General features: G+C 69.5%; 104 protein-coding genes and 1 pseudogene (2 of these 105 only partly in view). 54 read left to right on the plus strand and 51 right to left on the minus strand.

Going from position 1 to position 112,582, the window contains the following annotated elements:
- On the minus strand, positions 1 to 498 hold the beginning of the coding sequence (locus tag MKK65_RS29825) for a prolyl oligopeptidase family serine peptidase (protein ID WP_243961812.1). The gene continues 1,581 nt to the left of window position 1, outside the view; only the first 498 of its 2,079 coding nucleotides appear in the window; the start codon lies at positions 496 to 498; its stop codon lies beyond the left edge, outside the window.
- Between the two features lie 265 nt (positions 499 to 763).
- Here MKK65_RS29825 and MKK65_RS29830 point away from each other — a divergent pair, with 265 nt between their 5' ends.
- From MKK65_RS29830 to MKK65_RS29850, 5 genes are all read left to right on the plus strand, one after another.
- Positions 764 to 1,669, plus strand: coding sequence for a class I SAM-dependent methyltransferase (locus MKK65_RS29830; RefSeq protein WP_243961813.1), 906 nt, complete (start codon positions 764 to 766; stop codon positions 1,667 to 1,669).
- Positions 1,666 to 2,406, plus strand: coding sequence for a pseudouridine synthase (locus MKK65_RS29835; protein ID WP_243961814.1), 741 nt, complete (start codon positions 1,666 to 1,668; stop codon positions 2,404 to 2,406). The genes MKK65_RS29830 and MKK65_RS29835 overlap by 4 nt, the downstream gene beginning before the upstream one ends.
- A gap of 342 nt (positions 2,407 to 2,748) precedes the next feature.
- Complete coding sequence (locus MKK65_RS29840; protein WP_243961815.1) at positions 2,749 to 3,816, plus strand: 30S ribosomal protein S2; 1,068 nt, start codon at positions 2,749 to 2,751, stop codon at positions 3,814 to 3,816.
- A gap of 116 nt (positions 3,817 to 3,932) precedes the next feature.
- Positions 3,933 to 4,859: a translation elongation factor Ts gene (gene tsf / locus MKK65_RS29845; protein WP_243961816.1), complete on the plus strand. Its 927-nt coding sequence runs from the start codon at positions 3,933 to 3,935 to the stop codon at positions 4,857 to 4,859.
- Between the two features lie 491 nt (positions 4,860 to 5,350).
- Positions 5,351 to 5,692, plus strand: coding sequence for a hypothetical protein (locus MKK65_RS29850; RefSeq protein ID WP_243961818.1), 342 nt, complete (start codon positions 5,351 to 5,353; stop codon positions 5,690 to 5,692).
- On the opposite strand, the gene MKK65_RS29855 is transcribed toward MKK65_RS29850, so the two are convergent.
- Positions 5,689 to 6,537: a metallophosphoesterase family protein gene (locus MKK65_RS29855; protein ID WP_243961820.1), complete on the minus strand. Its 849-nt coding sequence runs from the start codon at positions 6,535 to 6,537 to the stop codon at positions 5,689 to 5,691. The two genes, MKK65_RS29850 and MKK65_RS29855, sit on opposite strands and share 4 nt — an antisense overlap.
- Positions 6,534 to 7,436, minus strand: coding sequence for a diacylglycerol/lipid kinase family protein (locus MKK65_RS29860; protein WP_243961821.1), 903 nt, complete (start codon positions 7,434 to 7,436; stop codon positions 6,534 to 6,536). Before MKK65_RS29860 ends, MKK65_RS29855 begins: the two co-directional genes overlap by 4 nt.
- 189 nt (positions 7,437 to 7,625) lie before the next feature.
- Here MKK65_RS29860 and pyrH point away from each other — a divergent pair, with 189 nt between their 5' ends.
- The 4 genes from pyrH to dxr all read left to right on the plus strand — a co-directional run bounded on the left by pyrH (position 7,626) and on the right by dxr (position 11,092).
- Entirely contained in the window at positions 7,626 to 8,348 is a 723-nt protein-coding gene (gene pyrH, locus MKK65_RS29865) for a UMP kinase (protein WP_058194814.1), read from the plus strand.
- Between the two features lie 105 nt (positions 8,349 to 8,453).
- The gene (frr, locus tag MKK65_RS29870; RefSeq protein WP_058194709.1) at positions 8,454 to 9,017 is read left to right on the plus strand and encodes a ribosome recycling factor; all 564 of its coding nucleotides are present in this window, start codon (positions 8,454 to 8,456) and stop codon (positions 9,015 to 9,017) included.
- A 19-nt stretch (positions 9,018 to 9,036) separates the two neighbouring features.
- Entirely contained in the window at positions 9,037 to 9,894 is an 858-nt protein-coding gene (locus tag MKK65_RS29875) for a phosphatidate cytidylyltransferase (protein WP_243961822.1), read from the plus strand.
- 19 nt (positions 9,895 to 9,913) lie between these two features.
- A complete protein-coding gene (dxr, locus tag MKK65_RS29880; protein WP_243961823.1) occupies positions 9,914 to 11,092 on the plus strand; it encodes a 1-deoxy-D-xylulose-5-phosphate reductoisomerase in 1,179 nt (392 codons plus the stop codon).
- A 4-nt stretch (positions 11,093 to 11,096) separates the two neighbouring features.
- On the opposite strand, the gene MKK65_RS29885 is transcribed toward dxr, so the two are convergent.
- Positions 11,097 to 11,735 (minus strand): TetR/AcrR family transcriptional regulator, encoded by a 639-nt coding sequence (locus MKK65_RS29885; protein ID WP_243961824.1) that lies wholly within the window; start codon positions 11,733 to 11,735, stop codon positions 11,097 to 11,099.
- Positions 11,736 to 11,874: 139 nt separating this feature from the next.
- Between MKK65_RS29885 and MKK65_RS29890 the strand changes: the two genes are divergently transcribed.
- From MKK65_RS29890 to lpxB, 9 genes are all read left to right on the plus strand, one after another.
- Positions 11,875 to 13,119, plus strand: a complete 1,245-nt coding sequence (locus MKK65_RS29890; protein WP_243961825.1) for an HlyD family secretion protein — start codon at positions 11,875 to 11,877, stop codon at positions 13,117 to 13,119.
- 59 nt (positions 13,120 to 13,178) lie between these two features.
- Entirely contained in the window at positions 13,179 to 14,708 is a 1,530-nt protein-coding gene (locus MKK65_RS29895) for a DHA2 family efflux MFS transporter permease subunit (protein WP_279597044.1), read from the plus strand.
- A gap of 192 nt (positions 14,709 to 14,900) precedes the next feature.
- Positions 14,901 to 16,055, plus strand: coding sequence for an RIP metalloprotease RseP (gene rseP, locus MKK65_RS29900; RefSeq protein WP_058194703.1), 1,155 nt, complete (start codon positions 14,901 to 14,903; stop codon positions 16,053 to 16,055).
- Between the two features lie 418 nt (positions 16,056 to 16,473).
- Positions 16,474 to 19,044: an outer membrane protein assembly factor BamA gene (gene bamA / locus MKK65_RS29905; RefSeq protein WP_058194702.1), complete on the plus strand. Its 2,571-nt coding sequence runs from the start codon at positions 16,474 to 16,476 to the stop codon at positions 19,042 to 19,044.
- Between the two features lie 49 nt (positions 19,045 to 19,093).
- Complete coding sequence (gene lpxD / locus MKK65_RS29910) at positions 19,094 to 20,164, plus strand: UDP-3-O-(3-hydroxymyristoyl)glucosamine N-acyltransferase (RefSeq protein WP_243961828.1); 1,071 nt, start codon at positions 19,094 to 19,096, stop codon at positions 20,162 to 20,164.
- Positions 20,165 to 20,286: 122 nt separating this feature from the next.
- Positions 20,287 to 20,763 (plus strand): 3-hydroxyacyl-ACP dehydratase FabZ, encoded by a 477-nt coding sequence (gene fabZ / locus MKK65_RS29915; protein WP_058194700.1) that lies wholly within the window; start codon positions 20,287 to 20,289, stop codon positions 20,761 to 20,763.
- The gene (gene lpxA, locus MKK65_RS29920; protein ID WP_058194699.1) at positions 20,760 to 21,578 is read left to right on the plus strand and encodes an acyl-ACP--UDP-N-acetylglucosamine O-acyltransferase; all 819 of its coding nucleotides are present in this window, start codon (positions 20,760 to 20,762) and stop codon (positions 21,576 to 21,578) included. The genes fabZ and lpxA overlap by 4 nt, the downstream gene beginning before the upstream one ends.
- A 10-nt stretch (positions 21,579 to 21,588) precedes the next feature.
- Positions 21,589 to 22,452 (plus strand): LpxI family protein, encoded by an 864-nt coding sequence (locus MKK65_RS29925; RefSeq protein ID WP_243961829.1) that lies wholly within the window; start codon positions 21,589 to 21,591, stop codon positions 22,450 to 22,452.
- Positions 22,449 to 23,639, plus strand: a complete 1,191-nt coding sequence (gene lpxB / locus MKK65_RS29930) for a lipid-A-disaccharide synthase (protein ID WP_313902073.1) — start codon at positions 22,449 to 22,451, stop codon at positions 23,637 to 23,639. Before MKK65_RS29925 ends, lpxB begins: the two co-directional genes overlap by 4 nt.
- 211 nt (positions 23,640 to 23,850) lie before the next feature.
- Here lpxB and MKK65_RS29935 read toward each other — a convergent pair whose 3' ends face one another.
- Together MKK65_RS29935 and MKK65_RS29940 are read right to left on the minus strand one after the other, a co-directional pair.
- On the minus strand, positions 23,851 to 24,507 hold the full coding sequence (locus tag MKK65_RS29935) for a peptidase inhibitor family I36 protein (RefSeq protein WP_243961830.1): 657 nt from the start codon (positions 24,505 to 24,507) through the stop codon (positions 23,851 to 23,853).
- A gap of 98 nt (positions 24,508 to 24,605) precedes the next feature.
- The gene (locus tag MKK65_RS29940; RefSeq protein ID WP_007561106.1) at positions 24,606 to 25,238 is read right to left on the minus strand and encodes a 2OG-Fe(II) oxygenase; all 633 of its coding nucleotides are present in this window, start codon (positions 25,236 to 25,238) and stop codon (positions 24,606 to 24,608) included.
- 295 nt (positions 25,239 to 25,533) lie between these two features.
- Here MKK65_RS29940 and MKK65_RS29945 point away from each other — a divergent pair, with 295 nt between their 5' ends.
- The 3 genes from MKK65_RS29945 (at position 25,534) to MKK65_RS29955 (ending at position 28,532) form a co-directional block, all read left to right on the plus strand.
- Positions 25,534 to 25,854 carry a hypothetical protein gene (locus tag MKK65_RS29945; RefSeq protein WP_243961831.1) on the plus strand — a complete coding sequence of 107 codons (321 nt, stop codon included), beginning with the start codon at positions 25,534 to 25,536 and terminating at the stop codon, positions 25,852 to 25,854.
- Between the two features lie 151 nt (positions 25,855 to 26,005).
- Positions 26,006 to 28,117 (plus strand): ABC transporter ATP-binding protein/permease, encoded by a 2,112-nt coding sequence (locus MKK65_RS29950; RefSeq protein ID WP_058194695.1) that lies wholly within the window; start codon positions 26,006 to 26,008, stop codon positions 28,115 to 28,117.
- Positions 28,118 to 28,235: 118 nt separating this feature from the next.
- A complete protein-coding gene (locus MKK65_RS29955) occupies positions 28,236 to 28,532 on the plus strand; it encodes a hypothetical protein (RefSeq protein ID WP_058194694.1) in 297 nt (98 codons plus the stop codon).
- 78 nt (positions 28,533 to 28,610) lie between these two features.
- On the opposite strand, the gene eda is transcribed toward MKK65_RS29955, so the two are convergent.
- The 3 genes from eda to MKK65_RS29970 form a co-directional block, all read right to left on the minus strand.
- Positions 28,611 to 29,240, minus strand: a complete 630-nt coding sequence (gene eda / locus MKK65_RS29960; RefSeq protein ID WP_243961832.1) for a bifunctional 4-hydroxy-2-oxoglutarate aldolase/2-dehydro-3-deoxy-phosphogluconate aldolase — start codon at positions 29,238 to 29,240, stop codon at positions 28,611 to 28,613.
- A gap of 23 nt (positions 29,241 to 29,263) precedes the next feature.
- A complete protein-coding gene (gene edd, locus MKK65_RS29965) occupies positions 29,264 to 31,090 on the minus strand; it encodes a phosphogluconate dehydratase (protein WP_243961833.1) in 1,827 nt (608 codons plus the stop codon).
- A gap of 447 nt (positions 31,091 to 31,537) precedes the next feature.
- Positions 31,538 to 32,659: a type II asparaginase gene (locus MKK65_RS29970; RefSeq protein WP_243961834.1), complete on the minus strand. Its 1,122-nt coding sequence runs from the start codon at positions 32,657 to 32,659 to the stop codon at positions 31,538 to 31,540.
- A 168-nt stretch (positions 32,660 to 32,827) separates the two neighbouring features.
- Between MKK65_RS29970 and MKK65_RS29975 the strand changes: the two genes are divergently transcribed.
- Positions 32,828 to 33,046, plus strand: a complete 219-nt coding sequence (locus tag MKK65_RS29975) for a hypothetical protein (RefSeq protein ID WP_058194691.1) — start codon at positions 32,828 to 32,830, stop codon at positions 33,044 to 33,046.
- Positions 33,047 to 33,208: 162 nt separating this feature from the next.
- Here MKK65_RS29975 and MKK65_RS29980 read toward each other — a convergent pair whose 3' ends face one another.
- From MKK65_RS29980 to MKK65_RS30010, 7 genes are all read right to left on the minus strand, one after another.
- Positions 33,209 to 34,228, minus strand: a complete 1,020-nt coding sequence (locus MKK65_RS29980) for an acyltransferase family protein (RefSeq protein WP_243961835.1) — start codon at positions 34,226 to 34,228, stop codon at positions 33,209 to 33,211.
- Positions 34,229 to 34,418: 190 nt separating this feature from the next.
- Positions 34,419 to 35,357 (minus strand): DMT family transporter, encoded by a 939-nt coding sequence (locus MKK65_RS29985; RefSeq protein WP_243962054.1) that lies wholly within the window; start codon positions 35,355 to 35,357, stop codon positions 34,419 to 34,421.
- Positions 35,358 to 35,430: 73 nt separating this feature from the next.
- Entirely contained in the window at positions 35,431 to 36,696 is a 1,266-nt protein-coding gene (locus MKK65_RS29990) for an arsenic transporter (protein WP_058194810.1), read from the minus strand.
- Positions 36,697 to 36,733: 37 nt separating this feature from the next.
- The gene (locus MKK65_RS29995; protein ID WP_243961836.1) at positions 36,734 to 38,026 is read right to left on the minus strand and encodes a metallophosphoesterase family protein; all 1,293 of its coding nucleotides are present in this window, start codon (positions 38,024 to 38,026) and stop codon (positions 36,734 to 36,736) included.
- A gap of 20 nt (positions 38,027 to 38,046) precedes the next feature.
- Positions 38,047 to 39,372 (minus strand): MFS transporter, encoded by a 1,326-nt coding sequence (locus tag MKK65_RS30000; protein ID WP_243961838.1) that lies wholly within the window; start codon positions 39,370 to 39,372, stop codon positions 38,047 to 38,049.
- A gap of 146 nt (positions 39,373 to 39,518) precedes the next feature.
- Positions 39,519 to 40,916 (minus strand): sigma-54-dependent transcriptional regulator, encoded by a 1,398-nt coding sequence (locus MKK65_RS30005; protein ID WP_243961840.1) that lies wholly within the window; start codon positions 40,914 to 40,916, stop codon positions 39,519 to 39,521.
- Positions 40,901 to 42,364: a sensor histidine kinase gene (locus MKK65_RS30010; RefSeq protein ID WP_243961842.1), complete on the minus strand. Its 1,464-nt coding sequence runs from the start codon at positions 42,362 to 42,364 to the stop codon at positions 40,901 to 40,903. Before MKK65_RS30010 ends, MKK65_RS30005 begins: the two co-directional genes overlap by 16 nt.
- A gap of 172 nt (positions 42,365 to 42,536) precedes the next feature.
- On the opposite strand from MKK65_RS30010, the gene MKK65_RS30015 reads away from it, so the two are divergent.
- A complete protein-coding gene (locus MKK65_RS30015) occupies positions 42,537 to 42,884 on the plus strand; it encodes an Hpt domain-containing protein (protein WP_201025759.1) in 348 nt (115 codons plus the stop codon).
- A gap of 3 nt (positions 42,885 to 42,887) precedes the next feature.
- Here the strand turns inward: MKK65_RS30015 and MKK65_RS30020 are convergent, their stop codons facing one another.
- From MKK65_RS30020 to MKK65_RS30065, 10 genes are all read right to left on the minus strand, one after another.
- Positions 42,888 to 44,135 carry a sensor histidine kinase gene (locus MKK65_RS30020; RefSeq protein ID WP_243961843.1) on the minus strand — a complete coding sequence of 416 codons (1,248 nt, stop codon included), beginning with the start codon at positions 44,133 to 44,135 and terminating at the stop codon, positions 42,888 to 42,890.
- A 258-nt stretch (positions 44,136 to 44,393) separates the two neighbouring features.
- A complete protein-coding gene (locus tag MKK65_RS30025; protein ID WP_058192740.1) occupies positions 44,394 to 46,025 on the minus strand; it encodes an ABC1 kinase family protein in 1,632 nt (543 codons plus the stop codon).
- A 199-nt stretch (positions 46,026 to 46,224) separates the two neighbouring features.
- Positions 46,225 to 46,515 (minus strand): type II toxin-antitoxin system RelE/ParE family toxin, encoded by a 291-nt coding sequence (locus MKK65_RS30030; protein WP_243961844.1) that lies wholly within the window; start codon positions 46,513 to 46,515, stop codon positions 46,225 to 46,227.
- Positions 46,512 to 46,763: a type II toxin-antitoxin system ParD family antitoxin gene (locus MKK65_RS30035; RefSeq protein WP_058192547.1), complete on the minus strand. Its 252-nt coding sequence runs from the start codon at positions 46,761 to 46,763 to the stop codon at positions 46,512 to 46,514. The genes MKK65_RS30030 and MKK65_RS30035 overlap by 4 nt, the downstream gene beginning before the upstream one ends.
- A gap of 161 nt (positions 46,764 to 46,924) precedes the next feature.
- Entirely contained in the window at positions 46,925 to 48,247 is a 1,323-nt protein-coding gene (locus MKK65_RS30040; protein ID WP_243961845.1) for an MFS transporter, read from the minus strand.
- A 142-nt stretch (positions 48,248 to 48,389) separates the two neighbouring features.
- Positions 48,390 to 49,124, minus strand: a complete 735-nt coding sequence (locus MKK65_RS30045; RefSeq protein WP_243961846.1) for a molybdate ABC transporter substrate-binding protein — start codon at positions 49,122 to 49,124, stop codon at positions 48,390 to 48,392.
- The gene (locus tag MKK65_RS30050) at positions 49,121 to 49,960 is read right to left on the minus strand and encodes an NAD-dependent epimerase/dehydratase family protein (RefSeq protein WP_243961847.1); all 840 of its coding nucleotides are present in this window, start codon (positions 49,958 to 49,960) and stop codon (positions 49,121 to 49,123) included. Before MKK65_RS30050 ends, MKK65_RS30045 begins: the two co-directional genes overlap by 4 nt.
- Positions 49,961 to 49,976: 16 nt before the next feature.
- Positions 49,977 to 51,272 carry an MFS transporter gene (locus MKK65_RS30055; protein WP_243961848.1) on the minus strand — a complete coding sequence of 432 codons (1,296 nt, stop codon included), beginning with the start codon at positions 51,270 to 51,272 and terminating at the stop codon, positions 49,977 to 49,979.
- 40 nt (positions 51,273 to 51,312) lie between these two features.
- Positions 51,313 to 52,374 carry a lactonase family protein gene (locus MKK65_RS30060; protein WP_243961850.1) on the minus strand — a complete coding sequence of 354 codons (1,062 nt, stop codon included), beginning with the start codon at positions 52,372 to 52,374 and terminating at the stop codon, positions 51,313 to 51,315.
- Between the two features lie 13 nt (positions 52,375 to 52,387).
- Positions 52,388 to 53,695, minus strand: coding sequence for an alpha-hydroxy acid oxidase (locus MKK65_RS30065; protein ID WP_243961852.1), 1,308 nt, complete (start codon positions 53,693 to 53,695; stop codon positions 52,388 to 52,390).
- Positions 53,696 to 53,878: 183 nt separating this feature from the next.
- Between MKK65_RS30065 and MKK65_RS30070 the strand changes: the two genes are divergently transcribed.
- The 3 genes from MKK65_RS30070 to MKK65_RS30080 all read left to right on the plus strand — a co-directional run bounded on the left by MKK65_RS30070 (position 53,879) and on the right by MKK65_RS30080 (position 56,475).
- Positions 53,879 to 54,907 (plus strand): LacI family DNA-binding transcriptional regulator, encoded by a 1,029-nt coding sequence (locus tag MKK65_RS30070; RefSeq protein ID WP_243961853.1) that lies wholly within the window; start codon positions 53,879 to 53,881, stop codon positions 54,905 to 54,907.
- Between the two features lie 95 nt (positions 54,908 to 55,002).
- Complete coding sequence (locus MKK65_RS30075; protein WP_243961854.1) at positions 55,003 to 55,674, plus strand: aspartate/glutamate racemase family protein; 672 nt, start codon at positions 55,003 to 55,005, stop codon at positions 55,672 to 55,674.
- A 3-nt stretch (positions 55,675 to 55,677) separates the two neighbouring features.
- On the plus strand, positions 55,678 to 56,475 hold the full coding sequence (locus tag MKK65_RS30080; RefSeq protein WP_243961855.1) for a hydroxypyruvate isomerase family protein: 798 nt from the start codon (positions 55,678 to 55,680) through the stop codon (positions 56,473 to 56,475).
- A gap of 12 nt (positions 56,476 to 56,487) precedes the next feature.
- Here the strand turns inward: MKK65_RS30080 and MKK65_RS30085 are convergent, their stop codons facing one another.
- The 3 genes from MKK65_RS30085 to MKK65_RS30095 form a co-directional block, all read right to left on the minus strand.
- Positions 56,488 to 58,590: a TonB-dependent siderophore receptor gene (locus MKK65_RS30085; protein WP_243962055.1), complete on the minus strand. Its 2,103-nt coding sequence runs from the start codon at positions 58,588 to 58,590 to the stop codon at positions 56,488 to 56,490.
- Between the two features lie 296 nt (positions 58,591 to 58,886).
- Positions 58,887 to 59,921, minus strand: a complete 1,035-nt coding sequence (locus tag MKK65_RS30090) for a hydroxyacid dehydrogenase (RefSeq protein ID WP_243961856.1) — start codon at positions 59,919 to 59,921, stop codon at positions 58,887 to 58,889.
- 4 nt (positions 59,922 to 59,925) lie between these two features.
- Positions 59,926 to 61,131, minus strand: coding sequence for an amino acid aminotransferase (locus MKK65_RS30095; protein ID WP_243961857.1), 1,206 nt, complete (start codon positions 61,129 to 61,131; stop codon positions 59,926 to 59,928).
- A gap of 231 nt (positions 61,132 to 61,362) precedes the next feature.
- Here MKK65_RS30095 and MKK65_RS30100 point away from each other — a divergent pair, with 231 nt between their 5' ends.
- The 3 genes from MKK65_RS30100 to MKK65_RS30110 all read left to right on the plus strand — a co-directional run bounded on the left by MKK65_RS30100 (position 61,363) and on the right by MKK65_RS30110 (position 63,956).
- Entirely contained in the window at positions 61,363 to 62,502 is a 1,140-nt protein-coding gene (locus MKK65_RS30100) for a branched-chain amino acid ABC transporter substrate-binding protein (protein WP_243961859.1), read from the plus strand.
- A gap of 213 nt (positions 62,503 to 62,715) precedes the next feature.
- On the plus strand, positions 62,716 to 62,991 hold the full coding sequence (gene infA / locus MKK65_RS30105) for a translation initiation factor IF-1 (RefSeq protein ID WP_007561169.1): 276 nt from the start codon (positions 62,716 to 62,718) through the stop codon (positions 62,989 to 62,991).
- The gene (locus MKK65_RS30110; RefSeq protein ID WP_243961860.1) at positions 62,988 to 63,956 is read left to right on the plus strand and encodes a DMT family transporter; all 969 of its coding nucleotides are present in this window, start codon (positions 62,988 to 62,990) and stop codon (positions 63,954 to 63,956) included. The genes infA and MKK65_RS30110 overlap by 4 nt, the downstream gene beginning before the upstream one ends.
- Here MKK65_RS30110 and MKK65_RS30115 read toward each other — a convergent pair.
- Complete coding sequence (locus tag MKK65_RS30115; protein WP_058192571.1) at positions 63,926 to 64,231, minus strand: hypothetical protein; 306 nt, start codon at positions 64,229 to 64,231, stop codon at positions 63,926 to 63,928. The genes MKK65_RS30110 and MKK65_RS30115 overlap by 31 nt on opposite strands.
- Before the next feature lie 162 nt (positions 64,232 to 64,393).
- Here MKK65_RS30115 and MKK65_RS30120 point away from each other — a divergent pair, with 162 nt between their 5' ends.
- Entirely contained in the window at positions 64,394 to 64,999 is a 606-nt protein-coding gene (locus tag MKK65_RS30120; RefSeq protein ID WP_243961862.1) for a sulfite oxidase-like oxidoreductase, read from the plus strand.
- On the plus strand, positions 64,974 to 65,711 hold the full coding sequence (locus MKK65_RS30125) for an FAD-binding oxidoreductase (protein WP_243961864.1): 738 nt from the start codon (positions 64,974 to 64,976) through the stop codon (positions 65,709 to 65,711). The genes MKK65_RS30120 and MKK65_RS30125 overlap by 26 nt, the downstream gene beginning before the upstream one ends.
- Here the strand turns inward: MKK65_RS30125 and MKK65_RS30130 are convergent, their stop codons facing one another.
- Positions 65,712 to 66,803, minus strand: a complete 1,092-nt coding sequence (locus MKK65_RS30130) for a calcium:proton antiporter (protein WP_243961867.1) — start codon at positions 66,801 to 66,803, stop codon at positions 65,712 to 65,714.
- A gap of 113 nt (positions 66,804 to 66,916) precedes the next feature.
- Between MKK65_RS30130 and MKK65_RS30135 the strand changes: the two genes are divergently transcribed.
- The 3 genes from MKK65_RS30135 to MKK65_RS30145 all read left to right on the plus strand — a co-directional run bounded on the left by MKK65_RS30135 (position 66,917) and on the right by MKK65_RS30145 (position 69,491).
- A complete protein-coding gene (locus MKK65_RS30135; RefSeq protein ID WP_243961869.1) occupies positions 66,917 to 67,174 on the plus strand; it encodes a type II toxin-antitoxin system Phd/YefM family antitoxin in 258 nt (85 codons plus the stop codon).
- Complete coding sequence (locus MKK65_RS30140; protein WP_243961871.1) at positions 67,171 to 67,554, plus strand: type II toxin-antitoxin system VapC family toxin; 384 nt, start codon at positions 67,171 to 67,173, stop codon at positions 67,552 to 67,554. Before MKK65_RS30135 ends, MKK65_RS30140 begins: the two co-directional genes overlap by 4 nt.
- A gap of 152 nt (positions 67,555 to 67,706) precedes the next feature.
- Complete coding sequence (locus MKK65_RS30145; protein WP_243961873.1) at positions 67,707 to 69,491, plus strand: DEAD/DEAH box helicase; 1,785 nt, start codon at positions 67,707 to 67,709, stop codon at positions 69,489 to 69,491.
- A 51-nt stretch (positions 69,492 to 69,542) separates the two neighbouring features.
- Here the strand turns inward: MKK65_RS30145 and MKK65_RS30150 are convergent, their stop codons facing one another.
- On the minus strand, positions 69,543 to 70,403 hold the full coding sequence (locus tag MKK65_RS30150; protein WP_243961875.1) for a hypothetical protein: 861 nt from the start codon (positions 70,401 to 70,403) through the stop codon (positions 69,543 to 69,545).
- Positions 70,404 to 70,662: 259 nt separating this feature from the next.
- Here MKK65_RS30150 and MKK65_RS30155 point away from each other — a divergent pair, with 259 nt between their 5' ends.
- From MKK65_RS30155 to MKK65_RS30185, 7 genes are all read left to right on the plus strand, one after another.
- Positions 70,663 to 72,138 carry an ATP-binding protein gene (locus MKK65_RS30155; RefSeq protein WP_243962056.1) on the plus strand — a complete coding sequence of 492 codons (1,476 nt, stop codon included), beginning with the start codon at positions 70,663 to 70,665 and terminating at the stop codon, positions 72,136 to 72,138.
- Positions 72,135 to 72,809 (plus strand): response regulator, encoded by a 675-nt coding sequence (locus MKK65_RS30160; RefSeq protein WP_007561188.1) that lies wholly within the window; start codon positions 72,135 to 72,137, stop codon positions 72,807 to 72,809. The genes MKK65_RS30155 and MKK65_RS30160 overlap by 4 nt, the downstream gene beginning before the upstream one ends.
- 25 nt (positions 72,810 to 72,834) lie before the next feature.
- Positions 72,835 to 73,521 carry a thiaminase II gene (tenA, locus tag MKK65_RS30165; protein WP_243961876.1) on the plus strand — a complete coding sequence of 229 codons (687 nt, stop codon included), beginning with the start codon at positions 72,835 to 72,837 and terminating at the stop codon, positions 73,519 to 73,521.
- 16 nt (positions 73,522 to 73,537) lie between these two features.
- The gene (locus MKK65_RS30170) at positions 73,538 to 74,320 is read left to right on the plus strand and encodes a DJ-1/PfpI family protein (RefSeq protein ID WP_243961878.1); all 783 of its coding nucleotides are present in this window, start codon (positions 73,538 to 73,540) and stop codon (positions 74,318 to 74,320) included.
- 108 nt (positions 74,321 to 74,428) lie between these two features.
- Complete coding sequence (locus tag MKK65_RS30175) at positions 74,429 to 74,890, plus strand: TerB family tellurite resistance protein (RefSeq protein ID WP_243961880.1); 462 nt, start codon at positions 74,429 to 74,431, stop codon at positions 74,888 to 74,890.
- A 16-nt stretch (positions 74,891 to 74,906) separates the two neighbouring features.
- Positions 74,907 to 75,308 carry a CidA/LrgA family protein gene (locus MKK65_RS30180; protein ID WP_058192586.1) on the plus strand — a complete coding sequence of 134 codons (402 nt, stop codon included), beginning with the start codon at positions 74,907 to 74,909 and terminating at the stop codon, positions 75,306 to 75,308.
- A 3-nt stretch (positions 75,309 to 75,311) separates the two neighbouring features.
- Positions 75,312 to 76,028: an LrgB family protein gene (locus MKK65_RS30185; protein WP_058192588.1), complete on the plus strand. Its 717-nt coding sequence runs from the start codon at positions 75,312 to 75,314 to the stop codon at positions 76,026 to 76,028.
- A 4-nt stretch (positions 76,029 to 76,032) separates the two neighbouring features.
- Here MKK65_RS30185 and MKK65_RS30190 read toward each other — a convergent pair whose 3' ends face one another.
- On the minus strand, positions 76,033 to 77,130 hold the full coding sequence (locus MKK65_RS30190) for an NAD(P)/FAD-dependent oxidoreductase (protein WP_243961881.1): 1,098 nt from the start codon (positions 77,128 to 77,130) through the stop codon (positions 76,033 to 76,035).
- Positions 77,131 to 77,433: 303 nt separating this feature from the next.
- Between MKK65_RS30190 and MKK65_RS30195 the strand changes: the two genes are divergently transcribed.
- Entirely contained in the window at positions 77,434 to 77,841 is a 408-nt protein-coding gene (locus MKK65_RS30195) for a MucR family transcriptional regulator (RefSeq protein WP_243961882.1), read from the plus strand.
- A gap of 40 nt (positions 77,842 to 77,881) precedes the next feature.
- Here MKK65_RS30195 and MKK65_RS30200 read toward each other — a convergent pair whose 3' ends face one another.
- Positions 77,882 to 80,533 carry an MGH1-like glycoside hydrolase domain-containing protein gene (locus tag MKK65_RS30200; RefSeq protein ID WP_243961883.1) on the minus strand — a complete coding sequence of 884 codons (2,652 nt, stop codon included), beginning with the start codon at positions 80,531 to 80,533 and terminating at the stop codon, positions 77,882 to 77,884.
- 87 nt (positions 80,534 to 80,620) lie between these two features.
- Positions 80,621 to 81,286 (minus strand): HAD family hydrolase, encoded by a 666-nt coding sequence (locus MKK65_RS30205; RefSeq protein ID WP_243961884.1) that lies wholly within the window; start codon positions 81,284 to 81,286, stop codon positions 80,621 to 80,623.
- Positions 81,287 to 81,451: 165 nt separating this feature from the next.
- On the opposite strand from MKK65_RS30205, the gene trpA reads away from it, so the two are divergent.
- From trpA to MKK65_RS30225, 4 genes are all read left to right on the plus strand, one after another.
- Positions 81,452 to 82,291 carry a tryptophan synthase subunit alpha gene (trpA, locus tag MKK65_RS30210; protein WP_058192595.1) on the plus strand — a complete coding sequence of 280 codons (840 nt, stop codon included), beginning with the start codon at positions 81,452 to 81,454 and terminating at the stop codon, positions 82,289 to 82,291.
- A gap of 82 nt (positions 82,292 to 82,373) precedes the next feature.
- On the plus strand, positions 82,374 to 83,270 hold the full coding sequence (gene accD, locus MKK65_RS30215) for an acetyl-CoA carboxylase, carboxyltransferase subunit beta (RefSeq protein WP_243961885.1): 897 nt from the start codon (positions 82,374 to 82,376) through the stop codon (positions 83,268 to 83,270).
- Positions 83,271 to 83,279: 9 nt separating this feature from the next.
- Positions 83,280 to 84,605 carry a bifunctional folylpolyglutamate synthase/dihydrofolate synthase gene (locus MKK65_RS30220; RefSeq protein WP_243961886.1) on the plus strand — a complete coding sequence of 442 codons (1,326 nt, stop codon included), beginning with the start codon at positions 83,280 to 83,282 and terminating at the stop codon, positions 84,603 to 84,605.
- Positions 84,606 to 84,811: 206 nt separating this feature from the next.
- Positions 84,812 to 85,711, plus strand: coding sequence for an outer membrane protein (locus MKK65_RS30225; protein ID WP_058192598.1), 900 nt, complete (start codon positions 84,812 to 84,814; stop codon positions 85,709 to 85,711).
- 120 nt (positions 85,712 to 85,831) lie between these two features.
- Here MKK65_RS30225 and trxA read toward each other — a convergent pair whose 3' ends face one another.
- Complete coding sequence (gene trxA / locus MKK65_RS30230; protein WP_007561219.1) at positions 85,832 to 86,155, minus strand: thioredoxin; 324 nt, start codon at positions 86,153 to 86,155, stop codon at positions 85,832 to 85,834.
- 356 nt (positions 86,156 to 86,511) lie between these two features.
- Positions 86,512 to 89,997 carry a double-strand break repair helicase AddA gene (gene addA, locus MKK65_RS30235; protein WP_243961888.1) on the minus strand — a complete coding sequence of 1,162 codons (3,486 nt, stop codon included), beginning with the start codon at positions 89,995 to 89,997 and terminating at the stop codon, positions 86,512 to 86,514.
- 111 nt (positions 89,998 to 90,108) lie between these two features.
- On the opposite strand from addA, the gene minC (MKK65_RS30240) reads away from it, so the two are divergent.
- The 4 genes from minC (MKK65_RS30240) (at position 90,109) to minE (ending at position 93,201) form a co-directional block, all read left to right on the plus strand.
- Entirely contained in the window at positions 90,109 to 90,864 is a 756-nt protein-coding gene (minC, locus tag MKK65_RS30240) for a septum site-determining protein MinC (protein ID WP_243961890.1), read from the plus strand.
- A 424-nt stretch (positions 90,865 to 91,288) separates the two neighbouring features.
- On the plus strand, positions 91,289 to 92,017 hold the full coding sequence (minC, locus tag MKK65_RS30245; RefSeq protein ID WP_058192601.1) for a septum site-determining protein MinC: 729 nt from the start codon (positions 91,289 to 91,291) through the stop codon (positions 92,015 to 92,017).
- Positions 92,018 to 92,047: 30 nt separating this feature from the next.
- Complete coding sequence (minD, locus tag MKK65_RS30250; protein ID WP_058192603.1) at positions 92,048 to 92,863, plus strand: septum site-determining protein MinD; 816 nt, start codon at positions 92,048 to 92,050, stop codon at positions 92,861 to 92,863.
- A complete protein-coding gene (gene minE / locus MKK65_RS30255) occupies positions 92,860 to 93,201 on the plus strand; it encodes a cell division topological specificity factor MinE (RefSeq protein ID WP_243961892.1) in 342 nt (113 codons plus the stop codon). Before minD ends, minE begins: the two co-directional genes overlap by 4 nt.
- A gap of 128 nt (positions 93,202 to 93,329) precedes the next feature.
- On the opposite strand, the gene MKK65_RS30260 is transcribed toward minE, so the two are convergent.
- The 3 genes and pseudogenes from MKK65_RS30260 to MKK65_RS30270 all read right to left on the minus strand — a co-directional run bounded on the left by MKK65_RS30260 (position 93,330) and on the right by MKK65_RS30270 (position 98,483).
- Positions 93,330 to 94,766 (minus strand): cytochrome P450, encoded by a 1,437-nt coding sequence (locus MKK65_RS30260; RefSeq protein WP_243961894.1) that lies wholly within the window; start codon positions 94,764 to 94,766, stop codon positions 93,330 to 93,332.
- 84 nt (positions 94,767 to 94,850) lie between these two features.
- Positions 94,851 to 97,499: an ABC transporter ATP-binding protein gene (locus MKK65_RS30265; RefSeq protein ID WP_243961896.1), complete on the minus strand. Its 2,649-nt coding sequence runs from the start codon at positions 97,497 to 97,499 to the stop codon at positions 94,851 to 94,853.
- A 283-nt stretch (positions 97,500 to 97,782) separates the two neighbouring features.
- Positions 97,783 to 98,483, minus strand: a pseudogene (locus MKK65_RS30270) (SDR family oxidoreductase).
- Between the two features lie 377 nt (positions 98,484 to 98,860).
- On the opposite strand from MKK65_RS30270, the gene typA reads away from it, so the two are divergent.
- On the plus strand, positions 98,861 to 100,687 hold the full coding sequence (typA, locus tag MKK65_RS30275) for a translational GTPase TypA (RefSeq protein WP_058192610.1): 1,827 nt from the start codon (positions 98,861 to 98,863) through the stop codon (positions 100,685 to 100,687).
- Positions 100,688 to 101,138: 451 nt separating this feature from the next.
- On the opposite strand, the gene MKK65_RS30285 is transcribed toward typA, so the two are convergent.
- The 5 genes from MKK65_RS30285 to cysK all read right to left on the minus strand — a co-directional run bounded on the left by MKK65_RS30285 (position 101,139) and on the right by cysK (position 103,934).
- Positions 101,139 to 101,291, minus strand: coding sequence for a hypothetical protein (locus MKK65_RS30285; RefSeq protein WP_201025760.1), 153 nt, complete (start codon positions 101,289 to 101,291; stop codon positions 101,139 to 101,141).
- Positions 101,288 to 101,602 (minus strand): hypothetical protein, encoded by a 315-nt coding sequence (locus MKK65_RS30290; RefSeq protein WP_243961900.1) that lies wholly within the window; start codon positions 101,600 to 101,602, stop codon positions 101,288 to 101,290. Before MKK65_RS30290 ends, MKK65_RS30285 begins: the two co-directional genes overlap by 4 nt.
- Entirely contained in the window at positions 101,602 to 101,940 is a 339-nt protein-coding gene (locus tag MKK65_RS30295) for a hypothetical protein (RefSeq protein ID WP_243961902.1), read from the minus strand. The genes MKK65_RS30290 and MKK65_RS30295 overlap by 1 nt, the downstream gene beginning before the upstream one ends.
- Positions 101,941 to 102,059: 119 nt before the next feature.
- Positions 102,060 to 102,563, minus strand: a complete 504-nt coding sequence (locus MKK65_RS30300; protein WP_243961904.1) for a hypothetical protein — start codon at positions 102,561 to 102,563, stop codon at positions 102,060 to 102,062.
- Positions 102,564 to 102,959: 396 nt separating this feature from the next.
- On the minus strand, positions 102,960 to 103,934 hold the full coding sequence (cysK, locus tag MKK65_RS30305) for a cysteine synthase A (protein ID WP_058192618.1): 975 nt from the start codon (positions 103,932 to 103,934) through the stop codon (positions 102,960 to 102,962).
- A gap of 281 nt (positions 103,935 to 104,215) precedes the next feature.
- On the opposite strand from cysK, the gene MKK65_RS30310 reads away from it, so the two are divergent.
- Positions 104,216 to 105,178, plus strand: a complete 963-nt coding sequence (locus MKK65_RS30310; protein WP_243961906.1) for a TAXI family TRAP transporter solute-binding subunit — start codon at positions 104,216 to 104,218, stop codon at positions 105,176 to 105,178.
- Between the two features lie 10 nt (positions 105,179 to 105,188).
- On the opposite strand, the gene MKK65_RS30315 is transcribed toward MKK65_RS30310, so the two are convergent.
- Positions 105,189 to 105,719, minus strand: coding sequence for a GcrA family cell cycle regulator (locus MKK65_RS30315; RefSeq protein WP_243961908.1), 531 nt, complete (start codon positions 105,717 to 105,719; stop codon positions 105,189 to 105,191).
- A gap of 430 nt (positions 105,720 to 106,149) precedes the next feature.
- Between MKK65_RS30315 and MKK65_RS30320 the strand changes: the two genes are divergently transcribed.
- Positions 106,150 to 107,337, plus strand: coding sequence for a patatin-like phospholipase family protein (locus MKK65_RS30320; RefSeq protein WP_243961909.1), 1,188 nt, complete (start codon positions 106,150 to 106,152; stop codon positions 107,335 to 107,337).
- A gap of 51 nt (positions 107,338 to 107,388) precedes the next feature.
- On the opposite strand, the gene MKK65_RS30325 is transcribed toward MKK65_RS30320, so the two are convergent.
- The 3 genes from MKK65_RS30325 to MKK65_RS30335 form a co-directional block, all read right to left on the minus strand.
- Positions 107,389 to 107,517, minus strand: coding sequence for a hypothetical protein (locus MKK65_RS30325; RefSeq protein WP_007561257.1), 129 nt, complete (start codon positions 107,515 to 107,517; stop codon positions 107,389 to 107,391).
- A gap of 84 nt (positions 107,518 to 107,601) precedes the next feature.
- Positions 107,602 to 109,014, minus strand: coding sequence for a pyruvate kinase (gene pyk / locus MKK65_RS30330; protein ID WP_243962057.1), 1,413 nt, complete (start codon positions 109,012 to 109,014; stop codon positions 107,602 to 107,604).
- A 139-nt stretch (positions 109,015 to 109,153) separates the two neighbouring features.
- On the minus strand, positions 109,154 to 109,651 hold the full coding sequence (locus MKK65_RS30335) for an SRPBCC family protein (protein ID WP_243961910.1): 498 nt from the start codon (positions 109,649 to 109,651) through the stop codon (positions 109,154 to 109,156).
- A 199-nt stretch (positions 109,652 to 109,850) separates the two neighbouring features.
- Between MKK65_RS30335 and MKK65_RS30340 the strand changes: the two genes are divergently transcribed.
- The gene (locus tag MKK65_RS30340) at positions 109,851 to 111,134 is read left to right on the plus strand and encodes a lytic murein transglycosylase (protein ID WP_243961911.1); all 1,284 of its coding nucleotides are present in this window, start codon (positions 109,851 to 109,853) and stop codon (positions 111,132 to 111,134) included.
- On the opposite strand, the gene MKK65_RS30345 is transcribed toward MKK65_RS30340, so the two are convergent.
- Together MKK65_RS30345 and MKK65_RS30350 are read right to left on the minus strand one after the other, a co-directional pair.
- A complete protein-coding gene (locus MKK65_RS30345; RefSeq protein WP_243961912.1) occupies positions 111,135 to 111,923 on the minus strand; it encodes an aldolase in 789 nt (262 codons plus the stop codon). It abuts the gene before it with no gap.
- Between the two features lie 103 nt (positions 111,924 to 112,026).
- On the minus strand, positions 112,027 to 112,582 hold the 3' portion of the coding sequence (locus MKK65_RS30350) for a biotin-dependent carboxyltransferase family protein (RefSeq protein ID WP_243961913.1). Its footprint extends 461 nt past the window's final position; only the last 556 of its 1,017 coding nucleotides appear in the window; the start codon falls outside the window, past its right edge — the gene reads right to left on this strand; it ends in the stop codon at positions 112,027 to 112,029.

Consider the following 112,582-nt stretch of genomic DNA (forward strand, 5'->3'; position numbering starts at 1 on the left):
GCCGTCCGCCACGAAGCTGCGGCTGCTCAAATCGAACTCGCGCACGACCTTGGCGTCGCCGCCGCCCCGGCTGAGGGACAGCAGGGCGCGGTCGTGACCGTCCTTCAGGACCGAAGACCCGGCCCAGACCCAATCCTCCCCCTCGGCGGTGGCCAGGGCGTCGAGGTCGAGCAGGATGTCCCACGCGGGCGAATCCGTGAGGAAGCTCGTCGCGTCGGTCCGTCGCCACAGGCCGCGCGGATGCTCGGCATCCGTCCAGAAGTTGTAGAGCAACCCACCCCGGCGCGAGACGAACGGGATGCGCTCCGGCCGGTCGAGGATGGTGCGCGCGGTGTCGCGGTCCCGGGCGAAGGCGGCATCGCCGTAGCGCGCCAGGGTCTCGGCGTTGCTCGCCTCGACCCACGCCAGGGCCTCCGGCCCGTCGATCTCTTCCAACCAGAGGTAGGGATCGTCGTCCGGGTGCTGAAGGGTCGGGCGCGGATCGATGGGAGCAGTCATGACCGACAGGATAGACCCGTGTTCGGGGATTCGGGAACCGCGCCGATGGCGCAGGGGGAGCAAGGAGGTAGAGGCTCGCCCGCGGTGGACGGACAGCCGTGTGGCCGGGGCCGCCCCGTCACCCGGGACGACCAGGAGGCTGGGCTTTCGGAGCTATTGCAGCTAACAGGCGACGTTCCCCCCGGATGATCCGAGTCGGGCGCGGGTTTCCCGCTCCTCGGTGGATTCGCGTTCCGGTGCCGGCACTCAAGATCCCGAATATCTCATGCGCCATGCCGTCTACGGCCTGCCGCCGGTGGACCTCGCCGAGGTTCCCGGTGACGCCGTCCAGGTTTCTCCGCTCATTCCCGGCTCTGCCCGGCTCGAGGACCTGCCCGACGGCAGCCTTGACGCCGCGACCGTGCTGGCGCCGCCCGGCACGGTCGAGCGGCGCTACGTCCTCGCCCATACGTTGCGGGCCCTCGTGCCCGGCGGCCGGATGATCGCGCTCGCCCCCAAGGACCGGGGGGGCGCCCGGCTGGCCAAGGAGCTGGCGGCCTTCGACTGTCCCGCCGCGGACGAGCCGCGCCGCCACCACCGGATCTGCCGGCTCGCGCGGCCGCCGGAACCGGCCGGGATCGGCGCTGCGATCGACGAGGGCGGGCCGCGCCACGTCGATAATCTCGCCCTGTGCACGCAGCCCGGCATCTTCTCCTGGGACCGGCTCGATCCCGGCACGGCGCTGCTCCTGGCCAATCTCCCACCGCTGAAGGGGCGGGGGGCCGATCTCGGCTGCGGCCTCGGGATTCTGTCCCGGGCGATTCTGGGCGCGCCCGCCGTGACCGCGCTGACGCTGGTCGAGGTCGATCGGCGCGCGGTCGAGATGGCGCAGCGCAACGTCGCCGATCCCCGGGCCACGATTGTCTGGGCCGATATCCGGGTGGCGGGCACGGTGCCGGGGAGCCTCGACTTCGTCGTCATGAACCCGCCGTTCCACGATGGCGGGACCGAGGACCAAGCCCTCGGCCGCACCTTCATCGCCCGGGCCGCGGAGGCACTGCGGAAGGGCGGCACCTTGTGGCTCGTGGCCAACGCGCATCTGCCCTACGAGACGGCCCTCGGGGCGGCGTTCCGCGACGTCTCGGTGACGATCCAGTCCGGTGGCTACCGGGTCTACGAGGCGCGCAAATGACGGCTGTGAAGTCCGTCCGCCTCGACAAGCTGCTCGCCAATCTCGGCTACGGGTCGCGCCGCGAGATCCAGGGTTTGGCGCGCGCCGGCGCGATCCTGTTGGACGGCGCGGAGGTGCCCGATGCCGGCGACCGGATCGCCCTCGGCGCCGATCTCCCGAGCCGGCTGACCATCGACGGCGTGCCGGTCGATCCGCTGCCGGGCCTGTGCCTGATGCTGCACAAGCCGCTGGGCGTGACCTGCTCGCACAAGGAGGCCGGCCCGCTGGTCTACGGGCTGCTGCCCGAGCGCTGGCGCCGGCGCGACCCGCCGCTCTCCACGGTGGGGCGCCTCGACAAGGAGACATCCGGCCTGCTGCTGCTCACCGATGACGGCGCGCTGCTGCACCGGATCATCGCCCCCAAGGCGAACGTGGCGAAGCGCTACCGGGTCACCCTGGACCGGCCGCTCGACGGCACCGAGGCGGCGACCTTCGCGTCCGGGGCGCTGATGCTGGAGGGCGAGGAAAGGCCGTTGCTGCCGGTGCAACTTACGGTTGAGGATCCCACCCATTGCGCGGTGACGCTGACCGAGGGGCGCTACCATCAGGTGCGCCGGATGTTCGCGGCGATCGGCAACCATGTCGTGGCGCTGCATCGGGACCGGGTCGGAGGGCTCGACCTGCCCGCGGACCTGCCGGCCGGGGGATATCGGGTGATGGCGCCGGCGGATGTCGCAGCCGTGTTCGGCGCCCCTTAATTCGAAATTCGGCCCGGCTTGCCGTGCGCCATCTCTGCGCGGTCTCTTCGACGTGATGGCGTAGCCTTCGAAGAATTGCCGGTCGCCGCCGCCAAGGTTTCCGTAACCGGCGAAGAACTGCAACGCGGCCCTGGCATGCGGTCGTCAGGTCCGGTGTCGACAGGATGCCTGTGACCGTCGCGTCGCCCGAATCCTTGCATCCGGCCCCGGGCTCTGCTAAGCGCCCGCCCATCCCACACGCGGAGCCGGCCTCATGCCTGAATGAGGCGTCTTCCGGTGGCCGTCCGAATCTTCGGGCGGCTGCATCCCTCCGCGGCGGATCCAACCGGAGAGTACAAAGATATGGCCGTCGATTTCTCTATGCGTCAGCTCCTCGAGGCGGGCGCCCATTTCGGTCACCAGTCGCACCGCTGGAACCCGAAGATGCAGCCGTACATCTTCGGCACCCGCAACAACATCCACATCATCGACCTGGCCCAGACCGTGCCGGCGCTGCACACGGCCCTCCAGGCGGTGAGCGACACCGTCGCCAAGGGCGGTCGCGTGCTGTTCGTCGGCACCAAGCGCCAGGCGGCCGACACGATCGCCGACGCCGCCAAGCGCTCGGCTCAATACTACGTCAACTCCCGCTGGCTGGGCGGCATGCTCACCAACTGGAAGACCATCTCGGGCTCGATCTCGCGCCTGCGCAAGGTCACCGAGACGCTGGAGACCGGCGGTCCGGGCCTGACCAAGAAGGAGCGCCTGATGCTGTCCCGTGAGAAGGACAAGCTCGAGAAGGCGCTCGGCGGCATCAAGGACATGGGCGGCGTGCCGGATCTGCTGTTCGTGATCGACACCAACAAGGAGCAGCTGGCGATCAAGGAGGCGAACCGCCTCGGGATCCCGGTGGCTGCCATCGTCGACACCAACTGCAACCCCGACGGCATCACCCACATCGTCCCGGCCAACGACGATGCCGGCCGCGCCATCGCGCTCTACTGCGACCTGATCGCCAAGGCCGCCATCGACGGCATCTCGCGGGCGCAGGGCTCGTCGGGCCTCGATCTCGGCGCCTCCGAGGAGCCGCAGGCCGAGGAGCTGCCGGCCGACGACGCCGCTGCCGTCTCGGTCGAGTCCGACGCGCTCGATCCGGCCGACGTGGCGATGCTCGCCGAGACCACCGAGCATTTCGAGCTGCTCGCCGCCCCGCGCGGCGCGCCGGACGACCTGACCAAGCTGCACGGCGCGGGCCCGCAGATCGTGCAGAAGCTCAACGACGCCGGCATCTACCATTACTGGCAGATCGCCGCGCTGACCCCGGACGAGGTCGCCAAGGTCGATTCCGACCTGAAGCTCAACGGCCGCATCGACCGCGATTCGTGGGTCTCGCAGGCCCGTGGCTTCGTCGAGGCCGCCGCCGCGGTCTGAGTCTCGGTCCGTCGCGGCGCCCCGTCATCGGGGCGTCGTGAAACCAAGCATACCGGGCCCGGCCGCTCACCCGCGTGCCGGGCCTCTCTCATCCAGACCATACGAAAGGGACCGCCATGGCCAACATCACCGCCGCGATGGTGAAGGAGCTCCGGGAGAAGACCGGCGCGGGCATGATGGACTGCAAGGGCGCGCTCAACGAGACGCAGGGCGACATCGAGGCGGCCATCGACTGGCTGCGCAAGAAGGGCCTCGCCAAGGCCGCCAAGAAGGCCGGCCGCGTCGCCGCCGAGGGCCTGGTCGCCGTCGAGTCCGCCGGCCATCACGCCGCGATCGTCGAGGTGAATTCCGAGACCGACTTCGTCGCCCGCAACGACGCCTTCCAGGCCTTCGCCCGCGAGGCCGCCAAGATCGCCCTGAACACCGACGGCACCCTGGAGGGTCTCCAGGCCGCGAAGTTCCCGGGCGCCACCGAGACCGTCTCGGAGAAGCTGCAGAGCCTGATCGCCACCATCGGCGAGAACATGAACCTGCGCCGGGTCGCCAAGCTCGAGGTGAAGAAGGGCGTCATCGCCTCCTACGTCCACAGCCAGATCGCCGACGGCCTGGGCAAGATCGGCGTGCTCGTGGCGCTCGAATCCGAGGGCGATGTCGAAGCCCTGTCGGCGCTCGGCCGCCAGATCGCCATGCACGTCGCCGCCACGAACCCGGTCGCGCTGGACGCCTCCGGTGTCGACGCCGCGACCCTGGAGCGCGAGTCGAACATCCTGCGCGAGAAGAACGCCGGCAAGCCGGATCACGTGCTCGCCAAGATCGTCGAGAGCGGGCTGAAGAGCTACTACAAGGAGGTCACCCTTCTGGAGCAGCCTTTCGTGCATGACGGCTCGAAGACGGTCAGCCAGGTGCTCAAGGAAGCTGCCGGCAAGGTCGGCGGCCCCGTCGCCCTGACGGGCTTCGTCCGCTACGCCCTGGGCGAGGGCATCGAGAAGGAAGAGGGCCCGGACTTCGCCACCGAAGTCGCCCAGCAGGCCGGACGCGCCTGATCTTTTCGGACCCTTGGGCCGAGAACCACGAGACCCCGTCCGGCGCGAGCCGGGCGGGGTTTTCTTTCGTATCGTGACGACGGCATCGGTGAGAGGGCAGGAGACTGGTTGGGAGCGGCGGGTTGGATGGCGTTTGGCCAGACAGAAATCCGCCTCATCGCGACGATCTGTGTCGATCACACCACCCAGGATGGAGCGCGGGCCCCTTCTTTCGTGTGTGCCACGACGTCCACGCATCGCTGCCGGATGAGGGCCAAGGCCAGCCCCAAGCGCGTCTCCCTCCCCCCTCTGCGGGGGAGGGTGGGCCGGCCGTCAGGCCGGGTCGGGAGAGGGGAACCCGGCTTTAGAACGACATGCAGCCTTCATGAGGGCCACAGCCTCATTCTGCACCGTCGCTAAGGGGGAGGGAGAGCCGCAGTGTCTCTCGTGTCTTCTGCCGACCTCGATGGGTGAATCCGCAAGCCCGCACGGGAGAGGGGGCGCCTGGTGGCTTGCACAAACTGGAGAGCGAACATCGTAGCCCGTGCGGGCGGGGGCTTCGCTTCGCGAACTCAACAGCACCGCCGGACCCATCGCTTGCGCCGCAATCGGGTTTGTTGAGAAGACGCAAGCCATTGCCGGGACATATCATTCCGGCCTGGTTCACGCTGCGCCCCGCATCGAGAAAACCTAATCCCACCCGCCTGGTGTTGCAGCGCACACCCGGTTCGGCACAGCCGCACTACATCTCGTTCATGGCAATGAAATCCTTCTCCTACCTGATGATCGGCGTGTTCGCGTCCGGCCTCGTCATGACGCTCCTCGGCTCCGTCGGGCTCTTCAGCGGAAGCTAAAACATCGGCGCCGGCATTACCGCTTCTGGGCCTGCCGGCGCCGCATCGACCCAGGCATCACCGTCCCACAGCCGGACCCGCACGGCGGCGCGGCCTTCCGTAACGGTGATGCGGTTGTAGGCGTTGGGCTCATTGCCCCGCAGCCGCGTCGAGGTCGCTGAGCCGGCCTGGACGGCTAGCAACCGCCCCGGGCGCGATCCGGCCGAGCCCCGGCAGAGCGTTTCGGGTTCCGAGCCCTCGATCTCGGCGTCGCGGGCGTAGTGCCGGTGCAGGTGCCCCGCCAGCGTCAGGCCGACGCCGCAGCGGCGGAACACCGTCAGGGCCCGATCGGCGCCCCCGACCATCCGGGCTTTCGCGTCCCAGGGGGGCGGCAGAAACGGGTGGTGGCCGACGACGATCTTGAACAGATGACCGGGCATCGCCGCGAGCCGCGCCTCGGCCCGGGCGATCTGGCTGCGGCGGATCGCGCCGTGCGACCAATCCGGCTCTGGCGCCCAGCGCCGCACCGTGTTCAGGCAGACGATCCCGATCTCGGCATCTTGGAAACAGGGCTCGGTCTCGGCCGCGATGGCGCGCCGGTAGCGGGTGAAGGGATACACGAAGCGCTGGACCAGGCGGAACGGCGAGATGTCGTGGTTGCCCGGCACGCCGATCCAGGGCGGCGCCAGCCGATCGAGGAAGGCCCGGGCCTGCGCAAATTCCGAAGGCCGCGCGGCCATGGTGAAATCCCCCGAGACGACGATCATGTCGGGGGCGTCGGCGTTCAGCTCGCGGACCAGGGCCTCCACCACCGCTGGGTCGGTGCGGCCGAAATGCAGGTCGGAGATGTGGCTGATCCGTCTCACGGATGGTCGCCCGCTCTCGGCACGATCACCGTCAGCGCCTGCCGGTGGATCCGGTAGCGCAGGGGCGCAGGGATCAGCGCCATCTCGCCGTCATTCATGACCCGGAGCGCCCGGGTCTCCGACGCGATGGTCAGGTTGGCCGCCGGCAGCCGCTCGATGTCCGGCAGGCGCCGCCAGTCGCCCAGGGCGAAGCCGAGTGCGAGGCGCAGGGTTCTCCACGGAGAGAGGTGCGCCAGGACGTAGAGCGTCAGCTGCGCGGCATCGACCGGCGCCCGCACCAGCACGCGGCCCGGCCGCTCGACGTAATCGCCGATGACCACCGCCAGCAGCCGGAACCGCCAGGTCCGGGGCGTGCCGTCGATCGTGCCGGTCACGGTGAGTCGCGGATATCGGCCGAGATGGCGCAGCACCCCCAGGACCCAGCGCAGCAGGCTGCGCAGGCCGACATGCCGGCGATGCGCCTCCCGGTGCCGCGTCACCCGGGCGGGCAGGCCGAGCACGGAGTTGATCAGGAACGTGCGGCCATTGACCTCACCGACATCGATCCGTCGCCGGGCCCCGGAAGCGAGAGCCGCGATCGCGCCGTCGATATCCAGCGGGACGCCGAGGTCCCGGGCCAGAAAATTCATGGTGCCCAGCGGCAGGATGCCGAGCGGCGTCGTCTTGCCGATCAGGGCCGCGGCCGCGCACGCGATGGTGCCGTCGCCGCCCGCCACCACCAGGGCGTCGATATCCGGTTCCGACGCGGCGGCGGCGATCCGCACCGGTAGGGGTGCACCCCGGTCGGCCTCGCCCAGGGGCTCGATCCCGGCCGCGACCAGCTTCTCCCGGATCGCCTCCGGCGTCGTGCCGGACGCCACCGCGCCGGAGGCGCCGTTGATGACGAGTGCGATGCGCATGGAATCCCGGGCGTCCATCCCGATGGCGGGTCCCGCTCCTCTGCCAAAGCTGCACGTCGATCGCATGTCGGTGGCGAATCGTCCCCGTGATCCCCGCCCGGATCGCGCCCCGGCCCCTCGACGCCGCCTCTGCGGCTGACGTAGAAGCCTCGCGGGTTCGGGGGACGCGGTATGGAGCCGGAGATCGAGATGCCGGAAGCGACGCCGTTTCGCCGGATCCTCCTCAAGCTGTCGGGCGAGGCCCTGGCCGCCCCGGACGGCTACTGGCTCCATCCGCCGACCTTGGCGGCCCTGGCCGACGACATCGCCCGCACCATCGAGGCCGGGGCCGAGATCGCCATCGTGGTCGGCGGCGGCAACATGATCCGCGGCGCCCGCATCTCGGCAGCCGGCTGGATCGACCGCGCCACGGGTGATTCCCTGGGCATGATGGCCACGGTGATGAACTCGCTGGCGATCGAGACCGCGCTCAACGCCGCGGGCGTGCCGGCGCGAACCATGTCGGCGGTGTCGATGCCGACGATCTGCGAGACCTATGCCCGCCAGCCGGCCCTGCACCACTTGGACAAGGGCCAGGTGGTGGTGCTCGCCGGCGGCACCGGCAACCCGTTCTTCACCACCGACACCGCCGCGGTGCTGCGCGCCGCCGAGCTGCGTTGCGACGCCGTGCTCAAGGCCACGCAGGTCGATGGCGTGTACTCGGCCGACCCCAAGAAGGACCCGACCGCCACGCGCTACGACCGCCTGACCCACGACGAGGCGATCGCCCGCGACCTCAAGGTGATGGACACCGCGGCCTTCGCGCTCGCTCGCGAGAGCCGGCTGTCGATCGTGGTCGGCTCCCTGCACCCGCCGAGCTCGATCGCCGGGATCCTGTCCGGCGAGGCGCCCTCGACCCTCGTGGCGCCCTGACCCGGCAGCCCTAGAGGTTTGCGGCACCGGGAAAATTCCGCCATTGAGGCCGCGACTGCCCGTACCGGGCGAGAAGACAACGTCAGACGTGTCGGGACGACCATCATGGCCACACCGGAATTCGACCTCAACGACATCAAGCGCCGCATGCAGGGCGCGGTCGCGGCGCTCTCCAAGGATCTCGGGTCCCTGCGGACCGGCCGGGCCACGCCGTCGCTGCTCGACCCGATCCAGGTCGACGCCTACGGCTCGTCGATGCCGATGGCACAGGTCGCCACCGTGAGCGTGCCGGAGCCGCGGCTCCTGTCGATCTCGGTCTGGGACCGCAGCATGGTCACGGCCGTCGAGAAGGCGATCCGCGAATCCGATCTCGGCCTCAACCCGCAGACCGAGGGCCAGACCATCCGGCTGCGCATCCCCGAGATGAACGAGCAGCGCCGCAAGGAGATGGTCAAAGTCGCCCACAAGTATACCGAGGAGGCCCGCGTCGCCGTGCGCCACGTCCGCCGGGACGGGCTCGACCACCTCAAGAAGCTCCTGAAGGACAGCGCCATCTCGGAGGACGACGAGAAGCGTCAGGCCACCGACGTGCAGAAGGCCACCGACCAGTTCATCGCCGATATCGACGGCGTGCTGGCCGCCAAGGAGAAGGAGATCATGCACGTCTGAGGCGAAGGCCGAGACGCGCGTGACCCCCACCGCCACTCCGGCCGCGCGCCCCTCCGGGCGCCGCGAGCTCTGGCTGCGCGTCGCCTCGGGCGTGGTGCTGGCCCCCGCGATCCTCGCGGCCCTCGTCTATGGCGGCTGGCCCTTCGCCGGGATCTGGCTCGCCGCCGGCATCATCGGCTTCGCCGAATGGATGGTGATGAGCCGGACCGAGCCCCGCGAGGTCCTGATCGCGCTGGGCGCGGCGACGCTCGGCGCCCTTTTGCTGTGCCAGCGCGGCGGCGCCCCAGCGCTCGCCTGCATCGCGGTGCTGCTCCTCGGGGCCGCGGCCTGCGCCACGGTGGCGCGCACCGGCTTCGGCCGGGTGCGGGCGCTCGCCGGCGTGCTCGGGGCGGCTTCCATCGCCTCGGTGCCGGTGGCCCTGCGCGACGATCCCGGGATCGGCCTGATCGGGCCGGCCTGGATGTTCGCCGTGGTCTGGTCCACCGACATCGCCGCCTACTTCGCCGGCCGCAAGATCGGCGGCCCGAAGCTCATGCCCCGGGTCTCGCCCAACAAGACCTGGTCGGGGGCCATCGGCGGCCTGATCGGTGCGGTCGCGGCCGGCTCGCTGGTGGCGGTGGCCGCCGACCTCGCCGGGCTGGACCTGCCGAGCGCCGCCTCCCTGCCGGTGGTGGCCGGCGTCAGCGCCCTGGCCTCCGTGCTGAGCCAGGCCGGCGACCTCTTGGAATCCGGCCTGAAGCGCCGCTACGGGGTGAAGGATTCGGGCAAGATCATCCCGGGCCATGGCGGCGTCATGGACCGGCTGGACGGATTTTTCGCGGTGGCCGTGTTGGCCGGGCTCTATCTCGCCCTGCGCGGAAGCGGTTTCATCCCGTGACGATGAGGGAGTTTCACCCGTGACCCAGATCGTCACCGTCTTCGGCGCCACCGGCTCGATCGGCCGCTCCACCGCCGACCTGCTCGCCCAGCACCCGGATCGGTTCCGCACCGGCGCCGTGGTCGGCGGACGCGACGCGGTCGCGCTCGCCAAGGTCGCCCGCGAACTCGGCGCCACCTTTGCGGCTCTGGCCGACGAGACCGCCGGCCCGGCTTTGGCCGAGGCGCTCTCGGGCAGCGGCATCCCCAACGGGGCGGGGGAGGGCGCCGTCATGGAGGCGGTGGCCCGCGACGCCGACATCGTGGTCGCCGCGGTGAGCGGCGCGGCCGGGCTGAAATCCACCCACGCCGCCCTCCGGCTCGGCCGCACGGTCGCGCTCGCCAACAAGGAGAGCCTGGTCTGCGCTGGCGACGCCTTCATGCGCGACGCCGCGCGCTACGGCGCCACGATCCTGCCGATGGATTCCGAGCACGACGCGCTCAGCCAGGCGCTGGCCGGCCGGCCGCTGGCGGATGTCCGCACCATGATGATCACGGCGTCGGGGGGGCCGTTCCGGACCTGGACCCGCGAACGGATCGCCGCCGCCTCCGCCACCGAGGCCGCGGCCCATCCGACCTGGTCGATGGGCATGAAGATCAACATCGATTCGGCCAGCCTGATGAACAAGGGCCTGGAGCTGATCGAGGCGCACCACCTGTTCGGCATCGAGCCGGAGCGCCTGGACGTGGTCGTGCATCCGCAATCGGTGATCCACGGCCTGGTCTACTGGCTGGACGGCGCCGTCACCGCGGAGCTGGCGCTCCCCGACATGCGCGTGCCGATCTCGCATTGCCTCGGCCTCGGCGACCGCCTGACCATCGACCGGGGCCGCCCCCTGGACCTGGTCAAGCTCGGATCGCTGACCTTCGAGGCGGCCGACGAGGCGCGCTTCCCGTGCCTGCGCATCGCCCGGGCGGCGCTCGCGGCCGGCGGGGCGGCACCCACCGTCATGAACGCCGCCAACGAGATCGCGGTGGCGGCCTTCATCGCCGGCCGGATCGGTTTCTACGGGATCAGCGACCTGGTCGAGCGGGCCTGCGGGCACTTCGCCGGACAGTACCGGACCGCGCCCGCCGACGTCGACGAGGCGCTGGCCATCGACGCCCATGTCCGGGTCTGGAGCGCCGAGGCCCTGCCGGAGCTACGCGCGGCCGGCTGAGGCTTCAGCGGTCCGCCCCGTACCCAGCCAAGAACACCCGCACCGCCTCCGCCACCTGAAACTTTTTCCGGGCGTCGTCGGCCATGCCGCCGGCGGCGAAGAGGAGGCGGGTCAGGAGGCCCGCCAGGCAGAGATGCAGGAAGTGCTGGGCCGCGAGGGTCGTGTCCGGGATGCGCAGCAGGCCGCCCTGGACCTGCGCGTCGAGGTAAGCCGCCAGCCGCGCGACGCCGCGGGCCGGGCCGGCGTCGTAATAGACCTGCCCGAAATGCGGGAACTTCTCGCAGACCCCGATCACCATGCGATGCACCGAGATATGTTCCGGCTTGGACATCTCGGCGAGGAAGCTCATCCCCAGCCGCGTCAGCACCGCCGGGACATCCGTGTCGGCCGGGTCGAATATGAACAGCGTCTCGGCCAGGCTGGTCTTTTCGACGATGATGAGGGCCTCGAACAGCGCCTCCTTGCTGTCGAAGTAGACGTAGAGCGTGCCCTTGGAGACCCCCGCGGCCCGGGCGATCTCGCCCATGCTGGCCCCGTCGAACCCCGATGCCAGGAACACCCGGCGGGCGCCGTCGAGGATCTGCCGCCGCTTGTCGCCCTCGATCTGCGACGGTCCCCGCTCCAGCACCACGCCCTGATCCATCACCCTGCTCCGCGTCCGAGACGCCGCCTCGCTTGACCGAACCGTTCGGTCAATCTAGCCTGAAGGCAGATTCGATGTGCGTCAAGGCGCGTCCGAATCATTGACCGAACGGTTCGGTCAGAGGTCCAGAGGCGCTGAGATGTCCCTTCGCGAAGATGGCGACCGGCCCGCTGCCGGCATCGAACGTATGGACGACGCGCAGGCCGAGGGGGCGACCCCGGCCCCGGCGCAGCCCCGGGTCACTGAGCCCCCTGTCGCGACGGCCCCGGCTGCGCCGGAACCCGCCCGGACCAGGAAACGCCCGGTCAAGCGGATGCTGCTGCTCGGCCTCCTGACGGCGGCGTTGTGTGGCGGCGCCTACGAGGGCTGGCAGTGGTGGAGCGTCGGGCGGTTCTTCATCGCGACCGATGATGCCTACGTGCAGGCCGATATCTCGATCCTGGCCGCCAAGGTCTCGGGCTATCTCGAATCCGTGCCCGTGGTGAATGGCATCTCGGTCAAGAAGGGCGACGTGATCGCCAAGCTCGACGACGGTGATTACCGGCTCGCGCTCCAGGCCGCGCAGGACAAGCTCGCCACGCAGGAGAGCACGATCACGCGGATCGCCCGGCAGGTCGAGGCCGCGCAGGCGCAGGTCGCCCAGGCCGCCGCGCAGATCGATGCGACCCGCGCCGATGCCGTGCGCGCGCAGGCGGATTTCGCCCGGGCGACCCAGATGCAGGCGGATTACGTCGCCAAGTCGCGGATCGACCAGGCCCGCGCCGACCGGGATCGGACGGAAGCTTCGGTGAAGGGCATGGAGGCCGGCCTCCTGGCCGCCCGGGCCAATGTCGACGTGCTCGCGGCCCAGAAGCGCGAGGCGGAGCGGCTCTCGGCCGAGCTGCGCACCGCGGTCGACCGCGCCCGGCGCGACCTCGACTTCACGGTGATCCGCGCGCCCTTCGACGGCGTGATCGGCAACAAGGCGGTCGAGGCCGGGGCCTACGTGGCGCCGGGCACCCGGGTCGCCGCCCTGGTACCGCTCCAGAGTGTGCGCATCGACGCGAACTTCAAGGAGACGCAGGTCCAGCGCATGCGCCCCGGCCAGCCGGTGATCGTGACCGTGGACGCCTATCCGGATCGCGAGATCGAGGGCGTGGTCGAGTCGTTCTCCCCGGCCTCCGGCTCGGTGTTCAGCCTGTTGCCGCCGGACAACGCCACCGGCAACTTCACCAAGATCGTCCAGCGCCTGCCCGTGCGGGTGCGGGTGCCCGAGGCGGTCGCGCGTGAGGGCCTGCTGCGGCCGGGCCTGTCGGTGGAGGTGCGGGTCGATACCCGGGCCGGCACCGACCGGTCGGTCCTCGACCACGCCGAGAACCGGCGCTTCGACGCCGCGAGCCGCTGAACGCCTCCGTGGCCGCAACCGCCGTCATCTCGGCCGGAGCCCCGGCCGCCGACCCGCCGATGGACCGCCGTCGCATGGTGGCGTTCTTCTGCATGGTGTTCGGGATGTTCATGGCGATCCTGGACATCCAGATCGTCTCGGCCTCGCTGAACGAGATCCAGGCCGGCCTCTCGGCCTCCGGGGACGAGATCCCCTGGGTCCAGACCAGCTACCTCATCGCCGAGGTCATCTCGATCCCGCTGTCGGGCACCCTGTCGCGGGTGCTCTCGACCCGCTGGATGTTCGCCCTCTCGGCCGGCGGCTTCACGCTGATGAGCGTGATGTGTGCGACCTCCTCGTCGATCTCCGAGATGATCGTCTGGCGGGCCGCGCAGGGCTTCATCGGCGGCGGCATGATCCCGACCGTGTTCGCGGCCGCGTTCACGATCTTCCCGCCCTCGAAGCGCACCATCGTGTCGCCGATGATCGGCCTCGTGGCGACGCTCGCCCCGACCATCGGGCCGACGATCGGCGGCTACCTCACCGACCTCATGTCCTGGCACTGGCTGTTCCTGATCAATGTGGTGCCGGGCATCGCGGTGACGATCTCGACCTGGATCCTCATCGATTTCGACAAGCCGAACTACGACCTGCTGAAGGCGTTCGACTGGGCGGGGCTGGCCTTCATGGCGGGCTTCCTCGGCTGTCTCGAATACGTCCTCGAGGAGGGGCCGAACCACGACTGGCTGCAGGATGAGGCGGTCTTCACCTGCGCGATCATCGGTGGCGTCTCGGGGCTGCTGTTCTTCTGGCGCGTGTTCACGGCGAAGCAGCCGATCGTCGATCTGCGTGCCTTCTCCGACCGCAACTTCGCGAGCGGCTGCGTGGCGAGCTTCGTGCTCGGCATCGGTCTCTACGGGCTGACCTACATCTACCCGGTCTATCTCGCCCGGGTGCGCGGCTACTCGGCGCTGATGATCGGCGAGACCATGTTCGTCTCAGGATTGTGCATGTTCGCCACCGCCCCGATCGCCGGCCGGCTCTCCGGCAAGGTCGATCCCCGGATCATGATGGGGATCGGCTTCGTCGGCTTCGCCTGCGGCACCTGGATCGTCACCGGGCTCACCAAGGACTGGGACTTCTCGGAGCTGCTGTGGCCGCAGATCCTGCGCGGCTGCTCGCTGATGCTCTGCATGATCCCGATCAACAACATCGCGCTCGGCACCCTGCCGCCGGCCCGGATGAAGAACGCCTCCGGGCTCTACAACCTCACCCGCAACCTCGGCGGCGCCGTCGGCCTGGCGCTGATCAACACCGTGCTCAACGCCCGTTGGGACCTGCACCTCGCCCGGCTCCACGAGCGCTTCACCTGGGCCAACGACGCCGCGCTGGAGCGCCTCGATTCCATGCAGCGCGGCTTCGACGCCTTCGGCAGCGCCGCCCCCGGCATGGCGCTCAAGGCCATGTCCAACACGGTGCGGATCCAGGGGCTGGTGATGGCGTTCGAGGACGTGTTCCTCGCGCTCACCGTGCTGTTCCTGGCGATGGCCTGCGCCGTGCCGCTGATCCGCCGACCCCGCGCGGCCGCGGGCGGAGGTGGGGGGCACTGACGGTTTCCGGGGCGCGGGGCCGAGGAACGCGGGGGATTGCTTTCCTCGACGTGCCCCGCCGCGCCGCGCGAGACCCGCGACCTCCCGCGGCAGGTCCCGGCGGATTGCGTTGGCGGTAAGCCGCACCGATCTGCTAAACCGGCGCGATGGCCGGCCTGAGAAGCCGGCGCAGAGACGGCCAGGGATCGGCTCATGGACTTCCTCAACGCGATGGGCGGGACCGCCGGCGGCTTCTTCGGGGCCGTGATCCCGTTCCTGTTCGTGCTCACGGTCGTGGTGTTCGTCCACGAGATGGGCCACTTCCTGGTCGGGCGCTGGTGCGGGGTCGGCGTGCACGCCTTCTCCCTCGGCTTCGGTCCGGAGCTGTTCGGCTTCAACGACCGCCGCGGCACGCGCTGGAAGCTCTGCGCGATCCCGCTCGGCGGCTACGTCAAGTTCCATGGCGATGTGAACGGCGCGAGCATACCGGATCCCGAGGCGATCGCCCGGATGTCCCCGCAGGAGCGGGCGATCAGCTTCCCGACGCAGCCCGTGGCCAAGCGCGCCGCGATCGTCGCCGCCGGCCCGGTGGCGAACTTCATCCTCGCGATCCTGCTGTTCGCCGGGGCGATCTGGCTTGCCGGCCGCTACGAGTTGCCCGCCCGGGTGTCCTCGGTGGAGCCGGGCAGCGTCGCTGCCCAGGCCGGCTTCCAGCCCGGCGACGTGATCACCGCCATCGACGGCGAGAAGATCGGCGACTTCAACGCCATGTACCGCACCGTGACCGGCAGCGCCGGCACGCCGCTGACCTTCACGGTGGAGCGGAACGCGCAGCCCATCACCATCCAGGCGACCCCGGCCACCTACGAGGAGAAGACGCCCTTCGGCCGCCACCGGATCGGCCGGCTCGGGATCCGCTCGCCATCGGGCTCGGAGGCGCGGCTCGTCCGGTACGGGGCGCTGGATTCCCTCGATCTCGGGGTGCGCGAAACCTACTTCGTGGTGGAGCGCACCTTCTCGTACCTGAGCAAGCTCGCCACCGGCCGGGAATCCGCCGACCAGCTCTCAGGCCCGATCGGCATCGCCCGGGTCTCCGGCGAGGTCGCCAAGACCGGCGGCGTCGGCGGCCTCGTCGGCCTGATCGCACTGCTCTCGGTCTCGATCGGCCTGCTGAACCTCTTCCCCGTGCCGCTGCTCGATGGCGGGCACCTGCTGTTCTATGCCTTCGAGGTCGTCCGCGGCCGCCCGCTGAGCGAGCGCGCCCAGGAGATCGGCTTCCGGATCGGCCTCGCCCTGGTGCTGATGCTGATGCTGTTCGCCGCCTGGAACGACATCCTCAATCTCGGCGCCTCCTGGCGGAACACCTGATCTCAGGACCCGCATGCGCACCGGTTCCGATCTCCACCGGAATCGGTGCCGCAATCCCGCCGCGATGCCGCCCGGAGAGCGCCCAGAAGGCGCCGCGCCGGCGGCCCGGCGGAGGCTTAAAACACGGTTAACGCCACTCACGGCCGGCCCGAAAACAGTCGATCTGACAAAGATTTACGGGCCATTTACCATGTTCGGCGCTTTGCCTCCGTTGCTCCCGCTCCGTTAAGTGGCGCGAAGGCCACGACCCCCCAAAATCCCCTGACAATGGCCTCCCGCGCGTTTGCTTGGCAGGGGAATCCCGCTAAGAGCTACGCTTGGACCTGAAGCCACGCTTGGACCAGGGTGACAGGACGACCGGTCAACGGCCGCCTGTGACGGGCTAACCCCCGCGACCAGAACAGAAACGGGCGATTGCATGATGTCGTTGACGGGGAAGCCCCGACGTAAGTCGGTGCGGAAGACCATCGTCCTAGTCGCTGCCGGTGCGGGCCTCGTCCTGAGCGGTGCCGCCCAGGCGCAGCAGATCGTCGTCCAGGGCAACCAGCGCGTCGATGCCGACACCATCCGCTCCTACGTGACGGGGACCGCCTCGGGCTCCTCCGAGGAGGCGCGGCGCAACCTGCTCGCCAGCGGCATGTTCTCGGACGTGAAGGTCGCCCAGTCCGGCGGGCGCACGGTGGTCACCGTCCGCGAGAACAACCTGATCAACCGGGTCGTGTTCGAGGGCAACAAGAAGGTCGAGAAGGCCACGCTCGAGGGCATCGTCGAGGCGAAGGCCCGCGGCCCCTACAGCGAGGCCATCGTCAACGCCGACCTCGCCCGCATCCGCGACGTCTACAAGCGCTTCGGCCGCGGCACCGCCAAGGTCACCTACCGGACCGTCGACCTGCCCAACGGCCGCGTCGACGTGATCTACCAGGTCGACGAGGGCGACAAGACCGGCATCATCTCGATCAACTTCGTCGGCAACAACGCCTATTCGGAGCGGACCCTGAAGGGTCTGATGAGCTCCTCCGAGATGAACTTCCTGTCGTTCATCAAGACCTCCGACGTCTACGATCCCGACCGCATCACCAACGACCTCGATCAGGTGCGCCGCTACTACCTGAAGAACGGCTATGCCGACTTCCAGGTGGTCAGCGCCGACGCCCGCTACGTCGAGGGCGACAGCTCGGGCTACGTCATCACGATCACGGTGAATGAGGGCGAGCAGTACAAGGTCGGCGCGGTGGCGGTGGATTCCCGCCTGCCCGGCGTCGACACCGCCAAGCTGGACGGCAACATCACCGCCGCCGTGGGCGACGTCTACAACGCCGATGACGTGGAGCGGACGCTCAACAACGTCACCCGCGAGGTCAACCGCGCCGGCTACCCGTTCGCCCAGGTCCGCCCGACCGGCCAGCGCGATCCCGCGACCCACCAGGTGTCCCTGGGCTTCGTGGTCGAGGACGGCCCGCACGTCTACGTCGAGCGCATCAACATCCGCGGCAACACCCGCACCCGCGATTACGTCATCCGTCGCGAGCTCGATATCGCGGAAGGCGACGCCTACAACCGCGTGCTGACCGACCGGGCCGAGCGGCGCCTGAACGGCCTCGGCTTCTTCAAGAAGGTTCGGTTCTCCAACGAGCCCGGCTCCGCGGCCGACCGCGTGGTCATCAACATCGATGTCGAGGATCAGCCCACGGGTTCGTTCTCGGTGGCGGGCGGCTACTCCACCCAGGACGGCATCATCGGCGAGGTCTCGGTCTCCGAGTCCAACTTCCTCGGCCGCGGCCAGTATGTCCGCCTCGCCGGCACCGGCGGCCAGTACTCGCGCGGCGTCGACTTCTCGTTCACCGAGCCGTACTTCCTCGGCTACCGGCTCGCCGCCGGCTTCGACGCCTTCTACAAGTACTCCGACCTGACCCGGTACTCGCGCTACGAGACCACGGTGTATGGCGGCCAGCTGCGCCTGGGCCTGCCGATCACCGAGGAGTTCGGCATCACCCTGCGCTACTCGCTGTACAACACCGAGCTGAAGGTCCCGAACACCCTCAAGCGGCCGTACAACGACTGCTCGACGCCGATCCCGGGCTACACCGCGACCTACGCGGGCGGCACGATCGACCCGAATAGCGGCCGCAACATCGGCGGCCAGTCGATCTACCCGAACTGCGCGTATGACGGCGAAGCTTCGATCGCCATCAAGGGTTCGCAGGGCAACACGCTGACCTCGCTGGCCGGCCTGACGCTCGCCTACTCGACCCTCGACGTGGTGGGTGCACCCCGCAACGGCCTCTACGCCGAGCTGAAGCCCGACGTCGCGGGCCTGGGCGGCGACTCGAAGTTCTTCCGCGTCACCGCGGATGCGCGCTACTACAAGGAGCTGTTCGAGGACGTGATCGGCTTCGTCCGGTTCCAGGGCGGCCACATCAACGCCATCGACGGCAAGCCGCTGCGCGTCACCGACGAGTTCTTCCTCGGCCCGTCGCTGGTCCGCGGCTTCGCACCGAACGGTATCGGCCCGCGCGACGTCGGCATCGCCGATGCCCGCTCCAACGCCATCGGCGGCTCCACCTATATCGGCGGTACCCTCGAGGTGCAGTTCCCGCTGCCGCTCATCCCGCGGGATCTCGGCCTGAAGGGCGCGGTCTTCGCCGATGCCGGTACGCTGTTCGGCTATCACGGTCGGCGCGAGTTCAACGTGAACGGCGACGGCTTCATCAACGGCATCTCGCCGCAGACCGGGAAGTGCAACTTCTCCGCGTTCAACATCGGCGTCGAGCCGGAATGCGTGAACGTCCGCGACACCGCCGCGATCCGCTCCTCGATCGGCGCGTCCATCCTGTGGAACTCGCCGCTCGGCCCGATCCGCTTCGACTACGCCTACGCGCTGACCAAGGACGAGGGCCAGTCGGTCTACGTGCCGCTGCTCGGCAAGGTCGGCCATATCGGCAAGGATCAGACCCAGGCGTTCCGCTTCTCCGGCGGCTCGCGGTTCTGATAAAATACAGGCGCGCCGGCCGGGTTTTCCGGCCGGCGCGTTGTCAGGCATGTCAGATCTCGATTTTTTCGCCGCGACCGGCTCCCTCACCCTGGCCGACGTCGCCGCCGCCGCTGGCGTAGCCCTGCCTGAGGGCGCGGACCCGGAATACCGGCTCACCGGCGCCGCGCCCCTCGAGAGCGCCGGCCCCCACCACCTCGCCTACATGGACAATGCCCGCTACGGCGAGGCACTCACCGCGACCCGGGCCGGGGCCTGCCTGGTGAGCCCGCGCTTCGCGGCACGCTGTCCGGTGGGCACCGTCGCGCTGGTGACCCGTGACCCGTACCGGGCTTACGCGGCCCTGCTCGGGCGCCTGCACCCGGATGCCATGCGGCCGGGCTCGCAGTTCGGCGGCCGCAGCATCGCCCCGGGGGCCCATGTCCATCCGGATGCGCGGCTGGAGGAGGGGGTCACGGTCGATCCCGGCGCGGTGATCGGGCCCGGCGTCGAGATCGGCTCCGGCAGCGTCATAGGGCCGAACGCGGTGATTGGGCCGGGCGTGCGTATCGGGCGCGACTGCTCCATCGGGGCCGGCACCACCCTGAGCCACGCGCTGCTGGGCAATCGCGTGATCCTGCATCCCGGCGCCCGGCTCGGTCAGGACGGGTTCGGCTTCGCCATGGGCGCCACCCATCTCAAGGTGCCGCAGATCGGCCGGGTGATCGTCCAGGACGATGTCGAGATCGGCGCCAACACGACGATCGACCGGGGCGCCTCGCGCGATACGGTGATCGGCGAGGGCACCAAGATCGATAACCTGGTCCAGATCGCCCACAACGTGGTCATCGGCCGCCATTGCGTGATCGTGTCCGGCGTCGGCATCTCGGGTTCGACCACCCTCGAAGACTACGTCGTGCTCGGCGGCCAGGTCGGCGTCGTCGGCCATCTGCGCATCGGCCGCGGCGCCCAGATCGCCGGCTCCTCCAACGTCAACCGCGATGTCCCCCCGGGAAGCCGCTGGGGCGGAACGCCGGCAAAACCCGTGCGGGCCTGGTTCCGCGAGCTCACGACGCTGGCACGCCTGGCCGAGCGCTCGGGCAAGGACCCGGAGAAGGATCCGGCCCCCGACGCCGCGTGATATCGGCCGCACGTCCCGGAAACCCTTGCGCTTCCGGCGATTTCTTCCGAAGAGGGCGTCCGCCCGTCATGGGGGGCGGATATCGGTCCGCCCGATGGCGGTGAGGCAAGGTACGGGATTCGATGAGCGAGGCGGCGCGCGACACCAACGAGGAGCTGGGCACAGCCGATATCCAGACGCTGCTGGAGCTGCTGCCGCACCGCTACCCGTTCCTGATGATCGACCGCATCGTCGAGATCGACCGCGACGAATCCTGCGTCGGGATCAAGAACGTCACCGCCAACGAGCCGCAATTCATGGGGCATTTCCCCGGGTTGCCGGTCTTCCCCGGGGTGCTGCTGATCGAGGGCATGGCCCAGACCGCCGGCGCGATCTGCTGCCGCCATATCCGGACGGACGAGCTGCGCACCAAGCAGGTGTTCTTCATGACCATCGACAAGTGCAAGTTCCGTAAGCCGGTCACGCCCGGCGACCAAGTGCGCTTCCACATGAAGAAGATGAACCAGCGCCGGACCATGTGGTGGTTCCGCGGCGAGGCCCGCGTCGACGGCGTGCTGGTCGCGGAGGCCGAGATCGGCGCCATGCTGGTGACGGAGTGAGCGACGCCCTCATCCACCCGAGCGCCGTGATCGAATCCGGCGCCGTGATCGGCGACGGGACGCGGATCGGCCCGTTCTGCCATGTCGGGCCCGAGGTCGTGCTCGGTGACAGCTGCGAGCTCCTCAGCCACGTGGTGCTGGCCGGCCGCACCACGATCGGCCCCCGCACCCGGATCTTTCCCTTCGCCTCCATCGGCCATCAGCCGCAGGATCTGAAATACAAGGGCGAGGCCTCGACGCTGACGATCGGGGCCGATTGCCTGATCCGCGAGGGCGTGACCATGAACCCCGGCACCAGCGGGGGCGGCCTCGAGACCGCGATCGGCGATCACTGCACCTTCCTGGCGAACTCCCATGTCGGCCACGATTGCCGGGTCGGCGACCACGTCATCTTCTCGAACAACGTGATGCTGGCCGGCCATTGCAGCGTCGGCGATTATGCGATCCTGGGCGGCGGCGCCGCCGTGATCCAGTTCGCGCGCGTCGGCGCGCATGCCTTCGTGGGCGGCCTCTCGGGCTTGGAGAACGACTGCATCCCGTACGGCATGGTGCTCGGCAACCGCGCCTACCTATCGGGGCTCAACATCATCGGCCTGCAGCGCCGGGGCTTCGCCCGCGAGGACATCCACGCCCTCCGGCGGGCCTACCGGCTGCTGTTCGCCCCCGAGGGCACGCTGATGGAGCGGGTCGAGGACGTGGCCGCGACCTTCGAGTCCCACACCGCCGTGTCCGAGATCCTTGCCTTCATCCGCGCCGGCGGCAAGCGCTCGATCTGCACGCCGCGCGAGCTTCCGGTTCCGATCGGGGCGGCCTGAGCCTCCCCGCATGGCCGAGGCCGCTCCGCTGCCCGAGGGCACGCTCGTCCTGATCGCCGGCGCCGGCCGGTTGCCGGAGCTCGTCGCCGAGTCGCTGACCCGGACGCAAAGGCCGTTCCGGCTGATTGCGCTCCGCGGCTTCACCGACCGGTCCCTGCGCGCCCGGGCCGACGCCACCGTCGATCTCCTCGACCTCGCGGCGATCCTCAAGCTGCTGCGACGCTGGGGGCCGGCCGTGATGGTGCCGGCGGGCGGGGTCTCCCGGCCGAGCCCGGCCGCCTTGCTCAATGCCGGCGCGGCTTTGCGCAACCGCGAGACCCTGCGGGCGATCGCCGGTGGCGGTGACGACCGGCTGCTGCGCGCCGCCCTGGCGCTGGTCGAGGAGGAGGGCCATCGGGTACTGGGCGTCCACGAGGCCGCCCCCGATCTCCTCTGCCCGAAGGGCCGCCTCGGGCGCACGGGGCCCGATGGCGATGCCGAGATATCGATCCGCACCGGGCGCGGGGTGCTCGACGCGCTCGCGCCCTACGATCTCGGTCAGGCCGCGGCGGTCTCGGGCGAGCGGGTGATCGCGGTCGAGGGGCCGGAGGGGACCGACCGCATGCTCGCCCGCGCCCGGGCGCTCGGGCGCAAGCCGTTCGGGCGGGGGCGGGCGCTGCCCGCGACCGTGCTGGTGAAGGCGCCGAAGGTCGGCCAGGACCTGCGCATCGACCTGCCGGCCATCGGCCCCCGGACGGTGCGCAACGCCGCCGCCGCCGGCTGTGTCGGCCTGGCGCTGGAGGCCGGCGGCACCCTGGTGATCGACCGCGTGGCCACTGCCGCAGAGGCCGACCGCCTGGGGCTGTTCCTGGTCGGCTACGGAGCCGAGCCGTGAGCGCCGGCTCCGTGCCCCCATCCAAAAACATCTGGCTGGTGGCCGGCGAGGATTCGGGCGACCAGCTCGGGGCCAAGCTGATGCGGGCCCTGCGCGCGACCGCGCCCGGGACCGTGTTCGGCGGGGTCGGCGGCGAGGCCATGGCCGAGGAGGGGTTCGTCTCCCTGTTCCCCCTCGATGACGTCGCCGTCATGGGCTACCTGCCGGTGCTGGCCCGCGCCCGGACCCTGCTGCGCCGGATCCGCGAGACGGCGAGCGCCGTGGTGCGCGCCCGGCCCGACGTGCTGGTGATCATCGACAGCCCGGGCTTCACCCACGCCGTGGCCCAGCGGGTCCGGAAGGCAGCCCCCGGCATCCCGATCGTCGACTACGTGTCGCCGAGCGTCTGGGCCTGGCGACCGTGGCGGGCCAAGGGCATGCGCGGCTTCATCGACCATGTGATGGCGCTGCTGCCGTTCGAGCCGGAGGCGCATCGGCGGCTCGGCGGCCCGCCCTGCACCTATGTCGGCCATCCGCTGATCGAGCGCTTTTCGGAATTGCGCCCCTCCGGCGCCGAGATCCGGCGGCGGGAGGCGGTGCCCTATAGCCTGGTGATCCTGCCGGGCTCGCGCCGGGCCGAGATCGACCGGCTGATGCCGGTGTTCGGGCGGGTGCTGGAGCAGGTCTCCCGCATCCTGGAGGTCGAGGCGGTGCTGCCCGCGGTGACCCGCCACCGGGCGTTGATCGAACGACTGGCCCTGGATTGGCCCGTGCCGGTGCGGGTTCTCACCGGCGGGGAGTCGAAATACGCCGCCTTCCGGGGCGCCCGGGCGGCGCTCGCGGCCTCCGGCACGGTCACGCTGGAGCTGGCTCTGGCCGGCGTCCCGATGGTTGTGGCCTACAAGGTCTCGCGGGCGGAAGAGTTCATCGCCCGGCGCCTGATCCAGGTCCCAAGCATCGTGCTTCCGAACCTGATCCTGGCCGACAACGCCATGCCGGAATTCGTCCAGGCCGCGTGCACCCCCGAGCGTCTCACCCGGGCGCTGCTGCCCCTGCTGGTCGGCGGGGCGGAGCGGGACGCGCAGAGCGATGCGCTCTCCCGCATCGACGGGACGATGCGGCTCTCCGGCGACGACACGCCGAGCCAGGCCGCCGCACGGATTGTTTTGAACGCCGCCGCCGGGGGGCGGGTGAGCGGGATCGCCTGACGTATCGAGGATGACCGGACCCGAAACGGACGCTCCGGTGAACGGGCATGGCGAAGTTCTCACCGTCCTTGCGAGCGGAGCGAAGCAACCTCGTGAAACGGCACGGTTTCAGATCGCGCGCTGCCCTGGGTTGCTTCGCTGCGCTCGCAATGACGGAGTGGGCATTATCGGCCGAGAAGCCCAACCGGAAACTGTTGCCGTAGAGTGCTCCTCACCCCCCGCGCCGGCCACAGCGGACATAGGCCGCGGTGCCGCGCGCGCTCGACCAGGTGAGGCGGTCGCCGGCGACCATGAGGCGGACCTGGGAGGACCAGTGCCGGCCGCGGTCGCTGCATTCGGCGCCCATCACCCAGGCGTTGCCGACCCGCCGGCTGTCGTGGAACGTGCAGATCGTCCTTCCGGCCCGGGCGCGCTCCTGCGTGATCGTGGCCGGGATGAAGCCCCGGCGGCGGGAGCGGGCGCCGCAGGCCTCGGCGGTCGGGCCCCAGATCCCGACGAACTCGGCGCTGCCCAAGGTCTGCGGCTTGGCGGATGCGGCCACCATCGGGGCGGAGGCGGCCGCCCGCGTGCTCGGCGGTGCCTGGCTCGGGGCCGCCTGCGTCGCGGCCTGCAACGCAGCGTCGGGGCGCTGCACGTCCGGGATGGCCTCCTCCGGCATGTCGAGCATCACGACCCGGCGGCCGGGGGGCTTCGGCGCCGGCCGGGTCGCGGCGGGCGGGGAGCGGAACGGCAGGTCCTCGGTCAGGTAGACCGCGCTGTAGGCGAACAGCCCCACCCAGCCGAGCACGAGGAGGGCCGGCACGATGAGGCGGCGCTTGGAACCGGTTCGGGTCTCCTCACCCGGATCGGCCAGCACGACCGCGCCCATTCGATCCCCCTGGTCCAGGCATCCGGTGCCGATTCGGTCACCGGCCTGTGGGTGAAAAGCATGCCCCAACAAGAGACTCTGGGGAACTGCCGCCGTGCTCAGCGCCCGAAGATCCCCTTCAGGAACTGCGCCGTGCGGTTGCGCTTGCGCTTTCGCTCCAGTTCCGTCGCGTCCTTGAGCCAGGCGACCTGGACGACCCGGCGCTCGCCCTCGAACGGCTCGTGGCCGTGCCAGGAATTGTCGGCCCGCAGGAAGGCGAACATCGTCCCCATGGTCGGGGGCACCTCGACCGCGAACGGCGCGTAGTTGCGGCCATCATAAAGGACCCGCAGGCGGCCGGCCGCCGGGGCATCCCAGGCGTCGTTCATGTAGACGAGCAGCGTCAGCACCTTCGACGGGCCGTCGGTGTGGATCGAGCCGTATTTCAGCTGGCTCTTCCGCATGATCGTGGTGAGCCGCGGGCAGGAGACGAGGTCGATGCCGAACTTTTCGCCGAGGATCTCCGAGAAGGCGTCGCTCTCCAGCTCGTCGATCAGCGCCTTGAACCGGCCCTTGAGTGCGACCTCGTCCACCGTCAGGTAGCCGGGCTTGGCGATGTCCGGAAAGTCGCGCCGGATCGCGTCGATCGCGTCCGGGTTCAGGACGTTGGTGCCGAGGGTGTACGGGTAGGGCTCGCGGGCCACCGGGGCGGCGCGCACGGCCGAAACATCGAGGATCGAGAGGGCGGACATCTGCGGGTCCCTGGGCTCCAGCGCACGTCGGCCGGCACGCTGGGCGCCGGAGGCGCGTGCCGGAGGGCCGACCGGGAGGCTCGTGCCGGGGCTGCCCCTGGGGCATCCGCGGTCCCGAAGTGACGAGCGCTCTCCGTGGTCCGGGAATCCCATAATCCGGTGATTGCGGCGGTCCAACGGCGAAAGCCGCATGGTGGCGCATTCCGGTGACAGTCGCGGGCCCCTCAGCCGTGCAGGATGGCGCGAGACCCGAGGACTTTCTTCTCGGGTGCGTGCGTTCTGGAACCCACTCTTGATGAGGCCGCTGGTCCTCGCCTGGCTGTGCATTCACTTGGTCGCTGGCGCGATCGGGGCGGGCGCGCTCGCCCAGCAATCGCGGCCGCCGCGTCCCGCCGGGACAACGCGAATGACCTGCGCGGAGGCGATGGCGCTCATCAAGAACGAGGGCGACGTTGTGATCGCCGGTGGGACGAATTCGGAGCGCTTCGTCAGCGGCCCCGACCAGTGCAACGGCTCCGAGATCGCGGAACTGCGCTTCGTCCCCACCCGCGACAATCCGCAATGCCCGATCGGCTATCGCTGTCGCGAGCCTGGCTTCGAGGAGTGGAACTGGTAGCGCGGGAAGCGGCGTGACGTCGCGACCGCCAGATCCTGACGAAACTTTCACGTGACAGCGCACGCGAAGTGCCACGTTGTCGCCACGACCCAGGGCCAAGGCCGCCGGGTTGCGTTCCCAAAGGGGCGCTCACGTTAGGCGGGAGACACGCGTGGCTTCACTCAGGACCGGGCTCGGGATCCAGGCCGTGCTCACGGCCTTGGCCGCGCTGATCCTGCTGGCGCTCCCGGGGATCCCCAGCCCGCCGCTCTACGTCTCGCTGGCCGGCTTCGTGATGGCCGGCATCCTGCTCGCCGCGAACGGCATCTCCGCCTACCTGAAGGTGTTCGTCTCGGTCTACGGGTTCGGCTACTTACTGCTCGCCGGCATGAAGACCGTGGCCGCCATGGGCCTGCTGCCCCCGGTGGTGGCGGCGCTGCTGCCGCCCGACTTCGCGGCCACCGGCGCGGTGGTGTTCGGCGCCATCGTGCTCGGCGTCTCGCATCTCGAGCCGATCCGCGCGATCACCGACATCGCCGACCCGTATTTCGCCAACCGCGACAAGCCGACCAAGGAGATCGGCCTGTTCCGCTGGTTCGGCAGCACCGAGGGCCGGATCGGGCGCAACCTCGTCGCCCTGTCGATCTTCGTGAACTTCGCCGACGTGGCGCTGACCCTGCGGTTCAACTTCTTCTACCGCGACATCTACAATTCGCTGCAGGAATACGACGCGGCGGCGTTCTGGTACCAGCTGCTCTGGATCTTCGTCCCGCTGGCGACGCTCAACATCGCCATCGGCATGTTCGACCTGTTCGTCGATTCCTCGCTGCACATCCGCTGGCGCACCTGGCTGACCCACAGCCTGTACGAGCGCTGGCTCGGCAAGGGCACCCATTACCGGATCCCGTTCACCGACGAGGAGGCGGACAACCCGGACCAGCGTATCCAGGCCGACGTCAACCTGTTCATCCAGCAGACCGCGAGCCTGTCGATCCGGCTCCTCAGCCAGGCGGCGCAGCTCGTCTCGTTCATCGTGATCCTGTGGACGCTGTCGCGCGACTTCGTCGTGCCGTTCACCGACACGGTGATCCCGGGCTTCCTGGTCTGGCTGGTGATCGCCTACGCGGTGGTCGGCACCTGGCTCACCCACCTGATCGGCCGGCCCCTGATCGGGCTGAACTTCCGGCAGGAGCAGGTCGAGGCCGATTTCCGCTTCTCGCTGGCCCGCAACCGGATCTACTCGGAGCAGATCGCGCTGCTGCGCGGCGAGCGCGCCGAGGCCACGCGTCTCGGCTCGCTGTTCCACATGATCATCGACAATTACGTCGGCATCATCTTCCGCCGCATCAAGCTGATCGCCTTCACGTTCAGCTACCGGCAGGCGAGCGTGATCTTCCCGATGGTCCTCGCCGCCCCGTCCTTCTTCGCCAAGAAGATCACCCTGGGGGCGCTCCAGCAGACCTCGCAGGCGTTCGGACAGGTGCAGAGTTCCCTGTCGTTCTTCGTGGATTCCTACACCACGCTCGCCTCCTACAAGGCGAACACCATCCGTCTCGGGTCCTTCCGCCGGGCGATGAGCAAGGCCGAGGCGCTGGAATCGGCGGGCTACGGGCTGGTCCAGGGCAACGAGACCGCCAACGGCGTCACCGCGCGCGGGCTGGTTCTCGCCCTGCCGGATGGCCGCGAGATCGTGTCGGCGCCGGAGCTGACCCTGGCCCGCGGCGGCGCGACTCTGGTCACCGGCCCCTCGGGGTCCGGCAAGTCGACGCTGTTCCGGGCGATCGCCGGGATCTGGCCGTTCGGCAAGGGCCGGGTCGACGTGCCGGCCGGCCAATCGACGCTGCTCCTGCCGCAGCGGCCCTACATTCCGCAGGGGACCCTGCGGGGCGCCGTGGTCTACCCGAACACCACTGACCAGTTCTCGGATGCCGCGATCCGCGATGCGTTGACGGCGGCGCAGCTGCCGCATCTCATCGACCGCTTGGACGAGACCGACACCTGGGAGCGGCGCCTCTCGGGGGGCGAGCAGCAGCGCCTCGCCATCGCCCGGGCGATCCTAGCCAAGCCCGCCTGGCTGTTCCTCGACGAATCCACCGCCTCCCTGGACGAGCCCTCCGAAGCGAAAATCTACGCGATGCTGCGCGAGCGGCTGCCCGACACCACCATCGTCTCCATCGGCCACCGCTCGACGCTGGACGCGTTCCACGACCGGCGGATCGTCCTTGAGCCCCAGGGCAGCGTCTTCACCCCGCGGGAACGCCGCGCGCCGCAACCGGCGGAATAAGTGGACTTCGTCACGACGGCCCGGGGAAAATGCCCCGCAGAAGTTGCGAGTTGGAAATATTAAGGAACCTGAGACTGCGGGGTCCGTTTGTCATGCGCTGAATAAATCGGAGGAACGCATGACCAAGATCAAGACCCTTGCGGGCGCCGGCGCTCTCATCCTGATGTCGACCGCCGCCTTCGCGGCGCCGTGCGCGACCGGGACGACCGTGACGCGCGACAAGGAAGCCAGCAAGGCCTCGACCGTCGATCCGAGCGTGAAGACCCCGACCACCCCGGGCGCCAAGGCCGAATCCCCCGGGACCGTCGGTGCCATGACCAATGCTGGCACCGCGACGTCGCCGTCGGACGTGCAGGCCCAGTCGCAGGGCAAGCCGACCGCCGCGCAGGCTGGCAAGGGCGGCGACGACTGCTGATCGTCACCACGCAAGTTTTTGGATGATGGAACGCCCGCCCGGCTCAGCCGCGGCGGGCGTTCTTGTTGGGCGCCCTGTTCAGGCGGCCTTGCGCAGGTTGGCGGCATTCCGGGCCGCGCGCTTGATGGCGTCCCGGTCGAGCGGGCCGGGCTTCACCACCCAGCTGCCGCCGACGCAGAGCACCGACGGGATGGCGAGCCAATCCGGAGCGGTCGCCTCGGTAATCCCACCTGTCGGGCAGAACCTCATCTGGCCGAACACCGCGGTCATCGCCTTCAGGGCCTTGATCCCGCCCGCGGCCTCGGCCGGGAAGAACTTGAACCGGTCGAGCCCGTAATCGAGACCGCGCATGATGTCGGCCGCCGTGGCGACACCCGGCAGGTAGGGGACGCCGTTGGCCTTGGCGGCGTCGGTCAGCGGCTCCGTGAGCCCCGGCGAGACGATGAACTCGGCGCCCGCCGCCAGGGCGTTCTCGAGATCGACGGGGTTCAGGACCGTGCCGGCCCCGACCACCGCACCCTCGACCTGGGTCATCTCGCGGATCACATCCAGCGCTGCCGGGGTGCGCAGGGTGACCTCCAGGGCGGTGAGCCCGCCCGCCACGAGAGCCTCGGCGATCGGCCGAGCCTGGGCGACATCCTCGATCACTAAGACCGGGATGACGGGCACGGAGCGCATCAGCGCGTCGATGCTGGTCAGATCGTTCATGATCGGCTTCTCCCGTTCGACGTTCACAGGCCGGCCGCGGCGAGCATGGCTGAGGCGCCCCGCTCCGCGGTGTCGGCCCCTTGGCGCATGAGAGCGAACAGCTCACGCCCGGTTCCCGTTTCCGGAACCGGCTGGACCGCTGCCTCGCGGGCGTCCAGTTCGGCGGCGTCGACGAGGACCTCCAGCAACCCCTCGGCGGCGCTGAGGCGGACGATGTCACCGTCGCGAATCCGCCCGATGGCACCACCGCCGAGCGCTTCCGGGCTCAGGTGGATGGCGGCCGGCACCTTGCCGGAGGCGCCGGACATGCGCCCATCCGTGACCAGGGCGACCTTGTGGCCGCGGTCCTGCAGCACCCCGAGCGGGGGCGTCAGCTTGTGCAGTTCTGGCATGCCGTTGGCCCGCGGCCCCTGGAACCGCACCACCACGACCACGTCACGCTCTAGCTCGCCGGCCTTGAAGGCCTTGAGCACGTCGTCCTGGTCGGAGAACACCCGGGCCGGAGCCTCGATGGTCCGGCGGCTCTCCTCCACGGCGCTGGTCTTGAACGTCGCCCGGCCGAGATTGCCCGACACCAGCCGCATGCCGCCATCGGGCTGGAACGGGTTGTCGGGCCGGCGGATCATGGTGTCGTCCAGGCTTTCCGGCACCGCGTCCGCGAAGGCGAGCGTGTCGCCGTCGAGCTTCGGGTCGCGCGCGTGATCGCGCAGCGACTGGCCGGCCACCGTGAGGATGTCGTCGTGGAGCAGCCCGGCATCGAGCAGCGCCGCCATGACGAAGCTCATCCCACCGGCGGCGTGGAAGTGGTTCACGTCGCCCGCGCCGTTCGGGTAGACCCGGGCGATCAGCGGCACGGTATTGGACAGCCGGTCGATATCCTCCCAGTCGATCACGATGCCGGCGGCGCGGGCGATGGCCGGCAGGTGGATCGCGTGGTTGGTCGAGCCACCGGTGGCCAGCAGCCCGACCGCCGCGTTCACGATCGCCTTCTCGTCCACGCACAGGCCGAGCGGCCGGTAATCGTTGCCGGCGGCGCCGATCTCGGTGAGCCGGTGGATCGCCGCCCGGGTCACGGCCTGGCGCAGCTTGGTGCCGGGGTTGATGAACGAGGCGCCCGGCATGTGCAGGCCCATCATGTCCATCATCATCTGGTTCGAGTTGGCGGTGCCGTAGAACGTGCAGGTGCCGGCCCCGTGATAGGAGGCGGACTCGGATTCGAGCAGTTCCGCGCGGCCGACCTTGCCCTCGGCGTAGAGCTGGCGGATCCGCTGCTTCTCCTTGTTGGCGAGCCCCGAGGGCATCGGCCCGGCCGGGATCAGGATCGTCGGCAGGTGGCCGAAGCGCAGCGCCCCGATCAGCAGGCCCGGCACGATCTTGTCGCAGATGCCGAGTAGCGCGGCGCCGTCGAACATGCCGTGGCTCAGGCCGACCGCGGTGGAGAGCGCGATCGTGTCCCGGGAGAACAGCGACAGCTCCATGCCGCGCTGCCCTTGCGTGACGCCGTCGCACATCGCCGGGGTGCCGCCCGCCACCTGGGCGGTGGCGCCGCGCTCGCGGGCGAAGACCTTGATCTGGTCGGGATAGCGCCCGTAGGGCTGATGAGCCGACAGCATGTCGTTGTAGGCGGTGACGATGCCGATGTTCATCACCGTCCGGCCGTCGCAGAGCGCCGGCTTGTCCTCGCCGGAGGCGGCGAAGCCGTGGGCGAGGTTGCCGCAGGCGAGCGTCGGCCGGTGCACGCCCGAATCGCGCTCCCGGGCGATCAGGTCGAGATAGGTCCGCCGGGACTCGCGGGAGCGCGTGACGACGCGCTCGGTGACCGCCGCGACCTCGGGATGAAGCTCGGTCATGCTCGTTCCTCCATCCAGGATGGCGACGGATCGCCGGGCCGGTACCGATCCCGGCCGCGACCGCGTCGCACCGGGCTATCTAGGCGGTGGCCGAGATGTTGTAACCCGGCCCCCGCGCAGGGCGGCCGAGCGCGGCCGCCGACGTGGGATGGGCGCGACGGCGTATGACCGTCGCGATCGATGGAGGGCCGAAGCTTGCGCTCCAGAAGGGCGGGTTTTTCGATCCCGACCCGGATCGCCCGCTGCCGGATGAAACGCCACGAGAATGGACACGCGCCCTTCCTCCCCCCCTTTGCAGGCTCGCGGATTCGTACATCGGGTCGGCAGAATACACGGAAAGCACCGCGGCTTTCCCTCCCCCGCAGAGGGGGGAGGGGGAGGTGCCCGTCTCAGGCCTCATGCATCTTCAAAGAGGCTGGGTGAGAGTCATCCTAATAGAAGAGCCGCTCAATACTCCCAAAAAATCCGCTGCAGCTCCTTGGTGTCCTGGGTCTTGGTCAGCGCCACGGCGGCCAGGATCTTGGCCTTGGCCGGGTTGAGGTCGTGGGCGACGACCCAGTCGTATTTGTCGTCCGGCTGCTCGGCGTTGCGCAGGACCAGGCCGTCCGGAACCCGCGAGGAGCGGATCACGATCGTGCCCTTGGAGCGGATGTCCTTGAGCTTGTCCACGAGGTAGCCGGCCACCGAGCCGTTGCCCGTGCCGGCATTGACGATCGCCTTGGCGCCGGCCTGGACCTCGGCATCGTAGACCCCGGGGATCATGTTGCCCGAGCCGTAGACGATGCCGACCAGCGGCAGGCTGTCGATCGTATCGATATCGAACTCGGAACTGCTGTTGTGACGCTTCGCCAGGGAGCGGACGAAGTAGGTCTTGCCCTCGATCACCATGCCGAGCGGCCCCCACTGGCTGTAGAAGGCGCTGGGCACCACGTTGGTCCGCTTGTTCACATCGCGGCCCGACTGGATCGTGTCGTTCATCGTCACGGTGACGCCCTTGCCGATCGCCTCCTTGCTCGCCGCCACCGTCACGGCGTCGAGCAGGTTGAGGGCGCCGTCGGCGGAGATCGCCGTGCCCGGCCGCATCGAGCCTACGACAACGATCGGCTTGTCGCTCTTCACCACGAGGTCGAGGAAGAACGAGGTCTCTTCGAGGGTGTCAGTGCCGTGGGTGATGACCACGCCGTCGACGTCGTCCTGCTTCAAGAGGGCGGAGACCCGCTTGCCGAGCTGGACCAGTTGCGCGTCGGTGAAGCTCTCCGAGGCGATCTGGAAGACTTGCTCGCCGCGCACGTTGGCGATGGTGCTGACCTGCGGGACGGCCGCGATCAGCTTGTCCACCGGCACCTTGGCGGCCGTGTAGGTGGCGCTGTTGGCCGCATCGGCGCCCGCCCCCGCGATCGTGCCGCCGGTGGCCAGGATCACGACGTTCGGCTTCTTCACGGCCGCCGCATTGCTGGCATCCGTCATCTCGCGGGCGCGGAGCGGGGGCGCCCCGAGCGTGCCGGCGAGCGCCAGCGCCAGGGTCGCTCCGCGCAGGGCATGGGCCGCGCCGCTTCGGCAGGAGATCATCGGGGATCCTTCGGTTTGAAAGGCGATCGCGAGTCGGGCTCGCCGGCCGGGATCGTAGACCCCGCTCGGTCCGAGGCAAGTTTCGTGCAGGCGATCCGCTGGCGAAGGGATCCTTTTCGTAAGCTTGGGCGTTTCTGCATGTCGTCGTTCGTTCGGAGGTAGACCCCCATGCTGCATCTCGCCGGACTGCTCGACGAGCTTGAGCGGAGCGAGCCCGCACGGGCCGCCATGGCCATCCTCGAATCGGCGCTCGCTCGCCGGTCGGTGGAAGAACAGACCGCGTTCTGGCGCGCGGTCGATCTGTACTACGTCTCCCGCAAGGCTCCGCCGGAGCCCACGCCTGCCATGCTCGCCGCCGCCGTGCCGCAGATGGCGGCAGCTGTCTAAGCGGGTCGGTCACAGAGAGAGCACGCGCCCTTCACGGTTCCGGGCCTGCATGGACGGCCCGCTCAGCGCCCGTCGCGCCCGGCCCGCCGTCGGCACCGCGTCCCGGTGCGACGGGTTTGTCCGCCGCGCGACTGTCCATCCATCAGGATCCGTCGTCGGTTCTCATGAGGTCGCATAGGACTTCACCGCCTCGCCGCCCCGGCCCGCCGCGCGGTCGAACAGGCGGTTGAGGTAGCCGCGCATCGGTCGCTCGATCAGGAACAGGCTGGCGATGCCCATGGCGATGGCCGGCACGACGAGGGCCTTGCTGATCCGTCCGCCCATCCTCTCGTGCAGCACATAAAAGGGCTGTTGCCAGAGATAGATCGAGTAGGACCAGGCTCCGAACAGCAGGAGCGGCGTCGCGGCCAGGTTCTCCCGCACGGCGGCCGGCGCCCGCGGGATCGCCGCGACCGCCACGGCGAGCAGCGCGGTGCCGAGGCTGTACTTGATCGGGTCCGGGACGGCCTCGACGTTCAGCATCAGGCCGAGGAGCAGCAGGAGGACGGGCCTCCAGGAAGGCGTCTCATCCGTCGGGTCGTCGCGGCCGAACTTCAGATAGGCGGCGGCCCCGAGCAGGATCGACGCGCCCCGGACATCGCTGCGCCAGTACACTTCCGTGTAGGTGCCGCCGATCAGCGTCGAGACCAGCCCGTTCACGCAGGCCAGGGCCGCCAGCGCCGCGAGGACCGGGAGCAGCGGGAAGCCGAATCTGTGCCAGAGGAGCGCGATGACGCCCAGCAGGATGTAGCTGTGCTCCTCGACGCAGAGCGACCAGATGTGGTCGACATTGGGGACCTCACCGAACCACAGGTGATAGTAGTTGTAGGTCAGGGTCACGGCCGCGAGGCAGCCGTAGAGCTGCCGATGATGGCCGGTGGCGAGGACGAGAAGGCTCATCGCCAGCACGAAACAGATCAGCGCCGGATAGATCCGGGACGCCCGACGGACGAAAAACCGCGTCAGCGGCGTGGCTCGCACGAACAGGATCTCCGCCATCAGCCGGCCGCTGAGCACGAAGAACAGCTCCACCCCGAAACGGCCGAGATTGATCCCGCGGCTCGTCGCGAAATGGCCGACGAGCACCAGCAGGATCGCGCAGCCGCGCCAGCCGTCGAGCACGGGAAGGTGACGCGGCGGCATGGGGGGCCTGTCGGGCTGATCTTTAGCAAGGTTCTAAAGAGGCCGGCTTCCGACGCGGCACCCAGATGGTCTTAAGCGGTAGACGGTGTGCACAGGGCAAGCCGGCGCGTCGAAAGACGTATCGGGTCCCGCAAACCCCCGGCGCCGGCATCGTCAGAGGGCGACGATGCCGGCGCGATCTTGCGGTCGGTCAGAACACCGAGATCAGCACGATACCGGCCGCCATCAGCACGCCGCCGATCAGACGGCCGATCCCGGCGCGGACGCGCTTCATCCCGAGCCAGCCGAAATGGTCGATGGCGATGGAGGTGAACAGGTTCGCGGTGATCAGGAGCCCGTTGAAGGCACCGGCGCCGACCTTGTCGACGAACAGCAGGCCGGCGAACACCGCCACCGCCCCGGCGATGCCGCCCAGCGCGCCCCACCACGGCACCCGGGCCACGTCCGCCCGGGTCGGCAGCGGAGTCGGGCGGAGCAGAAACACGAACAGGAAGACGAGCGCCACCGGGATGAACGACACGGTGGCGGCGAGCCAGGGGTTCACAAGGGCGCCGCGCAGCTGCGCGTTAAGCACCACGCCGACCGCCTGAAGCGAGCCCGCGACCAGGATGAACGGGTAGAGCAGCCGGGCCATCAGGCCGCCTTCGCTGCCTTCAGCCTTCTCGTCCTCCGATTTCGGGCCGGTGGCGCGGGCGATGAATACGATCCCGACCACCATCAGCAGGCCGCCGAGCCAGGGCATCGCCTTAAAGCCCCCGGCCTTGAGGCCGAACAGGCCGAGGCTGTCCAGTGCCAGCGACGTGAGGATGTTGGCCGTGATGGTCAGGCCGTTGAACGGGCCGGCCCCGACCTTGTCGACGAAGGCGAGGCCGCCGAACACCGCCACCGCCCCGGCGACGCCGCCAAGCGGCGCGTACCAGGGCATCGCGCCCAGGGTCTGCAGCGTCGGCAGCGGCGTCGGCATGGTGAAGAACAGGATCGTGAACACGATCACGATCGGCATGAACGAGTAGGTCGCGGCCAGCCACGGATTGACCAGCGCGTCGCGCAGGCGCGCGTTCATGGAGTTGCCGAGCGCTTGGAGCGCACCCGCGACCAGGATGAAGGGATAGAGCAGGGCGGCGTTCAACGGCATGGTCTCCGGTCGTGGAAGGGCGAGGCGGTTTGCAAAGGCGTCGTCCTGGGAACCGGAGACCGGGCTCTCAGACGAGCAGCAGGGCGCCGAGGGCGAGCACGAGGGCCGGCGGCATCACCAGCAGGCCGAGCTTGAGGAACTGCCAGGCCGACACATCCTCACCCTCGCGGCGGATCGCGGTCAGCCACAGGATCGTGGCCAACGAGCCGGTCACCGAAAGGTTCGGCCCGAGATCGACGCCGATCAGGATCGCCCCCGCGACCTTGTGCGAGACGTCCGCGGCCTGAACCGCGGCGCCAGCCAGCAGGCCCGCGGGCAGATTGTTCACGAAATTGGTGCCGAACGCGACCAGAGCGCCGCCGGCCCAGGCGGTGGCGGTGGGATCCCCCTGTGCGTAACCTTTCAGGGTATCGGCCAGCAGGGTGAGGATTCCGGTCTTCTCCAGCGCCTCGACCAGCACGAACAGCCCGGCCACCAGCGGAAGCACCGCCCAGGATACGTCCTTGACCACCTCCACCAGGCCGCCGCGGTTCAACGCCACCACCAGCAGGGTCGTGGCGAGGCCGGCCACGAAGGTCGGCAGGCCGAGCTCGATGCCGGCGGCCGAGGCCCCGATCAGCGCGCCCGCGGTGGCGATGATGCCGAGCCCGGCGACCTTGCCGCCGAGGCCGAGGCTCACGGTCTCGACGTCGGTCTTGATGGTCTGTCCCTTGAGCCGGGCGTTCTGCGTCAGTCGCAGCACCGCGTAGGTCGCGACGATCGCCAGGACCGACGGCAGCGCGAAGGTGGCGAGCCACTGGCCGAGGGGCGGCATGTCGGTGGCGAACACGACCAGGTTGGCGGGGTTCGAGATCGGCAGCACGAAGCTCGCCGCGTTGGCGATGAAGGCGCAGATGAACAGGTAGGGCAGGGGCTCGGCGTCTGCGGCCTTGGCGGCGGCGTAGACCGCGGGCGTCAGCACCACCGCGCAGGCGTCGTTGGACAGGAACACCGTGACGACGGTGCCGACGATGTAGATCAGCAGGAACAGCCGGGTCGGCGAGCCCTTGGCGGCACGCACCGCGAGGCCGGCGAGCCAGTCGAACAGCCCTTCCTTGCGAGCGATCTCGGCGAGCAGCATCATGCCGACGAGGAACAGATAGACGTCGGTACCCTTCGCGACGCCGTCGAGGGCGACCTGCCAGGGCAGCAGGCCGAGCACGACCAGAAGGGCTGCGCCGAGCACCGCCCAGATCGCCTCCGGCCACGAGAACGGGCGCACGATGACGCCCAGGGTGGCGAGCGCAGCGATGCCCCAGGTCGCCAAATTCGGTGTGAGGGTCAGTCCAGCGATCACGTCTTACAATCTCCCCCCGGAGTCGTGGTGAGGATCACCACTTGCGGCCGTAGCGGTTGGGCCCGAGCTGGTCGCCGCGCACGCCTTTGCCGACCCAGGACGGGATCCGGCCCGCGTCGCTACCCGGTTTCTGCGGCATTGGTGGTGGCGCCGCGCTGTCCGAGGCGGCCATCACGGGCTCGATCACGTCGGTATCGACGTAGTCCGGGCCGTGGCCGGGCCAGCGCCCGTCCACCGCCTCGACCTGGATGCTGCGTCCGCTGCCGTCCCAGGCGAGGGCCGCCTCGTAGCAGCGCGAATCCGGGCGCCGCTCCATCCGCAGCCAGGGTCCGGTATCGACCCGGCAATGAACGTAGTCCGGCGGCGCGTCGGACAGGACGACGGCCCGGACACTGATCCGCCCCTCTGCGTCGAGTTCCATGCCGCTGCTGGCGGGCGTGATCGGCTGCGTCGCGACGCGCCGGTCCGCCGGGCTGGTGATCAGCACAAAGGGCGTGGTCCGGTCGAGGGCTCGGAAGCGCCAGCTTGTCACCGGGCCATCGATCGCCGCGACCGCGTAGCCGACCGAGCCGTCCTCGTTCTGCCCGACCGAGCGCGCGGCGGCGTAGAGGGTCCGGCCGTCCGGGGCGAGCTCGTTGTAATGGGTGTGGCCCATCTCAACGAGGCGGACCCGGGTCCCCCAGAACAGGCCGCCGATATCGAGGCGCTCGTCCGGCTCGCGCAGGTCGTCCGGATAGGCGTGCATGAACACGGCGCAGGGGATTTTCTGCGCGGCGGCGTCGGTGAGCTGCGCGCTCAGCCACTGTGTCTGCGGGCGCCCCAGCCGGAAATCGAGCCCGATCGCCTTTCGGCCGAAGCCGGGACTGATCATGTCGACGAACAGGCAGCGCACGCCCTGGATATCGGCGCTGGCGCAGTAATGCGGGATCGGCAGGATCGGCCAAGTCTCCGGGCAGCCGGAGGGCGGCTGCTCCAAGTCCCAGACCATCGGCGCCGGCAGCCGGGCGCCCAGGCTCGCCGCGAAGGCATGGAAATCATCCATCCGGCCGTGCTGGCGGTCGTGATCGCCGGGGATCAAGCGCACCGGCAGGTCCGGGTGACGGTCCAGCGCGGCCTTCAGGATCTGGTATTCCGCGGCGTAGCCGTTCTCGGCGAGATCGCCCGGCAGGTACACGAAGTCGAAGAGGCCGTGCGGGGCCAGGGTGGCGATCTGGTCGAGGATCGCATTCAGGTCGCGGGCATTCTGAGCTTCGGCATCCTGCAGGTGCAGATCGCCGACATGCAGAAAGACGAGCGGGTCGCGCCGGTGGGCGGCGGTGTCGGACATTGGGCGCTCCCCTCCGCTTCTCAGGCGCTGGCCGGTACGGCCGGGGGCAGGCTGCTGCCGCTACCGGGGGTGCCGGTCGCAGTTTCCCCGCCCCGGGTCTCGGGCATCAGCGTCAGGTAGAGGATGAAGCCGAGCCCGGCGATCGCCGCCAGCGCCAGGAACGCCGTCGAATACCCGGCCGACACGATGATCAGGCCGGCCAAGGTGGCGCTGACCGAGGCGCCGACCCCCTGGGCCGTGGCGACGGCCCCCTGGGCGACGTTGAAGCGGCCGCCGCCCCGAGTCAGGTCGGCCACGACGATCGGGAACAGGGCGCCGTAGATGCCGGCTCCCACCCCGTCGAGGAGCTGGACGCCCACCAGCCAGAACGGGTTGTCCGAGAGGGTATAGAGCACGCCGCGCAGGGCCAGCACGGCGAAGGCCGCCAGGAAAATCGGCTTGCGCCCGATGATGTCGGCCCGGGCGCCGACGAAGACCGCCACCGGCACCATCACGCATTGCGCCGCGACGATGCACAGGGCGATCAGCGAGGTCGCGTGGTCCTTGCCGGAGAGATGGGTGAGGAGCTGCCCGACCGAGGTCAGCATCGCGGCGTTGGACAGGTGGAAGATCGCGCAGAGCACGGCGAACAGCATCAACGGCTTGTTCTGCAGCAACGTCGCGAGGCCCGAGGGCTTCTCGTCCGCCTTGGCCTCCGCCTCGGTCATGCCCCGGGCGAGGTCGTCGTCGATGGCATCCGCCGGGACCAGCAGCATGGCGCCGATCGAGAGCGCGGCCAGCACGCCCATAAGCCAGAACACCACGATCGGCCCGAAGAAATAGGCCAGGCCGCCGGCGATGGCCGCGGACACCGCGTTGCCGGCGTGGTTGAAGCCCTCGTTGCGACCGATCCGCTTGGCAAACAGTTTCGGGCCGACCACGCCGAGGGTGATCGCGGCCAGCGCCGGTGGGAAGATCGTCCCGGCCACGCCCGCGATCGATTGCGTCGCGGTGACGAGATAGAAGTTCGCGATGAACGGCAGGATCAGGCAGCTCGCCGTCACCGCGATGGCGCCGCCGATCACCACGGCGCGCTTGTGGTTGGTGGCGTCGATCAACGCGCCGGCGGGCGTCTGCGCCACGAGGCCGAGGATGCCCGCGATGGTCATGACCAGGCCGGTGGTGGCCTCGTTCCAGCCCTGGTCCGGCCCCCGGACGGCGATCAGGTAGATGGCCAGATAGGGCCCGAGCCCGTCGCGCACGTCGGCGAGGAAGAAGTTGAGGGCGTCGAGGCCGCGCAGGGCTTTGGTGGAGGGAGTCCGGACGATCGCGCCGCGCGCCGCCGCTCCGGTATCGGTCCTGTCCATCCTGCCCTTGCCTCCACGCGACTGCCGTCGCAGCCGAACCCGATCCGGGCCGGCACGTGACGAGCTTGACGCCCGCTTAATCCATCGGTTCTCTGGAATTGTTCGAGGAGACCCGCCCCGGCACGATTATCAAGGGTGTGAGTGGTTTAACCCACGTCCGATTCGTCGGATGCGTCGGGATTTGCGACATCCACCGTCGGTTCTGCGGACAGGTCCGTGCCAGTCGCTCCGAGGCCGTAGCGCTCGATCTTGGCGTAGAGAAGTTGCCGCTGGATGCCGAGGCGGCGGGCCGCCCGGGCGCGGTTGCCGTCCGCCTCCCGCAGGGCGACGGCGATCATGGTCCGCTCCAGGCGGGCGACGGCGCCGGGCAGGTCGCCGGCCAGCCAGTCCGCCGGCAAGCCGGCCTCCTCGGACCGCGAGGCCGGCCGGCCGGTGGGCAGGTCAACGGCATCGGCCGCGATCACCGCACAACGCACCAGCACGGCGGCGCGCTCGACGGTGTTGCGCAATTCGCGGACATTGCCCGGCCAGCCATAGGCCAACAGGCGGGAGGCGGCGCCCGCGCTCAACCGCTTGCCCGAGGGCCCGAGGAAATGCTCGGCCAGGGGCACGATGTCGGCCAGGCGCTCGCGCAGGGGCGGCAGCAGGATCGGCACGACGTTGAGGCGGTAATACAGATCGGCGCGGAACCGGCCCTGGTCCACCAGCACCGGCAGATCGCGGTGGGTGGCGGCGATGAGACGGACATCGACCCGGGCCGAGCGGCCGCCGAGCGGCGTGACCATCCGGTCCTGGATCACCCGCAGGATCTTGGCCTGCATGGGCGGCGGCATATCGCCGATCTCGTCGAGGAACAGCGTGCCGCCTTCGGCCTGGTGGAACGCGCCGGCCCGGTCGCCGACGGCCCCCGTGAAGGCGCCGCGGACATGGCCGAACAGCTCGCTCTCCAAGAGGTCGGGCGGGATCGCCGCGCAATTGACCGGCACGAACGGCCGGCCCCGGCGGGCGGAATAGGCGTGCAGCGCGCGGGCGACCTCTTCCTTGCCGGTGCCGGTCTCGCCCTGGATCAGCACGGTGGAGTCCGTGTCGGCCACGAGTCCGATGGTCTTCTGGACCCGACGCATGCCGGCGCTCGACCCGATCAGCCCGCCCTCAGGGACCGTATCCCCCGGGTCCGGCCGCGCGCTCGCGAGCATCGCGTCGAGGACCGCGGCGAGGTCGGAGCGGCCGACCGGCTTGGTCAGGTGGTCATGCGCCCCCAGGCGCATCGCCTCGATGGTGTTGGCCGGGCTCGCGAAGGCAGTGAGCACCGTGACGGGGGGGCGATCCGGCAGGGCGCAGATCCGCGCCAGCGTCGCCATGCCGTCGAGGTCGCCGGGCATCCGCAGGTCGAGGAATATCGCGGCCACCAGACCCTCGCGCAGACGCGCCAGGGCCTCGACGCCGGAGGCGGCCGGCAGGGGCGTGTGGCCGAGATCGGCCACGGTCTCGGCCAGCCCCTCCCGCAGGGCGGAATCGTCGTCGACGATCAGGATGGTCGCCATGGCAGGTCCAGCACGAAGGTGGTCTCAGGCACGTCGTCGATGAGCCCGACCGTACCGCGATGCGCCAGCGCGATCTCGCGCACAATCGCGAGACCGAGCCCGGTCCCATCCGGCCGGCCGGTCACGAACGGCTCGAACAGCCCGGCGCGGATCGCGGGATCGATCCCCGGGCCGGAATCCGTGACCCGCAGGTGCAGGCGCACCATTCCGTCGACCGTCACCCGCTCGGCGCCGAGACGGACCGTCCCGCCCGGGGGCGTGTGCTGAAGGGCGTTGAGCAGCATGTTGTCCAACGCGCGGGCGACCTGGACGCCGTCGATCTGCGGACGCTCCGCCCCGGGCAATCCGTTCGCCTCGATCGCGACCCGAACGGCGCGGGCCTTGGCCAGATCCTCGTGCAGATGCGCGCAGTCGGCGAGCAGCGCGGCGATGTCGGTGGGGGTACGCGCGAGCGTGCGGGCCTGGGTGAGGTTCAGGAGGTCACGCAGCAGGTGATCGACCCGGGCGATCTGGCCGAGGACGCTCTCCAGCGCCACGGTGGCGCGGGCCGGATCGCCGCTGACCAGGGCATTCTCCGCCTTCAGCCGCATCGCCGCGATCGGGTTGCGGATCTCGTGGGCGATGCTGGCCGCGAGCCGGCCGACCGCGGCCAGGCGCTCGGCGGCGACCACCCGGGCGCGGGCCTCCCACAGGCGTCCGCCCGCGGCGTTGAGGGCGTCGACCAGACGGTCGAGTTCGCGCTCTCCGGTCGGGGCCAGGCGAGGCAGGTCCTCGCCGTCCGGCCGCGGCGCCGCCAGGGCGGCCTCGACCCGGGCGATCCGGCGCGAGAATCCGTACAGGAACCACCCGAGGAAGGCCGCCGAGCCCAGCACGGTCACGGCCAGGAATCCGAGGCCGGCCAGGAAGCGGGTATAGGCCGGGCCGTCGTTGACGTGGGCGCGGCCCATGGTCCAGGCGGTCAGCCCGGCTTCGGGACCGTGCAGGGGGCAGCCCTGGACCAGCAGCACCTGCGTCCGGCTCGGTCGGCGGATCGCCACGGCGTGGTCGACCCGCAGGGCCTGGGCGTTCACGGCGGCGATGCTGTCGCGCTCCGCCTCGGGGAGGTCGGTCTTCGGCCCGGTGCCCTCGTAGGTGGGATACGCGTAGGCGAGCGACCCGTCCGTGGCGCTCCAGACACCGCCCTCGATGCCGGGATAGGCGTCGAGCGCCGCCGCGACGGTGGGACCGAGCTCGGCGCGCGCGATGCCGCCCACGCTGCGGCGGCCCAGGGCGGCATAGCGGTCGATGATCTCCCGGCAGGCGCGTCCGACCGCGACCTCGGCCTGGGCGACCTGGACCGCGGTGGACTGGCTGTAGAAGCCGAACATCAGGTAGGCGGTGGCCGCCGCCGAGGCCAGCAGCAGGACCCACAGGGCGAGCAGTCGGGCGCGCAGGCTGTAGGCCGTCACGGTGCAGGTTCCTCCGAGGGCTGAGCGCAGCGCGGCCCCGGCTCAGCGGATATCCGGGTGGGCACCCTGTGGAAACGGTGGCAGAGTCCATCGGGATCGGAAACGTCGGCTGGACCGCGCGGCGATTGCGCGCTTCTGTCGAAGCGTTCTGCGTATCCGCTGCCGGAGACGGATGGTGTCACAGTCTCTCGTCGATCGGGCGACGCTCGACGAACTCGAAGGTGTCATCGGCACCGACAAGCTCACGCGCTTGGTCGATCGCTTCACGGCGAGCCTCGCCACGGCCTTCGACGGCGCGGACAGGGCCGAGGCCGATTACGCCCGCGAGGCCCATACCCTGGTGTCGATGTCCGGCATGCTGGGCTGCGCAGATCTGTCCCAGGCCTGTCGGGACTTCGAACAGGCGGTGAAGGGCGGCGGCACCGACCTCGCGGCTCGGCTCGCGGCGCTTCGAAGCCTGCGTGACGCCACCGTCGCGGCCCTGCGGGATCTTCGCGAGGACACGCCGGCCGTCCGATAGGGCTCACCCGGCGATGACGGCGGCCAGCGGGGCTTCGAAGGTCAGCACGGCGCCGGTGGTCGGATAGCTCAGCTGCGCCGTTCCGCCGAAGCTGTGGGCGAGGCTGCGGGCGATCAGGCGCGTCCCGAACCCGGTGCGGGTGGGCGGGCTGACCGGCGGGCCGCCGACCTCCTCCCAGCGGAACCGCAGGGTGGCGCCGTCATCCGTCTCAGCCACGGTCCAGGTGATCATCACCTGCCCGTCGGGCACCGAGAGCGCGCCGTATTTCGCGGCGTTGGTGCCGAGCTCGTGCAGCATCAGCGCCAGGACCATGCCGTGGCGCGGGCCCAGCGTCACATCGGCGCCCTCGACCCGGAACCGGCCCGAGACTCCATCGCCGTGGAGCGACACCGCCCCCTCGACCAGCCCGACTAGGGAGGCCGCCGCGAAGGAGCCCTGGAGCAGCACGTCGTGGGCCTGGGCCAAAGCCAACAGCCGGGCGGCGAGGGCCTCGCCGGCGGCCTCCAGGGAGCCGGCGTTGCGCAGGGTCTGCGCCGCCACCGCCTGAACCATGGCCAGGGTGTTCTTCATCCGGTGGGACAGCTCCTGCATCAGCAGGGTCTGGCGCGCCTCGGTGAGCTTGAGTTCGGTGATATCCCGGGATGCCGCCAGGACACGCTCCGGGTGGCCGTGCTGCCCGCCGACCGGCGTCACCGCGATGTCCCACCAAGTCGCCGACCGACCGGTCTCGAGTTTCGCCTGGAAGCGGCTCGCCCCACCGAGCCGCGCCTTGGCGAGCGCAGCGGCGACCGCGTCGCGATCCTCGTCGCGGCTCCAGATCTCGATCCAGTGGCGGCCGATCGTGCCGGCAGGATGACGGCCGCAGAGGCCGGCCGGGCCGTTCTCGCCCGCGGTGATGAGGATTCCGTCGCGATCCAGAACCTCCAGGACGTCGGCGGCCACCTGCAGCATCCCGGGGGTGATCAGCTCGCCGGCCCAGGACGGCGCGGACCAGGTCTCGACGCGGCCGGATTCCGGATGGTGGAGAGCGGGCGATGCGTGTGCCGGCAAGGGCCCGCGCCCGAGGCGGCCAGCTTCCACGCGGCTCGCGGCCTCGATGATGCGGCCGAGCCGCCGGCTGCGCTGCCGTTCCGTATCCGCCTGCCCGGTCGCCTGCATCAGCAGGGCCCGCAGGCGCATATTCTCGGCTTCGAGCGCGGCGAGGCGTCGGTCCGTCCCGTCCGCACGCGGCACCACGAGGCCCGCATCCATCCCCAGCCCCCTTCCCAGCAATCCTCCTCCGCGACGCCCGCGCGCGACGAAAGACCCACCGATGACGAGGTGCGGCGACGCGCTGTCGAGGCTCGGAGGCGCCGGCGGATCGAACCGCTTCTGGTGGCGCACTCCGCTCGCAACCTCGCGAATCGAAGGGTGCCCGAGGCTAGCACGATATCTGCGGTAATCAAATGAACTGTGTATTCGGCATCGCCCGGCAACTAGAATGGCTGATCCAGGCGAATACGAAATACGTCACTTGTTTCGCATCAGCAGCACGAGCCAGCCGATGCCGAGGATGAAGATCACCAGCCCGATCGAGATGAAGACCGGCGTGCCCATGTCGATCAGCCGCGGCGCCAGCTGGGTGGCGAAGGCCGCCACCACCAGGGCGACCGCGACCCGGGCCGCGGCCCGCTCGATGCCGCGGGTCACCTTGTCGAGGCCCTTGATCTCGATCTCGACGGTGACGCGGCCCTGCTTGAGGCGCACCAGCATCAGGTGGATCAGGGTCGGCAATTCGGAGGCCGCGCCGTAGAGGCCGACGCCGAGCGCCTCGGCCTTCTGCTTGAGGGCGCCCAGCGAGAACTGCGTCTGCATGCTCGCCTTGACGGTCGGACCGGCCGCCGCGAACAGATCGAAATCGGGATCGAGGTGGCGCATCACGCCGTCGGCGGTCACCAGGCCCTTGAACAGGATCGCGAGATCGGTCGGCATGGCGAGATCGTTCTCGCGGGCCATGTTCATGAAGTCGGTGAGCACCAGTCCGAGATTGAGCGGAATCGAGGAATGGCTCTCCACGAAGGACGTGGCCGAGACCTGAAGTTTGGTCAGGTCCGGGTTGCTGGTACCGGTCCAGTCGAGCAGCACGGCCATCAGGCCATCCGCATCCTGCTTGAGCATGGCGCCGATCAGCACCAGCAGCTGCGAGCGCCGCCGCTGCGACAGCCGGCCGATGATGCCGAAATCGATGAAGCCGATCTTGTTACCCGGCAGGGCCAGCATGTTGCCCGGGTGCGGATCGGCGTGGAACACGCCCTCGATCAGCGCCATCTGCAGGAAGGCGTCGGTGCCTTTCTGGGCGAGCAGCTTCTTGTCGAGCCCGGCCGCGCGGAGCGCCGCATCGTCGTTGGGCGGGATGCCGTGGATGAAGTCCTGCACCAGCACCCGCTCGGAGCAATATTCCCAGTGGATCTTCGGGAAGACGATGTCGTCGCGGTCCACGAAGATCTGCGCCAGGAGTTCGCAATTGCGCGCCTCGTTCAGCAGGTCGAGCTCGCCGTTGAGGCCGTCGGCGAGGTGGCGCATCTGCTCGCGCGGCTGGTAGCGGGCCATGTCCGGCCACTCGTTCTCGACGATCCGGGCGCCGTGGGCCATCAGGCGCAGATCCGCCTCGATGATCTTGCGCAGGTTCGGCCGCAGCACCTTGACGATCACGTCCTCGCCCGAGTGCAGCCGTGCCCTGTAGACCTGGGCGATCGACGCGGAGGCGATCGGGTTGGTGTCGAACTCGGCGAACACCTCGTTGGGCGGGGCGCCGATATCCTGCTCGAGCTGCGGGCCGATCTGCTCCCACGACACCGGGACGACCTGGCTGTGGAGCTTCTGCAGCTCCTCGGTCCAGGCCGGGGACAGCAGGTCCGGCCGGCTCGCCAGGACCTGCCCGAACTTGATGAAGGTCGGGCCCAGAGCCTCGATCGCCCGGCGCAGGCGCTCGGGCTCGGACAGGCGGGTGACGTCGACCCGGGGCCGGCGACGCGGCAGCAGGGGCAGATAGCGCAGCCCGAGGCGGTCCACGACGCGGGTGACGCCGAAGCCGATCAGGATCGACGCGATCTCCGACAGCCTCTGACGGTCGCGGGCGGCAACGAAGGCTGTCTTCAGCATGAAGGGGGCGATCCGTTCGGACACGATTGGGCGTCCGGACAGCACGAGCATAAGGACTTTTTTGCGGTCGCGAAGCCCCGGATACCCCTAGCGGCGACAATAGACCCCGCGCTGAGGAAGGCCCATCGCCATTCGGCCGGAGCACGTCGCGCCGCAGCTTACAGGCATCAGGTTCGTTGCGACGGCCGCCGAACCGCTTCTAGGACAGGGCGCGCTCCCAATCCTGCCGGCCATGCAGGACGCGAACGATCAGGATAGCCGCTCCGTCCTCGATGTAGACGATCATATGCGCCTGATAGGGATGAAGCCGCACGGGCGGCTCGAATTCGGGCCGCTCGCGCGCCATACGAGGATTCGCAGCAAGCGTCCGGAATGTGTCGAACAGACCGTTCTGATAGCGTTCGGCTTGAGGCACGCCAAAGTGCAGCGCGCCCGTTGCGTAGGCTTCGGCAATGTCCTCGTCGGCTTGCGGCGATGTCCGGAAGATCATCTCGCCTGCATGGCCGCCAATCTCTCTCGCCCAAGCTGACGGATCTCTTCCTCCGAACGACCGCTGACGCCGCTAGCCAGGCCCTCATCGATCCGCCGTTGCAAGTCTCCGAGCTTGGCAAGCCGGTCCTGGTCCCGTCGGATCAGGTCGCGGACATAATCACTGGCATTGGCGTAGCGGCCCGTTTCGGCTTGGGCCTCGACCCACGCTTTCATGGGATCGGGGAGGGACACATTCATGGTGGCCATACCGGCACCTCCTCGGATCACGGTGCCGGACAATGACAAAGATTGTCAATTCTGTGCTTGGTGATGGGCCGGCGCCTTCGCCCGAGTCGGTCTGCGCGCGAGGTCCCGCACTCCCCCGGTAACGATAGGAGAGCCGCTGCCGGAGACCTGACGCTGGAGCGTCAGATGCGCGGAGCCGCCGGCAGGGTCGCGACGACCGCCGGCCGCCGCGCATCGCCGAACTTGGCATTGACCACCAGCAGCGTCACGACCACGGCCGAGAGGGCGAGCGCGGCCAGGAAGTACAGGCCGGCCTCGAAGCTGCCGGTGGTCTCGCGGATCCATCCGACCATCGAGGGGGCGACGAAGCCGCCGAGATTGCCGATGCAGTTGATCAGCGCGATCCCGCCCGCCGCCGCGCTGCCGCTCAGGAACACGGAGGGGAGCGCCCAGAACGGCGCCTTGGCCCCGTAGAGCCCGGCGGCGGCGAGCGCCATGAACGCCACGGCCCAGAGCGAGCCGGTGGCGAAGCCGGCGAGCGCCAGCCCGGTCGCGGTCAGGCCAAGCGCAGTCGCCAGGGTGATCCGGCGGTCGTCGTAGCGATCGGAGATCCAGCCGACGGTGAGGCCGCCAACCACGCCGAACACGTAGGGGACCGCCGTCATCAGGCCGGTCTGCATGTCCGACAGGCCGGTGCTCTTGAGTATCTGGGGCAGGAAGAACGCCAGGCCGAGATTGGCGCCGGTATTGGCGAAGTAGATGAAGGACAGCGCGATCAGCCGCGGGTCCGAGAGGGCCGCCCGCAGGCTGGTCCCGTGGGCGCCGGCGACGCTGCTCTGCTCGGAATCGATCAGGGTCTGCAGGGCGGTGCGGTCCTCCGGGGCGAGCCAGAGCGCATCCTTGGGCCGGTCCGGGATCAGCGCCAGGAACACGAAGCCGAACAGGGTGGTCGGGATGCCCTCCAGCAGGAACAGCCACTGCCACCCCTTGAGACCCAGGGTCCCGTCGAGCTGCATGATCGTGGTCGAGAGCGGGGCGCCGATCGCGAGCGAGACGGGGATGCCGACCGCGAAGGCGCCGAAGATCCGGGTGCGATACGCCTTCGGGAACCAGTAGGTCAGATAGAGGATCACGCCCGGGTAGAACCCGGCCTCGGCCGCGCCGAGCAGGAAGCGCAGGATCAGGAAGCTGGTCGCGCCCTGCACGAACATCATCGCGGCCGAGAGCAGGCCCCAGGTGATCATGATCCGGGCGATCCAGCGCCTTGCGCCGACCTTCTCCAGGATCAGGTTGCTCGGCACCTCGAAGATGAAATAGCCGATGAAGAAGATCCCGGCGCCGAGCCCGAACACCGCCGGGCCGATGCCAAGATCGGCGTTCATCCGCAGGGCCGCGAAGCCGACGTTGATCCGGTCGATATAGGCCATGACGTAGCCGACGAAGAGCAGCGGCATCAGCCTGAAGAACACCTGCCGGACGATCCGATCCTGTTCGCTGGCGATCATGGTGTCCTCGCTGTTTTCCGGGTTCTTTTGTCTTTGCGCCGTCATCGGGAGCGATCCAGTGCAGCGCGCGATCTTCGAAGGATGCGTGTCCCTGGTTTGCGTCGCTGCCCTCGCAATGACGGTGGAGGCGTCTCGAATTGTCTCAGAAAGCCGGCTCGAGACCGCTGGCGCGGTAGGCGTCCGCCGCCTCCGGCGTGGTCAGCCCGGCGAGGAAGCGCAGGGCGCCCTCCCGGTCGGCGGCGCCGCGCAGGATCGCGGCCGAGAAGGTCGTCACCTCCTGCACGGGCTCCGGGAACGGCCCGACCACCGCGATGCCCGGGACGACCATCAGCTCGCTGATCTGCTGGACCGCGATGTCGGCCTCGCCCGAGACCAGCTTCTCCGCCGTAAAACCCTGCGGGATGATCGTCGCCCGGGCGTTCACCGCATCGGCCAAACCGAGCCGCGGCAGCAGGCCGGCGAAGTAGATTCCGCTGGCACCGGTGCGCGAATAGGCGACGGAGCGCGCCGCGACGAGGGTCCGCTTGAGCGCCTCGACGCTTCCGATGTCCGGGTGCGCCGCCCCGGCCTTCACGGCGATGCCGTAGCGGGAGCGCACCACGTCGATCCGGGTCTCCGGCTCGACTTTTCCCGCGGCGATCAGCCGGTCCATGGCGTCGGAGAGCACGAACACCGCATCGGCGGTCTCGCCGGCCTCCAGCGCCGTCATGATCACCGCGGTGGGCGCCCAGTCGATCGCCGCCCGGCCGCCCGCCGCCGCGAAGGCGGGGACGACATGGGCGTCGAAGGCGCCCCGCACCACCAGGGCGCATTTCAGCTTCGTCGCGCGCTGCTCGTCCGCCATGCCGGCTCCCATCGTCTCGGATCCTGTGCTCACCGGGCCGGCGGCTCGGTGCGGGAATAGTCGAGGGCGGTGAAGCCGCCGCCCTGGTAGCGCTCGATCACCGGGTTGCCGCTGGTCTTGCCCTCCAGCGCCGGGGCGTAGGAGTCGGCGCTGTCCTGCGGGGACCAGCCGATCACGGCGCGGCCGTCCCGCCGCCACCAGGTCATCCGGCTGTTGTGCGAGGCGCCCCAGATCACCACCGTTCTCTTCGGCCCGAGGCTCGGGGCCAGGGTGGCGCGGGCGACCAGGCGGGTCATGTCGGCGTAGGACAGCCAGGTCGCCAGCATCCGGGCGTCGGTGGGCTCCGGGAAGCAGGAGCCGATGCGCAGGAAGACGCTCTCGACCCCGTGCTTGTCCCGGTACAGGCCGCCCATCAGCTCGCCATAGGCCTTGGACAAGCCGTAATAGCCGTCCGGCGCCAGGGCGCAGTCGTCGTCCAGCACCTCGGTCCGCTCGTGGAAGCCGATCGCGTGGTTGGAGGAGGCGAACACCATCCGGGCCCCCTCCCGCCGGGCCGCCTCGTAGGCGTGGTAGAGCCCGCGGAGGTTCGGGCCGATCACGGTCTCGAACGGGTGCTCCACCGAGATCCCGCCGAAATGCAGGATCGTGCCGCAGCCCTTTGCCAGCCGCAGGATCGCCGGGCCGTCCTCCAGGTCGGCGCGCTGGAAGCGAGCGCCCTCGGGCAGCGGGTCGGGGAAGGGCACCCGGTCGGTCAGGCGCAGCGTCCAGCCCTGGGCGCCGAGCGCCTTGGTCAGCACCCGCCCGAGGGCGCCGGAGGCGCCGGTGAGCAGGACGGGTTTTTGGGGGATCGTATCGGTTGGGGCGCTCATCGGGTTCGCTCCGGGATCAGGCGGTCTTCACCGCGTTGAGGGGCGGGGCCGCCTGCGGGCTGCGCGGACGCCTCACGAAGATCGCCATCGCGATGACGCCGGCGGCCGCGATCAGGGCGGCGATGACGAAGGCGCTGGCGTAGCCGCCGAGATACTGCACGGCGAATCCCGTCGCGGTCGGCCCGATGATGCCCGAGATGTTGCTCAGCAGGTGGATGAAGCCGCTGACCCCGCCGACCCGCGCCTCCGGCACCAGCTCGTGGATCGTCGCCCAGCAGGATTGCACCGAGCTCGTCAGCATCAGCACCGCCAGAGCGATCAGGGAGACCGCCACCGTGGCGTTCGGCGCGGCGTTGACGGTGATCAACGCGATGCCCGCGATGGCGAGCGGCACGATCGTGGTGATCTTCCTTGCCGCCAGCTTGTCGTCCATGCGCTTGTACAGCAGGTCGGCGACGATGCCGCCGCCGACATAGCCGACGAAGCCGCAGGCCCAGGGGATCGACGCCACGAACGCCATCTGCTGCACCGGCATGTGCAGGGCGTCTGTGAGGTAGCTCGGGAGCCAGGAAAGGAAGATGTACAGGGTGTAGTTCACCGCGAACATGCCGAGCCCCAGCGACAGGGTGCTCGGCAGGAACAAGTAGCCGCGTAACGACCGCTCGTGGTCGGAGGCGGCGAGGTGGGAGACGGCCCGGCTGCGCTCGACGAGGTCGATCTCCTCCGCCGAGACCCGGGGATTGTCCCGGGGGCGGTCGGTCATCAGGATCCGCCACGCCATCACCCAGAGCAGGCCGACGGCACCGATGGCGACGAAGGCCACCCGCCAGCCGTACTGGATCGCCAGGAGCCCGACGACGGGGGCCGCGATGGCGCTGCCCACGGTCTGGCCCGAGAAGGTGAAGCCGATGGTCCGCGCCGTCTCCTCGCGGGGAAACCAGGTGGTGATGGTCCGGTTCGTGGTCGAGTTCATCGGCCCCTCGGCGAAGCCGAACAGGGCGCGGACCACGAACATCTGGGCGAAGCCGGTCACCGCGCCGGTGAGCATGCACAGGACCGACCAGGCGGTCGCCGCCCAGGTGTAGACGCTGCGCGGGCCGTAGCGGTCGGCGAGCTGTCCGCCCACGAAGGCGAATAAGGCGTAGCCGAAGAAGAACGTGCTGAAGATCACCCCCAGCTCGGAGGGCGACAGGTTGAGGTCCTGCTTGACGAAGGGCGCGGCCACGCCGAGCGCCGCGCGGTCCATGTAGTTGATGATCCCGGCGATGAAGAGCAGAGCCGCGATCAGGAACCTGTATCGTTTGGCAAACATCGGGCTTCCTCCGGTATCGTCATGTTTTTGTTTTGTATTTTTATAGGAACGCGATCGTGCAGGGGCTCGGGCTCCGGCGTGAGCCCGTCGGGGTGAGGTCGCCGCTGCCCGGGTCGATGGCAAACGCGACCAGGCTGTCGGCCTGCTCGTTGGCGACCAGCAGGTGGCGTTCATCCGGCGTGAGGGTCATGAAGCGCGGGTCCCGGCCGCCCGATGGCGTCCAGCCGGCCGGTTCGAGGTGGGCGCCCTCCACCCGGAAGCGCGCGATCCCATCCTGGCCGCGGTTCGAGGCGTAGACGAAGCGCCCGCAGGGAGTGACCACGATCGCCGCCGCCGTGCTCGCGCCGAAGAAGTCCGGCGGCAGCGTCGGCACCACGTGGACCGGTGTGAGCGTTCCGGTCTCTGCATCCCACCGGCAAGTCGCGATGGTGGAATCCAGCTCGTTGACGAGGAAGGCGAGGGTACCGCCGGGGTGGAACGCGATGTGGCGCGGGCCGGCGCCCGGGCGCAGCACGGCCTCGGAGACGATGCCCAGGCGGTCGCGGTCGGGGCGCAGGACGAAGACCCGGTCGAGGCCCTTGTCGGGCACCAGCACGTGGCCTGCGTCCGGCGACAGGACGATATGGTGCGGGTGGGCGCTGGCCTGCTCGGTCCGGTGCGGGCCGGGCTCGCCCGGCATCGGCAGGACCTGCGCGGCCGGCTCCAGCCCGCCATCGGGGCGCAGGGGCATCAGGGCCACCGAGCCGCTGGCGTAGTTGGCGACGATCAGGAACCGCCCGCTCGGGTCGAGCGCCTGATGGACGCTGTTGGTGCCGCCGGTCTCCGCGCTGCCGAGGCTGTGCAGGGTGCCGTCCGGCGCGACCGCGAAGGCGGTGGCCGCCGCACCGTCGCCCTGGACGGTGTAGACCACCGCGCGGGCCGGATCGGCGACCAGGAAGGACGGGTTCTCCAGCCCGTCGACCCGGCCGAGATGGGTCCAGTCGTCGAGTTCGGCCCCGACGCGGTAGATGTCGATGCCCTGGCCCCGCGCCCGGCGGCGCGCGGTGGTGAAGCAGCCGACGAAGGCGAGGCCGAGGAGAGGGCGGGGCGCGTCGTCGGTCATGCCGGTCTCCGGGTCAGCTTCGCCGCGGGACGCGGCGCAGGAAGTCCGGGTTCAGCTCGGTCAGGCGGTTCACGCCGATCAACGCCATGTCGCGGTTGAGCTCCTCCTTGAGGATCCGCATGGCGTGCTCGACGCCCGCCGCCCCGCCGAGCGCGGCGCCGAACATGAAGGGCCGGCCGAGCAGGACGAAGTCGGCGCCCAGCGCCAGGGCCTTCATCACGTCGGTGCCGCGGCGGATGCCGCTGTCGACGATGATCTTCAGGCCGCCCTTCTTGGCGGCGATCTCCGGCAACACGTCGAGGGGCGCGATGGCGTGGTCGAGCTGGCGGCCGCCATGGGTCGACAGGATGACGCCGTCGGCACCGCAGCCTTTCGCGATCTCGACATCCTCCGGGGCGAGCAACCCCTTCACCACGAGGTTGCCGGACCAGCGCTTGCGGATCGCCTCCAGGTTCTTCCAGGAGAGCTGGTCCCGGGCGATAGTGTTGCGCACCGCGCCCTGGGACATCATCGGCGGCCCGCGGGTCGCCTCGGTGTTCTCGAAATGCGGGGCGCCGTGCTTCAGGAAGGTCCGGGCGACGGTGCCCAGCAGCCAGCGCGGGTGGGTCGCGCTCTGCCACGCGACCTTGGGCGTGACCTTGATCGGCATCGAGAAGCCGCTGCGGGTGTTGTGCTCGCGGTTGCCCAAGGTCGGGGTGTCGGCGGTCACCACGAAGGTCCGGTAGCCGGTGTCCGCAACCCGGTCGAGCAGGCGGTCGATCCGGGTCTGGTCGCCGGGCAGGTAGCCCTGGAACCAGGCCTGCGGGTTCTGAGCGTAGACGTCCTCCAGCTTGATCAGCGAGGAGGCGCTGAGGATCATCGGCAGGTTCATCCGCCGGGCCGCCTCGGCGAGCACGATGTCGCCGCGATAGGCGATGAACGCGGCCCCGCCCAGCGGCCCGACCCCGAAGGGCGCCGCATAGGTGTGGCCGAACAGCTCTGTGGCGGTGTCGCGCCCGGACGTGTCGCGCATCAGCCGGGGCACCAGGGCGTAATCCGCATAGGCGCCGCGGCTATGGGCGAGCGCGGCTCCGGTCTCGGCGCCGCCGGCGACGTACTGGAAGATCATGTGCGGCAGCAGCCGGCGGGCATGGCGCTCGAAATCGTCGAGCGCCAGCAGATCGCGGAACCGGTAGGGCGTGACCGCGTCGCTGCGCTTGAGGCTGGTGACGAGAGCCTGCGGGCCGGCAATGCCGGGCGCCTCGGAGTCTGCCTGGTCCACGATGGCCGAGTCGCGCTGCGTTGCCTCCGGGCCGGAAGCCGGCTGGTCGAACGTCGCCATCCGCTCCTCCCTGGATTCCGTCGCGGCCCGTTGGTCTAGAGCCGTGCGGTTTTTGAAAGCGCTTTCAGATAGCCAGGATCGCTGCGGGGTGTCAATATACTGCCGGTCCCGATCGTCGGACGCGGCGTGGGCGGCCATTGCCGGGGGAGTCGCATTTCAGTGTTGGACCTGCCGGGGGAGATCTTGGAACCGCTCGCGCGCAGCCCGGTGGCGCGGGACGTGGCCCATCGGGCCGGGGTCTCCACCGCGACGGTGTCCCGGGTGCTGAACGGCTCGGCCGGGGTCCGGGCCGACAAGCGCGCGGCCGTGATGCGGGCCGCGCAGGATCTCGGCTTCGTCGCCAACGGCGCCGCCCGGGCGCTCTCGACCCGCCGGTTCATGGCGGTGGGCGCCGTGGTGCCCAACATCGAGAACGAGGCGTTCGTGCGCGTCCTGTCGAGCTTCCAGGAACGGCTGCGCCAGGCCGGCTACACCCTGGTCGCCGCCAATGCCGGCTACGACCTCGAGGACGAGTTGCGCGAGGCGACCTTCCTGCTGGAACGCGGCGTCGACGGGCTGATGCTGGTCGGCGACATCCACCACCCGGATCTCCACGCCCGCATCGCCCGGCACGGCATCCCGATGGTGCAGACCTTCAGCCTGTCGCGCGAGCGCCCCTGCGTCGGCTTCGACAACGCCGCCTCCGCGGCTCGGGCCGCGAACTACCTCGTGGATCTCGGCCATCGCCGCATCGGCGTGATTTCCGGCTTGCGCAAGGACAACGACCGCGGCGGCGCCCGCGTCACCGGCATCGCCCAGGCGCTGGCGGCGCGCGGCCTGACGCTCGCCCCCGAGCACGACATCGAGATCTCCTACGGCATCGGCGGCGGCCGCGATGGCTTCCGCCAGATGCTGGCCGGAGGGGCGCCGCCCACCGCGATCATCTGCGGCACCGACCAGATCGCCTTTGGCGCCATGATCGAGGCCCGGGCTCGGGGCCTCGACGTGCCCGGCGACCTCTCGGTGATCGGCCACAACGATTCCGACTTCGCGCCCTTCCTCGACCCGGCGCTCACCACCATCCGGATCCATTCCGCCGAGATCGGCCACGCCGCAGGCGACCACCTCATCGCCCGGATGCAGGGCCGCCCGGTGGTGCGCCTCACCCAGATCGACGCCGAGCTGATCCTGCGCGCCAGCACGGCGCCGCCGCGGAAACCGGCTCTCGACTAAGGCGGATCGGAGATATCTTGCCAGCGCTTTGAAATCGCTTACAAGACGCTGAACGGCGACCGGACGTCCCACTGCGCCACATCCCGGGAGACAGCATGGCCCCCCGCATCGTCTTCCTGCACGCGACGCCCGTTGCGATGGCTCCGATCCAGGCGGCCTTCACGGAGCGCTGGCCCGAGGCCGAGACGGTCAACCTGCTGGATGACGGTCTGTCCCTGGACCGGGCCAAGGAGCCGGGGGAGATCTCCGCGGGCATGATCGACCGGTTCGTACGCTTCGGGCGCTACGGCCACGACATGGGCGCCGACGGCATCCTGATCACCTGCTCGGCCTTCGGGCCGGCCATCGACCGGCTGATCGGGACCGTGCCGGTGCCGGTGCTCAAGCCGAACGAGGCGATGTTCCGCGCGGCGATCGCGCAAGGGCAGCGCATCGGCATGCTGGCAACCTTCGGCCCCTCGATCGGCACCATGACCGACGAGTTCGAGGAGTTCGTCGGCCAGTCCGGCCGGTCTGCGACCCTGCGCACGATCCTCGTCGACGATGCCATGGCACGCCTGCGCGCCGGCGATGCCGAGACCCACAACCGGCTCATCGCCGAGCGGGCGCCGGAGCTCTCCGAGTGCGACGCGATCATGCTGGCGCATTTCTCAACCTCCCGGGCGGCCGAGGCGGTGCGCGCGGCCGTCGACGTCCCGGTCCTGACCGCGCCCCACGCGGCGGTGGACCGGATGCGCACCGCGATCGAGACGGCTGAGAGGGCCTGATCCATGAAGCTCGGTGCCTTCTCAGACCGCCTCAGCGGCCATTGCGGCTTCCTGTTCACGGAGCTGCCCTTATCCGAACGGTTCGCCGCCGCCGCCAAGGCCGGGTTCCGGGCGGTGGAGCATCCGAACCTGTTCGCGACCCCGGCTGCGGAAGTCGCGGGCTGGCTCGAGCGGGCCGGCGTGCCGCTGGTCCAGACCGGCTTTCCGGCGGGTGACGCGGCGAAGGGCGAGAAGGGCTTTGCCGCCCTGCCGGACAAGGTCGCCTATTACCGCTCCACCATCGCGCCGACCCTGGACTACGTCGAGCAGCTCGGCTGCCGGATGGTCCACCCGATGGCGGGCGTCCGGCCCGCCGGGGCCGAGCCCGCGCGGCTATGGGAGACCTATCTCGACAACCTCGCCTTCGCGGCCGACGCCGCCAAGGCCCGCGGCATGACCGTGATCGTCGAGCCGATCGGCCCGGGCTCGATCGCCGATTACGTGATCGACGACCCGCTCAAGGCCGTGGAGGCAATCCGGGCGATCGGCCGGGACAACGTCAAGCTGCTGTTCGATGCCTATCACTGCGTCTGCCTGGGCCACGACCCGGCCGCGCTGATCCGGGCGCACGCGCCGCTGATCGCCCATGTCCAGATCGCCGACAATCCGGGCCGTCACGAGCCCGGAACCGGCACCATTGCGTTCGACCCGATCTTCGAGGCCCTGGAGGCGGTGGGCTATGCCGGCTTCGTCGGCTGCGAATACCACCCGGCCGCCGGCACCGAGGCCGGCCTCGGCTGGATGCGGGCGGCCTCGGCGTAGGGCCGGCGGCCCTCAGAATCGTGCCGCGACGCCGCCCATGATGGTGCGCGGCTGGCCCGGGGTGGCGTAGCGGTTCTGGAAGGCGCGGTCGTAGTAGGTCTCGTCGAGCAGGTTGTCGACGTTGAGGTAGACCCGGACATCCGGCGTGATCTGATAATACGAGATCAGGTTGACGACCGTGTAGGCGGGCATCGTGAAGGTGGACAGGGCGGTGCCGGCGGCGCGCTTGCCGACGACAGTGAGCCCGCCCCCGAAGCCGAGCCCCCTCAGGTCGCCGCCCTGGACCTCGTAGACCGCCTGCATGGCGAAGCTGTTGGTCGGGATGTTGGCGAGCCGGGTTCCGACCGGGATCGCATTGTCCCGCGCCACCGCGGCGTCGACGTAGGTGTAGGTCCCGATCGCACACAGGCCGGGTGCCAATTCGCCCGCCACGGTCAGGTCAAAGCCGCGGCTCTGCACCACGCCGGCGGCGACGCTGAAGGCGGAATCGATCGGATCCGTGGTCGGGACATTGGTGCGGCGGATGTCGAACACGGCCGCGGTGGCGTCGAGCCGCCCGTCGAGCAGCCCGACCTTCACGCCGGCCTCGTATCCCTCGCCCCCCTCGAAGGCGAGGGGCTGGCCGCGCCGGTCCACGCCGGTGCTGGGCTTGAACGAGCGCGCGTAGTTTCCGTAGACCGAGACCGCGTCGGACAGGTCGTAGACCAGGCCGAAGCGCGGCAGCGCTTCCGTGCCCCGCAGGTTCGTGGTGCGGTTGGTCAGGTAGGATGTCGAATCCTGTCCGACATCCTCGACCCGGACCCCGACCAGGGCGTGCAGCTGCGGCGTGATGTCGATCTGGTCCTGGACGTAGCCCGCGAAGCTCTCCGTGTGCTGCAGAAGGTTGGTGATGGCGGGCAGGCTGCGCGGCAGCGCCTGCCCGTAGCGCGGCGCCAGGACGTCGAGCAGGAAGGGATAGGCTGCGGCGTTCGAGCGATCGAAGATCTCCCGGTAGCGATAGCGATCGTATTCGAGGCCCAGCAGCAGCGTGTGGTGCAGGAAGCCGGTGTCGAACTTGCCCGCGAGATTGACCTGCAGATCGGTGTCGGACCAGGTCAGGTCGCGCCATTCCAGGTTCCGGCGCAGGGTGCGGCCGTCCGGCAGGAAGCCGTTGGCGGCGGCGCCGACGCCCCAGCTCTTCAGGGACCCGCCGAGCACCTGGGCGCCGGCCGTGAGCACCCAATCCGGGTCGAACCGGTGCTCGATCCGCAGCTGGCTGAGGGCGTCCTGGACCACGCTCTGCGGCAGGCCGGGCTCGCTGAGGAAGCGCGAGCGCGGCACGTTGCGCAGCCGGCCCTGCAGGGGGACGATGCCACGGTCGAAGGTCGTGCCGGTGCTGACGAAGGCGCCTTCCAGGGTGATGGTCGTGTCCGCGCTCGGCTTCCAGGCGAGGACGGGGGCGACGTGGTAGCGGTCGCCGCTCACGTAATCGCGAAAACTGCCGTTGTCCTCGACCGCGCCGGTGATGCGGGCGAGCACCTGGCCGTCCGCGTCGAGCGCCCCGGTGGCGTCGAAGGTGCTGCGCTTGGCGCCGTAGCTGCCGTACTGCGTGCCGATCGCCAGCGACCGGTCCGCCAGGGGCTGCTTGGTCACGATGTTGAAGGTGCCGCCGGGATCGCCGCGGCCGTACAGGAAGGCCGACGGACCCTTGAGCACCTCGATCCGCTCGATCGAGACGACGTCCGGTACGTTCGGGTAGCCGCGACCGATCGGGAAGCCGTTGCGATAGTAGTCGAACACCGAGAAGCCGCGGATCGTGACTTCGGACAGGCCCAGCCCACCGAAATTGTTGGAGCGGCCAACGCCGGCCAGGTCGAGGGCGGTATCGATCCGCGTGGCGGCGGCGTCCTCCAGCACCTGTCGGGTCACCGGCACCACCGTCTGCGGGACATCGCGCAGGGGCGTGTCGGTGCGGGTGGCGCTGATCGTGGTCGCGGGGGCGTAGCCCTCCGGGGCCCGGGACGGACCGCCCTGGCCGGTGACCGAGAGCTCCTCCAGTTGGACTTCGTGATTCGCTTCGAAAGCAGGTTCCGCAAAAGCCCAATTCGGATCGGCGATCGCAGAAATGCCAATAATGATGGTGGGAGCGGTGATTCTTGCTCTCAGACGGAGCGTATTCGGTCTAGGTTTGGTAAGATTGTACGCCACGTTCTCAAGCCAAGCTGCGTCCAGACCGCCGAGATGTTCGAGGCGAACCGACGCGGTCAAGCCTGATCGCCGGCGGAGGCGCGGCGGAAAGCTTGGAATGACTTCGATCTGAGTGCGGGGCAGCTTACGAAGAGTCGAAGCTGCTTGAAGGCGGACCCGGCGCGTTGCTGTCGCGCAACATCGCGGCGGGCCGGTTTGCCTGAGGGCTTACCGGCCTGGCTTCGCTACGCGGGGCCGAGCAGACGCATCCGGCGCGCCAGCACTGCCGGCCAGACTTCCGGGTTGACCAGGCGGGGCGGGGTCTCGCCCCGCAGAAGGCCGATGATCTGGTCGGCGCCCCAGGAGGCCACGTTGCGGCGCGCCTCGTGGGTGACGCCGGCGGTGTGGTAGGTCGCCACCACCGTGTCGAGCTTGAGCAGCGCCGAATCCAAGGGCGGCGGCTCCGGCGCCCAGACATCGAGGCCGGCCCCGGCGAGATGGCCGAAAGCCAGGGCTCCGGCGAGCGCGGCTTCGTCGTGGACGCCGCCCCGGGCCGTGGTGATGAAGAGCGCGCCCGGCTTCATCGCCGCGAAGGCGTTGGCGTCGAAGCTGCCGCGGGTGGTGGCATCGAGTGGGCAGTGCAGGGACACGATGTCGGACTCGGCGAGCAGCTGCGCCCGGTCCACCGGCTCGGCGCCCCGCGCCCGGATCTCCTCGGCGGAGAGCAGCGGATCGTAGGCCAGGACCCGCATGTCGAAGCCGCGGGCGAGCTTGGCGACCTCCCGGCCGGTATGGCCGATGCCGACGAGACCCAGCGTCGAGCCGCCGATCTCGTGGCCCATCAGCGATTCCCGCGAGAAGCCGCGCGCGGTCCGCAGCAACCGGTCCGAGACGCAGATCTTGCGGGAGACGGCCAGCATCAGGCCGATCGCCAGCTCCGCCACCGAGCGGGCATTGCCGCCGACCTGATTGACCACCGCGACGCCGGCTCGCGTGCAGGCGTCCGTATCCACCGTGTCGAAGCCTGCCCCGCCCGAGGAGACCGCGAGCAGGTTCGGGCAGCCGGCCAGCAGTTCGTCCGTCACGTGCCAGCGGCGGGGCAGCTCGTCCCGGGCCGGTGAGACGTGGAAGACGTGTGCCTGCGTCAGCAGGGCCTTGAGCGTTTCCGCCGGGCCCTGCAGGTCGCCGACCTGCAGGTCGATGTCGGGCTCGGCCCTCAGCCGCGCGTCGAAGACCGGGTTGATCCAGAGATTGAACCGGCAGACGCGCTTGAGGGCCACCGGGTCAGCCCTTCACCACCGCGTCGATGGCGTCGACCACGTGGTCGATGTTGTGGGTGTTGACCGCCGCGACGCAGATCCGGCCGGTCTCCAGCGCGTAGACCTCGTGCTCCTCGCGCAGGCGCGTGGCCTCAGCGGGGGTCAGGCCCGTGTAGGAGAACATGCCCTTCTGCGCCTTGATCGCGTCGAAGCCACGCTCCGGGTGGCGCTGCTGCAGGCTGTCGGCCATGCGCACCCGCATGGACCGGATCCGCTCGCGCATCTCGGCGAGCTCCCGCTCCCAGTCGGCGCGCAGCTCCGGATCGGTCAGCACCATCTCGACGATGGCGGCGCCGTGGGTCACCGGGTTCGAGTAGCTCGCCCGCACCAGACGCTTGGCCAGGGACTCCACCTTGGTCTTCATGGCCGGATTCTCGGCCACGATCGTCAGCGCGCCGACGCGCTCGCCGTAGAGCGAGAACGACTTCGAGAACGACGAGGCGACGAAGAATTCCTGGCCGGATTCGGCGAACAGCCGCACCGGCGCGGCATCGGCGTCGAGGCCGTCGCCGAAGCCCTGGTAGGCGATGTCGAGGAACGGGATCAGGCCACGCTCGGCCAGCAGGGGCGCGAGGTCGCTCCACGCGTCGGGCGTCAGGTCGGCGCCGGTCGGGTTGTGGCAGCAGGCGTGCAGCACCACGATCGAGCCCTTCGGCAGGTCCTGCAGGTAGGCGCGCATGGCCGGGTAATCGACGCCGCCGGTCTCGGCCGAGAAATAGGGATAGTCGACGACCGTGAAGCCGGCCTGGCTGAACAGCGCCTTGTGGTTCTCCCAGCTCGGGTTGCTCACCGCCACGGTGGCGCCGGGATTGAGCCGGGCCAGCACGTCCGCACCGGTCTTGAGCGCGCCGGTGCCGCCGATGCTCTGGAGCGTCGCGGTGCGGTTCTGCGTCAGGATCGGGGCGCGCGCGCCGAACAGCAGGGCCTGGACCGCGTCGCGGAACGGCTTGGTGCCCTCGATCGGCCGGTAGGTCTTCGGCAGGCCCTTCTCGATCCACCTCTTCTCCGCGGTCTGCACGGCGCGCAGGCGCGGCACCTTGCCGTCGGCATCCGTGTAGACCCCGACCACGAGGTTGAGCTTTTTGGTGCTCGTATCGGCGTTGAAGGCCTCGAACAGCCGCATGATCGGGTCGAGCGGCGCGTCCTGGATGCCGGCGAACAGCGAGGTCATGATCGTCAATCGTCCCAGAGGGTCTTCGATGCGGCGCGAGCGGGCGGTTCTATCCAAAGTCGCGGGCCGGCCGACGCCCTTATTTCCCACATCGCGTCCGCCCGCCAGCGCTTCTGCGCGCGGCAGCGTCCCGATCCGCTCAGGGATGAACCGGTTTTTGGGCTCGCAACCCATTTGCGAGTCTGGTGATGTACGCTTCCCGCACGGCGTGTCTGCCCATATCGTAAAGCGATGAAGCAGAGCCTCGCCCTGATCGTCGCCGGTCTCCTCGTCGCGGCACCGGCCGTCGCCCAGGCGCCGGTGCGGATCGGTCTGTCGGCGCCGCTCTCGGGGCCGGATGCCGGGTTCGGCCAGGGTCTCCGACAAGGTGCCGAGCAGGCCGTCGCCGACCTGAACCGGGCCGGGGGTGGGCGGCCGAAATTCGTCCTCGTGCCGGCCGACGATGCCGGCGACGCCAGGCAGGCTGCCGCAACGGCCAAGAAATTCGCCGCCGACGGGGTCCGCCTCGTGGTCGGGCCATTCGAATCCATCGCGGTCGCCGCCGCGACGCCGGTCTACGAGGAAGCCGGGGCGGTGCTGGTCACGCCGGGGGCGACCTACGCGCCGCTGACCAGCCGCGGTTTCTGGAACCTGTTCCGGCTGACTCCGAGCGACGCCCAACAGGGCCGGGCCGCGGGGGTTTATCTCGCCAAGGCGTTCGCAGGGCGGCGGGTCGCCATTCTCAACGACCGCTCGACCTATGGGCGCGGCCTCGCCGAGGCGGTGGCGGCGCAGCTGAAGGAGGCTGGCGCCCCGGAGGTGCTGTTCGACGGCTTTCCGCGCGGGACCCGCGACTTCGGCGACCTCATCGGCCGTCTGAAAGCGGCTCGGGTCGACGCGGTGTATTTCGGAGGCTTGGCGCCAGAGGCGGCCGCCCTGGTCCGCGCTTTGCGCGAGGCCAATGTCGGCGCCACGCTGATCGCCAGCGACGGCATCCTCGATCCGGCCTTCGCCGCCCTGGGTACCCTCGGGGAGGGGACCGTGATGACCCTGCCGCCCGATCCACCGCGCCTCCCGGATCCGAAAGCCGGCAAGGTCGCGGCGCGGGCACCCGACGCCGAAAGCGTGGCGGCCTCGGGCTACGCGGCGGTGGAACTGCTGGCCCAGGCCCTGGAGCGCGCCCGCACCACGGATCCGAAATCGGGCCGGATCCCGGAGGGCCGCAAGATCGCCGAGGCCCTGCGCAGCGCCCCACCGCTGCGCACGATCCTCGGCCCGGTCGGGTTCGACGCCCGCGGCGACCGGTCCGGCGGCACCGTCGCCCTGCGGGTCTGGCGCCGGACGCCGGATGGGCGCCTCGATTACGCGGGCAACGAGGTCCCGGGGCCATGAATCGCCGGACATTCATGTCCATGACTCCGGCCTCATGGCCGGGCATGACTTGCCGCGGGATCGTGTGACGACTACATGCGGGCGGCGTCGCACAGCAGGCGCGGACCGTCCGTCGGATCGGATCCGCGCCCTGCGGCGTTTCCCGAGCTTGATGACAGCCGTAGAAGTTTTGCCGGAACGCCTGCTGCCGGACGGTCCGACTGGAGAAGGTGCATGGCGAAAGAAGAATTGATGCAGTTCGACGGTCTCGTGATCGAGATCTTGCCGGACGCGCGCTACCGCGTGCAGCTCGACCAGGGCCACGAGATCGTGGCCTACACGGCCGGCAAGATGAAGAAGAACCGCATCAAGACGCTGGCGGGTGACCGGGTCACGGTCGAGATGTCGCCCTACGATCTCGAGAAGGGCCGCCTCGTGTTCCGGCACAAGGACGAGCGTTCTGCAGGCCCGCGGCCCCAGGTCCGGGGCGGCCAGTTCCGCCGCCGTTGAGGCCCGCACGCGCGACCCGGGTCTCCTCGGTCGCGCCGGCCTATCTGCTCCTCACGCTTACTGCGCTGCTCTGGGCCGGAAACGCGGTCAGCAGCCGCTGGGCGCCGGGCCATGTTTCCCCCCAGGTGATCACGACCCTGCGCTGGGCGGTGGCCTGCGCGGTGCTCGCGCCGTTCGCGGCCCGCAGGCTCCTCGCGGAATGGCCGCTCCTGCGCCGGCACTGGCTGCGCATCCTGCTGATGGGTGGCCTCGGCTACACGGCTTTCAACTGCCTGTTCTATGCCGCCGGCGTTTATACCAGCGCGGTCAACCTGGCCCTGTTCCAAGGCGCGATCCCGGTCCTGGTGATCCTGCTCAACCGCTTCACCTATCGGGTGCCGGTCACCCTCGGCCAGATGGTCGGTGTCGTGCTGACGCTGATCGGCGCTGGCTTGGCAGCGACCCACGGTGACCTCTCCGTGTTGACGCGCTTGGATTTCAACCGGGGCGACGTGCTCGTGTTCGGGGCCTGCCTGCTCTACGCGGGCTACACGATCTTCCTGCCGACCCGCCCGAAGGTCACGGCCCTGGCGTTCTTTGCCGCCATGGCGGTCGCCGCCTTCGTGACGTCGCTGCCGCCGCTCGCGGTGGAGTGGGCCACCGGGCATGCAGTCTGGCCCGGGCCGGCGGGGTGGGCGATGGTCGCCTTCGTCGGCTTGGGGCCATCGCTGCTGGCGCAGCTGTTCTTCATGCGCGGGGTCGAGCTGATCGGCCCGAACCGGGCCGGCCTGTTCGTCAATCTCGTGCCGATCTTCGGCGCGATCCTCGCCGTCCTGCTGGTCGGCGAGCCGTTCGGGGCGATCCAGGCCGTCGCCCTCGCTCTCGTGCTCGGGGGGATCGCCTGCGCCGAGCGCCTGAAGCCCGCGCCGGCCGCCGAGGCGACCCCCGAAGCCGCCTATTCGCAGACGCGGACGCGCCGGATGTAGACGTCGCCGTAGGGGTCGATGGTGCGGCGGCGCTCGAAGTGGCAGACCGGACCGTAATCCTCCTCCACGTAGACCGGCGGGGGAGCGCGGTAGACCGGGCGGCCCGGGTAGTAGCCATTGTTGGCCGACGACGCGATGGCGCCGCCGACGGCGAGGCCGCCGAGCACGCCGAGGGCCGCCGCGCCGCCGGCGCCGATCCCGTCACGGGCCTGGGCGGCCGGCGCGAGGGTGGCGAGGCTCCCGACGATGAGGCTCGTCGCGAGAAGGTACTTCATGACATTCCCCCTGAAGGATGCGATTCGGACCGAGATAGGTTGGCTACCACATCCCAGCTTTGGGGCGTTTGTTCGGCCGCACGTCGCGACTTGACGTGGGGTGTTCCGACGCACCAAACCCGGGGCGAACGCACCAAGACAACAACGGGAGCGGAGGCCGGCATGGTGACACGGGGCTTCGTCGGGCGCAGGCAGCCGCCCGAGACCGGCGCGCGCATCCCGCCCGGCCAATATCTCACCGAGGATTTTCCGATCCTGCAGATCGGCCCCAACCCGACGGTGGATCTCGCCACGTGGCGGTTCACGCTGCGTGCGGGCTCCCGGCCGATCAAGGCGTGGAGCTGGCAGGAATTCGAGGCGCTGCCGTGCACTACGTGGCAGGGGGACATCCACTGCGTCACCAAATGGTCGAAGTTCGACACCGCCTGGGAGGGCGTGAGCTTCGACGACCTGCTGGCCGATGCCGGCATCGCGGCGCCGACCGGCTTCCTGCTGGCGGAATCCTACGACGATTACACCACCAACGTGCCGGTGGCCGATCTCGTGAACGGCCGCGCCATGGTGGCGACCCGCTATGCCGGCCAGCCGATCCATCCGGACCATGGCGGCCCGGCGCGGCTGCTCGTGCCGCATCTCTACTTCTGGAAGAGCGCCAAATGGGTGAAGGGCTTGCGCTTCACCCAGACCGATACGGCCGGCTTCTGGGAGCTGCGCGGCTACCACATGTACGGGGATCCCTGGCGTGAGCAGCGCTACACCGGTGACTGAGCCGATCGTCTTCCGCTGGCACCAGGCCGAGATCACCGCGATCACGCCCGTCACCCCGCAGGTGAAGAGCTTTCGGCTGCGCTGCGAACTGGCGAACGCCTACCGCGCCGGTCAGCACGTCGACGTCCGGCTGACCGCCGAGGACGGCTACCAGGCCCAGCGCAGCTACTCGATCGCCTCGGCGCCCGACGGCAGCGGCACCCTGGAGCTGATGGTCGAGGCGCTGCCGGACGGCGAGGTCTCGGGCTGGTTTTCGCAGGCCGCCGAGATCGGCGACCGCGTCGAGCTGCGTGGGCCGATCGGCGGTTCGTTCTCCTGGGATGGGCCCGACGGCGGTCCGCTGCTCCTGGGGGCCGGCGGCTCCGGCGTCGTGCCGCTGCTGGCGATGCTGCGCCGACGTGCGCGGGTCGCGCCGGAGATCCCGGCGGCCCTGATCTACTCCGCCCGCACCCGCGCGGAGGCGATCGCGCTGCCCGAGCTGGAGCGCCTCGCCGGCGACGGCACGGGTTTCTCCCTGCACCTCACCACCACCCGGGATGACGGCGGTCGGTGGATCGACGCCGCGCTGGTGGCCGGCGCCCTGGCGCGGGTCGGACGACCAGAGAAGGTCTTCCTGTGCGGCTCCAACCGCTTCGTCGTGGCCGCCTCGGACCTGATCCTGGAAGCGGGCGTCCCGGCGGGGGTGATCCGCACCGAGCGGTTCGGCAGCTGATCAGGGGCTGAAGATCAGCACGAGGTAGACGAAGAACACCACGAGGTGCACCGCCCCCTCGAGCACCGTGGTGCGCAGGCCCGAGAAGGTCTGCATGCTGAGGATCAGCGTCACCGCGAGCAGCGTCATCTCTGTGGGCTTGAGGCCGAGCACCACGGTCTGGCCGGTGAGCAGGCCGATGGTCAGGATCGCCGGTACGGTGAGGCCCACCGTCGAGGTGGCGGCCCCCAGGCACAGGTTGATCGCCCGCTGCAGCTCGTTGCGGGCGATGGCCTTCAAGGCCGAGATCGCCTCCGGGGTGAACACGATCGCGGCGATCAGCACGCCGCCCAGCGCCGAGGGCGCGCCGAGCGCCGCGATGCCGTGATCGAGGATCGCCGCCAGGCTTTTCGCCAGCAGCACGATCGGCACGACGTTGGCGAGCAGCAGAAAGACATGCTTGGCGATGGCGCCGCCCGAGGTCGAGCCCGCGTCGGATCCACTGTCCGTCTGCTCCTGGGCGTCCTTGAAGAAGTCGCTGTGGCGGCTGGTCTGGATCAGCAGGAACACGCCGTAGAGCGCCAGGGTGAAGACCGAGAAGGCCACCGCCTGAAGGGTGGTCAGCGTGCCGTCGGCGGTGGAGCTGGTGAAGTTCGGGATGATCAGCGCGATCGTGGTCAGCGGGATGATCACCGACAGGAAGGCCGAGGCCCCCTGCAGGTTGTAGCTCTGCTGGTGGTGGCGCAGGCCGCCGACCAGGAGCCCGAGGCCGACGACGCCGTTCAGCACGATCATCAGCACGGCGAACATCGTGTCGCGGCCGAGCGTCGGCGCCTCCTTGGCCGAGAGCATCACGGCGGAGATCAGCGCCACCTCGATGATCACGATGGCGAGCGTCAGCACCAGGGTGCCGAGCGGCTCGCCGAGCCGGTGCGCCAGGTCCTCCGCCTCGTGGACAACCCCGAAGGCCGACCAGACGATCACCGCCAGCAGCCACGCGAACAGGCCGCCCGCGAACCAGGGCTGCGCCAGGTCGCCCAGCCAGGTCTTTCCGAACCATGCGAAGGCGAGCACCGTCGCCCACGCCACCGCCAGCCGCAGGGCTCCCGTCATGGTCTTGGTCGTCTCCGGTCAGATCGTTTTGGTGGTGCAGCGCAAGATGTTAGACCACCTCATAGGCGATTCCTGGGACGTGACCAGCGGTGGCGTCGAGATAGGGGAATGTGATGCGCATGTCGGTGTCCGATGCCAACGCGCAGCTCACGGAACTCGTCCGCCGCGCCGAGGCCGGCGACGAGGTGATCCTGACCCGGTATGGCCGGCCGGTCGTCCGCTTAGTGGCCATGGCGTCGAAGCCGGATCGGACCGCGCGCCGGGCGCTCATCGAGGCGATTCAGATTGACGCCGCCGCCAAGCTCACTCCCGGCCCGCGCGCAGCCCACAGCCAGGATTTCCTCTACGACGCGGACGGCTTGCCCGGATGATCGCGATCGACACCTCCGCTCTCATGGCGATCCTCCAGAACGAGCCGGAGGCGGAGCGTTGCATCGCCGTCATCGAGCGCGAGGACAGGCTCGTGATGTCGGCGGCGACGGTCGCCGAAGCGTTGATCGTGTCCGAGCGCCGGAACGTCGGCGACGAGATGGGCCGCCTGATCGACGGGCTCGCCATCGAGATCGTTTCGGTCACCGTAGCCTCGGCCAGACGCCTCGCGGCGTGCTATCGGCGCTGGGGCAAGGGCCTGCATCCGGCCGGTCTGAACTTCGGAGATTGCTTCGCCTACGATGTCGCCAAGGAGCACGGCTGCCCGCTGCTCTATGTCGGCGAGGATTTCAGCCGGACCGACCTAGCCGCACCGGTCTGATGACGCGCAACCGGCCCATGCCGTGGCGGGAGTGGTCAGAAGGCCCGGTTGGCGCTACCATCTAGGGACCCGAATAAAGTCCGGTGCCTGATTCCTCCGCCGCGCGATGGCGCGCTGCCGGGCGCGGCGCGGCCGTTGAGAGTTTCCGTAACTTGTCCTTCCCGACCCTGCCCGCCCCCCTCGCGCGGGCCCTGTCCGAGCGCGGCTACGCCGATCCCACCCCGGTCCAGGCCGCGGTGCTGGAGGCGGCCGCCGGCGCCCGCGACCTTCTTGTCTCTGCCCAGACCGGCTCCGGCAAGACCGTGGCCTACGGTCTCGCCATGGCCGACATGTTCTTCGGCAAGGGTGCCGATGACGGCGCAGGCGAGGGCGAGACGCTTCCGCCGCCCGGTGCGCCGCTCGCCCTGGTGATCGCTCCGACCCGGGAGCTGGCGCTCCAGGTCCAGCGCGAACTGTTGTGGCTCTACGCCCCGGCCGGCGGACGCGTCACCGCCTGCGTCGGCGGCATGGATCCCCGCCGCGAGGCCCGGATGCTGGCTGATGGCACCCATATCGTGGTTGGCACCCCGGGCCGCCTGCGCGATCATCTGGAGCGCCGCAACCTCGACCCGACGGCCCTGCGCGCCGTCGTGCTCGACGAGGCCGACGAGATGCTCGATCTCGGCTTCCGCGAGGATATCGAGTTCATTCTCTCGGGGACGCCCCCGGAGCGGGCGACCTACCTGTTCTCCGCGACCCTGCCGAAGGCGATCGAGTCGCTGGCCGAGCGCTACCAGCGCAATGCCCTGCGGTTGGCGATCAAGGGCGAGAGCAAGGGTCACGCCGACATCGCCTACCGGGCGGTGCGGATCATGCCCCGGGAGACCGAGCACGTGGTGCTCAACCTCCTGCGCGAGGCGGATGCCCCGACCGCGATCGTGTTCTGCAACACCCGCAACGCGGTGCGCCATCTCCAGGCGAGCCTCACCGAGCGCGGCTTCTCGGTGGTCGCCCTCTCGGGCGAGCTCGGACAGGGCGAGCGCAATGCCGCCCTCCAGGCGCTGCGCGACGGCCGGGCCCGGGTCTGCGTCGCCACGGACGTCGCCGCCCGCGGTATCGACCTGCCCGGCTTGAGCCTGGTCATCCACGCCGACCTGCCGCACGACGCCGAGGTGCTCCAGCACCGCAGCGGGCGCACCGGCCGCGCCGGCCGCAAGGGCACCTCGGTGCTCCTGATCCCGAATTCCCGGCGCCGCCGCGCCGAGCAGATGTTCGCCATCGCCAAGGTCAGCCCGGACTGGTCCGGCCCGCCCTCGGCCGACGACATCCGGCGGCTCGACGGCGAGCGCATGCTCTCCGACCCGCTCTTCTCCGAGCCCCCGGCCGAGGAGGATGTCGCGCTGGCCGGCGCCCTGCTCGCCGGCAAGACGCCGGAGGAACTCGCCGCCCTGCTGGCCCGGGTCTACCGCACCCGCCTGCCGGCGCCCGAAGAGGTCAGCGATCCCGGCGAGGGCCGTGCGCCCCGCGGCACCAGCGAGCGGCCGCCCTACGATCCGATGAATCCCGAGCAGATCGCCGCCCTCGGGCCGGCGGTGTGGTTCCGGCTCAACCTCGGCCGGCGCGACAACGCCGATCCGCGCCGCCTGTTGCCGATGCTCACCCGCCGGGGCGGCATCGGCCGCCAGGAGATCGGGGCGATCCGGATCTTCGACCGGGAAACCAAGTTCGAGATCCGCGGCAACGCGGCGGCGCGCTTCGCCGAGTCCTTTGCCCGCAACGGCTCACCGGAGATCCAGGTCGAGGCCATTGCCGGGGATGCGGGGCCGGCCGAGCGCAAGAGTGGGCCGGGCGGCCCGAAGGGGTTCGCCAGCCCGCGGGCCGGCAAGCATCAGCGCCATGCCGAACGGTCCGGACCCCGGCCCGATGCCAAGCCCGGCCGAAACACCGGCCGCAGCTGATCAACGTGGGTCGACCCCGGGGATGTCCGTGACATCCCCGGGGTGATCATTTCAGAAGACGTTTTTGACGGCGTCACCCAGTGCGTCGACGCTTTCCTTCAGCTTCCGTCCGGCGGGCGCCAGGGACGGCAGCTTGATGCCGAGCACCTCGGTCTCCTCGTCGGCCGGCTCCGCCTGCGCGACGGTCGCGGCGGCAGCGCCGGGCTTGGCGGCCTCCGCGGTCTTCTTCGCCAGGGCCGGCTTGTTCGCGGCCACCGCCTTGTGGGCGGTCTTCTCGGACGCTGCGGCTGGCGTCGGCGTGAGCGGCTTGGCGGCAGGGGCCGCGGCGGGGGCGGCCGCATCGCGAGCCCGAACCGTTTCGGAGGCGCGCGGCGGCTGCAGCGCCGCGGTGCGGGTCGGCGGCAGCGGCACGACCACCTGACGGGTGGCGATCGGCGTCACCGGAGTCGGCATGGGGATCCGCTTGGTCGGAGCCTCGGGCACGGCCACGCTCTTGGCGGGAGCCGGCGGGGCGACGGGCGCAGCCTTCGCGGGGGCCGGGACGACCGGGCTCGCCGGCGCGGGGGAACCTGCGGGCGCCAGAGCGTCCGGCAGCACCGCCATGCGCAGGGCCGGCTTCTCCGGCTCCGTGGGCTTCGCCGCCACGGGAGCCGCCGGGACGATCCCGGCGACGGCCGGCAGACCATCCTTCAGTTCAGGCCAATCCGCGGCCCGGCTCATCGGCGCGCGCTTAATCGGCGCGGGGGCCGCGAGCCCGGCCATCAGGGTCGAAGCGGCGACGCCGAAGCCCGCGACGGCGCTGGCACCGACCAATCCGATCAGGACGAGCCGCAGATTGGGTTTGCGTCCGGGACGGGCCTCCGGCGACCGATGCGGTCTTGTATCGGACGGGTCCAGGGCGAGATCGATCATGGTCCGGGGTCTCTGACACGATGCACGACGCGCGCGACCGGGCCCCCACGACCGGCCACCGCTCTCCACCAATTCGGAGATGGGTCGACTCTGCCGTCGATAGAGAAACCGCAATACGGCGCAAAGATGTCGTGCCGAATTGGGTGCCCGGCCAGTCGAGGCTCGGCTATCCACAAGATAAGCCCAAGCCGCTTAAGAATCCGTAGTCGCTTTCAGCCCGGCGGGCCGGATGAACCGCTCCTCCGCACAGGGCCGAGGCATGGACTTCGGCGATAGGCCCGCTATGCGTCGGATCGTGGATACGACACCGACCCTGCTTCCGCATTCAGAGGCCCCGACCGATCGTCGTCGGGCCGGCTTCCGGCCCTGGGCCGACTGGTCGACCCGGGCGCGTCTCGTCGCCGTGGTGCTGTTCATCGACGCTTTGGCGGCGCTGGTCTCCTGCGGGGTGATCGTGCTGAACGCCCGCAACGCGGTGCGGGTCGAGACCCGTGCCTCCCTCGCCACGGTCGAGTCTCTGGTCGCCGACACGATCCGCCTGTCGGACACCGCCTCGCCCGACACGCTGCTCCAGACCCTGGACCTGCGCTTCAAGACCCTGCGCCACGTCCGGGTCGCGGTCCTCGAGGCTGACGGCGATCAGGTCGGCAAGCCGATGCCGCGGCATCGGTCCGAGCGCGAGGCGCCGCGCTGGTTCGCCGACCTGATCATGCCGCCGATCGAGCGCCATACCCTCCCGATCGTCGTCAACGGCCAGACGCTGGGCACCGCCCAGATCACCACGCAGCCGATGGACGAGATCGACGAGATCTGGGGCTATGCCCGGGCCCTCTCGATGACCACGCTGGCGATCAACGCCGCGATGCTGATCGCGCTCTATCTCGCCCTTGGGCGCATCCTGGCGCCGCTGCAGCGGCTGGGCGACGGCCTGACCCAATTGGAGCACCACGACTATACGGCACGGCTTGAGCCTCCCGGTGCCCGCGAGCTGGCGGTGATCGCCGCGCGCTTCAACAAGGTCGCCGCGGCTCTGAGCGAGGTGCGCGCCGCCAATGGCCGGCTCAACCGCCAGCTGCTCACCGCACAGGACGACGAGCGGCGGCGCACCGCCCTGGAGCTGCACGACGAGTTCGGCCCCTGCCTGTTCGCCCTGGAGGCCAACGCCGCGTCGATTGCCCGGATTGCCTCCGGCGGGGCCGAACCCAACCGCGACAAGCTCGCCGCCCGCGCCGCCGAGATCAGCGCCATCGTCGGGCAGGTCCAGACCGTCAACCGGGAGCTGCTGAACCGCCTGCGCCCGCATGGGCTCGGGCAGGCGCCGCTGGCCACCTGCCTCGACCTTCTGCTGCGGGGCTTCGGCCAGCGGCATCCCGGCACCGCCTTCGTCGGTCGGTTCGACGGCCTCGCCCGCGGCTACGGCGACCTTGTGGACCTCACGGTGTTCCGCTGCGTGCAGGAGAGCGCGACCAATGCCGTGCGCCACGGCAGCGCCACCCGGGTCGAGGCCGAGGCGACCGAAGCCGACGGTCACCTGCGTGTCACGATCCGCGACGACGGCACCGGGATTCCGCGCGAACACCGGACTGGCCTCGGTCTGTCGGGGATGCGTGAGCGTGTCGAGGCGCTGGGTGGTACCTTCGCCCTTGACAATGCCGGCCCCGGAGCAATCGTCCAGATCACGATCCCCGTTCCGCCGGAGCGGGTCGACGAGAACAACAACGCGCCGAGCGCATGAACGCCATCGCCTCCCAGATCGACGCCGCCGCCACACGCTTGCCGGTCCTCGTGATCGACGATCACCCGATCGTCCTGCAGGGCTGTCGACGGGTCCTCGAGGATTCCGGGGTCGAGACCATCGCGGAGGCCACCACCGTCGTCGGCGGCTACCGGATCTTCCACCGGTTGCGGCCACCGGTGGTGATCTGCGACCTGACCTTCCAGGGCAGCGGCATGGCCGGGCTCGGCTTGATCCGCCGCATCCGCGCGGTGGCGCCGGAGACGCGCATCCTGGTCTTTAGCATGCACAACGATCCGGTCATCGTCGCGCGGGCGCTGGAGGCGGGGGCGCTCGGCTACGTGCTGAAGGATCACGCCTCGGCCGAGCTGTTCGAGGCGTTCGGCAAGGTCCGGGTCGGCGAGGTCTATCTCGACCGCCGGCTCGCCACCGAGGTGGCGATGCTGCGCGCCGATGCCCGCCGCACCCCGGAATCCCAGCTCACCCCCCGGGAGCAGCAGATCCTGGCGCGGCTCGCGCAGGGCCGTTCCTACGGGGCCATCGCGGCCGACCTGTCGGTGAGCTACAAGACCGTCACCAATGCGTGCTCGCAGATGCGCCAGAAGCTCGGTGTGCGGACGCTCGCCGAGCTGATCCACGTGGCCGTCACGCACGCCCAGCGGCAGGGTTAGCGCGCACGACCGGCAGGAGGTGCCTTTGACCGACGGTGACCGGAGCCCGCATTCCTTCTCCCGGGAGGCCTGGGCGCGCAACGCGGGCGCCTACGAGACCATCCGGACGATGGCGTTCAACGCGGAGCTCGCCGCCGGCACGCTGCCGCAGGACACGTTCCGCCACTACATCGTCCAGGACGCCCATTACCTGATCGGCTTCGGCCGGGCGCTGAGCCTCGCCGCCGCGAAGGCGCCGGACCCGGACGGGATCGTCCAGTTCTCCCGCGCCGCCCAGGATGCCATCGTGGTCGAGCGCGCGCTCCATGGCGGCTTCTTCCGCGATTACGGGATCAGCCCGGAGAGCTTCGCCGCGACCGCGCTGACGCCGGCCTGCCATCACTACGTCTCCTACCTGCTCGCCACGGCCTATGCGGAACCGTTCGAGGTGCTGTGCGCGGCCCTGCTGCCGTGCTTCTGGATCTACAAGGCGGTCGGCGACGACATCTTCGCCCGCGCGGCCCCGGACAACCGGTATCAGGCCTGGATCGACACCTACGCGGGCGCGGAGTTCGCCGAGGCCGTGGCGGGCATGATCGCCGCCACCGACCGCGCGGCGGAGCAGGCCTCGTCGGCCCTCCAGGCGCGCATGCACGACGCCTTCACGCAGGCGACGCGGCTCGAATGGCTGTTCTGGGACAGCGCCTACCGGGGCGCGGCGTGGCCGCTGTGACGCGCCCGGCCCGGGCGTGACGCCGCCGGACCTCAGCCGCCGGGCCATGATCGCGGCCGCCGCGGCTGCCGCCGCGTTCGGGGCGGCCCGGTCCGAAGCCGCCGACGCCCCGGGCTCGGTCCCGCAGGACCGCCCGGTCCGGATCGCCATGATCCTCTATCCGGGCATGACCGCCCTTGATCTGGTAGGCCCGCAGGCGCTGCTGGCCGGCTTGGCCCCCGGCAGCCTGTACCTCGTCGCGCGATCCGCAGGGACCGTCGCCAGCGATACGGGCCTCAGCCTCGTGGCGACCCATGCCTTCGAGGCCTGCCCGCCCGAGCTCGACGTCCTGTTCGTCCCCGGCGGCGACGGCACGCCCGACCAGATGCGCGACGCTGCGCTGCTGGCCTTCCTGCGCGCGCACGCTGCTCGCGCCGCCTGGGTGACGAGCGTCTGCACCGGCTCGCTGATCCTCGGGGCGGCCGGCCTGCTCAAGGGCTACCGCGCGACCTCGCATTGGTGCGTGCGCGACGCCGTGCTGCCGCTGCTCGGCGCCGTGCCGGTGGCCGAGCGCGTGGTGTTCGACCGCAACCGCGTCACCGCCGCCGGCATCTCGGCCGGGCTCGATCTCGCCCTGGCGCTCGCCGCCCGCCTGCGCGGGCCCGACTATGCGCGCACGGCGCAGCTCGTCGCCGAATACGCCCCGGAGCCGCCCTTCCAGGCCGGAACGCCGGCACAGGCCGGCCCGGCGATCACCCGCGCGGCGGACGCGATCCTCGCGCCGCTGGTCGCGGGGGCGACCGAGGCCGCCCGCACCTGAGCCGTCGAAAGCGATGCAGCCGCGCCACGCTGCCCGCCGACGTGCTGTGATGTCCTTGACGGCGCGCCGCATGGACCGAACTGTGCGTCAGGAACCCCCGGAGCCGACATGTCCCTGATCGCACGCCTGCGCGCCTACGCGACCGAGGCTCTCGGGGTCGGCGCCTCCGAGCCGGTGGACGACACGCATCTCGCGGCCACCGCGCTGCTTGTGCACGTCGCCCGGGTCGACGGGATCCTGGCGCCAGCCGAGAGCGAGCGCCTGTCCCGGATCGTGCAGGGCCGCTACGCCCAGGGGCCGGACGCCGCGCGGGCGCTGATCGAGCGCGCCGCCGCCATGGATGCCGAGACCCGCGACGTGGCGAGCCTCGTCGAGATGATCCCGCACGAGGCCAACGAGGCCGAGCGCCAGGAGTTGCTGACCATGGCCTGGTCGGTGGCCGCCGCGGACGGGACCGTCGACGAGTTCGAGGAGGCACTGGTCGAGCGCCTCGGCCGGATGCTCGGCTTCGACGAGGCGGCGGTCACCGCGGCCCGGCGGACCGGGCAGCAGGGCGTCGGCGTCGTCTGACCGCACGGCCCGGACGATGATCGCCAGCCTGGCGCTGATCCTTCTCGCCCAGCTCGTCGGCGAGGTGCTTGCCCGGGGCGCCGGGGTGCCGATCCCGGGGCCGGTGATCGGCATGGGTCTGATGTTCGGCTTCCTGCTCCTGCGCGACAGCCGCATCGGCCTGCCGCGCATCCTGCCGAAGCCGCTCGTCGACGGCACCCTCGAGACTACGGCGCGGGGGCTCCTGATGAACCTCTCGCTGATGTTCGTGCCCGCCGGCGTCGGTGTCGTCGGCCGCCTCGACCTGCTCCGGGCGCAGGGGCTCAAGCTCGCCATCGTGCTGGTGGTCTCGACCGCCCTGTCCCTTTTGGTCACCGTGCTGGTGTTCCGCGCCGTCGCGTCCCGGGTCGAGCGGCGCCGGCCCGACGGGGAGGCCTGAGCGGTGTCGGGCGACTTCTCCCTGTGGGTCTATCTCGCCGGCACACCGCTGCTGTGGCTGACTGTGACCCTGACCTCCTACGTCCTGGCCGACCGGATCGCCGTCGCAACCGGCCGCCACCCGATCGCCAACCCCGTGCTGATTACGGTTGTCTTGGTCGGCACCGTCCTGGCCGTGACGGGCACGCCGTATCCGACCTATTTCGAGGGCGCGCAGTTCGTCCACTTCCTGCTCGGGCCGGCGACCGTGGTGCTGGCCATGCCCCTCTACGAGCGCCGCGCCACGGTGCTGCGCGCCCTGGTCCCGATGCTGGCCGCCCTGCTGGCCGGCGCCGCCACGACGCTGGCCGTCGTCATCGTGCTCGCGCGGCTCCTCGACATCCCGCAGCCGATCCTGATCTCGCTGGCGCCGAAATCCGTGACCTCGGGGGTGGCCATGGGCATCGCCGAGGCGCTGGGCGGGGACCCGACGCTGACAGCGATCCTCGTGATCCTCACCGGTATCATCGGAGCGATCCTGGTGACGCCGATGATGAACCTCTTGCGGATCCGCGACATGCGCGCCCGGGGCTTCGCCGCCGGACTCGCGGCCCACGGCATCGGCACCGCCCGGGCCTTCCAGGTGAGTGAGACCGCCGGCACCTTCGCGGGCATCGCCATGGGGTTGAACGCGTTCCTGACCGCGATCCTCGCGCCGCTGGCGCTGCACCTGCTGTTCTGAGACATCAGCCGTCGAGCTGCCCGACGACCGCCTCGGCGAGCGACAGGCTGGACGTCAGCCCCGGGCTCTCGATCCCGAACAGGTGGACGATCCCGGGCAGCCCGTGCTCGGCCGGGCCGTCGATCCGAAAATCCGCGGCCGGCTCGCCCGGGCCGGTGAGCTTCGGGCGCAGCCCGGCATAGTCCGGGTAGAGCGCCCCATCCGGCAGAGCCGGCCAGTAGCGGCGGATCGCGCCGTAGAAGCTGTCCGCGCGCGCCGGATCGACCTGGTAGTCGAAGGTGTCGACCCATTCCACGTCGGGCCCGAACCGAGTGCGGCCGGCGAGATCGAGGGTGAGGTGGATGCCGAGCCCGCCGTCGATCCGCGGCGCCGGATAGATCAGCCGCGAGAAGGCCGGCTTGCCGGTACAGCCGAAATAATTGCCCCGGGCCAGGTGAAGCACCGGCACGCGCTCGGCGGGGTAGCCCTCCGTCCGGGTTGCCAGAGCGGGCGCCCCGAAGCTCGCAGCGTTGATGACGGCGTCGAAGGCCAGCTCACCCGGCTCGCTGCCGCCGAAGGCTGCCTGCCACTGGCCGTCCCGCCGGGACAGGCGCTCAACCGGCGTGCGCAACGCGAGGGCGCCGCCGTGATCCTCGATCACGCCGAGGAGCGCCAGCATCAGCGCGTGGCTGTCGACGATACCGGTCCGGGGGGCATGCAGGGCGAGGGTACAGGTAAGGTTCGGCTCCAGGCGCCGGGCCGCGGCAGCGTCGAGCAGGTCCAGGCCCGGGACGCCGTTCGCCTCGCCCCGCCTACGGATCGCCGCGATCGTGTCGGCCTCCGCGTCGTTGCTCGCGACGATCAACTTGCCGCAGGCGCGGTATGGCACCCCATGATTCGCGCAGAAGTTGTACAACTTCTCGGCGCCATCGACGCAGTGTCGGGCGCGTGCGGAACCGGTCGGATAGTACATGCCGCCATGGATCACCTCGGAACTGCGGGCCGAGACGCCGGTGCCGAACGCCTCCTCGGCCTCCGCCACGACCACCGCATGGCCGCGCAGCACGAAGGCCCGCGCCACGGCCAGCCCGACCACACCCGCACCGACGACCAGCACCTCCATGCGCACCCCTCCCGGCACCCGGACCTACAGGGCCGGTGAGTCCTCAATACCGCACCCGAGCCGCCTCGAGGGCCCGCATGTTGATTCGGCGTTGACCCTAATTATCAATTCTAAGTAGAAACAGCGGCGCAATAGATACGCGCGGTGGTTGTAAGCGTACCGAGCCGGAGCATAATGCCGTGACGTGCTGACCGAGGGCGGGCCGGATGTCTATTCCGGGTTCCAACTTCGGCGGCCGACAGCACTGCCCCCTAGCGACATGACAAAGCCGCATCTTCCGACTGGAAACCTTAGGAGATGACAATGCTGACGACCTCCCCGAGCGTCGAACTCGCCGCCAAGATCCTAAGCGCCTACGTCACCAAGAACAGCGTGCCGGCTGGCGCTCTCCCGAGCCTTCTGTCCGAAGTCCACCGTTCGATCACCGCCCTCGATACGCCGGTGGAGCGGCAGCTCCAGCGGCCGACCGAGGCGCAGATCCGCGCGTCGATCCGGCCGGATACGATCATGAGCTTTGAGGATGGCAAGTCCTACAAGGCCCTGCGCCGGCATCTGACCCTGCGCGGCCTCACCCCGGAGGCCTACAAGGCCAAGTGGGGCCTGCCGGTGGACTACCCGCTGGTCTCGGCTGCCTACAGTGCCCGGCGCTCGAAGATCTCGCGGGAGATCGGCCTCGGCCAGAAGCTGCGGATGCAGCAGGCTGCGGAATAACAACGGGTCACGTCATGTCGGGCAAGGCCGGCCGTGCGCGTCACGGCCGGCCTTCCGCCGTCGAGACCTCCTGGATCAGCAGGGCCACAAGCCCGGACCAGCCGGTCTGATGCGCGGCGCCGACGCCCCGGCCGGTATCGCCGTGGTAGTACTCGTAGAACAGCACCAGGTCCCGGAAATGCGGGTCCTCCTGCTCGATCCGGCTGTCTCCATAGACCGGCCGATGCCCGTCCGGGCCACGGGTCGAGAGGCCGATGAGCCGCCGCGAAAGGGTATCCGCGATCTCCCGGAGCGAGTTGGTCCGCCCCGAGCCGGTCGGTGACTCGACGCGAAAATCCGGGCCGTAATAGGCGAAGAACTGGTTCAGCCCGGCGATCAGCAAATAATTGACCGGCATCCAGACCGGCCCGCGCCAATTGGAGTTGCCGCCGAACAGGCGGGAGCGGGATTCCGCCGGCTCATAGGCGAGCCCCAGATCCCGACCGTTCCACGGGAAGCAGAACGGCTGATCCGCATAGCTGCGTGAGACCGCCCGCAGCCCGTGCTCCGACAGGAACTCCGCCGGGTCGAGGGCTCGGTGCAGCAGCGCCTTCAGCCGGTGGCCCCGCAGCAGCGACAGCAGCACGGTCTGACCTTCACCCGGGACGCTCCAGCGCGAGACCAGGGCCGCCAGGTCCGGCCGGTTCTCCAGGAAGAACCGCATCCGGGTCCGGAGCGCGGGCAGCTTGTCCAGATCGTGCTCGCTGATCGTGGTGACCGCGAAGATCGGGATCAGCCCGACCATGGTCCGCACCCGGATCGGCAGGCGGCTGCCGTCGCGGGCCTCGATCACGTCGTAGAAGAACCCGTCCGCCTCGTCCCAGACGCCGTCGCCGGTCGCCGCCGCGATGAGCAGAAAGTGCTCGAAGAACTTTTCGGCCATGTCCTCGTAGGTCGGATCCTGGAGCGCCAGCTCGATGGCGATGCGCATCAGGTTGAGCGCGTAGGCCGCCATCCAGGCGGTCGCGTCGGACTGGGTGAGGGTGGCGCCGTCGCCGACCGGCTTCGAGCGGTCGAAGATGCCGATGTTGTCGAGCCCGAGGAAACCGCCCTGGAACAGGTTGCGGTCGTCGGAATCCTTGCGGTTCACCCACCAGGTGAAGTTCAGGGTCAGCTTGTTGAAGATCCGCTTCAGGAACACGTGGTCGGGCGTGCCGGTGAGCGCCCGGTCCAGCTCGAACACCCGCCAGGCGGCGAGCCCGTGGATCGGCGGGTTGGCGTCCCCGAACCCCCATTCATAGGCCGGCAAAGCCGCGTTCGGGTGGGCGTAGGCCTCGTCCACCAGGAGCAGCAGCTGGTTCTTGGCGAAGTCCGGATCGATCAGCGCGAACACGATCGCCTGGAGCGCGAGATCCCAGGAGGCGAACCAGGGATATTCCCAGGCATCCGGCATCGAGATGATGTCGTTGGCGCGCAGATGCGTCCAGTCGGAATTGCGGCCGTGCCGGCGCGCGGGGGAGGGGGCCGACTGGGCCGGATCGCCGGCGAGCCACTCGCGCACGTCGTAATGGTAGAGCTGTTTCGACCACAGCATGCCGGCCAGCGCCTGCCGCTGCACGAGCCGCATCTCGGGATCGGGGATCGACGCCTGCAGGGCGGCGTAGAACGCATCCGCCTCCGCCTCGCGGGTCGCGAACACCGCATCGAAATCGCCGAAGGGCTCGCCCGGGACGGTCTCGGGGCGCAGCCGCAACCGCAGGGTGCGGGTCTCGCCTGGGCCGAGATGGAGGTCGTAGCGGGCCGCGCATTTCGTGCCGGACAGGGGGGTGGCCGCCCCGGCCTCGCCCTGGACGACGCGCCGGTCGATCCCGTCCTTGTAGAATCCGGCCTCCGCACCGCTGCCGTAGAGCCGGTGGGTATTGGTTTCGTTCTCGGTGAACAGCAGCTCGGCCGCGTCCTCAGCGAAGAAGCGCATCGGCGGTACGTTCGGATGGCGCGCCCAGACCGACCCGTCCGAGCCCGCCTCCAGCTCCGGCTTGGCGGTCCCGGCTTTCCAGGACCACAGGTTCCGCGCCCAGAGCTGCGGCAGCAGGGTGAGGTCGGCGGGCTCGGGACCGCGGTTGGTGGCGGTGACCCGCATCAGCACGTCGTCGGGACCGGCCTTGGCGTAGGCGATCTCGACGTCGAAGTAGCGGCCCTCGTCGAACAGGCCGGTGTCGAGCAGCTCGAATTCCGGGTCGTCGAGGCCGCGTCGCCGGTTCTCTTCGAGCAGGCGCTGATAGGGGAACGCGCCCTGCGGATACTTGTACAGCATCCGCATGAAGGCGTGGGTAGGGATGCCGTCGAGGTAGTAATAGAGCTCCTTGACGTCCTCGCCGTGGTTGCCCTCGGCGTTGGTCAGGCCGAACAGGCGCTCCTTCAGGATCGGGTCACGGCCGTTCCACAGGGCGAGCGCCAGGCACCAGTTCAGGTGCCGGTCGCCGAAGCCGCCGATGCCGTCCTCGCCCCAGCGATAGGCCCGCGATCGGGCGTGGTCGTGCGGCAGGGAATCCCAGGCCTCGCCGTCGGCGCTGTAATCCTCCCGGACGGTCCCCCATTGCCGGTCGCTGAGATATGGCCCCCAGCGCCGCCAGGCCGGGTCGGTCCGTGCCTGCACGAGCCGCTGCCCCTCCGCGGTGTCGAAGAGGCCCGGGACGCCGTTCGGCTTGGTCATCTGCTCGCAGTCCCGGCTCGGTGTCTGACTTCGGACCCGGATATTGCCGTGGGTTGTCGGGGAGAAGTCAACGCCGTGCGCGGGCGGTCAGTCGCCGGAGACGACGCGCAGGCCCTCCGGCGCCGCATCGACCGTCAACGCCCGGTAATCCGGAATCGTCGCGTGTCGCGTCTCGATCGGCGCATGATGGGTCGCGGTGACGACGACGACGCTGGCGCCCGCCGCCTCGCCGGCCCGGATGCCCGCCGGCGCATCCTCGAACACCAGGCAATCCGCGGCCGCGACGCCCAGGCGCTCGGCGCCCAACACAAAGCAATCCGGCGCGGGCTTGCCCTGGCCGATGTCCTCGGCGGCGATCAGCAGGGCCGGGACCGGCATGGCGGCGGCCTCCAGGCGGCGCAGGGCGAGTTCCCGGGGTGCCGAAGTCACGATCGCCCAGCGCTCCGGCGGGAGGGCCCGCAGGAACGCCCGGGCGCCCGGGATCTCGACGATGTCGCCGACATCCGCGATCTCGGCGCGGGTGATCGAAGCGGCCTCGGCCTCCGGATCGACGTCGGGCAGGCCGAGCCGGCGGATCGTGTCCACCGAGCGCACGCCATGGATCGTCGGCAGGAAGGTCGCCACGTCGAGGCCGTGGGCTTGGGCCCAGCGCGTCCAGGCCCGTTCCGCCGAGGCGATCGAGCTGATGATCGTGCCGTCCATGTCGAAGAGGAACGCGGCGAAGCGGCGCGTTGGGAGGGATTCTGAGGTCATGCCTCCCGGCTACGCGGGCGGGGACGGGCGGACAACCGCGCCGCGCGCACGGCCGCTGCCCGCTCCACCGGGGGCGCCCGCTTCACGGGCCGACCCCGATGGTGTAGCGCGGATACAACCCTGGACCGGATCCGGTCCTGCACGCGCGAAAACCGTATCAGATCCATGCCGAGCCGCATCGACGCCACCTTCGCCCGCGCCCGCGCGGAGAACCGGGCAGTCCTCGTCACCTACGTGATGGCGGGCGATCCCGACCCGGAGACCTCCCTGGAGGTGCTGAAGGCGCTGCCCGGCGCCGGCGCCGACATCCTGGAATTCGGCCTGCCCTTCACCGACCCGATGGCGGACGGCCCGGCGATCCAGGCCGCGGGCCTGCGCGCCCTCAAGGCCGGCCAGGGCGTGGCCGGCACCCTCGACCTCGTGCGCCGCTTCCGCGCCGGAAACGACGGCACGCCGATCGTGCTGATGGGCTATTTCAATCCGATCCACACCTACGGGGTCGAGCGCTTCCTTGACGACGCGGTCGCGGCCGGGGTCGACGGGCTGATCGTGGTCGACCTGCCGCCGGAGGAGGATACCGAGCTGTGCCTGCCGGCTTTGGCCAAGGGGCTGGCCTTCATCCGGCTCGCGACGCCGACCACCGACGAGCAGCGGCTCCCGGCCGTGCTCGCGAACACCGCGGGCTTCGTCTATTACGTGTCGATCACTGGGATCACCGGCACGGCGACGCCGGATTTCGGCAAGGTGTCGGAGGCGGTCGCCCGCATCCGCCGCCACACAGACCTGCCCGTGGTGGTGGGCTTCGGGGTGAAGACCGGCGCCCATGCCACGGCGATCGCCAAGGGCGCCGACGGCGTCGTGGTCGGCTCGGCCCTGGTGGACACCCTGGTCCGTTCACTGGATTCCGAGGGCCGGCCCCAGGCCGGCACGGTCCCGGCCGTGGCGGAGCTGGTGCGGGAGCTCGCCGCCGGTGTCCGCGCGGGCGGCGTGGACCGGGCGGCCTGAACCGCGGATCGCCGCCCGCCCTGGCGGCGGGCAGGACGGCACCTGATATCAGCGTGAGCTCGAAGCGAACGGACGCGAGTCGATGGTCGAACCGATGAACTGGATCTCGGAGGTGGTGCGCCCCCGGATCAAGACCCTGTTCAAGCGCGAGACGCCGGAGAACCTCTGGGTCAAGTGCCCGGACACCGGCCAGATGGTGTTCCACAAGGAGGTGGAGGCCAATCACTGGGTGATCCCCGGCTCCGAGCATCACCTGAAGATGAGCGCCGCCGCGCGGCTCAAGATGATGTTCGACGAGGGCACCTGGATCGACGTGGCGCTCCCCGAGGTCGCCGTCGATCCGCTGAAGTTCCGCGACGAGAAACGCTACGTCGACCGCCTCAAGGAGGCCCGCGCCAAGACCGGCCTGCAGGATGCGTTCAAGATCGGCTTCGGCCGGGTCGGCGGCCTGCCGATGACGCTCGCGGCGCAGGAATTCGGCTTCATGGCCGGCTCGCTGGGCATGGCGGCCGGCGAGGCCTTTGTGCGCGGCGCCGAAACGGCGCTTGAGAAGCGCACCCCCTACGTCCTGTTCTCGGCCTCCGGCGGCGCGCGCATGCAGGAGGGCATCCTGTCCCTGATGCAGATGCCCCGGACCACCGTGGCCGTGCGCCGGCTCAACGCCGCGCGCCTGCCCTACATCGTGGTGCTGACCAACCCGACCACCGGCGGCGTCACCGCCTCTTACGCCATGCTCGGTGACGTGCACCTGGCCGAGCCCGGCGCGCTGATCTGCTTCGCCGGCCCCCGGGTGATCGAGCAGACCATCCGGGAGAAGCTGCCGGACGGCTTCCAGAGGGCTGAATACTTGCGCGAGCACGGCATGGTCGACCAGGTCGTCCACCGGCACGCCCTGAAGGAGACGATCACCCGGATCTGCGGTCTCCTGACCAACGCCGCCACGGCCGAGGCGCCGGGTCCCGCCCAGGCCGCGGCCTAGCCCGCCGCCATGGCCTCCTCCGACGCCCTCATGGCGCGATTCCTCGCGCTCCATCCGCGCACCATCGACCTGTCGCTGGGCCGGATCGAGCGGTTGCTGTCCCGGCTGAATCACCCCGAGCGGCGCCTGCCGCCGGTGATCCACGTGGCCGGAACCAACGGCAAGGGATCGACCATCGCGTTCATGCGGGCGATCCTCGAGGCCGGCAGCCTGGCCGCCCATGTCTACACCTCGCCCCATCTCGTCCGGTTCCACGAGCGGATCCGGCTTGGCGGAATCGGGGGCGGCCAGTTCGTGGACGAGGACCGGCTGGCCGACGCCTTCTCGCGCTGCGAGGCCGCCAATGCCGGCGAGCCGATCACCATGTTCGAGATCACCACGGCGGCGGCCCTGCTGCTGTTCTCGGAGAGCCGGGCGGACGTGCTGCTGCTCGAGGTCGGGCTCGGCGGCCGGCTCGACGCCACCAACGTCATCGCCCAGCCGGCCTGCTCGGTCGTGACGCCGATCGGGCGCGACCATGCCGAGTATCTTGGGGATACGGTCGAATCGGTCGCCGCCGAGAAGGCCGGGATCTTCAAGCGCGGCTGCCCGGCGGTGATCGCCGCGCAGGATTACGCCGAAGCCGACGCCGTCTTGTGCCGCCACGCCGAAGCCGTGGGCGCGACCCCGATCCTGATCGGCAACCAGGATTTCTCCGCGCACGAGGAGCGCGGCCGCATGGTTTACCAGGACGAGACCGACCTGTTCGACCTGCCCCGGCCGCGCCTCGCCGGGCGCCACCAATTGGTCAACGCCGCCACCGCGATCACGGCCCTGCGGGCGGCAGGCTTCGGCGATATCGGCAATGCCGCCCTGGAGCGCGGCCTCACCGAGGTCGATTGGCCCGGCCGGCTCCAGCGGCTCGGCCGCGGGCGGCTTGCCGCGCAGCTCGATCCCGGCGCCGAGCTGTGGCTCGACGGCGGCCACAACATCGACGGTGGCCGGATCCTCGCCGCCGCCATGGCCGATCTCGGCGAGCGCAGCGACGTGCCGCTGGTGCTGATCGTCGGGCTGCTGAGCACGAAGGACGCCGACGGCTTCCTGCGCAACTTCGTCGGCTTGGCGCGGGCGCTGATCGCGGTCCCGATCACGACCTCGATGGCGGCACGGCCGGCCGAGGAGGTGGCGCGGATCGGCGAAGGCGTCGGCTTGTCGACCCGGACGGCGCCGAGCGTCGAGGCTGCGCTGGAGCAGGTGAAGGACATCGCCTTCGAGCAGCCCCCGCGGATCCTGATCTGCGGCTCGCTCTACTTGGCCGGGCTGGTGCTGGCTGCCAACGACACGCCGCCCGTCTAAGCCGCACCTTACCTTTGTCTTTGGCGCTAGCTTTTTTCTTTCGTTTGGTTAGCGCCTCGGTAATCGCCGTTGATTCGCCGCATTCGAGGGAGCGAATTGACTCTAGCGGCCACGCTTTCCCTCCGCTGTGGCAGCGAAGCTACATCCCCGGAAGGCCCGATCGCCTAACTTCGGCATCGATCGGGCTTGTGCTGGGGATCACAGTAATGAAGACGCTTCTCACCTCTCTTGCGGCATTCACGGCGCTCACCGCCGCCGCCACCGCTGCCGACCTGCCGCGCCGCGCTGCGCCGCCGCCGGTGTTCACCCCCGTTCCGGTGTTCACCTGGACCGGCTTCTACTTCGGTATCAACGCCGGCTACGCCTTCGATGCCAGCGACACCGACAGCAACCGCGGCTTCGTCCAGACCGCCGGCAGCCCGGCCGTTCTCGGCGCCGGTGGCCTCGTGCCCTACCGCGCCCTGGCGCCGCTCGGCTCGTCGCTGATCTACAACCGCAACAGCCGCGAAGGCTTCTCCGGCGGTGGCCAGATCGGCTACAACTACCAGTTCACCCCGGGCTCGGGCGTCGTGATCGGCTTCGAGGCCGACGCGCAGTACCTCGATTTCGGTGGCCGTCCGCGCTACGCCACGAACGCCGCCGCGATCAACCCGGGCTTCATCCCGGTCAACGGCACCCTGAACACGCTGGACTTCTTCGGCACCGTGCGCGGCCGTCTCGGTTACGCCTTTGACAAGACCCTCGTGTACGCCACCGGCGGTTTCGCTTACGCCACCGGCGACCAGGGCACCCAGGGCGTCGCCTTCCAGAACTTCGCTGGCCGTCGCGACGACTTCAAGACCGGCTACACCGTCGGCGGCGGCGCCGAGTTCGCGCTCCCCACCGACTCGTTCCTGAACTTCTTCCGCTCGTCGGCCGTGACGTTCAAGGTCGAAGGTCTGTACGTGAGCCTGGACCGCAACCGCACCGGCCTGCCGCTGGTCGGCGCTGCCCTCAACACCGGCGCCGTCCTGCCGGTCTACGCCGTCACCGGCAACACCAGCCGCAACACGAACGACTTCGCCGTCGTCCGCGCCGGCCTGAACTACAAGTTCGGCTCGTACTAAGACCGAACGATCGGCCCCTGGGCATTGCGCCCGGGGCCACAGGGATTGGGTCCCGAAACCGAGAAAGCCCGGCCATGCGGCCGGGCTTTCTTTTTGCGTCGCGTCGAAGGCGTCAGACGCTTACGCGACCTGCGCGCCGATCCAGCGGGAGAGATCGCCCTTGGGGGCAGCGCCGACCTTCTGATCGACCCGCTCGCCGTTCTTGAACAGCAGCAGCGTCGGAATCGAGCGGATGCCGTACTGGGCGGCGATCTGCGGGTTCTCGTCGACGTTGACCTTGGCGATCTTCACCTTGCCCTGGAGATCGGTGGCGATCTCCTCGAGCGCCGGGCCGATCTGGCGGCAAGGGCCGCACCATTCCGCCCAGAAATCGACCACGACGGGCTCGGCGGACTTGAGAACGTCCTGCTCGAAGCTCGCGTCGGTTACTTTCACCGTCGCCATAACGTCACCTTTCGGAACTGGCCACCGATTGGGCGGCCTCGGACGGGCAGGGGCCCGCGCGGTTCGACCAGAATTGGCGACGGGCCGGCGCCCGGTCAAGAAGGCCGCACGCCCATGCATGGGGGCAGCTTGAAGGGCGCATCGCAATGTGCGCTGGCGCATGCGGGGCGGGGAAGGCCGTGGAGGAAGCCCCTTCCAACGGAGGAAGCCGCGTTGCGGCTTCTATCCGCGACAGCCACGCCCCACTGTCCTTGCGAGCGCAGCGAAGCAATCCAGGGACACGCCAGCTTTCGAGATCGCGTGCCACACCGGGTTGCTTCGCTGCGCTCGCAAGGACGGCGTGGGGCGGGCGCCTCTCAGCCCTCGATTCCCGCCTGGCCCAAAGCCGCCCGGATGTCGGCGCCGCTCAGGGTCCGGATCACCGGGCCGGAGGTCCAGATCAGCATCGGCCGAATCGTCCGGTCCGGATAGATCTGGCCCAGAAGCTCGGCATAGAGCGCGATCTGACCGGCTTCGGCAGGGGGCAGGGGCTCGTCCTCGGCCGGGGGGCGTCCGGTCTTGAAGTCGGCGATCCGGATCGTGTCGGCGGCCACGGCGAGGCGGTCGACGCGGCCCTGAACCACCCGCTCGCTGCCGCCGGCCCGGACGCGACCCGACAGGTTCACCTCGGCCCTTGCGTCAGGGGCGAAGAGCGGCGCCAGCTCCGGATCGTCGATGAGGCGCAGCACCGAGCGGACGATGCCGTAAGTCGCCGGGCGGGGCAGGCCGGGGGCGCGGGCCCGCACGAAGGCGAGGCCCGCCGCCTCCCGGCGTTCGGGCTCGATTCGGGGGAGGTGCTGCAGCAGGGAATGGATCAGGATGCCCCGGCGGCGCGCCTGGGCATCCGCCAGGCGGGGCGGCGGCACCCGCGAGCCGTCCGCGGCCTGAAGGGCGCCGGACGGGTTGAGGACCGGGATCTCCGGCTCGGCCGGTACCGGGCAGCGCAGCCAGTCGGGCTCCGGCGTGCGGACCTTCGTCGCGGCCGGCGTCTCCGGGGGGCTGAACGTCTCGGCACCGTCCCGCCACAGGGTCGCGGGTCCGTAGGGCAATTCCAGGGCCTGTCCCGCGCCGAGGGTCGCCTCCAGGCCGGCCCGGATCATCCGGCACCACGCGGCTTCGCTTTCGCGTTCGTGGCCACGGAACGGCGCGACGATCAGCCGATCGGCCGCCCGGGTCATGGCCACGTAGAGCAGACGGTTGTGCTCCTGCCGCGCCCGGGCGAGCAGTGCCGCGCGGGCCTCGCCGGTGGCGGCACAATCCTGCGTCTTCCCGCTCGACCATACCGGCGGCAGCACCGTACCGTTCCCCGCCAGCGGCAGCAGAGGCGGGTCGTTGCGCCCGAGCGGCTCGCAGCCATCCATGACCACCACCACCGGCGCTTCGAGGCCCTTGGCCCCGTGCACGGTCATCACCCGGACCTCGTCGCGGCCCGATTCCATATCGCGCTTGACCGTGTGGCCGGCCTCGGCGCCGACGTAGCGCGCCAGGAAACCGCCGAGGGACGGCGCATCCTCCCCGGTCTCGGCCTGGGCGGCGGCGGCCAGGAAGACGTCGATGGCGTCGCCGGCCTCACCACCGAGCCGGGCGACCAGCTTCGCCCGCCCGCCCTGCGGCCCGAGGAGCCGCGCATAGAAGCCGAACGGGCCGTGGAGCCCGGCCAGGGCGATCCAGTCTTCGAGCGCCGCCAGCCCACGGATCGCCGCGGCATCGCCGGCCTCGGCGTGGCGGTGCAGGGCATCCTCCAAGGTCTCCGACAGGTCGCGGCGGGCGGCGAGCCGCACCAGATCCTCGTCGGTGAGCCCGACCAGAGGCGTCTTGAGCGCGGTGGCGAGCGTCAGGTCGTCGGCCGGCAGCAGCCCGGCCCGCCCGGCGGCAACGAGGTCGGCCACCGCGATATGGGCGGAGACCTCCAGCCGATCCTGGCCGGCGACCGGGACGCCGAGACCCTTCAGGGCGCGGATCACCTCCTCGAAGGCCGGCCCGCGCTTGCGCACGAGGATCAGCACGTCGCCGGGACGCCAGATCCGGCCGGTGGCATCGCCCTGGTTCGTCCAGGTCCGCACCGCCTGCGCCACCCGGCGAGCGGTCACGATCGCCGGGGCGCTAGTCTCGGGGGCGTCCACCGGCGCCGTCCAGGCGTCAGGCTCCGGCGTCGGCTCCGGCTCGGCGATCGGCCACAGCTCCACCGCTCCGGGGGCGCCGGGCCGGGCGCTGGCATGGACGGTCCGGCGGGCGGTGTCCTCGAAGGCCAAGCCTTCGTTATGCGCGTCGAGGGCGAACACCGCGTCGACCGCCTGGAGGACCAGGCCGGTGGAGCGGAACGACAGGGTCAGCGGCACATCCTCGAAGGTGAGGCCGGCTGCGCGCGATTCCTGGATCCAGGCCGCGCGGGTGAGGGCGAATTCCCGCGGCTCCGCGCCCTGGAACCCGTAGATCGACTGCTTCGGGTCGCCCACCGCGAAGCGGGTCCGGGTCCCGGCCCGGGCCCCCTCGCCGGCGGCGAATTCCTGGGTGATCGCCCGCAGGATCTCCCATTGTTCCGGGTTGGTATCCTGCGCCTCGTCGACCAGCACATGGTCGATGCCGCGGTCGAGCTTGTACAGGACCCAGCCGGCCCCGACCCGGGCCAGCAGGTCCAGGGCCTTGTGGATCAGGTCGTCGAAATCCAGCGCCCCGAGCCGGGCCTTCTGCGCCTCGACCCGGCGGTGGATCTCGGCGGCGATCTGGAACAGCGCCTGCGTCCGGGCATGGGCCCGCGCCGCGCGCAACCGGTCGAACAAGGGCTCCAGCCGGTCGCGCTCGGCGATCAGGCTCTCCTTCGCCGCCACCGGGACGCCCTTGGTGCCGAGGCTGCTGTCGGCCTTGGGCTCGTCCTTCTGGGTGAAGAACACCCCACGGTAGAGGTCGAGCGCCTCGGACCGGTCCGGCAGATCCTCCGATCGCGCCCGCTCGGCCTCGGCCGCCGCCAGCGCCTCGGCGAGCTTCTCGTCATTGGCCTTGCCGGTGTGCAACGCGCCGATCAGATCGGCCCGATCCTCGGGGCGGCAGCCCGGGCCGCCGTCCAGGATCGCGGCCTCGATCGCCTCCGCATTCTCTTCGGCGGCAAGCCCCAAAGCGCCGTGCAAGTCTTCGAAGGACCGGTCCAATCGGGCCCGGTCGCCGATCAGACTCCGCGCGCGCATTGCGGAGCGGATCGCCGCCCGCAGGGTGTCGCCCGTCGCCTCCGGGGTGACCCGGGCCAAAGCGGCGCTGAGCGGCGTGTCGCCATTCGACACCGCATCGGCCAAAACGTTGGCCATCTCGATGTCGAAGATCTCCCGGGCCTTCGTCTCGTCCAGCACCACGAAACGCGCCGGCACGTTCGCCTCGAACGGGAACATGTGCAGGAGCCGCTCGCACAGGGCGTGCAAAGTCTCGATCTTCAGGCCCCCCGGCGTCTCCACCGCCCGGGCGAACAGCCGCCGCGCCATGCGCAGGCGCTCCGCATCGGCCCGCTCGCCGGTGAGTTCGGTCAGCTCCGCCCCGAGCGCGGTATCGTCCAGGGTCACCCACCGGCCGAGCAGCCGGAACACCCGGATCGCCATGTTGGCGGCCGCCGCCTTGGTGAAGGTCAGGCACAGGATCCGGCCAGGCGGCGCTCCGTCGAGGAGGAGCCGCACCACCCGGTCGGTGAGCACCTTGGTCTTGCCGGCCCCGGCATTGGCCGAAACCCAGGCCGAGGCCCGCGGATCGGCCGCCCGGCGCTGGTTGGCCTGGGTCAGGTCGTCGACGACGAAGGGTCTGATGGCTTGCGCGCTGCTCAACGATCTCGTCCGGCTCGGCTGCGGCACCTCTCTACAACACAAATGCCCCTGCGGGCCGAGCAAGGCGTCACACCGGGCGTTGCGGGATTGCCCCGCGCGCGGCCGCACCGCATGGATGCATCAGACATCCTCACGACCCCGAAAACGCCCGTGACCCAGCCGACATCCGAGCCGGCGCGCCCGCCGATCCGCTTCCGCGGCCGCTCCTTCATGGCCACCGTCCTGGCCCCCGTGCCACCGGTGGCCGAGTGGTTCGGCGATCTCGACGCCCTGAACCGGCGCGCGCCCAACTTTTTCGCCGGCCGGCCTGTAATCCTTGACCTCGCCGGCCTGAAGCTCACCCGTGAGGATCTCGACGGCCTGCTCGCGGAACTCGCGGCCCGCAGGATCGCGATCCTCGGCATCGAGGGCGCGCCGCCGTCGATCCTGACCTCAGAATTACCGCCGGCCCTGTCGGGCGGCCGCCCGGTCGGCGACATCGCCACCCCGGAAGCGGATGCGCCGCCCGAGCCGGCGCCCAAGGAGAGCGCTGCGCGCTCGCTGATCCTCGACGCGCCGGTGCGCTCCGGACAGACCGTGCTCCATCTTGAAGGCGATGTGACCGTGCTCGGCGCCGTCGCCTCGGGCGCCGAGGTGATCGCCGGCGGCTCGATCCACGTCTACGGCGCCCTGCGCGGCCGGGCGGTGGCGGGTGCTGCCGGCAATCCGGGCGCGCGGATCTGGTGCCGCCGCTTCGAGCCGGAACTGGTGGCGATCGACGGCCTCTACCGCGCCGCCGACGACCTGGACCTGGCCTTCCGGGGTCAGGCCGTGGAGGTGCGGCTTGTGGAGGATGCGATCAAGCTGGGTCTGTTCGAGCGGGGGTGAGTGAACGGCCACATCGCTCTCGTGACGATCGACGTCTAAAATCGCCGCTGCCCGTTGACTGGACCAACAATCCAAAACGCAAATCTTCGAAGGATTTGTTGTTTCATCGCGGACGGCGGCGGGCGTCACCAATTTCGGGATCCTGAATCCCCAAAGCGGACCCGGACAGGCGTTTCTGCTTTTGGAAAGATTTATATCGATCAGCCACTTGGTGCGGAATTTCCCTGAGGCGGCGCGTGATCGGCTGCTACCGGCCGACAGGCGCTTCGCACATGTGGGAGCAACCACGGGGCTGTGTCCTCGTGGGCCTAAGGCTCCACCGATACCAGGATCCCGGCAGAATTTGCCGACCGGATCCAAAACTTAACCCTTCGGTAACCATGCCAGCCGTCAATGGTCCGGTAAGGACTCTTAACGGGCCGACATGAGCGAAACCCTCCCCGAGCCGATCGACGACCCGGAGACCGCCCCAGCGGCGGCTCCTGCGCCCCGGCCGCTCAGCCTTCGCGGGCGGGCGTTCAAGGGCTTGGCCCTCACCCCCGAGCCGCCGCTTCCGGAGTGGCTCGCGGGCCTCGACGCAGCGCTCAAGCGCTCGCCGACCCTGCTGAAAGGCCGGGCCGTGATCCTGGACTGCGCCCAGCTCAAGCCCGAGCCGGACGCGCTCGACATGTTAATGGCCGAGCTCAAGGCCCGCGGCATCGCGGTTCTGGGGATCGAAGGGATCGACGCCATTGCGTCCGGATTGCCGCCGCTGCTGGTGCAGGGGCGTCCGTCGGACACGGTCGAAATCCCGGCCGCCCCCGCCGAGCCGGAGCCGCAAGTCGTCACCTCGATCACCGTCGAGGGCTCGGTCCGCTCCGGACAGAGCGTGATCAACCCCACCGGCGACGTCACCGTGATGGGCTCCGTCTCCTCGGGGGCCGAGATCCTCGCGGGCGGCTCGATCCACGTCTACGGCGCCCTGCGGGGCCGCGCGATCGCCGGTGCGGCGCGCAACCCGCGGGCCCGAATCTACTGCCGCAAATTCGAGCCCGAGTTGCTGGGGATCGACCGCCTCGTGCGGACGGCGGAGGACATGGGCACGGCCCTGCGCGGCAAGGCCGCTCAGGTCTGGCTCGATGGCGGCAACATCCGAATGGCAAGCTTAGACTAACGCAAGCTTAGAAATCAGGGAGATCGACGCGTGGCAAAGGTTCTCGTCGTCACATCGGGCAAGGGCGGCGTCGGCAAGACGACGACGACCGCGGCCCTCGGAGCGGCCCTGGCGCAGGGCGGGCAGAGCGTGTGCGTCGTCGATTTCGACGTCGGCCTGCGCAACCTCGACTTGGTCATGGGTGCCGAGCGCCGGGTGGTCTACGACCTCATCAACGTGGTCAACGGCGATGCCAAGCTGCCGCAGGCGCTGATCAAGGACAAGCGCCTCGACACCCTGCACCTGCTGCCGGCCTCGCAGACCCGCGACAAGGACGCGCTCACCGACGTCGGCGTCGCCCGAGTGATGGAAGAACTGCGCGAGCGGTTCGACTGGGTGGTGTGTGACTCGCCGGCCGGTATCGAGCGCGGCGCCCAGCTCGCCATGCACCACGCCGACGTGGCTGTGGTCGTGACGAACCCCGAGGTCTCCTCGGTGCGCGACTCCGACCGGATCATCGGGCTGCTCGATTCCAAGACCGCCAAGGCGGAGAAGGGCGAGGAGATGGAGAAGCACCTGATCCTCACCCGCTACGACCCAATGCGGGCCGATCGCGGCGACATGCTCAAGACCGAGGACGTGCTCGACATCCTGTCGATCCCGCTGCTGGCGATCATCCCCGAAAGCCAGGAGGTGCTGCGCGCCTCGAACCTCGGCTGCCCGGTCACCCTCAACAATCCGCTCTGCGCCCCGGCGCGGGCCTACGCCGATGCGGCACGCCGGCTGAAGGGCGAGAACGTGCCGATGAGCATGCCGACCGAGCGCAAGTCCTTCCTCGACAAGCTGTTCATGCGGAGGGCGGCATGAGCATCCTGGGTATTTTCCAGAAGCGCAATTCCGGTGCGGTCGCGCGCGACCGCCTGCAATTGATCCTCGCCCACGAGCGTGCCGAGTCGGGACGTCCCGACTTGGTGATGCAGCTCCGCGACGAGATCCTGGCGGTGATCGCCAATCATGTGTCGGTGGAAGCCGACAAGGTTAAGGTCACTCTGGAGCGGGGTGAGGGCGTCTCGACCCTGGGCCTCGACATCGAGCTTCCGCTCGGTGTCTCGGGCAAGCTCGATGCGAAGCTGGCTGCTAAGCTCGCCGAAGTCGCTGCGAACAGGGGTGGGCAGAAATCGGCGGCCTCCAAGAAGGCTGCTTGAGCCGGGCCGGGATCGTCACCGCCGGCACGAACCTGCGCGAGCCGCGCCCGCTAAGCCGGGCGCGGCTTTGCTTTTTGGGGACATGATCGACAACACGCGGCGCTTTCGTGTCCGGGTGAGGAACGCGGTCAGACGCCGGCTGAATGCCGCGGGATCAGTCGAAATTTGGCGAAACGCTGCGGCTGAGTGGTAACCACCGCGTGCGGCAGGATCGGCTCCCGGTCCTCAAGGACCAGTCGGAACCGCGCAAGCAGTCGCGCCAGCGACAGCACCGTCTCGATCAGCGCAAATTGCGCTCCGATGCACACCCGCGGGCCTGCCCCGAAGGGTAGGTAGGAGAAGCGGGCTGGCGGCTTGGCACCGGGCAGAAAGCGACCCGGGTCGAAGGCCTCCGGATCGGCCCAAAGCTTGCGGTGCCGGTGGAGCACCCAAGGGCTTACCATCACGACGTCGCCCCTCTTGACCGGATGGCCCGCGATGGTGTCGGCGCCGAGCGCCCGGCGGACGATGACGAAGGCCGCCGGGTAGAGGCGCAAGGTCTCGTCCACCGTCGCGCGGATCAACGGCAGCCGTCCGTCGCTTTGGCAACCGGTCGAATTGGTGAGGTCGGCGGCTTGAGCTTCGGCCGCCAGACGCTCCTGCAGCTCGGGGGCGAGCGCCAGCATGTAGGCGGCCCAGAACAGCGTGCCGGCCGTGGTCTCGTGGCCGGCCAGGATCATAGTCGCGACCTGGTCGCGTAGCTCCTCGGCGCTGAAGGGGGCGCCGGTATCCGGATTGCGGGCCGTGGCGAGCAAGTCGAGCAGGTCGCCGGAATGGCCTGCTTCCCGGGTCGCCGCCTGCCGCGCTGCGATGATTCGGTCGAGGAACGGAATCCATCGGCGCCGGAACCGCGCACGGGACCAGTCGAGCGGGACCGGCCAGCCCGGCGGCATCACGATGTCGAGGAGGTGCGGCCGGCCGATCTTGACGCTGTATGCGGCGATCAGTTCGCGGAGCTCCAGACCGTACCGGTCCATGCCGACCGAGAACATGCTGCGCCCGGCAATCTCCAGCGCAAGCCGGTGGAAGGCCGTGAACAGGTCGATTGGGCCCTCGGATGCCTCGGCGACGATCCGCTCGATCCCGTCATCCACCGCGGCGGCGATGTGGGGGACGAGCCCGTCGATCGCTCTTGGCGTGAAGGCCGGTGCCAGAGTCCGGCGCTGGTGCCGCCAAGCCGAACCCTCGCTGATCAGGAGGCCGTCGCCCAAGATCGGACGCAGGATCCGCACCGTGCCGGTGGTGCGGGCGTAATTGGCTTGGTTGTCCACCAGGAAATGGCGGATCGCCTCAGGGTCGTTCAGGACGTAGCTCGACCGGCCGAGCAGGCCGCGGCGCGTGATCGCTTCCTCAAAGGCGCTCCGGGGGAAACCGGCCAGCCCGTTGTCGCGGATCGAGCGCAGATAGGCCGAAAGCGGCAGCTCATGCTCCGCCGGAGCCGGGTGCGGTGGCACCAGGCGCGGCAGGTCGGCGAGGCTCGGATTTGTCCGACCCGAAATCGCGATCGCGTCCGTCGATACAGGCATGTGAGCCATCCTGTGCCGGAGACCGGCGACACTGTAAACTGCGGAGCGATCCCGGTCGTGTCTCGCGACACTGGGCTTCCTGGATCACTCGGCAGCGTTGCGCAGGCGCGCCTCGGTGGGGCGAAGCGGCAATCGCTGAGGGAAGCGGGCAGCGTCGCCCTCACTGGATACGCTCGCCACAAGGCTGCTGCGAGGAAGCACTGCTCCCGTCACGTCGAGCAGCGTCTCTACGCCCCGCTCCAGCTGCTCGCTCACCCGATCCACCACCAGGATCTCCGGGTCGCGCAGCAGCGCCCGGCCCAGGCCGATCCGGACGCGCACGCGATCGGTGAGAAGCTGACCGCGATTGCCGACCTCTTTCTCCAGGCCGCGTCTCTGGATCTGGCGTTCCAACTCGAATTGGCGAAACACCGCGCGAGCCTCGCGCTGGATGATTTGCTCGCCATGCATCCGTGCCGTGTCGATACGGCCGAACAGCAGGTTGTCGAGGACGGTGCTGCGCGGATTGATCCGGTTGGGGTCGTACGATTCGATATCGCAACCGTCATGGCCGTGCATGAACGCCTGCACCACGCCGCGCGCCCCGACGATGCGGAGCTTGAGCGGCTGGTCAAGCAGGCCGAAGCGCATCCGCGGTTCGACATAGGCCAGGGCGAGCGCCAGGAACGCCACGCTGTCCGTCTCGTCCAAGCGGCCTTCCTCGGGCAGCCGGGCGAGCCGGCGCAGATATTCGGGTAGGGCGTCCGGGGTGATCAGTGAGAAGCGCCGGAACAGCGGATGGCCGGGTGGCACGTCGGCGAAGATATCCTTGAGGTTCTGGGCGATCGCCACGCCCATGCGGTCGAGATCGTCAAGCAGCTTCGCCCGCTCCAGCGCCTCCCGGAACAGCCTCACGCCAGCGAGCCGCCTCGGATCCATCAGGGTCGGGTCGCGGGGCACTCCGAACATCAAGTTCTCCGCCACCGTGGCCTGCGCGTTGTAGCTGCCCCGGGAGAACGGGATCACCAGGTCGGCCAGCCCGCTCTGGGCGAAATGCGTGCGCAGATGTTCCCGGGCGGCGATCATGCGCTGACCCGCCGGCGTATCGTGGACCACGGTGCTGAGGGCGCCGAGACCGAAGCGATACAGGTCGTCGCCGAGATCGAGGCGGAAGAGCAGGTCCAGCAGGCGTTCGTCGAGGTCCCGGGCGTCGCGGACGCCGAACCGGGCGTAGTCGATCCACGGGTCGTCGATGCTGTCGGCGGGGTTGCCGGTCTTCACCGCTTCGTTGATCCGCGACTTGCTCAGGTCGAGGCTCTTCGTACGCAGGGGTTTGATTCGTAGCCCGTAGAGCAGGTTGTCGCGCACCGTTCCGGGGAACAGGACCGGGTCGAGATCCGCGAAGGCGATGCGGCGGCTGCGGGCTGCGCGCGGCAGAGTCGACAGGTCATGGTCGCCGATCCGGATCGAGCCGCTGGTCGGAACCCGAAGGCCGGCCAGGGTTCGAGCGAATTCCTGAGCGATCGGTCCGGGCGGGACCAGGGCGAACTGCCCCGGCAGCGCGGCCTGGACATCGCCGATCTCGATCGGCAGGCCTCCCTGCGGGTCGCGCAGCGCCAGGACTTCGACGCGCAGCGGGCTGCCGAGCTTCGGCGGCGCTACCTGTTTCTCATGTTCCGCGGGCTGGAGGCGCTGCGGCCCGAAATGGGCTGCCACGGTCTCGTACTTCACCTCGACGTCGAGGCGCTGCTGATCCCAGTCGATCAGCTCCTTGAGCGGTGGCGGCAGGTCCCGATACGCGGCAAGAACCGCCACCAGCTGCCCGATATCGAGTTCGCCCTTGAGGGCGAACATGCCGCCGATGGCATAGAACAGGAACGGCGTGATCTGCGCGAGAAGGTTGTTGAGATACTTGACCGCGAATTTCCGCCGATAGATGCGCAGGCGTAGATCGTAGAGGCTGTAGAGCCGCCCGCCGATCTCGGCCCGCTCCCAGCGGCCCGTATCGTTCAGCGTCACCGCCGGCAGGCCGTCGAGGACCTCGGCGATCCGGCCGGCGAGGTTCCGCGAGGCGATCTGACGCTGGCGGCTGAGCAGGATGATCTGGCGGCGCAGCCGCGGGATCACGGTCATCTGCACCGCCACCATTCCGCCGGCCGCGAGGCCGAGCCACACGTTCTGCATCATGATGAAGGCCAGGGCGGTGGCCGCCTGGGTGCCGAGGAAGACCGGCACCACGATCGCATCGCCAATGAACGAGCCGATGGGCTCGACCTCGTCGCGGATGATCGTCGCGGTCTCGGAGGACTTCACCTCGCGCTGCGCCTCCGGGGTAAAGCGCAGCATCAGCGAGAATAGCTGGAAACGCAGCCGGCGCAGCATCCGTTCGCCGAGGATGCCCTTCTGCAGATTGATGTAGAACTTGAAGGCGCCGTTGATCAGAACGAGCGCGAGGAACAGCGTCGAAAGCCCGAGCAACAGCTCGAACCGATCGAACTGAAACCCTTCGAACAGTCGTGTCGTGCCGCCGCCCAGCAGCTCCGGCCATTGGATGGTCATGTCGAGGAAGGGCACGGTGGCCTCGCCATGGGCGAAAGCCTTGCCGGTTATGGCGTCGTTGACGATGCGTTTGGGCAGATCCAGCGACGCGAAGTAGAACGGCAGCGAGGCCAGGACCACGGCGCAGATCTTGAGCTGCTCGGCCTTGGAGTAGCGCCAGATGTAGGGAAAGAGCCGCGGCTCAAGCTCGCGCATCGGGAACGTCCGGCAAAGGTCTCTCCTGGCGAAAACGAGGCCGGCTCGGTGTGTGCCCACGCACAGATCTGAGCGAAAACGTCATCGAACGATGCAGTTCCATTGCGTAAGCTTGGCGGCGCCTGACGCGGTCCTGGCAGTCCCGTTGACGCGACCGTGCGATCCCGGGGCTCAACGGTCGTGTCATCGTGCCGTCATATAGGGCATGCCGGGCGTACGGCGGCACTATCCGATCACGGAATGCGGCGTTGCGCAGTTCACCATCGGGGCGTGGTGTGGCGGTTCAGAAGGAGCGGGTCAGGCCGCCATCGACGCGCAAGTTCTCACCGGTCATGTAGGCCGCGCCGTCCGAAGCGAGGAACGCGACTATGTCGGCGATCTCTTCGGCGCGGCCGTAGCGCCCCATCGGGACGCTCTGCCGGCGTTCCTCCGTGCCGGGCAAGCTGTCGATCGAGCCCAGCAGCACGTTGTTCATGCGGACATTGTCGGCAGCGTAAGGGGCGGCGAACAGCTTCGTGCAGGCCGCGAGCCCGGCTCGGAACACCGCCGAGGTCGGGACCATCGGGCTCGGCTCGAAGGCCCAGGCGGTGGAGATGTTGATGGCTGCACCGGCACGCTGCGCCTGCACGATCGGCGTCACCAGACGCACCGATCGCACGACGTTTATGAGATAGGTGTCCAGGCCCGCGTGCCATTGCGCGTCCGTGATGTCGAGTAACGGTCCCCGGGGGCCATGTCCGGCGCAGTTGACCAGAACATCGACCCGGCCCCAGCGGGCCATCGCTCCATCGACCAGACGCCGCAGGTCTTCCGTGGACTGGTTCGAACCGGTCGTGCCGAACCCGCCCAGTTCCTGACCGAGTGCCTCTCCTTGCCGGACGACGACAGGATTCCGATCGCGAACCCGACCGCCGCGAGCTTCCGGGCGGCCGCCGCGCCCATGCCGCTGCCCCCCGCCGTCACGAGGGCGACTTTGTCGTTCATCGCCAACCGCTCCGCTTTTCCGGCTGTCTCACCGCCCAACAGCAGGTGGAGGGGCGGCGAATCGCCACCGCCGGCACATCACGATGGTCTTCGGCACCCGAGCGGCGATGAGCAGCAGGCATTCCGGCAGACGCCGCGATCCAAGGCGGCACGGGAGAGCGGATTACCGTCGCTCGAAGCCCAGAATTTCCTGGCACCACGTGTAGTTTAGCGGGGGATGCCCCGCGCAACGGTACACCGGCATGCGTGCGACGGCCTTGCGGGCGGACGCGCGGGCTTATATTGCGACGCAACCACCACGACTCCGTACCTCACCCGGCGCGGACGGCCGCGCCGCGCGGCCGCCAGGGAGCCGGCACAACCCGTTTCGGGCCGCCATGAATCTGCGCAACATCGCCATCATTGCCCACGTCGACCACGGCAAGACGACGCTCGTCGACAAGCTGCTGGCCCAGTCCGGCACCTTCCGCGAGAATCAGCGGGTCGAGGAGCGGGCGATGGACTCCAACGACCTGGAGAAGGAGCGTGGCATCACGATCCTGGCCAAGGCGACCTCGGTCGTTTGGGAGGACACCCGCGTCAACATCGTCGACACCCCCGGCCACGCCGATTTCGGCGGTGAGGTCGAGCGCATCCTGTCGATGGTCGACGGCGTGATCGTGCTGGTGGATGCCGCCGAGGGGCCGATGCCCCAAACCAAGTTCGTGGTCGGCAAGGCTCTTAAGATCGGCCTGAGGCCGATCGTAGCGATCAACAAGGTCGATCGCCCGGATGCGCGCATCAACGAGGTCGTGAACGAGGTGTTCGACCTGTTCGCGGCGCTCGACGCCACCGACGAGCAGCTCGACTTTCCCATCCTCTACGGCTCCGGCCGGAACGGCTGGATGGCCGATAGCCCCGAGGCCGATCCGTCGGTGGGTCTGAAGCCGCTGTTCGAGCTCGTGCTCAAGCACGTGCCGCCGGCCAAGGTCGAAGAAGGCCCGTTCCGGATGCTCGGCACGCTGCTCGAGGCCAACCCGTTCCTGGGCCGGATCATCACGGGCCGCATCGCGTCGGGCACCGTGAAGCCGAACCAGCAGATCAAGGTGCTGTCGCGGGACGGCAAGGTGGTCGAGACCGGTCGCGTGTCGAAGATCCTCGCCTTCCGGGGCCTGGAGCGCGCGCCGATCGACATCGGTGAGGCGGGCGACATCGTCTCCATCGCCGGCCTGATCAAGGGCACCGTGGCCGATACCTTCTGCGACCCGCAGGTGGATACGCCGATCCAGGCCCAGCCGATCGATCCCCCGACCGTGACCATGTCGTTCATCGTCAACGACTCCCCGCTCGCCGGCACCGAGGGTGACAAGGTCACCAGCCGGATGATCCGCGACCGCCTGTTCAAGGAGGGCGAGGGCAACGTCACGCTCAAGATCGAGGAAGCGGCCGACAAGGATTCCTTCTACGTTTCCGGTCGTGGTGAATTGCAGCTCGCCATCCTGATCGAGACCATGCGTCGCGAGGGCTTCGAGATTGCGGTTTCTCGTCCGCGCGTCGTCTACGAGAAGGACGAGAATGGCGAACTCCTCGAGCCGATCGAAGAGGTCGTGATCGACGTCGACGAGGAGCATTCCGGCGTCGTCGTCCAGAAGATGTCGGAGCGCAAAGCCGAGATGCTGGAGATGCGGCCTTCGGGCGGCGATCGCTTGCGCCTCGTGTTCCACGCCCCCACCCGTGGCCTGATCGGCTATCAGGGCGAGCTGCTCACCGACACCCGCGGCACCGCGATCATGAACCGCCTGTTCAAGGCCTACGAGCCGTTCAAGGGCGAGATCGCCGGCCGCCGCAACGGCGTGCTGATCTCCAATGACAAGGGCGAGGCCGTGGCCTACGCCATGTGGAACCTCGAAGACCGCGGCCCGATGATGATCGAGCCCGGCTGGAAGGTCTATCAAGGCATGATCATCGGCGAGCACAACCGCGAGAACGATCTCGAGGTGAACGTCCTCAAGGGTAAGAAACTTACCAACATCCGCACCACCTCGAAGGACGAAGCCGTGCGGCTGACGCCTCCGATCCGGATGACTCTGGAGCGCTCGCTCGCCTGGATCCAGGACGACGAACTGGTCGAGGTCACACCGAAGTCGATTCGGCTCCGCAAGACCGTCCTCGATCCCAACGACCGCAAGCGCGTCGAGCGTTCGTCGAAGGACACCGCCGCCTGAGATGAATACCGGGCAACCGGGCGCTCAGGCCCGGTTGCCGTCGAGGACGTTATTCTGATCCTCGGTTGACCCGTTAGGCCCTCCCACCGAGCCCCTTGGCTTTGCGGCGAGGCTCAACCGGGCTGCATGAAAACCCGTGATTCAAATGCCTGTCGCCTTGAACGCCAACCGGCCGGCTCGCTCGGCCGCATCTCCCTACGTCGTGGGCCAGGACGGCGAGGGCCATTGGGTCGCCTTCGAGACCGGCGGCAGGGCAGGGGGGATATTTCGCACGTGCCGGGATGCGATCCGCTACGCTTGCGTCGAGACCGGCTGCCGACCAGACGAGGTCGCACTGGCTGTTGAGCCGATCCGCTTCCGATTGTCCTGATCCGATTGCGCTGGGCGGTTGTAACCCCGGACTGACCTTGGGGCGTCTGCCCCAAGGTCAGAGGCCAGTGAGACAAAGCCCTTAGCTTCCGCCGGGATCGGTCTCGTCATTCTGGGTCTTGTCGCCCTGCGGACCCATGCCGGGCTTGCCGTCGGTCTTCTCGTTCGGGTCCATCACCGCATCAGGCGCGACGTTGGCCGGCTTCTCGGGTTTCGGCTCTTCACGCTCGCTCACGTCTTGTCCTCCCGCTCGACCCGATAGTGTCCGTCGGCGACCTTCTGGTCGGCGGACGGGCCGCGCGATGCCTTCTGGTCCGAATGGCCGCCCGATGAGCCGCCGACCACAGGCGGGGAGCGTCCGGCCTCACCGGATTGGCCCCAGCCCTCCTTGGACTCGGTCTTGGCCGCCTCGCCTGAACCCATATCGGTGATCGCCGCCTGCTCGGGGGTCTGGTGACCGCCACCCGCCGGGTGCTCGCCCTTGGAGCCGACCGTATCGTCGGGCTTGCGGGTGACAGTTCCGGAATCGCTGGTGAGCCTACCCATCAACGCTTCCCATCATCCTGACCCACCGCCGCGGTGGCGCGGTCGATCGCTTCGCCCATGCTTGAGCCCTTATCCGGAGTCTTGCCAAACTCGCCCTGAAGCTTCTTCAGGTTCTCGGGCGGGGTCTCAGCCTCGGTGGCGTCGGTGGCGTCCGAGCCCGGAGTACCGGAGGCGATCCGCGCTGCTTGGGCGTCGCCCGCCGGATCCCGCTTCAGGTCGGCCTGCGTGTTGGCCGCAACGCCAACATCGAGCGGCGAATCCTGGCCGAGATCCTGGCCATTCCGGTCGGCATTGGCATTGAAGTCCTTCAACGTCGGCCGTGTTGTCTGCTCTGCCATGGCTCCTGCCTCTCCTATGTCGCGCTGTGGCGGGACAACGGGGGCGGGAGACCAGGGTTGCGTGGCAGCCGGTGATCACCCTCGGCACGGCTGGTTCGTGCGGGATGATTGAGACCGCGTCAGGGGCCAACGATCCGAGGTGCGAGACGCTGCACCAGGGCCCGCACCGACTCCTCGGCGTGCCAGCGGCTGTCAGCCTTGGCCTGGATCGTGAGCAGGTCACCGTCGCGCAGGATCACCGCCGTCGATCCCGCACCATTCCCGAATGCATAGACCGTGAGCCACCCGATCGCCGGGCTCACGGGGAGAGTCGAAAGGCGGCAATCGGGGTTCTGCTTGATGCAAAGTGATTCGAGCTTCGCGAAGGTTGTCTCCCCGGATCGCACACGCTTCTCGGTCCCATCGGTCAGGCGTCCGAGCCGGATATCCACCACCGGCGAACCTGTGCAGGAGGCGCAGGTCATCGTGAGGTTCAATGGGGTCGCCTGTATCGAGGCTTTGGTATCGATCGCGATCCGGGCCTGGTCCACTACGCTCGTGAGGTCGTGGCTCGCGAAGCCCTGCACTTGGGCCTGCGCAGCCAGCGTGAGGAAGAAGCCGAGGAGAACGAGAAGCCAGCGCATGCGGAAATGTCCGTCCGATCCCGGATCGTCGGCGGGACGACGACCCAGGAAGCAGATGACCGATGCGCGAAGGTTTTCCAAGTCTTGCGTCCAGCCGTGCCGTTACGCGGAGCGCAGATCGGGGTTGATGCTGAAAGACTATAGCTAAAAAAGCAGAAAATTCGTTGCTTATAAAGCAAATTATGCCATGATCAAATCTGAATATTAAAGACTTCAACTATAAAAAGCTATACTTAGCCAATCGTCGGGTCGGGCGAATACGATACGACCTCGAAGCGACAGCAGGATTGTACTGCTGTCGCTTCGTCACCGAAGCCGCGCCGGCTTTAAGAATACCGGCGCGATTCGATCGGGCGGCAACGGTTAAAGAGGTGGCGCCGCCGCGATCGATCGATGCTAGCCGATTCCGTCGAACAGGGCCGACGAGATGTAGCGCTCGGCGAACGAACAGGCGATCGTCACGATCCGCTTGCCCTGGAATTCCGGCCGCTTGGCCAGTTCCAGCGCCGCCGCGACGTTGCCGCCCGTCGAGATGCCGCCCGGGATGCCTTCCAAGCGGGCCAGAGCCCGAGCGGTCTCGAAGGCGGTGTCGTTGGAGACCTTCAGCACGCCGTCCAGGATGTCCGTGTGTAGATTCCCGGGGATGAAGCCCGCGCCGATGCCCTGGATCTTGTGCGGCCCAGGCTGGCCACCGGAGATCACCGGAGAATCCACCGGCTCGACCGCGAAGACCTTGAGGTTCGGAAGACGCGGCTTCAGCACCTCACCGACGCCGGTCACGGTGCCGCCGGTGCCGACGCCGGCCACGAAGGCATCGAGCTGGCCGCCGGTGTCGCTCCAGATTTCTTCCGCGGTGGTCTTGCGGTGGATCTCGGGATTGGCCGGGTTCGAGAATTGCTGCGGCATCACCGAGCCCGGGATCTCCTTCAGGAGTTCCTCGGCCTTGGCGATGGCGCCCTTCATGCCCTGCGCGCCGGGGGTGAGCGCCAGCTCGGCGCCCAGGAAGGCCAGCATCTTGCGGCGTTCCAGGGACATCGTCTCGGGCATCACCAGGATCAACCGGTAGCCGCGCGCCGCGGCCACGAAGGCCAGCGCGATGCCGGTGTTGCCGGAGGTCGGCTCGACCAACGTGCCGCCGGGCTGGAGCTTGCCCGCAGCCTCAAGGGCATCGATCATGTTGACGCCGATGCGGTCCTTCACGCTGGCGATCGGGTTGAAGAACTCAAGCTTCAGCAGGATCTCGGCATCGACACCGTGCTCCTTGGGCAGGCGATTGAGGCGCACCAGCGGGGTGTTGCCGATGGTCTCGGTGATCGAGCCGTAGACACGGCCGTGGCCGACCTTCGCCGGCGCGTTAAGGGAATCGGCCATCGCGGAACTCCTGCAGATCTCGGGTCGGACAGATGTCGGGGCCGGACGGTCGAGGCCAAGGGGAAGCCTTGGCCGGCCGGCGGACGAGAGGCTGCGATATCGCGTCGCCGAAGCCCAGGCAATCGGGCTAAGTGTCCTGTACGAAAGTTCTTTTTACACGCCGACAGGAATATTGCTCATTGTGAAACAAGGTAACTGACACGACGCTGTTTTGTGGAATATCGTTCTCGCGCCCGGTGGAGGTGTGTAGCTGGTGCCTGATCACCGACGAGGGCTCTTCGATGAAACGCCGTCCATTCGGTGCCGCCGGTCCGACTCGCCGCGCCGCTTTGCTGGCCGCCCTCAGCCTCGTCTGCGCTCGGTCCGCCCATGCCGCGGGACCGACGCGTATCACCCTCGCCACCGCGACCCCTGGCGGCGGCTTCCCGGCCTTCGGGGATGCCTTCGCGGCAGCGATCCGGGCGGCGGATCCTGATCTCGCCGTCGAGACCCAGGCCAGCGGCGGCTCGGCGGAGAATGTCAGGCTTCTGCGGGCCGGCCGCGTTGATCTCGCACTCGTCCAGGGGGAGTACGCCTACCCGGCCCTGGCCGACGCGGGCGGTCTGACAGTCTTGACGCCGATGTATCCGACGCCCGGCTTGTTCGCCGTCCCCGCGGCAAGCCCGATCCGCACCGTGGAAGACTTGCGCGGGCGGCCGGTGGTGCTGGGAACGCACAATTCCGGCCTTACCCTGATGGGCCGCAGCGCACTTAAAGCCTCGGGGCTCGATCCCGAGCGGGACATCCGCCCGGTCCTGCTCGACAGGGCCGGGGATGGGCCATCCATGGTGCTGGATGGCCGCGCCGATGCGCTCTGGGGCGGCGGCCTTGCCTGGCCGGGCTTCTTCGCGATGGCGCAGGCGCCGGGCGGCGCACGGTTCTTCGGTCCGTCAGAGGCCGGCATCGCGCAGCTCGCACAGGCGGGAGGCGCCCTTCAGCGCCTGACCGTGCCGCCCGGTAGCTTCCTTGGTCAGTCCGCGAAAATAGAGACCGTGGGTTCCTGGAGTCTCGTTATCGCGCGGCCGGGCTTCGAGTCCGACGTGGCCTATCGGCTCGTCCGCGCCCTGGCTCGGGCCGACATGGCTATGCGCCATCCGCAGGGTGCGGATGGCCGGCCTGAGAACCTTTCGGGACTCGTTCCGGCGACGCAGATCAATCCCGGGACGCTGCGCTACCTCGGCGAGACCGGTATTCTGGTACGCTGATGCCGAATGCCTAGCGGAACGAGGCGACGCGGCGGTCGCGCTTGCGCTCCGCGGCCGGCTGATAGGCGATCTCGGCATGGTGGGTGCAGTAGGGCAGCCCGGTGATCGAACGGGCACCGCAGAACCGGAATTCTGGCGTGGTCGGATCACCGAGCGGCCAGCGGCACATGGATTCCCGCAGGTCCATGATTGTAACGCGCTGCGAGACCGACAGCGCCACGGGCTCTGAAGCCGCCGGGGCGGGCGTCGGAAAGACGGGCGCGGGGCGATGCGACAGGATCGCCACCGGCTCGGGCGCCTGGGTCTCGACCACCGCGATGGCGGTCTCGATCTCGACGACCTTGGTTGCCTGGGGTGCGACCGGAGCCTCCTCGCCACCCCGGGCGCGACCGCCCAGGCCGAGACGATGCACCTTGCCGATCACCGCATTGCGCGTCACGCCGCCGAGTTGCGCGGCGATCTTGCTTGCGCTCTGCCCGTCTTCCCACAGCCGGCGCAGGAGCGCCACGCGATCATCCGTCCAGCTCAGGCCCGCTTCCATAATCCCCCTCCGCCCCTGCGGCCCGCGCGCTCTACCGGGTGACGGTGCGCGTTCCAGGTCGCTGAAGCCCCTCCCGGCCGTATTGCCGGTGCGGACCGCACCCGTGCGCGTCACCCATGCGCGTTGGATGCCGCACCGCGTGCGACACCCTGTCTCGCCAGGCCACGGCAGGACCCTAGCGCGCCGCTCGCGACGCTTGCAAGGGCGGCTCCCGGACGGTGACCGACCCTGTCCACCGGCAATGGGCGGTTCGCCTGGGAAGGTGGTTACTGTCGGCTCCGCGGGCACCGCGCATCCTGCCGGCCGTGTCGCCCGCGTCACAGGCCGACGCAATCGCACCGAATGCCCCCCATCGCCGGAACGCGGTCACGGCCAAGCTGCTTTCGTGTGGCAAAAGGGGTGGGCGTTGCTGTTATCCAGGGTGAGGACGATGGGGTACCGTCAGGGGGGGCTGCGCGCGCTGGTCGCGCTGGGGCTGGCCGGTCAGGTTGCGGCCTGCGGCAGCGTCCCGCGCACCGCCTACACCGCCGAGCAGGCGGCTTTCGCCAGCGTGCCCGGGATCCCCGGGGCGCGGGTCTACGCCGACGCGTCGGTCGACACGATCGCGGAACTCGCCGGCAATCCGCAGCGCCGCTCGGCCGGCTTCAACTATCTGGCTTTGTCGGGCGGTGGCGGCGATGGCGCCTACGGGGCCGGCGTGCTGAATGGCTGGACGGCGTCCGGCACCCGCCCGGAATTCACCCTCGTCTCGGGCGTGTCGACCGGCGCGCTGATCGCGCCCTTCGCCTTCCTGGGCCCGGCCTACGATCCGTACCTCACCGAGTTCTACACCAGCGGCGTCGCCGGCGAGCTGGTCAACTCGCCCAATATCGCCAACGTCCTGTTCGGCTCCGGCCTGTTCGGGGACGGGCGCCTGCGCAACCTGATCGGCCGCTACGTCACCCCGGAACTGCTTACCGCCATCGCGGAGGAGCACGCCAAGGGCCGTCGCCTCATGGTGGTGACGACCAACCTCGATTCGCAGCGCGCCGTGATCTGGAACATGGGCGTCATCGCGTCGAGCGGCGCGCCGAACGCCCTGGATCTGTTCCGTGACGTGCTGGCTGCCTCGGCCAGCATCCCGGCGGTGTTCCCCCCGCAGATGATCGACGTGGCGGCCGCCGACACACGCTTCCAGGAGATGCATGTGGACGGCTCAGTGGTCACCCCCGTTTTCACCCTCCCGCAGACGCTGCTGCTGCGCGACGGAAAGATCCGCACGGGCGGCAAGGCCAACATCTACGTGGTGATCAACGGCCGGCTGGAACCGGATTTCGAGGTGACGAAGGACAATACCCTGTCGATCGTCGAGCGCTCGTTCACGACCGCAAGCCGCGCCCGCTCGCGTGCAACGCTGTCGGCCACCTACGCGCTCGCGCGCTCCAACGGGATGGGCTTCAACCTGACCTATATCGACGAGAACGGCCCGAAAGCCTCCGCCTCCAAGGGCTTCGATACGGGGTACATGCGGGCCCTTTACCAGGAAGGCCTGGAAAAGGGGCGAACGGGCACCTTCTGGCAGCACACTGTTCCAGCATCGCCGACGCTCAAGCAGACGGCGAACGCAGTCGCGAATTGAAGGCGTCGGATATGCGCCGCGCCCCGGACGGGGGCGCGGCGCTCGGGTCAGTTACTTGCCAAGGATCTTGGTGACCAGGCGGCCGATCGGCGTCGCGGTGCTGGCATTCCGGTCGTCGCGGTCGATGGGGCGGTTCTCGTTGCCGAGAAGCTTGGTGACGATGCGTCCGATCAGGCTCATGGGACTCTCCGCGCATTTGCGCCAAAACGGCGCAGCTTGCCCATCAACGGACGACGCGACGGGGGCGTTCCCCCGGCTTCAGCATCAGACCTGCATCAGCCGGATATTGTTGGTGTTCCCCGCGGCGTGGAACGGGATGCCGGCGGTGACGACGATGATGTCGTTGGGCTTGGCGAAGCCTTCGTCCTGCACATGGTGGCAGGCCTTGGCCGTCATTTCCTCATAGGAATCGACATCATCGGTGTGCACGCTGTGGGCACCCCAGAGCAAGCATAGGCGTCGGGAAGTGGCGAGGCTCGGGGTCAGAGCCAAGATCGACGCGGCGGGGCGCTTGCGCGCCACCCGGGCAGCCGTCGTCCCGCTGGACGTATAGGTGACGATCGCGGCGGCGTGGACGGCCTCGGCCAGATCGGCGGTGGCGGTGGCGACGGCGTGGGGCGGCGTCTCCTCCTCGCCGGGCTCGGAGGCCGCGACGATCGAGTGATAGAGCTTGTGGCTCTCCACGCTGCGGATGATCCGGTCCATCATCGATACGGCCTCGACCGGATATTTCCCGGTGGCCGATTCCGCCGACAGCATGACGGCATCGGCGCCGTCATAGATTGCGGTGGCGACGTCGGATGCCTCCGCTCGCGTCGGCGCCGGCGCGTTGACCATCGAATCCAGCATTTGCGTCGCGACGATCACCGGCTTGACGGCAAGCCGGCACGCGCGAATCAACTCCTTCTGCCGGCCGGGCACGTCCTCGTGCGGGATCTCCACACCGAGATCGCCGCGGGCGACCATCACGGCATCCGAAAGCCGGATGATATCGTCGATCCGCTCCAGCGCCTGCGGCTTCTCGATCTTCGACATGATGCCGGCACGGTCGCCGATGAGCCCGCGCGCCTCGATCAGGTCAGACGGTTTCTGGACGAAGGACAGGGCGACCCAATCGACGCCGAGCTCCAGCCCGAAGGCGAGGTCGGCCCGGTCCTTCTCGGTCAACGGCGACAAGTCAAGCAGCGTGCCCGGCAGGTTCACGCCCTTCCGGTTCGAGATCGGGCCGCCGGTTACGACCTCGGCGGTGAAGGCGGCGCGCTCGGGCCCGACGACCCGCACCCGCACCCGCCCGTCGTCGATCAGGAGTTCCTGGCCCGGCACCACCGCCGCGAAGATTTCCGGGTGGTGGAGCGGAATCGCCTGCTTGTCGCCTTCGGACCCGTCCAGCACGAAGCGGATCGTCTCGCCGGGGACGAGATCCTGGCGTCCACCCTGCAGCGTTCCAATACGGATTTTCGGACCCTGCAGATCCTGCAGGATACCGATCGGCCGGCCGACCTCCCGCTCCAGGACGCGGATCGCCGCGTGGACCTTGGCGTGGTCCTCCTGCACCCCGTGGCTGAAGTTCAGCCGGAAGGTGTCGACCCCGGCGAGGAACAGGGCATGCAGTTGATCGGGCGCTGAGCTTGCGGGACCGACCGTGGCAACGATCTTGGCGTGGCGATGACGGCGCATGCGAGACTCTGCCATGAACAGGACCTCCGGGAATCAGCAGGCCGATCGAGCCCGCGGACGCCCCCCACATTGGTAAGGATGGAGCCCGAAGCGAGCTTTTTCTGCGGGATGCGTGCCCTGCGTCGTCCGACCCTGCCGCTTACTTGGCGACTTCACGGGCGATGCCGGCGAGGCCCATATCGTAGACGCCCGTGATGTCCTTGAGGGCCTCGGCGTCGCTCATGCCCTCGGCGTCGAAGGTCGCGGTCCAGACCACCGTGGAGCCCGTGCCGTTCGGGCGGACCGCCAGCGTGGCGTTATAGGCGCGTACCGGCAGCGGGCCCTGAACGAAGCTGTAGCTGTAGGTCATGGCCGCCTCGTCGCGGGCAGTCTCGACCTCGACGATGGTGCCGAGACCGCCCTTCGCCACGAGACCCCGGATCTGCGCCCGGATGCCGTCATCGTCGTCCTCGCGCGACAGGATGCAGCGCTCGACCTGTGGGTGCCACAGCCCGATGGCGCAGAAATCGCCGATCAGCGCCCAGACCGCCGCGGGCGGCGCCGGGATGTCCCGGCTGCGGGTGACTTCCAGGGCACAAGCCGGACCGGCGATGAACAGGGCTGCGATGCCGGGCGCGGCACGGGCGGATCGCTTCACGATGGGGCCTCCGCGGGATGTCGCAGGACGGAAATAGGGCGCCTGTTGGAGGAAACCCATCCGGGTCCCCGCGGCCGATCCCTGGAAACCGCCGGGCTCGAACGGTAAGACGGCCGGGTCGATCGCTCGGCCGCTCGCTATAACGATGCAGCGCGCTTCGACCGGAAATCGCATGTCAAACTTTGAGCCGGAGACGCCGATGGACGATCGCATCATGTCGGCTTCCCCATCGAGGCACGGCAGGCATACGGTGTTTCGCGCCCTCGGACTCGGGATCGCGGCCCTGGCACTGGCTCCGGCGCTGGCTGTGGCGGCGACCGACACGGCTCCTCCCTCCTTCGAGACCTGCCGCACCGATCTGATCGCCTGGGCGGCCGCGCACGACGTGCCGCAGGCCGTCGCGCAGGCGCAGCTGGGGGGCCTGGAGCCTGACCCGGACGTGCTGGCTGCGACCCGGAACCAGGGCGAGTTCGTCCGGCCGATCTGGGACTATATCGAGGCCAGCGTCACGCCGGCCCGGATCGAGGCGGGACAGCGCAAGCTCACTGAACTGGCGACGCCGCTCGCGGCGATCGAGACGAAGTACGGCGTCGATCGCTACACCCTGGTCGCCTTCTGGGGCGTCGAATCCACCTACGGCACCGTGCTCGACAACCTATCGGTGGTGAAGCCGGTGGTGCGCTCGCTCGCGACCTTGAGCTGCGGTGATCCCACCCGGGCGGCCTACTGGCGCGACGAGTTGACCGCCGCCCTGCAGATCCTCGCCCGCGACGAGGCGCCCCTCGACAAGATGCCCGGCGGCCTGACCGGCTCCTGGGCCGGCGCTATGGGCCATACCCAGTTCATGCCCACCGTCTACCAGCAGCACGCGGTGGATTTCGACGGCGACGGCAAGCGGGACATCTGGACCTCGGCTACCGACGCGCTCGCCTCGACGGCGAATTACCTGCGTGCTCATGGCTGGCGGTCCGGCGAAGGCTGGGGCTACGAGGTCGTGCTCCCGGAGACGTTCGACGCCGCACTCGCCGACGAGACGACACCGCGCAGTCTCGCGGCTTGGCGGGACCTCGGCGTGAAGCCCGCCCATGACCGTGCGATCGCGGATGAGTCTGCGCAGGCGACCCTGATCCTTCCGGCGGGAATCCGCGGCCCCGCCTTCCTGCTCCGACCGAACTTCGCGGTGATCCTGCGCTACAACACCGCGCTCGCCTACGCGCTGACGGTGGCGCTGCTCTCGGACCGCCTGCGCGGCGATCCGGGTCTGTCGCGCGACTGGCCGCGGGGCGACCGCGCCCTTACCGGGGACGAGCGCCGCGATCTCCAGAGCCGGCTGACCGAGCGCGGCTACGCCACCGGCGGCGTCGACGGGAAGATCGGCCCGAAGACCCGGGCGGCCCTGCGCGCCTATCAGGGTTCGCAGGGGCTACCCGCTGACGGCTATGCCGATCCCGCTCTGCTGGAGCGGATCCGGGCGGCGCCGTGATCAGGCTAGGAAGGCCGGCTCGTCCCTTGCGAGCACGCGCTTGACGCTTTCCAGATGCAGCCGCGCGCTTTCTGCACGTCCGGCGGCCTCCTGAGCGGCGACGTGCTTGACGATCTCCTCGGGCACGACCTTCAGGGCGCGCCCCGTGCTCATGGCGAGCACCTGGGCCTGCGCGGCGCGCTCGAGGTAATAGAGGTCGTCCCAGGCCTCCGCGATGGTCTCGCCCAGAACCATCACGCCGTGGTTCTTCAAGAAGACCACGTCGGCGTCGCCGGCGCTCCGGGCGATCCGCTCGCCCTCCCGGGAATCCAGCGCCAGCCCGTTGTAATCCTCGTCCACGGCGATGCGGCCGTAGAAGCGCAGGGCGGTCTGCCCGGCCCAGAGCAGCGGCTGCCCTTCGAGCATGGCGAGCGCCGTGGCGTAGGGCATGTGGGTGTGGAACGCGGCCCGAGCGTTCGGCTTCAGTCGGTGCAGTTCGGCATGGATGTGGAACGCCGTCGCCTCCGGCTGGCCGTCGCCCTCGACGACGTTGCCGTGGAAGTCGCACAGGAGCAGGCTCGATGCGGTCACCTCGGCGAAGGCCAAGCCATAGGGATTGACCAGGAACAGGTCCGGCCGGTCCGGCAGCACCGCCGAGAAGTGGTTGCAGATGCCTTCTTCGAGGCCATTGCGCGCGGCCCAGCGCAGGCAGGCGGCCAGGTCGACGCGGGCGCGTCGGACGCTGTCCGCATTCAGGGGCTCGTTGCTGCGCAGGGGCGGCGTGCCCGAAGCGGTGACGGCGTGCGCCATGCAGGAAGGCTTTCTCTCGGTTCGAATCTCGGCCACCGGAATCGGGTGGCCCGGCATCTTACGCGGTCGCGCGGCGGGGCGGACCACCCCTGGACGTACGCTCTCAGCTGCGCCCATCGGTGACGCCGTCGACAAGATTGAGCCCGAGCAGGAAATCCGATGCGAAATTCGTGCGTACCACGGGATCGCGCGGCACCGGATCCCGCAGCGCATCACGGTCGGCCCGGCGCGCCGCCACCGCCTCGGCCAGGCTGACGCTCCGGAACGACAGCTGGGTGCCCCCCTGCGCCTGGGCGAGGCGCCCGAGATCGGGACCGATCACGGTGGCGATCTTCGGGTAGCCGCCGGTGGATTGCCGATCGGCCATCAGGATGATCGGAAGACCATTGCCGGGTACCTGTATCGCGCCCATCGCGACACCGTCGGAGACGATGTCGTGGCCCTTGGCGTGCTTGAGCGGCGTCCCGTCCAGGAAGCACGCCATCCGGTCGCCGCGGGGCGAGACCGTCCAGGGGCCGGCCAGGAAGGCGTGGATCTGGTCGGGGGCGAAATAATCGCCCTGCGGGCCCAGAACGACCCGGACTTCTGTTGGGTCTCGATCGAGCCAGGGCGCGATCAGCCGGTGGGGCGAGACCTCACCGGGGCGGGCTTCGGCCACC

The organism is Methylobacterium sp. J-001 (assembly GCF_022829565.1).
Taxonomy (GTDB): Bacteria; Pseudomonadota; Alphaproteobacteria; order Rhizobiales; family Beijerinckiaceae; genus Methylobacterium.

Bases quoted from the DNA above. Each gene is read 5' to 3' on its own strand.
- MKK65_RS29830 (WP_243961813.1), top strand. From the start codon at position 764: ATGCGCCATGCCGTCTACGGCCTGCCGCCGGTGGACCTCGCCGAGGTT.
- MKK65_RS29835 (WP_243961814.1), top strand. From the start codon at position 1,666: ATGACGGCTGTGAAGTCCGTCCGCCTCGACAAGCTGCTCGCCAATCTC.
- MKK65_RS29840 (WP_243961815.1), top strand. From the start codon at position 2,749: ATGGCCGTCGATTTCTCTATGCGTCAGCTCCTCGAGGCGGGCGCCCAT.
- tsf (WP_243961816.1), top strand. From the start codon at position 3,933: ATGGCCAACATCACCGCCGCGATGGTGAAGGAGCTCCGGGAGAAGACC.
- MKK65_RS29860 (WP_243961821.1), bottom strand. From the start codon at position 7,436: ATGCGCATCGCACTCGTCATCAACGGCGCCTCCGGCGCGGTGGCGTCC.
- pyrH (WP_058194814.1), top strand. From the start codon at position 7,626: ATGCCGGAAGCGACGCCGTTTCGCCGGATCCTCCTCAAGCTGTCGGGC.
- frr (WP_058194709.1), top strand. From the start codon at position 8,454: ATGGCCACACCGGAATTCGACCTCAACGACATCAAGCGCCGCATGCAG.
- MKK65_RS29885 (WP_243961824.1), bottom strand. From the start codon at position 11,735: ATGGATCAGGGCGTGGTGCTGGAGCGGGGACCGTCGCAGATCGAGGGC.
- MKK65_RS29890 (WP_243961825.1), top strand. From the start codon at position 11,875: ATGTCCCTTCGCGAAGATGGCGACCGGCCCGCTGCCGGCATCGAACGT.
- MKK65_RS29895 (WP_279597044.1), top strand. From the start codon at position 13,179: ATGGACCGCCGTCGCATGGTGGCGTTCTTCTGCATGGTGTTCGGGATG.
- rseP (WP_058194703.1), top strand. From the start codon at position 14,901: ATGGACTTCCTCAACGCGATGGGCGGGACCGCCGGCGGCTTCTTCGGG.
- bamA (WP_058194702.1), top strand. From the start codon at position 16,474: ATGATGTCGTTGACGGGGAAGCCCCGACGTAAGTCGGTGCGGAAGACC.
- lpxD (WP_243961828.1), top strand. From the start codon at position 19,094: ATGTCAGATCTCGATTTTTTCGCCGCGACCGGCTCCCTCACCCTGGCC.
- fabZ (WP_058194700.1), top strand. From the start codon at position 20,287: ATGAGCGAGGCGGCGCGCGACACCAACGAGGAGCTGGGCACAGCCGAT.
- MKK65_RS29925 (WP_243961829.1), top strand. From the start codon at position 21,589: ATGGCCGAGGCCGCTCCGCTGCCCGAGGGCACGCTCGTCCTGATCGCC.
- MKK65_RS29935 (WP_243961830.1), bottom strand. From the start codon at position 24,507: ATGGGCGCGGTCGTGCTGGCCGATCCGGGTGAGGAGACCCGAACCGGT.
- MKK65_RS29940 (WP_007561106.1), bottom strand. From the start codon at position 25,238: ATGTCCGCCCTCTCGATCCTCGATGTTTCGGCCGTGCGCGCCGCCCCG.
- MKK65_RS29945 (WP_243961831.1), top strand. From the start codon at position 25,534: ATGAGGCCGCTGGTCCTCGCCTGGCTGTGCATTCACTTGGTCGCTGGC.
- MKK65_RS29955 (WP_058194694.1), top strand. From the start codon at position 28,236: ATGACCAAGATCAAGACCCTTGCGGGCGCCGGCGCTCTCATCCTGATG.
- eda (WP_243961832.1), bottom strand. From the start codon at position 29,240: ATGAACGATCTGACCAGCATCGACGCGCTGATGCGCTCCGTGCCCGTC.
- edd (WP_243961833.1), bottom strand. From the start codon at position 31,090: ATGACCGAGCTTCATCCCGAGGTCGCGGCGGTCACCGAGCGCGTCGTC.
- MKK65_RS29970 (WP_243961834.1), bottom strand. From the start codon at position 32,659: ATGATCTCCTGCCGAAGCGGCGCGGCCCATGCCCTGCGCGGAGCGACC.
- MKK65_RS29975 (WP_058194691.1), top strand. From the start codon at position 32,828: ATGCTGCATCTCGCCGGACTGCTCGACGAGCTTGAGCGGAGCGAGCCC.
- MKK65_RS29980 (WP_243961835.1), bottom strand. From the start codon at position 34,228: ATGCCGCCGCGTCACCTTCCCGTGCTCGACGGCTGGCGCGGCTGCGCG.
- MKK65_RS29995 (WP_243961836.1), bottom strand. From the start codon at position 38,026: ATGTCCGACACCGCCGCCCACCGGCGCGACCCGCTCGTCTTTCTGCAT.
- MKK65_RS30000 (WP_243961838.1), bottom strand. From the start codon at position 39,372: ATGGACAGGACCGATACCGGAGCGGCGGCGCGCGGCGCGATCGTCCGG.
- MKK65_RS30005 (WP_243961840.1), bottom strand. From the start codon at position 40,916: ATGGCGACCATCCTGATCGTCGACGACGATTCCGCCCTGCGGGAGGGG.
- MKK65_RS30015 (WP_201025759.1), top strand. From the start codon at position 42,537: ATGGTGTCACAGTCTCTCGTCGATCGGGCGACGCTCGACGAACTCGAA.
- MKK65_RS30020 (WP_243961843.1), bottom strand. From the start codon at position 44,135: ATGGATGCGGGCCTCGTGGTGCCGCGTGCGGACGGGACGGACCGACGC.
- MKK65_RS30025 (WP_058192740.1), bottom strand. From the start codon at position 46,025: ATGCTGAAGACAGCCTTCGTTGCCGCCCGCGACCGTCAGAGGCTGTCG.
- MKK65_RS30030 (WP_243961844.1), bottom strand. From the start codon at position 46,515: ATGATCTTCCGGACATCGCCGCAAGCCGACGAGGACATTGCCGAAGCC.
- MKK65_RS30035 (WP_058192547.1), bottom strand. From the start codon at position 46,763: ATGGCCACCATGAATGTGTCCCTCCCCGATCCCATGAAAGCGTGGGTC.
- MKK65_RS30040 (WP_243961845.1), bottom strand. From the start codon at position 48,247: ATGATCGCCAGCGAACAGGATCGGATCGTCCGGCAGGTGTTCTTCAGG.
- MKK65_RS30050 (WP_243961847.1), bottom strand. From the start codon at position 49,960: ATGAGCGCCCCAACCGATACGATCCCCCAAAAACCCGTCCTGCTCACC.
- MKK65_RS30055 (WP_243961848.1), bottom strand. From the start codon at position 51,272: ATGTTTGCCAAACGATACAGGTTCCTGATCGCGGCTCTGCTCTTCATC.
- MKK65_RS30060 (WP_243961850.1), bottom strand. From the start codon at position 52,374: ATGACCGACGACGCGCCCCGCCCTCTCCTCGGCCTCGCCTTCGTCGGC.
- MKK65_RS30065 (WP_243961852.1), bottom strand. From the start codon at position 53,695: ATGGCGACGTTCGACCAGCCGGCTTCCGGCCCGGAGGCAACGCAGCGC.
- MKK65_RS30075 (WP_243961854.1), top strand. From the start codon at position 55,003: ATGGCCCCCCGCATCGTCTTCCTGCACGCGACGCCCGTTGCGATGGCT.
- MKK65_RS30080 (WP_243961855.1), top strand. From the start codon at position 55,678: ATGAAGCTCGGTGCCTTCTCAGACCGCCTCAGCGGCCATTGCGGCTTC.
- MKK65_RS30095 (WP_243961857.1), bottom strand. From the start codon at position 61,131: ATGACCTCGCTGTTCGCCGGCATCCAGGACGCGCCGCTCGACCCGATC.
- MKK65_RS30100 (WP_243961859.1), top strand. From the start codon at position 61,363: ATGAAGCAGAGCCTCGCCCTGATCGTCGCCGGTCTCCTCGTCGCGGCA.
- infA (WP_007561169.1), top strand. From the start codon at position 62,716: ATGGCGAAAGAAGAATTGATGCAGTTCGACGGTCTCGTGATCGAGATC.
- MKK65_RS30115 (WP_058192571.1), bottom strand. From the start codon at position 64,231: ATGAAGTACCTTCTCGCGACGAGCCTCATCGTCGGGAGCCTCGCCACC.
- MKK65_RS30120 (WP_243961862.1), top strand. From the start codon at position 64,394: ATGGTGACACGGGGCTTCGTCGGGCGCAGGCAGCCGCCCGAGACCGGC.
- MKK65_RS30130 (WP_243961867.1), bottom strand. From the start codon at position 66,803: ATGACGGGAGCCCTGCGGCTGGCGGTGGCGTGGGCGACGGTGCTCGCC.
- MKK65_RS30135 (WP_243961869.1), top strand. From the start codon at position 66,917: ATGCGCATGTCGGTGTCCGATGCCAACGCGCAGCTCACGGAACTCGTC.
- MKK65_RS30140 (WP_243961871.1), top strand. From the start codon at position 67,171: ATGATCGCGATCGACACCTCCGCTCTCATGGCGATCCTCCAGAACGAG.
- MKK65_RS30150 (WP_243961875.1), bottom strand. From the start codon at position 70,403: ATGATCGATCTCGCCCTGGACCCGTCCGATACAAGACCGCATCGGTCG.
- MKK65_RS30155 (WP_243962056.1), top strand. From the start codon at position 70,663: ATGGACTTCGGCGATAGGCCCGCTATGCGTCGGATCGTGGATACGACA.
- MKK65_RS30160 (WP_007561188.1), top strand. From the start codon at position 72,135: ATGAACGCCATCGCCTCCCAGATCGACGCCGCCGCCACACGCTTGCCG.
- MKK65_RS30175 (WP_243961880.1), top strand. From the start codon at position 74,429: ATGTCCCTGATCGCACGCCTGCGCGCCTACGCGACCGAGGCTCTCGGG.
- MKK65_RS30180 (WP_058192586.1), top strand. From the start codon at position 74,907: ATGATCGCCAGCCTGGCGCTGATCCTTCTCGCCCAGCTCGTCGGCGAG.
- MKK65_RS30190 (WP_243961881.1), bottom strand. From the start codon at position 77,130: ATGGAGGTGCTGGTCGTCGGTGCGGGTGTGGTCGGGCTGGCCGTGGCG.
- MKK65_RS30195 (WP_243961882.1), top strand. From the start codon at position 77,434: ATGCTGACGACCTCCCCGAGCGTCGAACTCGCCGCCAAGATCCTAAGC.
- MKK65_RS30200 (WP_243961883.1), bottom strand. From the start codon at position 80,533: ATGACCAAGCCGAACGGCGTCCCGGGCCTCTTCGACACCGCGGAGGGG.
- MKK65_RS30205 (WP_243961884.1), bottom strand. From the start codon at position 81,286: ATGACCTCAGAATCCCTCCCAACGCGCCGCTTCGCCGCGTTCCTCTTC.
- trpA (WP_058192595.1), top strand. From the start codon at position 81,452: ATGCCGAGCCGCATCGACGCCACCTTCGCCCGCGCCCGCGCGGAGAAC.
- accD (WP_243961885.1), top strand. From the start codon at position 82,374: ATGGTCGAACCGATGAACTGGATCTCGGAGGTGGTGCGCCCCCGGATC.
- MKK65_RS30220 (WP_243961886.1), top strand. From the start codon at position 83,280: ATGGCCTCCTCCGACGCCCTCATGGCGCGATTCCTCGCGCTCCATCCG.
- MKK65_RS30225 (WP_058192598.1), top strand. From the start codon at position 84,812: ATGAAGACGCTTCTCACCTCTCTTGCGGCATTCACGGCGCTCACCGCC.
- trxA (WP_007561219.1), bottom strand. From the start codon at position 86,155: ATGGCGACGGTGAAAGTAACCGACGCGAGCTTCGAGCAGGACGTTCTC.
- minC (WP_243961890.1), top strand. From the start codon at position 90,109: ATGGATGCATCAGACATCCTCACGACCCCGAAAACGCCCGTGACCCAG.
- minC (WP_058192601.1), top strand. From the start codon at position 91,289: ATGAGCGAAACCCTCCCCGAGCCGATCGACGACCCGGAGACCGCCCCA.
- minE (WP_243961892.1), top strand. From the start codon at position 92,860: ATGAGCATCCTGGGTATTTTCCAGAAGCGCAATTCCGGTGCGGTCGCG.
- MKK65_RS30260 (WP_243961894.1), bottom strand. From the start codon at position 94,766: ATGCCTGTATCGACGGACGCGATCGCGATTTCGGGTCGGACAAATCCG.
- MKK65_RS30265 (WP_243961896.1), bottom strand. From the start codon at position 97,499: ATGCGCGAGCTTGAGCCGCGGCTCTTTCCCTACATCTGGCGCTACTCC.
- typA (WP_058192610.1), top strand. From the start codon at position 98,861: ATGAATCTGCGCAACATCGCCATCATTGCCCACGTCGACCACGGCAAG.
- MKK65_RS30290 (WP_243961900.1), bottom strand. From the start codon at position 101,602: ATGGGTAGGCTCACCAGCGATTCCGGAACTGTCACCCGCAAGCCCGAC.
- MKK65_RS30295 (WP_243961902.1), bottom strand. From the start codon at position 101,940: ATGGCAGAGCAGACAACACGGCCGACGTTGAAGGACTTCAATGCCAAT.
- MKK65_RS30300 (WP_243961904.1), bottom strand. From the start codon at position 102,563: ATGCGCTGGCTTCTCGTTCTCCTCGGCTTCTTCCTCACGCTGGCTGCG.
- cysK (WP_058192618.1), bottom strand. From the start codon at position 103,934: ATGGCCGATTCCCTTAACGCGCCGGCGAAGGTCGGCCACGGCCGTGTC.
- MKK65_RS30310 (WP_243961906.1), top strand. From the start codon at position 104,216: ATGAAACGCCGTCCATTCGGTGCCGCCGGTCCGACTCGCCGCGCCGCT.
- MKK65_RS30315 (WP_243961908.1), bottom strand. From the start codon at position 105,719: ATGGAAGCGGGCCTGAGCTGGACGGATGATCGCGTGGCGCTCCTGCGC.
- MKK65_RS30320 (WP_243961909.1), top strand. From the start codon at position 106,150: ATGGGGTACCGTCAGGGGGGGCTGCGCGCGCTGGTCGCGCTGGGGCTG.
- MKK65_RS30325 (WP_007561257.1), bottom strand. From the start codon at position 107,517: ATGAGCCTGATCGGACGCATCGTCACCAAGCTTCTCGGCAACGAGAAC.
- pyk (WP_243962057.1), bottom strand. From the start codon at position 109,014: ATGCGCCGTCATCGCCACGCCAAGATCGTTGCCACGGTCGGTCCCGCA.
- MKK65_RS30340 (WP_243961911.1), top strand. From the start codon at position 109,851: ATGGACGATCGCATCATGTCGGCTTCCCCATCGAGGCACGGCAGGCAT.
- MKK65_RS30345 (WP_243961912.1), bottom strand. From the start codon at position 111,923: ATGGCGCACGCCGTCACCGCTTCGGGCACGCCGCCCCTGCGCAGCAAC.